At 65.9% G+C, this 113,166-nt stretch carries 106 protein-coding genes and 5 tRNA genes (2 of these 111 only partly in view); 30 read left to right on the forward strand and 81 right to left on the reverse strand.

Going from position 1 to position 113,166, the window contains the following annotated elements:
• Together ABNX08_RS14985 and acs are read right to left on the reverse strand one after the other, a co-directional pair.
• Positions 1–1,760: the 5' portion of a sodium:solute symporter family protein gene (locus ABNX08_RS14985; RefSeq protein WP_022535890.1), read on the reverse strand. Its footprint begins 292 nt before the window's first position; 1,760 of the gene's 2,052 nt are visible here — the first part of the coding sequence; it begins with the start codon at positions 1,758–1,760; the stop codon falls past the left edge of the window.
• A gap of 99 nt (positions 1,761–1,859) precedes the next feature.
• A complete protein-coding gene (gene acs, locus ABNX08_RS14990) occupies positions 1,860–3,842 on the reverse strand; it encodes an acetate--CoA ligase (RefSeq protein WP_022535891.1) in 1,983 nt (660 codons plus the stop codon).
• 381 nt (positions 3,843–4,223) lie between these two features.
• On the opposite strand from acs, the gene ABNX08_RS14995 reads away from it, so the two are divergent.
• From ABNX08_RS14995 to murI, 4 genes are all read left to right on the forward strand, one after another.
• Positions 4,224–5,126 (forward strand): DMT family transporter, encoded by a 903-nt coding sequence (locus ABNX08_RS14995; protein WP_041681103.1) that lies wholly within the window; start codon positions 4,224–4,226, stop codon positions 5,124–5,126.
• Between the two features lie 113 nt (positions 5,127–5,239).
• Positions 5,240–5,791, forward strand: a complete 552-nt coding sequence (locus ABNX08_RS15000) for a TIGR00645 family protein (RefSeq protein WP_022535893.1) — start codon at positions 5,240–5,242, stop codon at positions 5,789–5,791.
• Positions 5,792–5,963: 172 nt separating this feature from the next.
• On the forward strand, positions 5,964–7,487 hold the full coding sequence (locus ABNX08_RS15005) for a fumarate hydratase (RefSeq protein WP_022535894.1): 1,524 nt from the start codon (positions 5,964–5,966) through the stop codon (positions 7,485–7,487).
• A gap of 95 nt (positions 7,488–7,582) precedes the next feature.
• A complete protein-coding gene (gene murI, locus ABNX08_RS15010) occupies positions 7,583–8,392 on the forward strand; it encodes a glutamate racemase (protein ID WP_349604204.1) in 810 nt (269 codons plus the stop codon).
• A 24-nt stretch (positions 8,393–8,416) separates the two neighbouring features.
• Here murI and ABNX08_RS15015 read toward each other — a convergent pair whose 3' ends face one another.
• Positions 8,417–10,717 carry an AAA family ATPase gene (locus ABNX08_RS15015; RefSeq protein ID WP_022535896.1) on the reverse strand — a complete coding sequence of 767 codons (2,301 nt, stop codon included), beginning with the start codon at positions 10,715–10,717 and terminating at the stop codon, positions 8,417–8,419.
• Positions 10,718–11,217: 500 nt separating this feature from the next.
• Between ABNX08_RS15015 and ABNX08_RS15020 the strand changes: the two genes are divergently transcribed.
• The 4 genes from ABNX08_RS15020 (at position 11,218) to ABNX08_RS15035 (ending at position 13,705) form a co-directional block, all read left to right on the forward strand.
• The gene (locus tag ABNX08_RS15020) at positions 11,218–11,877 is read left to right on the forward strand and encodes an energy transducer TonB (RefSeq protein WP_022535897.1); all 660 of its coding nucleotides are present in this window, start codon (positions 11,218–11,220) and stop codon (positions 11,875–11,877) included.
• Positions 11,878–11,955: 78 nt separating this feature from the next.
• Entirely contained in the window at positions 11,956–12,684 is a 729-nt protein-coding gene (locus tag ABNX08_RS15025) for a MotA/TolQ/ExbB proton channel family protein (protein ID WP_022535898.1), read from the forward strand.
• A gap of 21 nt (positions 12,685–12,705) precedes the next feature.
• Positions 12,706–13,119 (forward strand): biopolymer transporter ExbD, encoded by a 414-nt coding sequence (locus ABNX08_RS15030; RefSeq protein ID WP_022535899.1) that lies wholly within the window; start codon positions 12,706–12,708, stop codon positions 13,117–13,119.
• A 253-nt stretch (positions 13,120–13,372) separates the two neighbouring features.
• Positions 13,373–13,705, forward strand: coding sequence for a hemin uptake protein HemP (locus tag ABNX08_RS15035; protein ID WP_041681537.1), 333 nt, complete (start codon positions 13,373–13,375; stop codon positions 13,703–13,705).
• Positions 13,706–13,977: 272 nt separating this feature from the next.
• On the opposite strand, the gene ABNX08_RS15040 is transcribed toward ABNX08_RS15035, so the two are convergent.
• From ABNX08_RS15040 to ABNX08_RS15050, 3 genes are all read right to left on the reverse strand, one after another.
• The gene (locus ABNX08_RS15040) at positions 13,978–14,385 is read right to left on the reverse strand and encodes a heme-binding protein (RefSeq protein ID WP_041681105.1); all 408 of its coding nucleotides are present in this window, start codon (positions 14,383–14,385) and stop codon (positions 13,978–13,980) included.
• A 173-nt stretch (positions 14,386–14,558) separates the two neighbouring features.
• Positions 14,559–14,813, reverse strand: a complete 255-nt coding sequence (locus ABNX08_RS15045; protein WP_022535902.1) for a hypothetical protein — start codon at positions 14,811–14,813, stop codon at positions 14,559–14,561.
• A gap of 264 nt (positions 14,814–15,077) precedes the next feature.
• On the reverse strand, positions 15,078–15,443 hold the full coding sequence (locus ABNX08_RS15050; protein WP_022535903.1) for a hypothetical protein: 366 nt from the start codon (positions 15,441–15,443) through the stop codon (positions 15,078–15,080).
• Positions 15,444–15,651: 208 nt separating this feature from the next.
• Between ABNX08_RS15050 and ABNX08_RS15055 the strand changes: the two genes are divergently transcribed.
• A tRNA-Leu gene (locus ABNX08_RS15055) sits at positions 15,652–15,738 on the forward strand.
• Between the two features lie 76 nt (positions 15,739–15,814).
• Here the strand turns inward: ABNX08_RS15055 and ABNX08_RS15060 are convergent.
• On the reverse strand, positions 15,815–16,915 hold the full coding sequence (locus tag ABNX08_RS15060; protein WP_022535904.1) for a YeiH family protein: 1,101 nt from the start codon (positions 16,913–16,915) through the stop codon (positions 15,815–15,817).
• Between the two features lie 98 nt (positions 16,916–17,013).
• Between ABNX08_RS15060 and ABNX08_RS15065 the strand changes: the two genes are divergently transcribed.
• Complete coding sequence (locus ABNX08_RS15065; protein WP_349604200.1) at positions 17,014–17,946, forward strand: LysR family transcriptional regulator; 933 nt, start codon at positions 17,014–17,016, stop codon at positions 17,944–17,946.
• A 26-nt stretch (positions 17,947–17,972) separates the two neighbouring features.
• Here the strand turns inward: ABNX08_RS15065 and ABNX08_RS15070 are convergent, their stop codons facing one another.
• From ABNX08_RS15070 to uvrC, 6 genes are all read right to left on the reverse strand, one after another.
• Positions 17,973–19,205, reverse strand: a complete 1,233-nt coding sequence (locus ABNX08_RS15070) for a cation:proton antiporter (protein ID WP_022535906.1) — start codon at positions 19,203–19,205, stop codon at positions 17,973–17,975.
• 399 nt (positions 19,206–19,604) lie between these two features.
• Positions 19,605–19,678, reverse strand: a tRNA-Cys gene (locus ABNX08_RS15075).
• Between the two features lie 107 nt (positions 19,679–19,785).
• Positions 19,786–19,861 (reverse strand) — tRNA-Gly (locus ABNX08_RS15080).
• Positions 19,862–19,921: 60 nt separating this feature from the next.
• Positions 19,922–19,997 (reverse strand) — tRNA-Gly (locus ABNX08_RS15085).
• Between the two features lie 176 nt (positions 19,998–20,173).
• Positions 20,174–20,773: a CDP-diacylglycerol--glycerol-3-phosphate 3-phosphatidyltransferase gene (pgsA, locus tag ABNX08_RS15090; RefSeq protein ID WP_349604198.1), complete on the reverse strand. Its 600-nt coding sequence runs from the start codon at positions 20,771–20,773 to the stop codon at positions 20,174–20,176.
• A gap of 103 nt (positions 20,774–20,876) precedes the next feature.
• Positions 20,877–22,949 (reverse strand): excinuclease ABC subunit UvrC, encoded by a 2,073-nt coding sequence (gene uvrC / locus ABNX08_RS15095; RefSeq protein WP_349604196.1) that lies wholly within the window; start codon positions 22,947–22,949, stop codon positions 20,877–20,879.
• 112 nt (positions 22,950–23,061) lie between these two features.
• Here uvrC and earP point away from each other — a divergent pair, with 112 nt between their 5' ends.
• From earP to ABNX08_RS15120, 5 genes are all read left to right on the forward strand, one after another.
• Complete coding sequence (gene earP, locus ABNX08_RS15100; protein WP_022535909.1) at positions 23,062–24,222, forward strand: elongation factor P maturation arginine rhamnosyltransferase EarP; 1,161 nt, start codon at positions 23,062–23,064, stop codon at positions 24,220–24,222.
• 211 nt (positions 24,223–24,433) lie between these two features.
• Positions 24,434–24,994, forward strand: coding sequence for an elongation factor P (gene efp / locus ABNX08_RS15105; RefSeq protein ID WP_022535910.1), 561 nt, complete (start codon positions 24,434–24,436; stop codon positions 24,992–24,994).
• A gap of 724 nt (positions 24,995–25,718) precedes the next feature.
• Positions 25,719–27,185: an amidase family protein gene (locus ABNX08_RS15110; protein ID WP_349604194.1), complete on the forward strand. Its 1,467-nt coding sequence runs from the start codon at positions 25,719–25,721 to the stop codon at positions 27,183–27,185.
• 65 nt (positions 27,186–27,250) lie between these two features.
• Positions 27,251–27,742: a DUF302 domain-containing protein gene (locus ABNX08_RS15115; protein ID WP_022535912.1), complete on the forward strand. Its 492-nt coding sequence runs from the start codon at positions 27,251–27,253 to the stop codon at positions 27,740–27,742.
• Positions 27,743–27,769: 27 nt separating this feature from the next.
• Complete coding sequence (locus ABNX08_RS15120) at positions 27,770–28,351, forward strand: TetR/AcrR family transcriptional regulator (protein ID WP_022535913.1); 582 nt, start codon at positions 27,770–27,772, stop codon at positions 28,349–28,351.
• Positions 28,352–28,755: 404 nt separating this feature from the next.
• On the opposite strand, the gene ABNX08_RS15125 is transcribed toward ABNX08_RS15120, so the two are convergent.
• Positions 28,756–29,463 carry a hypothetical protein gene (locus ABNX08_RS15125; protein WP_349604192.1) on the reverse strand — a complete coding sequence of 236 codons (708 nt, stop codon included), beginning with the start codon at positions 29,461–29,463 and terminating at the stop codon, positions 28,756–28,758.
• Positions 29,464–29,571: 108 nt separating this feature from the next.
• On the opposite strand from ABNX08_RS15125, the gene ABNX08_RS15130 reads away from it, so the two are divergent.
• Complete coding sequence (locus ABNX08_RS15130) at positions 29,572–29,817, forward strand: hypothetical protein (RefSeq protein WP_349604190.1); 246 nt, start codon at positions 29,572–29,574, stop codon at positions 29,815–29,817.
• Positions 29,818–29,921: 104 nt separating this feature from the next.
• On the opposite strand, the gene nagZ is transcribed toward ABNX08_RS15130, so the two are convergent.
• The 22 genes from nagZ to ABNX08_RS15240 form a co-directional block, all read right to left on the reverse strand.
• Entirely contained in the window at positions 29,922–30,971 is a 1,050-nt protein-coding gene (gene nagZ / locus ABNX08_RS15135) for a beta-N-acetylhexosaminidase (RefSeq protein WP_022535915.1), read from the reverse strand.
• 14 nt (positions 30,972–30,985) lie between these two features.
• Positions 30,986–31,408, reverse strand: coding sequence for a holo-ACP synthase (acpS, locus tag ABNX08_RS15140; protein WP_349604188.1), 423 nt, complete (start codon positions 31,406–31,408; stop codon positions 30,986–30,988).
• Positions 31,405–32,187: a pyridoxine 5'-phosphate synthase gene (gene pdxJ, locus ABNX08_RS15145; RefSeq protein WP_022535917.1), complete on the reverse strand. Its 783-nt coding sequence runs from the start codon at positions 32,185–32,187 to the stop codon at positions 31,405–31,407. The genes acpS and pdxJ overlap by 4 nt, the downstream gene beginning before the upstream one ends.
• 43 nt (positions 32,188–32,230) lie before the next feature.
• Positions 32,231–33,118: a DNA repair protein RecO gene (recO, locus tag ABNX08_RS15150; protein ID WP_022535918.1), complete on the reverse strand. Its 888-nt coding sequence runs from the start codon at positions 33,116–33,118 to the stop codon at positions 32,231–32,233.
• A gap of 7 nt (positions 33,119–33,125) precedes the next feature.
• A complete protein-coding gene (era, locus tag ABNX08_RS15155; RefSeq protein WP_022535919.1) occupies positions 33,126–34,064 on the reverse strand; it encodes a GTPase Era in 939 nt (312 codons plus the stop codon).
• The gene (gene rnc, locus ABNX08_RS15160) at positions 34,061–34,831 is read right to left on the reverse strand and encodes a ribonuclease III (protein ID WP_010814690.1); all 771 of its coding nucleotides are present in this window, start codon (positions 34,829–34,831) and stop codon (positions 34,061–34,063) included. The genes era and rnc overlap by 4 nt, the downstream gene beginning before the upstream one ends.
• Before the next feature lies 1 nt (position 34,832).
• Complete coding sequence (locus ABNX08_RS15165; RefSeq protein ID WP_022535920.1) at positions 34,833–35,252, reverse strand: DUF4845 domain-containing protein; 420 nt, start codon at positions 35,250–35,252, stop codon at positions 34,833–34,835.
• A 47-nt stretch (positions 35,253–35,299) separates the two neighbouring features.
• Positions 35,300–36,199: a signal peptidase I gene (gene lepB, locus ABNX08_RS15170; protein WP_022535921.1), complete on the reverse strand. Its 900-nt coding sequence runs from the start codon at positions 36,197–36,199 to the stop codon at positions 35,300–35,302.
• 81 nt (positions 36,200–36,280) lie between these two features.
• The gene (gene lepA / locus ABNX08_RS15175) at positions 36,281–38,074 is read right to left on the reverse strand and encodes a translation elongation factor 4 (protein WP_022535922.1); all 1,794 of its coding nucleotides are present in this window, start codon (positions 38,072–38,074) and stop codon (positions 36,281–36,283) included.
• Between the two features lie 210 nt (positions 38,075–38,284).
• The gene (locus tag ABNX08_RS15180) at positions 38,285–38,569 is read right to left on the reverse strand and encodes a glutaredoxin family protein (protein WP_022535923.1); all 285 of its coding nucleotides are present in this window, start codon (positions 38,567–38,569) and stop codon (positions 38,285–38,287) included.
• An 18-nt stretch (positions 38,570–38,587) separates the two neighbouring features.
• Positions 38,588–40,075: a DegQ family serine endoprotease gene (locus ABNX08_RS15185; protein WP_022535924.1), complete on the reverse strand. Its 1,488-nt coding sequence runs from the start codon at positions 40,073–40,075 to the stop codon at positions 38,588–38,590.
• Between the two features lie 136 nt (positions 40,076–40,211).
• A complete protein-coding gene (locus ABNX08_RS15190) occupies positions 40,212–41,291 on the reverse strand; it encodes a MucB/RseB C-terminal domain-containing protein (protein ID WP_041681541.1) in 1,080 nt (359 codons plus the stop codon).
• Positions 41,292–41,299: 8 nt separating this feature from the next.
• Complete coding sequence (locus tag ABNX08_RS15195) at positions 41,300–41,923, reverse strand: sigma-E factor negative regulatory protein (protein ID WP_022535926.1); 624 nt, start codon at positions 41,921–41,923, stop codon at positions 41,300–41,302.
• A gap of 115 nt (positions 41,924–42,038) precedes the next feature.
• Positions 42,039–42,638, reverse strand: a complete 600-nt coding sequence (rpoE, locus tag ABNX08_RS15200) for an RNA polymerase sigma factor RpoE (RefSeq protein ID WP_010814682.1) — start codon at positions 42,636–42,638, stop codon at positions 42,039–42,041.
• 637 nt (positions 42,639–43,275) lie between these two features.
• Positions 43,276–44,508 carry a beta-ketoacyl-ACP synthase II gene (gene fabF / locus ABNX08_RS15205; RefSeq protein ID WP_022535928.1) on the reverse strand — a complete coding sequence of 411 codons (1,233 nt, stop codon included), beginning with the start codon at positions 44,506–44,508 and terminating at the stop codon, positions 43,276–43,278.
• 191 nt (positions 44,509–44,699) lie between these two features.
• Positions 44,700–44,939, reverse strand: a complete 240-nt coding sequence (gene acpP / locus ABNX08_RS15210; protein ID WP_008644813.1) for an acyl carrier protein — start codon at positions 44,937–44,939, stop codon at positions 44,700–44,702.
• A gap of 170 nt (positions 44,940–45,109) precedes the next feature.
• Positions 45,110–45,859 (reverse strand): 3-oxoacyl-ACP reductase FabG, encoded by a 750-nt coding sequence (fabG, locus tag ABNX08_RS15215; RefSeq protein ID WP_022535929.1) that lies wholly within the window; start codon positions 45,857–45,859, stop codon positions 45,110–45,112.
• A 19-nt stretch (positions 45,860–45,878) separates the two neighbouring features.
• Complete coding sequence (fabD, locus tag ABNX08_RS15220; protein ID WP_349604179.1) at positions 45,879–46,814, reverse strand: ACP S-malonyltransferase; 936 nt, start codon at positions 46,812–46,814, stop codon at positions 45,879–45,881.
• A 70-nt stretch (positions 46,815–46,884) separates the two neighbouring features.
• Entirely contained in the window at positions 46,885–47,865 is a 981-nt protein-coding gene (locus tag ABNX08_RS15225; protein ID WP_022535931.1) for a beta-ketoacyl-ACP synthase III, read from the reverse strand.
• Between the two features lie 63 nt (positions 47,866–47,928).
• Positions 47,929–49,008 carry a phosphate acyltransferase PlsX gene (gene plsX / locus ABNX08_RS15230; RefSeq protein ID WP_022535932.1) on the reverse strand — a complete coding sequence of 360 codons (1,080 nt, stop codon included), beginning with the start codon at positions 49,006–49,008 and terminating at the stop codon, positions 47,929–47,931.
• 165 nt (positions 49,009–49,173) lie between these two features.
• Positions 49,174–49,353 (reverse strand): 50S ribosomal protein L32, encoded by a 180-nt coding sequence (rpmF, locus tag ABNX08_RS15235; RefSeq protein WP_010814675.1) that lies wholly within the window; start codon positions 49,351–49,353, stop codon positions 49,174–49,176.
• A 117-nt stretch (positions 49,354–49,470) separates the two neighbouring features.
• Entirely contained in the window at positions 49,471–50,070 is a 600-nt protein-coding gene (locus ABNX08_RS15240; RefSeq protein ID WP_022535933.1) for a DUF177 domain-containing protein, read from the reverse strand.
• A gap of 195 nt (positions 50,071–50,265) precedes the next feature.
• Here ABNX08_RS15240 and ABNX08_RS15245 point away from each other — a divergent pair, with 195 nt between their 5' ends.
• Both ABNX08_RS15245 and ABNX08_RS15250 read left to right on the forward strand, forming a co-directional pair.
• Positions 50,266–50,865, forward strand: a complete 600-nt coding sequence (locus ABNX08_RS15245) for a Maf-like protein (protein WP_349604174.1) — start codon at positions 50,266–50,268, stop codon at positions 50,863–50,865.
• A gap of 16 nt (positions 50,866–50,881) precedes the next feature.
• Complete coding sequence (locus tag ABNX08_RS15250) at positions 50,882–51,613, forward strand: SAM-dependent methyltransferase (RefSeq protein ID WP_022535935.1); 732 nt, start codon at positions 50,882–50,884, stop codon at positions 51,611–51,613.
• Between the two features lie 58 nt (positions 51,614–51,671).
• On the opposite strand, the gene ABNX08_RS15255 is transcribed toward ABNX08_RS15250, so the two are convergent.
• From ABNX08_RS15255 to ABNX08_RS15270, 4 genes are all read right to left on the reverse strand, one after another.
• Positions 51,672–52,859: a S49 family peptidase gene (locus tag ABNX08_RS15255; RefSeq protein WP_349604171.1), complete on the reverse strand. Its 1,188-nt coding sequence runs from the start codon at positions 52,857–52,859 to the stop codon at positions 51,672–51,674.
• Between the two features lie 64 nt (positions 52,860–52,923).
• On the reverse strand, positions 52,924–53,322 hold the full coding sequence (locus ABNX08_RS15260; protein ID WP_022535937.1) for a Rieske 2Fe-2S domain-containing protein: 399 nt from the start codon (positions 53,320–53,322) through the stop codon (positions 52,924–52,926).
• The gene (locus ABNX08_RS15265) at positions 53,315–53,974 is read right to left on the reverse strand and encodes an HAD-IA family hydrolase (RefSeq protein WP_022535938.1); all 660 of its coding nucleotides are present in this window, start codon (positions 53,972–53,974) and stop codon (positions 53,315–53,317) included. Before ABNX08_RS15265 ends, ABNX08_RS15260 begins: the two co-directional genes overlap by 8 nt.
• Before the next feature lie 30 nt (positions 53,975–54,004).
• Positions 54,005–55,006 carry an RluA family pseudouridine synthase gene (locus ABNX08_RS15270; protein ID WP_349604168.1) on the reverse strand — a complete coding sequence of 334 codons (1,002 nt, stop codon included), beginning with the start codon at positions 55,004–55,006 and terminating at the stop codon, positions 54,005–54,007.
• Positions 55,007–55,811: 805 nt separating this feature from the next.
• On the opposite strand from ABNX08_RS15270, the gene ABNX08_RS15275 reads away from it, so the two are divergent.
• From ABNX08_RS15275 to ABNX08_RS15295, 5 genes are all read left to right on the forward strand, one after another.
• The gene (locus tag ABNX08_RS15275; RefSeq protein WP_022535940.1) at positions 55,812–58,931 is read left to right on the forward strand and encodes an Rne/Rng family ribonuclease; all 3,120 of its coding nucleotides are present in this window, start codon (positions 55,812–55,814) and stop codon (positions 58,929–58,931) included.
• A 273-nt stretch (positions 58,932–59,204) separates the two neighbouring features.
• Positions 59,205–60,329, forward strand: a complete 1,125-nt coding sequence (gene moaA, locus ABNX08_RS15280; RefSeq protein ID WP_349604165.1) for a GTP 3',8-cyclase MoaA — start codon at positions 59,205–59,207, stop codon at positions 60,327–60,329.
• Positions 60,330–60,356: 27 nt separating this feature from the next.
• A complete protein-coding gene (gene mobA / locus ABNX08_RS15285; RefSeq protein WP_022535942.1) occupies positions 60,357–60,956 on the forward strand; it encodes a molybdenum cofactor guanylyltransferase MobA in 600 nt (199 codons plus the stop codon).
• 19 nt (positions 60,957–60,975) lie between these two features.
• A complete protein-coding gene (glp, locus tag ABNX08_RS15290; RefSeq protein ID WP_349604163.1) occupies positions 60,976–62,265 on the forward strand; it encodes a gephyrin-like molybdotransferase Glp in 1,290 nt (429 codons plus the stop codon).
• Between the two features lie 206 nt (positions 62,266–62,471).
• Positions 62,472–62,750, forward strand: a complete 279-nt coding sequence (locus ABNX08_RS15295; RefSeq protein WP_022535944.1) for a hypothetical protein — start codon at positions 62,472–62,474, stop codon at positions 62,748–62,750.
• A gap of 87 nt (positions 62,751–62,837) precedes the next feature.
• Here ABNX08_RS15295 and rmuC read toward each other — a convergent pair whose 3' ends face one another.
• From rmuC to ABNX08_RS15325, 6 genes are all read right to left on the reverse strand, one after another.
• A complete protein-coding gene (gene rmuC, locus ABNX08_RS15300; protein WP_022535945.1) occupies positions 62,838–64,322 on the reverse strand; it encodes a DNA recombination protein RmuC in 1,485 nt (494 codons plus the stop codon).
• Positions 64,323–64,357: 35 nt separating this feature from the next.
• Positions 64,358–65,353 (reverse strand): D-glycerate dehydrogenase, encoded by a 996-nt coding sequence (locus tag ABNX08_RS15305; protein WP_022535946.1) that lies wholly within the window; start codon positions 65,351–65,353, stop codon positions 64,358–64,360.
• A 4-nt stretch (positions 65,354–65,357) separates the two neighbouring features.
• Entirely contained in the window at positions 65,358–66,782 is a 1,425-nt protein-coding gene (locus ABNX08_RS15310; protein WP_349604161.1) for a sodium:proton antiporter, read from the reverse strand.
• 169 nt (positions 66,783–66,951) lie between these two features.
• Entirely contained in the window at positions 66,952–67,638 is a 687-nt protein-coding gene (locus ABNX08_RS15315; protein ID WP_349604160.1) for a lactate utilization protein C, read from the reverse strand.
• A gap of 81 nt (positions 67,639–67,719) precedes the next feature.
• A complete protein-coding gene (pncB, locus tag ABNX08_RS15320; protein ID WP_349604159.1) occupies positions 67,720–68,898 on the reverse strand; it encodes a nicotinate phosphoribosyltransferase in 1,179 nt (392 codons plus the stop codon).
• Between the two features lie 67 nt (positions 68,899–68,965).
• Positions 68,966–69,523 (reverse strand): hypothetical protein, encoded by a 558-nt coding sequence (locus ABNX08_RS15325; RefSeq protein ID WP_041681542.1) that lies wholly within the window; start codon positions 69,521–69,523, stop codon positions 68,966–68,968.
• 307 nt (positions 69,524–69,830) lie between these two features.
• Here ABNX08_RS15325 and fdxA point away from each other — a divergent pair, with 307 nt between their 5' ends.
• From fdxA to ABNX08_RS15340, 3 genes are all read left to right on the forward strand, one after another.
• The gene (gene fdxA, locus ABNX08_RS15330; RefSeq protein WP_022535951.1) at positions 69,831–70,154 is read left to right on the forward strand and encodes a ferredoxin FdxA; all 324 of its coding nucleotides are present in this window, start codon (positions 69,831–69,833) and stop codon (positions 70,152–70,154) included.
• Between the two features lie 77 nt (positions 70,155–70,231).
• Entirely contained in the window at positions 70,232–71,341 is a 1,110-nt protein-coding gene (locus ABNX08_RS15335; RefSeq protein ID WP_022535952.1) for an NAD(P)/FAD-dependent oxidoreductase, read from the forward strand.
• A gap of 254 nt (positions 71,342–71,595) precedes the next feature.
• Positions 71,596–71,671 (forward strand) — tRNA-Asn (locus ABNX08_RS15340).
• Between the two features lie 118 nt (positions 71,672–71,789).
• On the opposite strand, the gene ABNX08_RS15345 is transcribed toward ABNX08_RS15340, so the two are convergent.
• The 7 genes from ABNX08_RS15345 to ABNX08_RS15375 all read right to left on the reverse strand — a co-directional run bounded on the left by ABNX08_RS15345 (position 71,790) and on the right by ABNX08_RS15375 (position 80,186).
• Complete coding sequence (locus ABNX08_RS15345) at positions 71,790–72,557, reverse strand: IclR family transcriptional regulator (RefSeq protein ID WP_022535953.1); 768 nt, start codon at positions 72,555–72,557, stop codon at positions 71,790–71,792.
• A 70-nt stretch (positions 72,558–72,627) separates the two neighbouring features.
• A complete protein-coding gene (locus ABNX08_RS15350; RefSeq protein ID WP_349604155.1) occupies positions 72,628–73,788 on the reverse strand; it encodes a CoA transferase in 1,161 nt (386 codons plus the stop codon).
• 12 nt (positions 73,789–73,800) lie between these two features.
• Entirely contained in the window at positions 73,801–74,967 is a 1,167-nt protein-coding gene (locus tag ABNX08_RS15355; RefSeq protein WP_349604154.1) for an acyl-CoA dehydrogenase family protein, read from the reverse strand.
• A 37-nt stretch (positions 74,968–75,004) separates the two neighbouring features.
• Positions 75,005–75,982, reverse strand: coding sequence for a tripartite tricarboxylate transporter substrate binding protein (locus tag ABNX08_RS15360; protein ID WP_022535956.1), 978 nt, complete (start codon positions 75,980–75,982; stop codon positions 75,005–75,007).
• Between the two features lie 50 nt (positions 75,983–76,032).
• Positions 76,033–76,422, reverse strand: a complete 390-nt coding sequence (locus ABNX08_RS15365; RefSeq protein ID WP_022535957.1) for a cupin domain-containing protein — start codon at positions 76,420–76,422, stop codon at positions 76,033–76,035.
• Positions 76,423–76,613: 191 nt separating this feature from the next.
• The gene (gene kdpE, locus ABNX08_RS15370; RefSeq protein WP_349604151.1) at positions 76,614–77,309 is read right to left on the reverse strand and encodes a two-component system response regulator KdpE; all 696 of its coding nucleotides are present in this window, start codon (positions 77,307–77,309) and stop codon (positions 76,614–76,616) included.
• 30 nt (positions 77,310–77,339) lie between these two features.
• Entirely contained in the window at positions 77,340–80,186 is a 2,847-nt protein-coding gene (locus ABNX08_RS15375; RefSeq protein ID WP_349604148.1) for a DUF4118 domain-containing protein, read from the reverse strand.
• Positions 80,187–80,634: 448 nt separating this feature from the next.
• On the opposite strand from ABNX08_RS15375, the gene rpsU reads away from it, so the two are divergent.
• From rpsU to ABNX08_RS15390, 3 genes are all read left to right on the forward strand, one after another.
• Entirely contained in the window at positions 80,635–80,847 is a 213-nt protein-coding gene (rpsU, locus tag ABNX08_RS15380; RefSeq protein ID WP_010814647.1) for a 30S ribosomal protein S21, read from the forward strand.
• A gap of 190 nt (positions 80,848–81,037) precedes the next feature.
• Positions 81,038–81,949: a nodulation factor ABC transporter ATP-binding protein NodI gene (gene nodI / locus ABNX08_RS15385; protein ID WP_022535960.1), complete on the forward strand. Its 912-nt coding sequence runs from the start codon at positions 81,038–81,040 to the stop codon at positions 81,947–81,949.
• A 15-nt stretch (positions 81,950–81,964) separates the two neighbouring features.
• Complete coding sequence (locus ABNX08_RS15390) at positions 81,965–82,834, forward strand: ABC transporter permease (RefSeq protein WP_022535961.1); 870 nt, start codon at positions 81,965–81,967, stop codon at positions 82,832–82,834.
• 16 nt (positions 82,835–82,850) lie between these two features.
• Here the strand turns inward: ABNX08_RS15390 and sugE are convergent, their stop codons facing one another.
• Entirely contained in the window at positions 82,851–83,171 is a 321-nt protein-coding gene (gene sugE, locus ABNX08_RS15395; protein WP_349604146.1) for a quaternary ammonium compound efflux SMR transporter SugE, read from the reverse strand.
• A gap of 56 nt (positions 83,172–83,227) precedes the next feature.
• Here sugE and ABNX08_RS15400 point away from each other — a divergent pair, with 56 nt between their 5' ends.
• Complete coding sequence (locus ABNX08_RS15400; RefSeq protein ID WP_041681106.1) at positions 83,228–83,491, forward strand: hypothetical protein; 264 nt, start codon at positions 83,228–83,230, stop codon at positions 83,489–83,491.
• 17 nt (positions 83,492–83,508) lie between these two features.
• Here ABNX08_RS15400 and ABNX08_RS15405 read toward each other — a convergent pair whose 3' ends face one another.
• The 27 genes from ABNX08_RS15405 to sdhA all read right to left on the reverse strand — a co-directional run.
• A complete protein-coding gene (locus ABNX08_RS15405) occupies positions 83,509–84,714 on the reverse strand; it encodes an O-succinylhomoserine sulfhydrylase (protein WP_349604145.1) in 1,206 nt (401 codons plus the stop codon).
• Between the two features lie 323 nt (positions 84,715–85,037).
• The gene (gene purF, locus ABNX08_RS15410; RefSeq protein ID WP_022535963.1) at positions 85,038–86,570 is read right to left on the reverse strand and encodes an amidophosphoribosyltransferase; all 1,533 of its coding nucleotides are present in this window, start codon (positions 86,568–86,570) and stop codon (positions 85,038–85,040) included.
• 104 nt (positions 86,571–86,674) lie between these two features.
• The gene (locus ABNX08_RS15415) at positions 86,675–87,172 is read right to left on the reverse strand and encodes a CvpA family protein (RefSeq protein ID WP_022535964.1); all 498 of its coding nucleotides are present in this window, start codon (positions 87,170–87,172) and stop codon (positions 86,675–86,677) included.
• 41 nt (positions 87,173–87,213) lie between these two features.
• Positions 87,214–87,921, reverse strand: coding sequence for an SPOR domain-containing protein (locus tag ABNX08_RS15420; RefSeq protein WP_349604142.1), 708 nt, complete (start codon positions 87,919–87,921; stop codon positions 87,214–87,216).
• A 106-nt stretch (positions 87,922–88,027) separates the two neighbouring features.
• Positions 88,028–89,338 (reverse strand): bifunctional tetrahydrofolate synthase/dihydrofolate synthase, encoded by a 1,311-nt coding sequence (folC, locus tag ABNX08_RS15425; RefSeq protein WP_022535966.1) that lies wholly within the window; start codon positions 89,336–89,338, stop codon positions 88,028–88,030.
• Positions 89,339–89,499: 161 nt separating this feature from the next.
• Entirely contained in the window at positions 89,500–90,372 is an 873-nt protein-coding gene (accD, locus tag ABNX08_RS15430) for an acetyl-CoA carboxylase, carboxyltransferase subunit beta (protein ID WP_022535967.1), read from the reverse strand.
• Positions 90,373–90,552: 180 nt separating this feature from the next.
• Complete coding sequence (gene trpA, locus ABNX08_RS15435) at positions 90,553–91,350, reverse strand: tryptophan synthase subunit alpha (RefSeq protein ID WP_022535968.1); 798 nt, start codon at positions 91,348–91,350, stop codon at positions 90,553–90,555.
• A 1-nt stretch (position 91,351) separates the two neighbouring features.
• Positions 91,352–92,263 (reverse strand): site-specific DNA-methyltransferase, encoded by a 912-nt coding sequence (locus ABNX08_RS15440; RefSeq protein ID WP_022535969.1) that lies wholly within the window; start codon positions 92,261–92,263, stop codon positions 91,352–91,354.
• On the reverse strand, positions 92,263–93,456 hold the full coding sequence (trpB, locus tag ABNX08_RS15445; RefSeq protein ID WP_022535970.1) for a tryptophan synthase subunit beta: 1,194 nt from the start codon (positions 93,454–93,456) through the stop codon (positions 92,263–92,265). Before trpB ends, ABNX08_RS15440 begins: the two co-directional genes overlap by 1 nt.
• A gap of 125 nt (positions 93,457–93,581) precedes the next feature.
• Entirely contained in the window at positions 93,582–94,313 is a 732-nt protein-coding gene (locus tag ABNX08_RS15450; protein WP_349604140.1) for a phosphoribosylanthranilate isomerase, read from the reverse strand.
• Positions 94,300–95,118 carry a tRNA pseudouridine(38-40) synthase TruA gene (gene truA / locus ABNX08_RS15455; RefSeq protein WP_349604138.1) on the reverse strand — a complete coding sequence of 273 codons (819 nt, stop codon included), beginning with the start codon at positions 95,116–95,118 and terminating at the stop codon, positions 94,300–94,302. Before truA ends, ABNX08_RS15450 begins: the two co-directional genes overlap by 14 nt.
• A 149-nt stretch (positions 95,119–95,267) precedes the next feature.
• Entirely contained in the window at positions 95,268–98,099 is a 2,832-nt protein-coding gene (locus ABNX08_RS15460) for a FimV/HubP family polar landmark protein (protein WP_349604136.1), read from the reverse strand.
• 277 nt (positions 98,100–98,376) lie between these two features.
• Positions 98,377–99,513, reverse strand: coding sequence for an aspartate-semialdehyde dehydrogenase (gene asd / locus ABNX08_RS15465; RefSeq protein WP_022535974.1), 1,137 nt, complete (start codon positions 99,511–99,513; stop codon positions 98,377–98,379).
• Positions 99,514–99,603: 90 nt separating this feature from the next.
• Positions 99,604–99,735, reverse strand: coding sequence for a hypothetical protein (locus ABNX08_RS15470; protein WP_013957414.1), 132 nt, complete (start codon positions 99,733–99,735; stop codon positions 99,604–99,606).
• 99 nt (positions 99,736–99,834) lie between these two features.
• Complete coding sequence (leuB, locus tag ABNX08_RS15475) at positions 99,835–100,902, reverse strand: 3-isopropylmalate dehydrogenase (RefSeq protein WP_022535975.1); 1,068 nt, start codon at positions 100,900–100,902, stop codon at positions 99,835–99,837.
• A gap of 31 nt (positions 100,903–100,933) precedes the next feature.
• Positions 100,934–101,584, reverse strand: coding sequence for a 3-isopropylmalate dehydratase small subunit (leuD, locus tag ABNX08_RS15480; RefSeq protein ID WP_349604132.1), 651 nt, complete (start codon positions 101,582–101,584; stop codon positions 100,934–100,936).
• Between the two features lie 11 nt (positions 101,585–101,595).
• A complete protein-coding gene (locus ABNX08_RS15485) occupies positions 101,596–101,727 on the reverse strand; it encodes an entericidin A/B family lipoprotein (protein ID WP_022535977.1) in 132 nt (43 codons plus the stop codon).
• Between the two features lie 15 nt (positions 101,728–101,742).
• Positions 101,743–103,152 carry a 3-isopropylmalate dehydratase large subunit gene (gene leuC / locus ABNX08_RS15490; protein WP_022535978.1) on the reverse strand — a complete coding sequence of 470 codons (1,410 nt, stop codon included), beginning with the start codon at positions 103,150–103,152 and terminating at the stop codon, positions 101,743–101,745.
• Positions 103,153–103,489: 337 nt separating this feature from the next.
• Positions 103,490–104,191, reverse strand: a complete 702-nt coding sequence (locus ABNX08_RS15495; protein ID WP_022535979.1) for an ABC transporter ATP-binding protein — start codon at positions 104,189–104,191, stop codon at positions 103,490–103,492.
• Complete coding sequence (gene livG, locus ABNX08_RS15500; RefSeq protein WP_022535980.1) at positions 104,191–104,982, reverse strand: high-affinity branched-chain amino acid ABC transporter ATP-binding protein LivG; 792 nt, start codon at positions 104,980–104,982, stop codon at positions 104,191–104,193. Before livG ends, ABNX08_RS15495 begins: the two co-directional genes overlap by 1 nt.
• On the reverse strand, positions 104,979–106,259 hold the full coding sequence (locus ABNX08_RS15505; RefSeq protein ID WP_022535981.1) for a high-affinity branched-chain amino acid ABC transporter permease LivM: 1,281 nt from the start codon (positions 106,257–106,259) through the stop codon (positions 104,979–104,981). The genes livG and ABNX08_RS15505 overlap by 4 nt, the downstream gene beginning before the upstream one ends.
• 14 nt (positions 106,260–106,273) lie before the next feature.
• Positions 106,274–107,200, reverse strand: coding sequence for a high-affinity branched-chain amino acid ABC transporter permease LivH (gene livH, locus ABNX08_RS15510; RefSeq protein WP_022535982.1), 927 nt, complete (start codon positions 107,198–107,200; stop codon positions 106,274–106,276).
• An 85-nt stretch (positions 107,201–107,285) separates the two neighbouring features.
• Positions 107,286–108,401 carry a branched-chain amino acid ABC transporter substrate-binding protein gene (locus ABNX08_RS15515; RefSeq protein ID WP_349604128.1) on the reverse strand — a complete coding sequence of 372 codons (1,116 nt, stop codon included), beginning with the start codon at positions 108,399–108,401 and terminating at the stop codon, positions 107,286–107,288.
• Between the two features lie 539 nt (positions 108,402–108,940).
• Positions 108,941–110,242, reverse strand: a complete 1,302-nt coding sequence (gltA, locus tag ABNX08_RS15520; protein ID WP_022535984.1) for a citrate synthase — start codon at positions 110,240–110,242, stop codon at positions 108,941–108,943.
• A 43-nt stretch (positions 110,243–110,285) separates the two neighbouring features.
• Positions 110,286–110,573, reverse strand: a complete 288-nt coding sequence (locus ABNX08_RS15525; protein ID WP_022535985.1) for a succinate dehydrogenase assembly factor 2 — start codon at positions 110,571–110,573, stop codon at positions 110,286–110,288.
• 79 nt (positions 110,574–110,652) lie between these two features.
• The gene (locus ABNX08_RS15530) at positions 110,653–111,354 is read right to left on the reverse strand and encodes a succinate dehydrogenase iron-sulfur subunit (protein ID WP_011298473.1); all 702 of its coding nucleotides are present in this window, start codon (positions 111,352–111,354) and stop codon (positions 110,653–110,655) included.
• Positions 111,355–111,388: 34 nt separating this feature from the next.
• Positions 111,389–113,166 carry the 3' portion of a succinate dehydrogenase flavoprotein subunit gene (sdhA, locus tag ABNX08_RS15535; RefSeq protein ID WP_022535986.1) on the reverse strand. 1 nt of this gene lie beyond the right edge of the window, so the window shows 1,778 of its 1,779 coding nt (coding positions 2–1,779); only part of the start codon is in view: it crosses the right edge, with 2 bases visible at positions 113,165–113,166; its stop codon occupies positions 111,389–111,391.

The following is a 113,166-nucleotide window of genomic DNA, read 5'->3' on the forward strand; positions in this document are numbered from 1 at the left end:
CTGGATGCGGCCAGCGAGAAGGCTGCGCCCACCAGGAACAGGATATTGCCCGGCCGCAGCGAGGTGACGTAAGAGGCAAACAGCGCTACGCCAAGCAGCACGATCTTGGCGGTCGTCACCCGCCGCTGATGGCTCGCCTGCCTGTCGACCATGTGATAGAAGACATCGTGCGACAGCGCATTGGCGATCGTCAGCAGCAGCCCGTCGGCAGTGGACAGCGCCGCCGCCAGCGCCCCGGCCGCGATCAGGCCGGAGATCACGTACGGCAGCCCGGCGATTTCCGGGGCGGCGAGCACGATCATGTCGGGCTGCAGCAGGATTTCGGCCCACTGCACGATGCCGTCGCCGTTGACGTCGCGGATGCCGAATACCGGCGGGTCGACCTTGCGCCATTGCACCACCCACTGCGGCAGCTCGGCATATGAGGTGCCGACCAGGTGCGTAAAGAACTCGTACTTGACCAGCGCCGCCAGCGTGGGCGCGGACACATAGAGCAAGGCGATGCAGAACACCGCCCAGGCTACGGAATTGCGCGTTTCCTTGACCGACGGCGTGGTGTAGAGCCGCGTCAGGATATGCGGCAGGCTGGCGGTACCGACCATCAGGCAGAACACCAGCAGCACGAAATTGAGCCGCTTGGTCTTGCGCTCCTGCTCCGACTCCGCGGGATAAGGCTCGGTGGAGGACAGCGAATGGCGGCTGCGCGCGAGCGCATCTTCGCGCTGCTGATTCCATTGCTGCTGCGCGGTGCCCGCATCGCGCGGGAACTCCAGCCGCTCGCGCTCCAGTGCCTTGAGCTCGCGCAGCGGGGCGTTGCGCGCACGCAGGTCCTGCAGGCGCGCGTCTAGCGCGTCGCGTTCCTGCATGAAGGAATCCGGCAGCCGGGCGATGCGTTCCTGCAGCAGGATGGCCTGCTGCTTGTAGTATTCGCGCACGGCCTGCTCGGCGGGCTCGCGTTCGAGTTGCTGCTCGCGCGCGTCGAGCTGCGCCAGCAGCGTGCCGTAGCTCAGTTGCGGCAGCGGTTCCTGGTGGTGCTTCCACGCGATCATCGACACCGTAACCAGGAAGGCGGCGATCATCATGATGTACTGCGCCACCTGGGTCCACGTGACCGCGCGCATGCCGCCGAGGAACGAGCAGACCAGGATGCCCGCCAGCCCGAAGAAGATGCCGACGGCAAACTCCACGCCGATAAAGCGCGTCACCACCAGGCCCACGCCCTGGATCTGCGCCACCAGGTAGACGAACGAACACAGCGAGGCCGCCAGCACGGCGATGGCGCGCACCGGCAGGTTGCCGCCGGGCTTGCCGTTGCCGTAGCGCGCGGCAAGGAAATCGGGGATGGTATAGCCGCCGTACTTGCGCAGGTATGGCGCCAGCAGAAAGGCCACCAGGCAGTAGCCGCCGGTCCAGCCCATCACATAGGCCAGGCCTTCATAGCCGGACGAGAACAGGATGCCGGCCAGGCCGATAAAGGACGCGGCGCTCATCCAGTCGGCCGCGATCGCCATGCCGTTGAACAAGGCCGGCACGCGCCGCGAGGCGACGTAGTACTCGTTCAGGTCCGAGGTGCGGCAGATCAGCCCGATGCAGGCATAGATCGCGATGGTGACAAACAGGAAGACATAGCCGAGCCACAGCGCATCGGCATTGGAGCGCTCCAGCAGCCCCATCATGGCGACGAAACCGAACAGCCCTAGCGTGAACAGGCCGTAGTACAGCAGCAGCCGGCGGCGAAAGCGCGACTGGGCATCGGGCATGGGGGCGGCGGTCCGTGGTCGGTGGGGCGCTATCGTAACAAACCCGCCGGCGCGCGGAAACGCGGCGGCGGGTTCGGCGGCAGATGCACGGCTACGGGATTACTGCGCCTGCTTGAGCTGCTCCAGGATCGCCGGGTTCTCCAGCGTCGAGGTGTCCTGCGTGATTTCCTCACCCTTGGCCAGCGACCGCAGCAGGCGCCGCATGATTTTGCCCGAGCGCGTCTTGGGCAGGTTGTCGCCAAAGCGGATGTCCTTGGGCTTGGCGATCGGGCCGATTTCCTTGCCGACCCAGTTGCGCAGCTCGGTGGCGATCTTGACGGCCTCTTCGCCAGTGGGACGCGCGCGCTTCAGTACGACGAAGGCGCAGATCGCCTCGCCGGTCATGTCGTCCGGGCGGCCCACCACCGCGGCTTCGGCCACCAGCGAGTTCGCCACCAGCGCCGACTCGATCTCCATCGTGCCCATGCGGTGCCCCGACACGTTCAGCACGTCGTCGATGCGGCCCATGATGGTGAAGTAGCCGGTGTCCTTGTCGCGGATCGAGCCGTCGCCGGCCAGGTAGAGGTTGCCGCCGAGCTCCTCGGGGAAATAGCTCTTCTTGAAGCGCTCCGGATCCCCCCAGATGGTGCGGATCATTGCCGGCCACGGGCGCTTGACCACCAGGATGCCGCCGTTGCCGTTGGGCAGGTCATGGCCGGTCTCGTCGACGATCGCGGCCATGATGCCCGGCAGCGGCAGCGTGCACGAGCCCGGCACCAGCGGCGTCGCGCCCGGCAGCGGCGTGATCATGTGGCCGCCGGTCTCGGTCTGCCAGAAGGTGTCGACGATCGGGCAGCGCTCGTTGCCGATGTTCTTGTAGTACCACATCCAGGCTTCGGGGTTGATCGGCTCGCCCACGGTGCCGAGCAGGCGCAGGCTGGACAGGTCGTATTGCTTGGGGTGGATCTTCTCGTCGGCCTCGGCGGCCTTGATCAGCGAGCGGATCGCGGTCGGCGCGGTGTAGAAGATGCTGACCTTGTGGCGCGCGATCATGTCCCAGAAGCGGCCGGCGTTGGGGTACGTGGGCACGCCTTCGAACACCACCTGGGTGGCGCCAGCGGCCAGCGGGCCATAGGCAATATAGGTATGGCCGGTGACCCAGCCGATGTCCGCGGTACACCAGAACAGGTCGTCGGGCTTGATGTCGAAGGTCCACTTCATCGTCATCAGCGCCCATAGCAGGTAGCCGCCGGTGCTGTGCTGCACGCCCTTGGGCTTGCCGGTGGAGCCGGAGGTGTAGAGCACGAACAGCGGATGCTCGGCGCTCACCGGCTCGGCTTCGCAGGTGTCCGGCTGGTCCGCGCTGACGTCTTCCATCCAGCGGTCGCGGCCTTCGGTCCAGGCCACGTTGCCGCCGGTGCGGCGGTAGACGATCACGTTCTTGACGGCGTCGCAGCCGCCCAGTGCCAGCGCATCATCGGCGATCGCCTTCAGCGGCAGCGCCTTGCCGCCGCGCATCTGCTCGTCGGCGGTGATCAGCGCCACCGCGCCGACGTCCACTAGCCGCTCCTGCAGCGACTTGGCCGAGAAGCCGCCGAACACCACCGAATGCGTGGCACCTAGCCGTGCGCAGGCCTGCATCGCCACCACGCCTTCGATCGACATCGGCATGTAGATCACGACCCGGTCGCCCTTCTTGATGCCAAGCGACTTCAGGCCATTGGCGAAGCGGCAGACCTTGCCATGCAGCTCGCGGTAGGTGACGCGGCTGACGGTGCCGTCGTCGGCCTCGAACACGATCGCGACCTTGTCGGCGTTGCCGTTCTGCAGATTGCGGTCCAGGCAGTTGTAAGACGCGTTGAGCTCGCCGTCTTCGAACCACTTGTAGAACGGCGCGTTGCTCTCGTCCAGTACCTTGGTGAAGGGCTTGTTCCAGTGCAGCAACTCACGCGCGTGGCGGGCCCAGAAGCCCTCATAGTCGCGCTCGGCTTCTTCGCACAGCGCCTGATAGGCCTCCATGCTGGGGATCGCGGCTTGCCTGGCGAATTCCTCGGGCGGGTTGAACACGCGATGCTCGTGCATCACCGATTCGATAGCGGACATAGGTCTTGTCTCCTGACTTTGGACTGGCTTTGGCTGCCACGTTACGCCCGACGCCTTACTGAAACCTGACGCTCGGCGGCTGCGCGCGCCCACGGCACGGTTGGGGCAGTTCCCGGTGCGCATGCTGCAGCGCAGCAGGAACAGTCCAGCCATCGGGGGCGAAAGTGCGGCCTTCTCCATTAGGCTAGCACAGCTATAATGCCGCGACCCCTATACCTGAACGCGGCGCTGACCCTTGCCGCGCTCCCCAGGCCCACCAGCCCGCCGTGCCATATGCCGGCCCGCACGCCGGACGACCGAGGCAGTAACCTGTGTCCGCCAACCCTCCCGTCCAGACCTCCGCCTCCCCCCCCCGTCTACGCCCTCTTCCTGATCGCCTCGATGGCGCTGGTCGGCAGCAATGTCGGACTGGGCAAATCGATCATCGCGCATGTGCCGGTGCTGTTGTTCGCGCTGCTGCGCTTTGTCATCGCCATCATCTGCCTGGCGCCGTGGTACCGGCCGGCGCGCATGCGCCGCGTCTCGCGCGGCGAATGGCTGAACCTGTTCCTGCAGGCGTTCTTCGGCACCTTCCTGTTTACGCTGCTGATGCTCAACGGCGTGCGGCTGACCAGCGCCATGGCCGCAGGCGTGATCACCAGCACCATCCCCGCCACGGTGGCGATCCTGTCCTGGCTGCTGCTGCGCGAGCGGCTGTCGCGGCGCACGGTGGCATCGGTGCTGCTGGCGGTGGCCGGTATCGCCGTGCTCAATATCGCCCGCGGCGACTCGCATGGCACCGGCAGCGGCAGCCAGGCCTGGCTGGGCAACCTGATGATCCTGGGCGCGGTGGCGTGCGAATCGATCTACGTGATCCTGTCGCGCCGGCTCACGCAAACGCTGGCAGCAATCGAGATCTGCGCCTATACGCACCTGATCGGCGGGCTGCTGATGCTGCCGCTGGGCCTGGCGCCGCTGCTGACCTTCGATGCCTCGACGGTACCTACGCAGACCTGGCTGATGCTGCTCTGGTATGCGCTGTCGGCCAGCGTGTTCTCCTTCTGGCTGTGGATGAAGGGCATCCGGCATGTGCCGGGGCAAGTAGCGGGCGTGTTCACCTCGGTGCTGCCGGTGGCGGCAGCCACCTACGGCATCGCCTTCCTGGGGGAGAAGCCGGGCTGGCCGCACGGCGTGGCGCTGGCGTGCGTGCTGGCCGGAATCGTGCTGGCGAGCTGGCCGGGCCGGATCGCGCGCGGCGCGTGGCGCGGCAAGGCGGCCGGCGCGGATCCGGGCGCGGCGGGCTGAGCCACGCGGGCGAGAAATGGTAACGGTCTTCGGTTACGGTCGGTAACACAGCCCGGTCATCTGCGCTTGGTACAATCCACGCCGACTTTCAACTCGCCGACACCGCCCCGCCCATGGCTTCCAATCCAATGACCAGGCCGCAGACCATGCGGCCGATCCCGAGCATCATCTTCGCGTCGCGCTGGCTGCAGTTGCCGCTTTACCTGGGCCTGATCGTGGCCCAGGGCGTCTATGTTTACCATTTCCTGGTCGAAGTCTGGCACCTGCTGGCGCATGTGACGGAATTCGACGAGAACAAGATCATGCTGGTGGTGCTGGGCCTGATCGACGTGGTGATGATCTCCAACCTGCTGATCATGGTGATCGTGGGCGGCTACGAGACCTTCGTGTCGCGCCTGGGCATCGACAACCACCCGGACGAGCCGGAGTGGCTGGACCACGTCAACGCCGGCGTGCTCAAGGTCAAGCTGTCGATGGCGCTGATCGGGATTTCGTCGATCCACCTGCTGAAGACCTTTATCGATGCGGAGCAGCGCACGACCCACACCATCATGTGGCAGGTGGCGATCCACATTGCCTTCCTCGCCTCTGCGGTGGCCATGGCCTGGGTGGACCGGATGGTGTCACACCCGGCCGGCACCCATGCGAAGTCAGGGACACATTGAGACGACGCTGAGCGTTGGCTTCACACCGGACCGCGGCCATGTGCCGCGGTTTTTTGTTTTGAGGCGCCGGCGCCACCTCCACGCGTGTAGACCGATGTATGCAGACGGGCAGAAGGCCCCGGCTCAGTGTATGATTTCGCGCTGTGTTTCACCGCTGCCCACCCCCCACAAAATGACTGTCATCAAGCAAGAAGACCTCATCCAGAGCGTCGCCGACTCCCTGCAGTACATCAGCTACTACCACCCGATGGACTACATCACCAGCCTGGGCCGCGCCTATGAGCTGGAGCAGAGCCCGGCGGCCAAGGACGCGATCGCACAGATCCTGACCAACAGCCGCATGTGCGCAGAGGGCAAGCGCCCGATCTGCCAGGACACCGGCATCGTCACGATCTTCGTCAAGGTGGGGATGGACGTGCGCTGGGATGGCGCCACCATGGGCCTGACGGACATGATCAATGAAGGCGTGCGCCGCGGCTACACGCACCCGGACAACGTGCTGCGCGCGTCGATCGTCAGCCCGCCCGAAGGCGCCCGCAAGAACACCAAGGACAACACCCCGGCCGTGATCCACTACGAGGTCGTGCCGGGCAACACCGTCGACATCCAGGTCGCGGCCAAGGGCGGCGGCTCGGAGAACAAGTCCAAGTTCGTGATGCTGAACCCGTCCGACTCGATCGTCGACTGGGTGCTGAAGACCGTGCCGACCATGGGCGCGGGCTGGTGCCCGCCGGGCATGCTGGGCATCGGCATCGGCGGCACGGCCGAGAAGGCCATGGTGATGGCCAAGGAATCGCTGATGGAGTCCATCGACATCCAGGACATCATCGCCCGCGGCCCGAAGGACTGGGTCGAGGAACTGCGCGTCGAGCTGTACGAGAAGGTCAATGCGCTGGGCATCGGCGCGCAGGGCCTGGGCGGCCTGGCCACCGTGCTGGACGTCAAGATCATGGCCTGCCCGACGCACGCCGCATCCAAGCCGGTCGCGATGATCCCCAACTGCGCCGCCACCCGCCACGTGCACTTCACGCTGGACGGCAGCGGCCCGGCCAAGCTGGAAGCGCCTGACCTGTCGCAATGGCCGGAGGTCGAGTGGGAACCGAACACCGAGACCTCCAAGCGCGTCGACCTGAACACGCTGACGCCGGAAGAAGTCGCCTCGTGGAAGCCGGGCCAGACCCTGCTGCTCAACGGCAAGATGCTGACCGGCCGCGACGCCGCGCACAAGCGCATCGCCGACATGCTGGCCAAGGGCGAGAAGCTCCCGGTGGACTTCAAGAACCGCGTGATCTACTACGTCGGCCCGGTCGATCCGGTGCGCGACGAGGCAGTCGGCCCGGCCGGCCCCACCACCGCCACGCGCATGGACAAGTTCACCGAGATGATGCTGGCCGAAACCGGCCTGATCTCGATGATCGGCAAGGCCGAGCGCGGCCCTGTGGCGATCGAAGCCATCAAGAAGCACAAGTCGGCCTACCTGATGGCCGTGGGCGGCGCCGCCTACCTGGTGGCCAAGGCAATCAAGGAAGCCAAGGTGGTCGGCTTCGAAGACCTCGGCATGGAAGCGATCTACGAGTTCGACGTCAAGGACATGCCGGTGACGGTCGCCGTGGACAGCGAAGGCACCTCGGTGCACAAGACCGGCCCGGCCGAATGGCAAGCCAAGATCGGCAAGATCCCGGTCGCCGCGCTGTAAGCAAGGCAACGCGGTAGAATCTGCCGTCGCGCTCGAAAAAAGCCGGGTTCCGACCCGGCTTTTTTTTGCCCAATTTTCTGTTGCCCTCCCCTCCCGTGAACCCCGCACCCATCGGCGTCTTCGATTCCGGCCTTGGCGGCCTGTCCGTGCTGCGCGAGATCCGCACGCTGCTGCCGCATGAATCGCTGCTATACCTGGCCGATTCGAAATACGCGCCGTACGGCGAGAAGCCCGAGAAATTTGTCGAAGCGCGCACCCTGCAGGCCTGCGCATGGCTGATCGCCCAAGGCTGCAAGGCGCTGGTGATCGCCTGCAACACGGCCACCGGCCATGCCGTGGAACTGCTGCGCAAGCAACTGCCGCTTCCGATCATCGGTGTGGAACCGGGCCTGAAGCCGGCCGCCGCGGCCAGCCGCAGCAAGGTGGTGGGCGTGCTGGCGACCGCCAATACGCTCAAGAGTGCCAAATTCGCGCGGCTGCTGGCGTCGCTGGATGGCGAAAGCCGCTTTATCTGCGAAGCCGGCCTTGGCCTGGTGTCGCTGATCGAGCAAGGCGATGTCGACGGCCCCGCCGTACGCGAGCGCCTCGATGCCTACCTCACGCCCATGCTCGAAGCCGGCGCCGACACGCTGGTGCTGGGATGCACCCACTACCCTTTCCTCTCCGGCACCATCCGCGCGATGGTGGGCGACCAGCTGGCGCTGGTGGACACCGGTAGCGCGATTGCGCGCCAGCTCGCGCGCAAGCTGGCCGAGCACGGCATGGCTGCCGCGCCCGATGCCACGCCGCACGACCGCTTTGCCTCCACCAAGGACGCCGCGCACCTGCGTGCCATGGCAGCCACGCTGCTGCAGGTGCAGGCCGATGCCGAGACAGTGGTGATTGAGCCGGCGCCCGCGCTGTAGCCGACACTGCGGCCGGTCCCCTCCCTACTGCAGAAAGCCCAGCGGACGGTGCTCCCGCACCTCGGGCTTGATTGCATGCTCCTGGCGCAGCTGCGCCAGGAATTCATCCGGTGTCAGCGCCTCACCCAGCAGCACGCACTGGCGCTTGACGGTGGCGAAGTCGCCCGGCGTCAGGCAATCCATTGCATCGAGTTCGCGGCGCATGGCGTCGGTCAGGCGAGACTCTTCGCCATCGAGCGCCTCGTCGACGAACATCGTCGCCCGCTGCGCGGGCTTCAACGACAGGAAACGGATCTTGAACGAGAAGCGCCGCAGCGCGGCCTCGTCGATGCGGTCGAACAGGTTGGTGGTGCAGACAAAGATGCCGTTGAAGCGTTCCATGCCCTGCAGCATCTCGTTGACCTCGGAGATCTCATAGTTGCGCACCGCCTGCTGGCGACTCTGCATGAAGCTGTCGGCCTCGTCCAGCAGCAGCACCGCACCGTCTTCCTCGGCGCGGGCAAACATGGCGGCGATCTGCTGCTCGGTCTCGCCGACGTACTTGCTCATCAGGTCCGAGGCGCGGCGGATCATCAGCGGCAGGTCCAGCTCGGCGGCGATATGCTCGGCCAGCGCGGTCTTGCCGGTGCCGGGCGGGCCGTAGAAGCAAAGCGTGCCGCGCTGGCGCACGCGCAGGGCTTCGACGATCTTCACCACCTCGTAGCGGGTTTCGAGATGCAGGTTCTCCAGCCGGTAGTGCGTGACCACCGGTCGGGCCTCGGCTTCCGGGCGCAGCCCCATGGCGCGGTCGGCGTGCTCGAGCTGGCGCAGGATCAGCGCTTCCACCGGCTCTTCCACATCGGGCCGCGCCAGCTCGACGAAGCGCGCAGCGGACTGTACCTGTGCCGGCGTCAGCGTCTTGCGCGCGGCGAGCCCGGCGATGAAGGCATCGCTGACGTCCAGCCCGCCCAAGTGCTTGCGGATGATGTTCTCGCGCACCAGCGGCGGCGGGATCTTCAACTCCAGGTGGAACTGGAAGCGGCGCAGGTAAGCCGGGTCGATCTGGCGAATCGAGTTGGAGATCCAGATCACCGGCACCGGGTTCTGCTCAAGCGTCTGGTTGACCCAGGCCTTGCCGTTCACCGAGGCGCGCGTGTCTTCCTGGCCGAACAGGCTCATCAGCTCGCGCGCGCTGCCGGGAAAGACGTCTTCCACCTCGTCGAACAACAGCGCGGTATGCGCACGCCCGCGCAGGAAGGCCTGCGACACCTGCAGCGAGCGGTAGCGGTCCTTGCCCGACAGGCTGTTGCCGTCGCGGTCCAGGCAATCGACCTCGTACAGTTCGCAACCTGCCTCACGCGCCAGCAGCCGCGCGAACTCGGTCTTGCCGGTGCCGGGCGGGCCGTAGATCAGCACGTTGACGCCGCTGGCGTGCTGGCGCGTGGCATTGGACAGCAGCGCGCACAGGTAGCGCGCGTCGGTCTCGACATGGGGATAGTCGGCGGTGGTCAGCGTGGGCGGAGCGGCCGGGCGGGTGAAGACCGCCATCATCTCGGCCTCGTTGGCGTAGTTGCCCAGCAGCACGTGCAGCAGGCGGTCGGACAGCCGCATCAGGTCGCCGAGGTCGGTCACGCTGTTTTCCGGGAGCGGCTGTTCGATCAGGTTCAGCGTCTCCAGCCGCGAGCCCGGGCGCAGCGAGGCGGCCACGTCAGCCGCGCCGGCGCCGGTCAGCCCAGCCAGGATCTGGAACGCTTCCTGGCTGTGCGCCACCTTGCAGTCGACCATTACCGCGCGCAGGTCGCGCTTGTACTTGGCCAGCGCCGCGTACAGCAGCAGCTTGCGCTCGTGCTCGGGCAGGTCCAGCACATGGCTGAGCATGTCGATATTGCGCACCAGCAGCACGCGCTCGCCTTCCAGCCGCTGGGCGATGGCCGCGGCCGAGGCGTCGAACACCGCGAACATGTCCTTCGCGTGGTGCTTGACGTACTCGTCCAGGTAATAGAACAGCGCGCTTTCATCGAAGGCGCTGTTCCACTGGCCGTGGCGATCCAGGAACTCTTCAGGGGTCAGGCGCGAAGCGCCCTTCCAGGCAGGCATGTCGGCGCAGCGCGCGGCCAGGAAGCGCTGCACGCGCAGCACCACGCCGTACGGCCACACCATTTCCTGCGCGCTGACGGTCAGGACATCGTTGATATTGCTGCGCAAATTGAAGCGCGGGCCCAGCACGCACACCACGCGCAGGGCAAACTGGGCGCACATCCAGTCCAGCGCGGAGCTGGACGACGTCCCGGCCATGGAGCGCAGAATCGTCGAGCGGTCATCTTCAGCGGAACGTGTGAAGTCCATGGACGGGTTCCCCGAGCGCGCCGTGGCGGGCGCGCGACCGGCGCACCGCCTCGTCTGCAGTTTCTTCCTATGCTAGCGCGCTTTGCCCCCCTCCGCGCACGCACGGAAAGATCAGGCGCCAGCGATTGTGGCCTGGGCCACCGAAGCATCCGGTTGGTTGCGGGCGCGCAAACCCGCACGAGATTGCGCTAAGCGTTCCAAAACGCTGCCTGGATTTGGGGGTATAACGTGTCGTGGCAGAAATTTCCAGTTGCGACGCACAAATCACAACAAATAAGAATCATTATCGTTTATACTACCGCGCTGACACGCTGCCCCAGAGTGGCGCTCCCACGGCAACCCTGTTGAAGGAGCGTTTATCATGGAATTGCTGCTCAGCCTGCTGGTCGGTTGCGGCATCTCGCTGATCCTGTTTTATCGCAAGTGACGGTGCGCCAGCGCCGCTGCGTGCACCGCTGCAGGCGTCCTCGCGCCTGCCGGCAGACTTTTGTTGTTGACACATGTTCGATCAACGCTTCTTCAAGATTACGCTCGCCGTTCTGCTGTTCCACGCCGGCCTGCTTTACCTGATCCAGAGCGGCCTGGGGCGCAAGCTGACCGAGGCCGTGATCGCGCCCGAGATCATCGCGCGCATCATCCCGCTCGAACAGCCCAAGCAGGAAGCCCCGCCTGAGCCGCCCAAGCCCAAACCCAAGCAGGAAACGCCGCCCAAGCAGGTGAAGATCACCACGCCCAAGCCGACGCCGCCGCAACCCCGGCCGACGCCGCAGGCGGTGGCCAACCTGCCGCCCACGCCGAACGCACCCGAGGCCCCGCCGGCACCTCCCGCTCCGCCGGCACCGGCGCCTGAGCCCACACCGGCCCCGGTGGCAACCGCCCCGCGCGCGGTCGGCATCGGCGAAATCCAGTGCTCGTCGCCGCAGCCGAAGTATCCTTCCCAGTCGCGCCGCATGGGCGAGACCGGCAAGGCCGTAATCCGGCTGACCACCGACGAGAGCGGCAAGGTCATCAAGACCGCGGTGGTATCGTCGAGCGGCTCGTCGCGCCTGGACCAGGCAGCAGTGGAAGCGGTGCAGGCGATGCGCTGCAAGCCTTACATGGACAACGGCCGTGCTGTCGCGGTCACGGCACAGCAGCCGATCGGCTTCGAACTGAACTAAATCACTGAACCGATCGCGCGATCCGATTTCTGATCTCTGATCTGACCTAACCCAAGCGAACTCACCAGGAACCAACACATGCAGGACCTCGGACTCTCCCACCTCTGGGCGCAAGGCGACTTCGTCATGCGTGCGACCGCCATCATTCTGCTGATCATGTCGCTCGCCTCTTGGATCGTGATCCTTACCAAGGCGTGGGATCTGTTCCGCCTGAAGAAGATGGCGCAAGGCGCGGAAAAGCGCTTCTGGCACTCTGATGACTTCGACCACGCGCTCGAAACCCTGGGCGCGAGCGACGCCAACCCGTTCCGCACGCTGGCCGTGGCCGGCAGGGAAGCCACCCAGCACCACCGCGCCAGCCAGCCCCAGCTGCACGACGTGATGGATATCTCCGACTGGCTGACGCGCTCGCTCAAGAGCTCCATCGATGACTCGGTGGCGCGCATGCAGTCGGGCCTGGCGGTGCTGGCTTCGGTGGGCTCGACAGCGCCGTTCGTCGGCCTGTTCGGCACGGTGTGGGGCATCTACCACGCGCTGATCGGCATCGGTGCCTCGGGCGTACCGACCATCGACAAGGTGGCCGGCCCGGTGGGCGAGGCGCTGATCATGACCGCCTTCGGCCTGGCCGTGGCAATCCCGGCCGTGCTGGGCTATAACGCACTCACCCGCGGCAACAAGTCGGTGATCTCGAAGCTGAACCGCTTTGCGCACGACCTGCACGCCTACTTCGTGACCGGTGCCCGTGTGCGCCCGACCGGTGCCCGCACCGAGGACGGCACCGTGCGCCTGGCCGCGGCACAGCGCTAAACCGCAAGTAAGGAAGTCATCATGGCATTCGGTACTCTCGACGGCGACGACGACGAGGTGATGAGCGAGATCAACATGACGCCGCTGGTCGACGTCATGCTGGTGCTGCTGATCATCTTCATCATCACCATTCCCGTGATCAACCACGCGGTGAAGGTCGACCTGCCGCGCGCCACCAACACCCCGAACGACCCCAAGCCGCAGAACATCAACGTCATCATCGACGCGAGCGGCAAGGTCTTCTGGAACCAGGTGGAAGTGGACCAGGCCACGCTGGAAAACAATATCTCGCTGGCCGCCAAGCAGGAGCCTCAGCCTGAGCTGCACCTGCGCGCGGACCGCGAGGTGCGCTACGAGCGCGTGGCCGAGGTGATGGCCGCCGCGCAGCATGGCGGCCTGGGCAAGATCGGCTTTATCACCGAACCCAAGCAGTAAGCGGGCGCCGCCAGGCATCCCGGCCAGGAAGGGCATCCCTCGGGATGCCCTTCTGTCGTTTACGGCTCCGCTCCGTTGCCCGAACCGGGACGCGAACAGGGACGGATTACCCCGCCACAACAGCGCGGCCAGGGTCGCATCGTCGTTTGCCGAATCTTAGCCAACTCTATTGTAATGATAACAATTCTCATTTAATATATTTCCATCGACGCGCCGCTACCGGCGCACCCTCATTGCAGAACGGAGCCAGATGATGAGCACACTTTCCCTGCCGCTGTCGCAACCGCGTGAAGTCACCCGCCGCCGGCTGTCGCTGCGCCGCGTCGAGGTGGCCGCCCAGCCGCGCCGTGAGACGGCAGTTGCGAAGGCAGCCCCGTCGACCATCGCCTCCGTCAAGTCGGCCGTGGCCGCCCTGCCCGCCCGCATCGAGGCACTGGTACGCGACAGCCTGTTATCCGCCCCCGCGGGTGAGCCGGTGGCGCTGGACGCCATCATGCGCGGCGCGAGCACACTGCCGATCCTGCATAACGGCGAGGTCTACACGCTGCGCGTCACGCGCTACGGCAAGCTGATCCTGACGAAATAACACGCCCCGGCGGCGATTCCGTTGCGCTGAAGCCGATGGGAAGGATTTGAGACCCGCGTTCGCCGCGGGCGCCACGAACGTGGCAGTAAAGACTTTTGTGGGGACCACCTCGGAACGAGGTGTTGGGCAGTAGCCAGGTGGGCGTACCGCCGGCGGGATTTCAGACCCCTCGCCAGGCCGGCCCGGATCCAGCCATGCCCTCTTTTATTGCGCCCCGCAGGCCATGCCTTCGGGGCATTTTCATGGGCCGGCGTGGTCGCCGGCCACGGATCTTACAGGCCCAGCGCGGCGATGCCGGCGCGCGCGATCTGCGCGTCTTCGGTCGACTTCACGCCCGACACGCCCACGGCACCGACCACCTGGTCGTTGCAGACGATGGGCACGCCGCCCTCCAGCATGCCTTGCAGCACCGGCGCGGTCATGAACGAGTAGCGGCCGTTGTTGATCATGTCTTCGTAGATCTTCGACTCACGACGGCCCAGTGCCGAGGTACGGGCCTTCTCTCCAGCAATGTAGGCGGAAATCGGTGCGGCGCCGTCCAGGCGCTGCATGGCCAGCAGATGGCCGCCGTCATCCACCACCACGATGGACACGGCCCAGTGATGGTTCTTCGCCTCGGTTTCCGCTGCGGCCATGATCTTCTTCACGTCGTCTGCCGTCAGAACCGTCTTTTGCTGCATGCCACTCTCCTGGTCATTCATTTGTTGAATGCGCAAGTATAGCGCCGCACCCCCGCCATCGCCATGGCGGCCGCCGCTTGGGGCAAGGCTTCCGGGCTATCCGCACAAAGCAGAATGGCCCGCGCGGGGCGGGCCATTCCGGTCAGGTGGTCAGGTGGTACCAGTGGCGAATATCAGGCGCCGTCGCTGAACGAGTCGCGCGACCCCATGCGTGCGCCGTCAGTGTACGGGTCGGTCTTGCCGACGCGCGCGCCATCGGTGTACGTATCGAACTTGCCCGCCTTGGCACCGTCGGTGTATGGATCGACTGCGCCGATCTTGGCGCCGTCCAGGTACGGATCGACCTTGCCAGCCGCGGATGCGGAGGTGGAAATGGCGCCCAGCGCGGCCAGTGCGGCGGCGGCGGCAACGAGTTGCTTGATCTTCATGAGAATTCCCCTGTGCGTTCTGGTTAGTCCTGGCATCGCTAAGACGTGCAGAAATGTCATCACGACGTCATAGACATAGTTTAGGGGAAAACCCTTATAGTGATGGAGGTGACGCTTTGAGCAGTCCGTTCAAATAATTTGACTACGCTCAAGATAGGGGCGAAATTCCGGGAACTGGCGTCGCAGGCTCATGCCGCAGTGCGGCAACAAGAAAAGCGAAGGGCCCCGCAGGGCCCTGTCTTTCAAAAAGCTTGCTTGCGCCGCTCAGTCGCGCCAGCGACCGTGACCATGGCCATGGCCGTGGCCGTGGCCGTCACGGTAATGTCCCGGCGGACCATAGTAGCCGCGGTGGCCGTGTCCATAATAGCGCGCCGGGCCATAGTAGCCCGGACCATAGTAGACCGGGCGCGGACGCACCACCACGGCCGGCGGGCCATAGTAGACCGGCGCCGGTGCCACCACCACCGGGGGCGGGGGCGCGTAGTACACAGGAGCGGGCGGATAGTAAGCCGGGCCACCGATCACAACGCCGGGGACACCGACCGCCACGCCGACGCTCACATGGGCCATCGCGGCCCCAGACGCAAGCCCGGCTGCGACACCGAATGCTGCGAGCAACCAACGTTTCATATCCGCCTCTCAAAGTGAGATTTCTCTTACCTAGTATTTTAGAGGTTTGGAAATTTCCAGGTGAAACGGCAGGCACAACATTGTTACCAGCGGTAACAGCCCCGTCACTTTTGGGCGGCAAGCCCGTACTTTAGGGGGTTGCGGGGAAGGACGACTGTTGCGCGCTTGCATCCGGATTGCGGAGCCACCACAATACCGGGCTTGCCGTGCGGCCGTGGAGAAATTGGTAGACTCAGCAGACTTAAAATCTGCCGCCTTTCCAGGCTTACGGGTTCGAGTCCCGTCGGCCGCACCAGGGCGCATTGCCGCCCAGCCTCCAAATGAAATGAGGGGGCAATCGCCCCCTCTCAGTCATTCCCCGCTTGCCGGCTTCAGGCCATCGCGTAGCACAGCAGCGCGCCCAGCCCCATCAGGAACACAAACAGCACACCGGCAAGCGCCAGCGGCTTGCGTCCGGCACGTACCAGGTCGCCGATACGGGTGTGCAGGCCGATCGCCAGCATCGCGCAGGCCAGCAGCCAGTTGTCCAGCGCGATCAGCGGCGCCTTCCAGGCCGTGGGCACCGCGCCGGCCGAGTTGACTGCCATCACCACGACAAACCCGACCGCAAACCACGGCACCGACTTCATGATGCCGCGCAGGCGGTTACCGCCGGCCGACGCCTTTGCTCCTTGCGCGCCACCGCCCTGCGGCCACAGCGCCATCACCAGCAGCAGCGGGCCCAGCGCCAACACGCGCACCATCTTGGCCACCACGGCGGCATCGGCGGTCGGCTCGCTGATCATCTTGCCGGCGGCGATCACCTGCGCCACCTCATGCAGGGTTGCGCCGGTGAAGATGCCGAACATGCGCTCGCTGACGGCCCAGTGCCAGTGGCCGGTCGCCAGTTCGTACAGGTAGGGATAGAGCAGCATGCCGACGGTGCCGAACAGCACCACCGTTGCCACCGCCACGGCGGTCTGCTTGTCATCGGTGCGCACCACCGACGACACGGCGATGGCCGCGGCCGCGCCGCAGATGGCGCTGCCCGAGCTGACCAGGATCGCCTCGCGGCGGCTCAGCCCGAAAAACGTGGTGCCGACCCAGGTACCGAACAGCAGCGTGGCGACCAGCATGGTCAGCGGCACCACGATGCCCGGCAGGCCCAGCGCAACGATGGACGCAAAGGTCAGCCGCAGTCCGTACAGCGCCACGCCCAGGCGCAGCAGGTGGTGGCGCGCGACCTGCATGCCGGGCGCAAGCGGGGCCAGCCAGTGGCGCGGCAGCGTATTGGCCGCGACCATGCCGGCACACATGGCCAGCGTCAGCGCGCTCAGCCCGTAGCGCGACACCGCCGGATGCTCCGCCAGCGCGATCGCCAGCCAGGCGATGCCACCCAGCGGGACCAGCGTCAGCAGCCGCTGCGACCAGGGCGCGGGCAAGGCGGCCGGTGCGGCGGCCTGGGCAGTACGGGGAGCGGAGACGGAAGACATGGCAGGCTCGGGTTGTGTTCTTTAGTGGCTCCAGCGTACCGGCGCCCCCCTAACCCGTAAAACGGGTAATATCGTTATGCGTTATTGATTCTTTCGATATGGAACACCGCCCAGAACCCCGTCCGGACCATCGCCCCCTGCGACTGACGCTGCGCCAGCTCTCCGTATTCGTCGCCGTGGCCCAGCACGGCAGCACCATGGCGGCCGCGCAGGCCCTGGCGATGTCGCAGTCGGCTGTCAGCGCCTCGCTGGCCGAACTGGAGCGTGCCTTGGACAGCCCATTGTTCGACCGCGTCGCCCGCCGCCTGAGCATCAACGAGACCGGCCGCCAGTTCTTCCCGCGCGCGCTGTCGCTGCTGGATCAGGCGCAGGAGCTGGAGCGCTTCGCCACCCAGACCGGGGTGCAGCTGCGCATCGCGGCCAGCAACACGATCGGCAGCTATATCCTGCCGCCGCTGCTGGCGGGCTTCCGCCACTCGCGCAGTGGTCCGTGCACACTGGACCTGCGCATCGGCAATACGCGCGAGGTGCTGCAATCGCTGCTTCAGTTCGAAGCCGACATCGGCCTGGTGGAAGGCGCCAGCCATGAACGCGACCTGCGCAGCGTGCCCTGGTGCGATGACGAGATGGTGGTAGTGGTCGGGCCCTCGCATCCGCTCGCCGCCGCGGCGCACGACCTGGTGGCGTTGCGCGATGCCGAATGGATCGTGCGCGAGCCCGGGTCGGGCACGCGCGAGGTCATCGAGGAAAGGCTGGTGCCGCTGCTGGGCGAGCTGCGCTTCGCGCTGGAGCTGGGCAACGCCGAGGCGATCAAGCGCGCCGTGATGAGCGGCTTCGGGGTCAGCTGCCTGTCGCTGCATGTGGTGCAGGACGAACTGGCGCGCGGCACGCTGGTGGCGATCCGCGGCGGCCTGCCACGCATCGTGCGGCCGCTGCAGCTGGTGGTGCACCAGGACAAGTTCCCGACCCAGGGCCTGCTGGCCTTTACCGAGTACCTGCGCACCATGGCGCCGCGCATCGGCGCCTCCTAAGCCGCCGGACTGCCGGACTACCGGGCTCAGGCCGGCTGCGGGTCGCTGCTGCGCTTGCGCCGCGCCGTGTACAGGTCGAGCAGGTGGAACAGCACCGGATTGAGCATGATCGACAGCAGCGCGCCGGCCAGGATCAGCGCCTGGCCGCGCTCCGGCAGGATCTTCAGGTAGACGCCGAGGCTGGCGAGAATGAACGAGAACTCGCCGATCTGCGCCAGGCTCACGGCGATTGTCATGCCGGTCTGGCCCGAATGGCCGAACGCGCGCACGATCCCCATCGCCGCCAGCGACTTGCCCACCACGATAATGAACAGCGTCGACAGCACGCCCCATGGGTCGTTGACCAGCACCATCGGGTCGAACAGCATGCCGACCGAGACAAAGAAGAGCACGGCAAAGGCATCGCGCAGCGGCAGTGATTCCTCGGCCGCTCGATGACTGAACTCTGACTCCGCCAGCACCATGCCGGCAAAGAAGGCGCCCAGCGCGAACGACACGCCGAACAGCGCAAACGCGCCGTAGGCAACGCCCAGCGCGGTGGCGAGCACGCCCAGGCGGAACATCTCGCGGTTGCCGGTCCAGACGATGCGCTCCAGCATCCAGGGAATGAAGCGGCGCCCGATCACCAGCATCACCGCGACGAATGCGGCAACCTTGCCCAGCGTCGTGAAAATCGCAAGCACTACTTCGCCTGTGCCGGGCGCGCTCTCGCCCGTCCCTTCGCCAGCGCCGGCCAGGAGACCAGCCATGGCTGGCAGCAGCACCAGCGCCAGCACCATCGCCAGGTCTTCCACGATCAGCCAGCCGACCGCGATGCGGCCCTGCGGCGATTCCACCAGGTCACGTTCCTGCAAGGCCTTGAGCAGCACCACGGTACTGGCCACCGACAGCGCCAGCCCGTACACCAGCCCCTGTCCCCACGACCAGCCAAAGCCCCACGCCACCAGCATCCCAAGCAAAGTGGCGATGCCGATCTGCACTACCGCGCCCGGGATGGCAATACGCTTCACCGCCATCAGGTCCTTGATCGAGAAATGCAGTCCCACACCGAACATCAGCAGGATCACGCCAAGCTCCGCCAGCTCGGGCGCCAGCGCCTGGTCGGCGGTATAGCCGGGTGTATGCGGCCCCACCACGATGCCCGCACACAGGTAGCCGATCAGCGGCGGCAGGCGCAGCCGGCTGGCAATGGCGCCAAGGATGAAGGCCAGGACGATACCGCCGACGATGGTGCTGATAAGCGGGGTGGCGTGATGCATGCGTGCGGGGTTCCTCGTGTCAGGGGCTGAACGGCGATGGCTGGATCCCACCCGCTTTTTCTCCGCGGCCACCATGACACAGCGTCCGGCGCGCACCAGCGGTCGGCGCAGGACGATCGGCAGCATCGGAACGGACAAGCGGGGAAAGAACGGGAAGTGCCGCAGCGGCCCCGGACACACCTGGCGGCGCGTCACGGAATCGGGAATGGCGTTTGACATGCTGCTCCGCTGCCCATCGCGCGGAGCACCCCGAAAAGCGTACGACAGGAGTAATGTAACATGGCCGCCACCCGCTCAATGCGCGGAAATGGCAGGCGTTTTGTCGTGCGGGGTATATGGCGCGCGGAACCGGCGTCGAAAGACAAAAACGGCGCCGCGAGGCGCCGTTCTGCATGGTACTGGAGGCGGAGGTCGGAATCGAACCGGCGTACACGGCTTTGCAGGCCGCTGCATAACCACTCTGCCACCCCGCCGGGTGACGTGCTGCTGGATTGTAGCCGCATTCAGCCGATGCTGCCGGAGCGCACCGTACGGCGATTCAACCCAAACAAAAAGGGAAGCGTTGCTTCCCTTTGGGGATTGGAGCGGGAGACGAGTCTCGAACTCGCGACCTCAACCTTGGCAAGGTTGCGCTCTACCAACTGAGCTACTCCCGCATACAACTTTTTACTGCCGGCCCGACTGCGTGCGAACACGGAATCAAACCTTCGATAACCTGGAGCGGGAGACGAGTCTCGAACTCGCGACCTCAACCTTGGCAAGGTTGCGCTCTACCAACTGAGCTACTCCCGCAGGGCACCTACCACCACAAAAACTTCTGAGGCTATTTATATCGCATAATGCCGCTATCGAGCTACATCTTGCGTTATTTACCCCTCATTTCGCTGCTTTCGTTTGCGTCGTCAGCAACGAGAATGAGATTATGCAAAGAACGACTCTCGTCGTCAACATCTTTTTCGAATTTCTTTTCACTTCGGTGCGCCGGCCCCTGCCACGGCACTGCTGCGCTCCCGGATCTGCGGCCACGCGAGTTTCATGTAATAGATCATCGACCACAGCGTTAGCACGGCCGCCACATAAATCATCCAGGTGCCGAGCACATAGGCGTCGAATCCGAACACGCGGCCACTGAATAGCAAGAGCGGGATCGCGAGCATCTGCACCGTGGTCTTCAGCTTGCCAAGGAAATTCACCGCCACGCTCTTGGACGCGCCGATCTGCGCCATCCATTCGCGCAGCGCCGAGATGGTGATCTCGCGGCCGATGATCACCAGCGCGATCAGGTCCGTGACCCGGTCCAGCGCCAGCAGCGACAGCAGCGCCGCCGTCACCATCAGCTTGTCGGCGACCGGATCCAGGAAGGCGCCGAACGATGAAGTCTGGTTCCAGCGCCGCGCCAGAAACCCATCCAGCCAATCGGTCACCGCGGCGATGATGAAGAACGACGCCGCCGTCAGGTTCTTGGTGTGCATCGGCAGCCATGCGTCGGGCAGGTAGAAGACCCCTACCACTAGTGGAATCATGGCAACGCGAAGCCAGGTCAGCAGGATCGGGATATTGAAAGGCATGGAACTCGGCGGCGGGGGAACGGTGACCAATCCCGCGATTGTCGCCGATTTCAGGACCAATCGACCATTATTGGCCATATTCCCGCCCGGCCGCCGGGCCCGCTCAGTGCAGTTGCCTGTAGATCTCTTCGGCCAGGCCGCGTGAAATGCCCTCTACGCTGGCCAGTTCGTCAATGCTGGCCGCCATCACGCCGCGCAGGCCGCCAAAGCGGGTCAGCAGCTTCTGGCGTCGGCGCGCGCCGATGCCTTCGATCTCTTCCAGCCGCGAGGTGGTGCGCGTCTTGGCGCGGCGCGCTCGCATGCCGGTGATGGCGAAGCGGTGCGCCTCGTCGCGGATCTGCGCCACCAGCATCAGCGCCGCACTGCCCTGCCCCAGTTCCAGCGAAGGACTTCCATCGGCGAACACCAGCGTCTCGAGACCCACCTTGCGGCCCTCGCCCTTGGCCACGCCGACCAGCAGGCCGATATCCAGGCCGAGTTCCTCGAACACCTGCCGCGCCACCTCGACCTGACCCTTGCCGCCGTCGATCAGCACGATCTGCGGCAGCAGCGCCGCGGCGTCTCCGCCGGCTTCCAGCCCGCCGTCCTCCTGGATCTGTTCGACCAGTTTCTGGTAGCGCCGGGTCAGCACCTGGCGCATGGCCGCGTAGTCATCGCCCGGGATGATGTCCTGGATGTTGTAGCGGCGGTACTCGCTGTTCTGCATGTCGTGGCGGTGGTAGACCACGCACGACGCCTGGGTGGCCTCGCCAGCAGTATGGCTGATGTCGAAGCACTCCACGCGCAGCAGCGCCAGGTCTTCCAGGTCCAGGCCGATGGTTTCCGCCAGCGCGCGCGTGCGCGCTTCCTGGCTGCCCTGCTCGGCCAGCCGGCGCGCCAGCGCCAGCGCCGCGCCCTGCTGCGCCATCTCCAGCCAGACCTTGCGCTGGCCCTGCGGCTGCCGAACCAGCGCGACCTTGCGGCCGGCGTGCAGCGTCAGCGCCTCCAGCACCGCGCTGTCGTCGGGCACGTGGCTGACGACGATGATCGGCGGCGCGGGCTGTTCCAGGTAGTGCTGCACCATGAAGGCCGACAGCACGCGCGTGGCGATGCGGTCGACGGTCAGCGGCTGCACGGCTTCGGCGGCGCTGGCTTGTTCGTCGCCAATCGCTTCGCGCTCGTCCGCATCCTCGACGATCATCGCCGCCTCGTCGGCATGCGCCGGGAAGTAGGCCTTATCGCCCAGGTGGCGGCCGCCGCGCACCATGGCCAGGTTGACGCAGGCGCGTCCGCCTTCCACGGCCACGGCCAGCACGTCGATATCGCGCGCCTGCCCGCCCACCTCTTCCACGGCCTGGCGCTTGAGCACGGTCGACAGCGCCGCGATCTGGTCGCGCACTGCCGCCGCCTGCTCGAACTCCAGCCGCTCCGCGTGGTGTTCCATCTTGCCTTGCAGGCCTTCCAGCACTTCGTTCTGGCGGCCCTGCAGGAAGCGCGCCGCGTTGGCCACGTCGCGCGCGTAGTCCTCTTCGCTGATGGCATTGACGCACGGCCCGGTGCAGCGGTGGATCTGGTGCAGCAGGCACGGCCGCGTGCGGTTGTTGAAGACGGTGTCTTCGCAGGTGCGCAGCTGGAACACCTTCTGCAGGATCTGCATGCTCTCGCGCACCGCGTAGGCGCTGGGGAACGGCCCGAAGTACTGGTGCTTGCGGTCAGTCGCGCCGCGGTAGTACGCCATGCGCGGGAAGCGGTGTCCGGTCAGCTTCAGGAACGGGTACGACTTGTCGTCGCGGAACAGGATGTTGTAGCGCGGCGCCAGCGCCTTGATCAGGTTGTTCTCGAGCAGCAGCGCCTCGGCCTCAGTGCGCACCACCGTGGTCTCGATGCGGGCGATGCGCGCCACCATCATCGCGATCCGTGGCGACAGCTGGGTCTTGTTGAAATAGCTCGATACCCGCTTCTTCAGGTCGCGCGCCTTGCCGACGTACAGCACATTGCCGGCCGCATCGAAATAGCGGTACACGCCCGGCAGGCCGGGCAGCCGGGAAATGACCGGGCGGGCGTCGAATTGCTCCGGCCGGGCTTCAGTAGTCGCCTCGGCAGTCACTTCGGCACTCAACTCGGCAGGCTTGGCGGCCGGTGCCTTGGCCGGCGTTTCGTCGGCACTTTTCGGGGAATCGGGTTGCTGGTCGGACATTGGGGGACGGTGACCGCTACACGGCCTGCGCGCACCAAAAGCGGCATGGCCTCTAAAATCGCAAGTTTAGAGCAATTCAGCGGGTGCCCCGCCCGCGCCCCCCTCACCTGCCATGCCTATCCGCTCCTGGGACATTTTCTGCACCGTGATCGACAATTTCGGCGACATCGGCGTCTGCTGGCGGCTGGCGCGCCAGCTGGCGCAGGAGCACGGGCATGCGGTGCGGCTTTGGGTCGATGACCTGGCGAGCTTTGCGCGGCTGGCGCCGGAACTCGATACCGGCGCCATCGTGCAGCGCCTAGCCGGCGTTGAGATTCGACCGTGGCGGCCAGGCGGCGACAGCGACGCGGATGACACCGCCGGGGTCGAGCCACACGATGCCGTCATCGAAGCCTTCGCCTGTGATGTGCCGCACGCCTTTCTGGCCCGCATGGCCGCGCGTGATCCCAAACCCGCCTGGATTAACCTGGAATACCTGAGCGCAGAGCCATGGGTACGCGAGCATCATGCGATGCCCTCGCCCCATCCGCGGCTGCCGCTGGTGAAGCATTTCTTCTTCCCCGGCTTCGAACCCGGCACCGGCGGCCTGCTGCGGGAATCGATGCTGGGCGCGCAGCGCGCCGCCTTCCTCGGCGGCACGGCCGCACAGGCGGCCCTGTGGCACCGGCTGAGCGTGACGCCCCGGCCTGACGCGCTACGCGTGAGCCTGTTTGCCTACCGCAACCCGGCGCTACCCGCACTGCTAGAGCAATGGCGCGATGCCGCCGAGGCGGTCCATTGCCTGGTGCCCGCCGGCTTGGCCGCGGACCAGGTCGCCGAATGGCTGGGCGCCCCGCTGCGGATGGGCGAACCGGTAGTGCGCGGCAGCCTGTGCGTGCAACGGATTCCCTTCGTACGCCAGGAGCACTACGACGAACTGCTGTGGACCTGCGACCTGAACTTCGTGCGCGGCGAGGATTCCTTCGTGCGCGCGCAATGGGCGGCGCGGCCGCTGGTCTGGCATATCTACCCGCAGGACGATACCGCGCACCGGATCAAGCTCGACGCCTGGCTGGACCTGTTCCGCCAGAGCGGCGTGGCGCCCGAAGCGGCCAGCGCGCTGACCGACTTCTGGCATGCCTGGAACGGCTTTGGCGTCCCCGTCGACTGGCCACGTCTGCGTGCGCATCTGCCGGCACTTGCCGCGATGGCCCCACGCTGGGAGCGGCGCTTGCAGCATCCCGGCGACCTTGCCGCCAATCTGGTGGCATTTTGCGAAAATCAGGTAAAATAACCGGTTGATCCAAATGGCGACCGGGCCGGAGAACCAGGACCTCTCCCAAGCGTCAAAACGACCTTGGGCGAAGACCTGAATGCAAGCTGAGCACGGGGTCGCGAGCGCGTGAATGCCTCTCGCTGGGGCTCACAGGCTCACCGCAGGTGATGCCGGCAGCGCGCCTTCGCCATTCCAAATTCCTACTTTCTATTTCAGGAAATCAGTTCAGATGAAAATCGCACAGGAACTCCGCGTCGGTAACGTGTTCATGATCGGCGGCGATCCGATGGTCGTGCAGAAGGCCGAGTACAACAAGTCGGGCCGCAACGCAGCCGTGGTCAAGATGAAGTACAAGAACCTGCTGACCGACGCACCCGGCGAGTCGGTGTTCAAGGCCGACGACAAGTTCGAGGTCGTGGTGCTGGAGCGCCGCGAATGCACCTACTCGTACTTCGCTGACCCGATGTACGTGTTCATGGACACCGACTACAACCAGTACGAAGTCGAGCAGGACAGCATGGGCGACTCGCTGAACTACCTCGAAGACGGCATGACCGTGGAAGTGGTGTTCTACAACGACAAGGCCATCTCGGTCGAAATGCCGACCACGCTGGTCCGTGAAATCGTCTACACCGAGCCGGCCGTCAAGGGCGACACCTCGTCGGGCAAGGTGCTCAAGGGCGCCAAGATCAACACCGGTTTCGAACTGCAGGTGCCGCTGTTCTGCAACATCGGCGACAAGATCGAAATCGACACCCGCACCGGCGAATACCGCAGCCGCGCCAACTAAGGCGTTTGCACGGCGTTTGCCTGCCCCGCTTTCGCGGCGGGGCCGGGATGAAGAAAGGCAGCCTCGGCTGCTAGCCGTTAACAAAATCTGTTGAAAAGCAAAACGGGTCCCGTCTTTCAGATGGGGCCCGTTTTTTTGCCTGTAAACAAGGGGTTCTGCGCTGGAGAAAGCCACCCCTTCCTCTCCTGAGGTGCAAGGTCGAAGCGTGACGTTTGCTGCACGCGCGTTTTGCGGCTTGCGCAGTTGCCTTCGTATGAGGTCTGAGCGTCGCAGAACGACCCGAAGCAGACGAACGTCGAGTCGCTAAGTCGACGGCGGTTTCCGAGGACACAGCAGCCGTTCGTCGACCAACGGTTTCTTCGGTCCAGCCACGCCCGTCGCGCTGCCCCGGAACAAACGGAGACTATACAACGGCGACCCTGCCATCGTTCGGATCGGCTCGCGAGCAATCCCAATTTTCTTACCCGTTTGAGCCCACGGATCTCGGCATCTCCCGTTCAACTGCGGGTAAGAGCAAATAGTAGTCATCGAGCGCTGCGCAGTTCCCTAACAGCGAGTGGGACCCCAGTACAGTCCAGATCCTCCCGTGCTTCGCAACGAAGTCATACCCTGCGAATCCTCTTGCATTACGATCGTAATGATATATTATGATCGTAATTTCATGAGGCTGCGACCCTCTTCGCGGTCGTGAAATGCCGGGTCACACCTTTCTTGTGAGGAATTTATGAACGACACGATCGCCAGCTCTAGCCAAACGTCTGAGCCAGAAGTGCAGAGGTTCGCTTCACTCGGGCTCGCCGCGGCCGCCGACGCGATCCGCGGCGGTGAGATGACATCAGAGGCGTACGCCACGGCTTTGCTGCGGCAGGCTCGGTCGCACGCTGACCTTAACGCTTTCATCACCATCGACGGAGACGCCGTGCTTGAGGCTGCGAAGAACGCAGACAAGGCGCGGTCGGCCGGGGCGGAGGGTCCCCTACTGGGTGTACCGATCGGGGTGAAGGACAGCTACCTGACGAGGGGGCTGCCCACGAGCATCGGCCTCGATCGTCTGGCGCACTTCATTCCGACGGAAGACGCCGATGCGGTCCGGGCGATCAAGGATGCAGGTGCCCTCGTCTTCGGCAAGAACAATCTGGTGGAGATGTCCTATGGGCTGACCGGGCACAACGAGCGCTATGGCCAGGTGAAGAACCCGCGCGCCCACGATCGCGTCACGGGAGGGTCATCAAGCGGTTCTGCCGCATCCGTGGCCGCCGGGATAGTGCCCGCCTCCTTGGGTGGCGATACAGTCGGATCGATCCGTGTGCCCGCGTCGCTCTGTGGTGTCGTCGGGTTCAAGCCGACCACAGGACGCTGGCCGCGTAACGGCGTCGCACCGATCTCCCACACTCTCGATACGACGGGTGTATTCGCGCGTAGTGTTGAGGATTGCATACTGCTGGACCACGTCGTCACCGGGGAGCAGGCTGCGGAGCCCGTCGAGTGGGATTTCAACCTTAAGGGAGCCCGACTGGCCTTCGCGCCGCGGCAGTTTCTGGGCTTGGTGGACTCGGAAGTCGAGGATCGTTTCCGTGAGGTAGTTCGGCGGTTGCAGGACGCCGGCGCCGAGGTCTTTGAGATCGACCTCGGGGAAGATTTCAACGCCCTCATCCAGACAACTACGTGGGGCATTTTCGCCCATGAGACCCAGGGCGCGGTCTCGGAATTCCTCCGTCTACACAATATTCCGACCACGTTCGAGGCGATCCACGAAGGCCTCAAGCCCCAGCTTCGCCAAGCGTGGGAGCACATCGTACTGCCGGCCGGTGCAGGTGCTACCTCAGTGGAGGCCTATCAGACTGCGCTCAACGTAAGCCGTCCGGAAATCCAGCGCCGCCTGAACCAGGCATTCGTCACGCGAGGGGCGCTTGCCATTCTGCAGCCGACGACGCCCTGCATGGCGCCTTCGATCGAGGAGCAGGAAGAGTTCCACATCGCGGGCCAGGAAGTCAGCTACCTCGCTTTGGCGAACCACACTTTGTCAGCGAGCAGCGTGGGTCTGCCGGGTATCAGTCTCCCTGCGGGCATGTCTCGCGCGGGCCTTCCGATCGGTCTTGAGCTGGACGCCCCGCTGGCGAGCGACCGGGCGCTTCTGAAGCTTGCCCGCCGGATCGAGGCAGTCTTAGGCACCCAGCCGCCGACGCTCTGACGTTCTAGCCCCTTTCCGTGGGAAACGGGCCAACCCCGAACAGCAACTGAAATGAGGATCAACAGATGGCCAATGCACTGTACTCCACGCGCACCATTTCGATTGAGCACGTCACAATCAAATCGATAAAGCCATTTGAGGAAGTTCGAGCCAAGCTCGTGGCCTTGGCGCCTCGCATCGATGATGGGATCTTCACGCTCCTGCGATACGGCGAAAGCACGCGCGCGCTTCGAGAGTTGGAGGCATGTCCGCCACTTACCATTTTCGGCCAGCGTGACCACGGGGCGCTGCTGGCTATTGCAGGGCTGACGCGCCGAGCCATCCAGTACGATATCGGCAATCCGCTCACCGCGTCGAAGATGACCCGCCATCAACTGTCGGCGGGACTCTATGCACCCATCCGTGTGCTGCTGCGCGAGGATGGCGATGGTGGTGTCGGGTTTGAATATGATCGACCAGCCTCCGTTTTCGGCCAGTTCGGCAGCGAGGAGGTTAATACCGTGGCTCATCAGCTTGATCGCGACCTCCAAGCCTTGTTGGAGGCGGCTGCAAACTGACGGCCGCGGGACACGAGTGGAGAGAAGATGCGTTTCGAAAAAGGTCACAAAGCCACGACTCGGCAGCATATCCTCGAGGTCGCCTCGAAATGCTTCCGCCGAGAGGGAGTCTCGGCTGCGGGCATCAGCGGGATCATGGGAGCGGCCGGCCTGACCAATGGCGCATTCTATCCCCACTTCGGGTCCAAGGAGGAGCTTGTTCGCGAGGCGGTCGGGGGCGCGCTCGCAGAGCGGCAACTGGACCTCGAACAGAAACTCCAGACGGGCGCTGACCTTGAGGGAGTGATTCGAAGCTACCTCAGTCAAGCGCATCGCGAGGACCTGGCATGCGGATGTCCTTCGGCGGCTTTGCTTCCGGAAATCGCTAGGCACTCGGTGTCAATACGGCAAACCTATGAGGATGGGTTGCAAAGCTTCGTTGCGACGTTGGCCGCATTGCTCCCAGATGCGGATTCCACAGCAGCGGGTCGTCGGGCAACAGCCATCTTCGCTCTCATGGTGGGAACCCTCCAGTTCGCGCGCGCCGTGCCAGACGTTGCACGCGCGGAGCAAATCCTGGAAGGCGGCGTCGAGGCAGCGCTCCTCCTTGCCCGAGAGTCGCCCGTATGAAGATTTCGTCGCGAGCGCCCCAGCCTCCTCAGGCTGAGCCAGCTCAATGCCCGAGATCCAAGGTGACCTGCAGATGGACCACCGACTGCCACCGGCGTGAAGCAGCCGTTCGAGCATCCGCCCTGTGACCCAATTGAACGGCAGAAACTGGCCGAACCCTGCCGTCGGACCATCGATCTTCCCCGCAAATCAACGTGACGCAGAAAGAAAGCCCACCCCCTGGGGGCTGGCAACGGCTGCTCCATATTTCACAAAATCCCAACACCGTTGTGTAACGGGCAGGGCCCGAACCCCCCGGATGCGGCACCGTACCCTAGTGGGCTGATGGCGGCTGGGTCGTGGGGGGCTACTGTTGGGGATGACATCGTCGGCAACGCTACTCCCATTGCTACCGCAGCACGTCGCTATGAGAAATAGATGATGTCCTTGTAGTCGATCACAGCCTTGGCCAAGCCCAGCCGCATGGCTGGGGTGTCCTTTACTCCATCTGCAAGCCAAATGTAGTTATGACAGGCGCGCAAGATTGTCAGGAGCTTACCGATCTGCCCAGGCCTGTACGCCGAATAGCCATTCCACACCCTCCCGCGGTTTGCCGACGAGGATATTGGCCGCTCCAGCATTGCCGAGCGGCGGCGGATGCGATTGAACCAGGAGTCCACTGCAAGCAGGCTCACTTTGTTGTGCAGCCAGGCCAGATGGTCAGGGTCATAGTCGCCAAAATCCGTGTGGAGGCAACTCGCCTTCTCTGGCTCAGCCATCGTAGGCAGTGGGTGGAAGACCCAGCGATCCGTAACCTTGCCGATTGTCGCAGCGGCTTCGCAGCGCTCGCGCAGCAATAGCAACTTGATCTGGCTTTCCGTCAGCTCTGGATACGCTGCTGCGCGCTCCTCGAACTCTTGCCGGGCTTTTGCCACGAGGACACGCTTCTGGTCGATGGTCATCTCCTTCGAGATGCGTACGAACAGCGCGTCGACGCTGCGCTCCTTAATCCGTTGCGCAAACGCCCCCAAGCAAGCCGCGCGCATTCCAGAGTGGAAGTGGGAACGCGGTGATTGCCGCAGAGCGGCTCCGGGCAACACGCCGCGCGAAAAGTCTCGACCGAGATCCGCCATGCTTCCTCAAACACGCCGAGATTGCTCTTCATCGAAGAGTGTTCCCGGCAAGCGTTGCAGCGTATTGAGCCCCCGACGAGCGTAGACCCGGTCAGGGTGGAGGGATTCTTGGTCGCCCTGGCCGGCGGCGTGCCTTTGCGCGCTGCTCCTGGCACTGGGACACCGAAATTCTCACATGGTGGATTTTTGCAGAAATTGACTTGGATTCCGGCGATCGATTCTGGGACGCGCGGCGGTTCCGAAGCCGGCAGTGCAGAGGTAGAGGACATGGACTTCTCCTCCGGCGAAGTGACGCGCGAGATGCTGTCAAAAACGAAGCTGCCAACGAATTCGTCGGCAGCCTTTGGGGAGTGACCCTAGGCCGGACAAGGATCCTAGGGCGATTTCTTCAAGTTTTCAACAGATTTTGTTAACGGCTAGCCTCGGCTGCCTTTTTCCTTTTCTGCACGACGCTCCGATCAGGCGATCAGCGCGTGCTCCTTCAGCGTGCGCAGCGCGGCACGGTACTCCCCTTCCTGCTGCAGCTTGTTCCAGTCCATCGGCTTGCGGCGCGGGAACAGTTTGCGGATGCGGCGCTGCGAGGTCTTGTCGATGCCGGCATCCAGCTCGGTCAGCAGCTGGTCGGCACGGTCCGGATGGTTGCAGATCAGCACCATGTCGCAACCAGCGGTCAGCGCCGCGCGCGCGGCCTCGGTGACGTTGCCGGCGACGCTCGCGCCTTCCATGCTCAGGTCGTCGCTAAAGATCACACCCTCGAAGCCCAACTGCGCGCGCAGCACGTCCTGCAGCCAGTAGCGCGAGAAGCCGGCCGGGTTGGGATCGACCTTGGGGTAGATCACGTGCGCCGGCATCACCGACGACAGCGACAGGCCCAGCCATTCATACGGGCGTGCATCCTGCTCGATGATCTCGTCCAGCGAGCGCTCGTCGACCGGGATCGCCACGTGCGAATCGGCCTCGACATAGCCGTGGCCGGGGAAGTGCTTGCCGCAGTTGCTCATGCCCGCGAGCAACAGGCCGTGGTTCAGGTGGCCGGCCAGCATGCTCACCACGCGCGGGTCGGCGTGGAAGGCGCGGTCGCCGATCACGGCGCTGCGGCCATAGTCCAGGTCCAGCACCGGGGTGAAGCTGAAATCGACATCGCAGGCGCGCAACTCAGCGGCCAGCACGTAGCCGCAGGCCACCGCCGCCTTGGTCGCGGCCAGCACGTCGCGGCCCCACAGCTCGCCCAGGCGATGCATCGCCGGCAGGTGGGTGAAGCCGTCGGTCTTGCAGCGCTGCACGCGCCCGCCTTCATGGTCAATGCAGATCAGCACGTCGTCGCGCACCGCGCGGATCGAGCGCGTCAGCGCCTGCAGCTGCGCGCGCGACTCGAAATTGCGGGCGAACAGGATCACGCCGCCGGTCAGCGGATGCGCGAGGCGGCGCGCGTCTTGCGCGTCGAGCTGCTTGCCGACGACGTCGAGGACCACCGGGCCCGGCCGCTTGCCGGTATTCTTCTTGGGCATGGAAGTTATTGGATTCACAAAGCTGTAGGTTGGGAAGCCGCGGCGTCCGTACGCTCGGCTATCGCGAAGGCGACCGCATAATCGTGCTCGTCACTGACACTGACCCGCACGGTGATCCCGCGTTCCGCCAGCCATGCGGCGAGTTCGCCGTGGCACACCGGCGTCGGCTCGCCGGAGGGCAGGTTCATCAGCTCCATCGCGCGCCACGTCATCGGCCAGTGCATGCCCCGGCCGATTGCCTTGGAGAAGGCTTCCTTGGCTGCGAAGCGCGTGGCCAGGAAGGCGAGCCCGCGTTTCTCCGAGCGCGCCTTGCGCGCGTGGTACTTGGCCAGTTCGTTGGGGCCGAGCACCTTCTCGGCAAAGCGGCCGTTGGTGCGTTCCATTACGCCCTGCACGCGGGCGATCTGGATAATGTCGGTGCCGACGCCGTAGATCACGCCGGCTCGCTCGCGGCGGGATAGCGCGTGCCCAGGCGTGCGGCCACCATGATGGCCTTCATCTCGCGCACGGCATTCTGCCAGCCGGCGAACACCGCATGGGCCACGATCGCATGGCCGATGTTCAGCTCCTTGATGCCAGGCAGCGCGGCGATCGGCTGCACATTGGTGTAGTGCAGGCCATGGCCGGCGTTGACCACCAGGCCATGCCTCAGGCCGGCGTCGACGCCGTCGGCGATGCGGCGGTATTCGATGGCCAGCTCGTCCGGCGTGTGCGCGTCGGCGTAGGCGCCGGTATGCAGCTCGATCACCGGCGCGCCACAGGCAGCGGCGGCCGCGATCTGGTCAGGGTCGGCGTCGATGAACAGCGACACGCGGATACCGACGCCCGCCAGCTGCGCGCAGGCAGCCTTGACCTGTTCGAAGCGGCCGGCCACGTCGAGGCCGCCCTCGGTGGTCACCTCCTCGCGGCGCTCAGGCACCAGGCACACGTCCTGCGGACGGATCTCGCAGGCAATGTCGAGCATCTCCTGCGTGATGGCGCACTCCAGGTTCATGCGCGTGGCCAGCTGCGGGCGCAGCGCGCACACGTCGGCATCGCGGATATGGCGGCGGTCTTCGCGCAGGTGCAGCGTGATCAGGTCGGCGCCGGCCTCTTCCGCCTGCAGGGCGGCACGGATGGGATCGGGATACACGGTGCCGCGCGCATTGCGCAGCGTGGCCACGTGGTCGATATTGACGCCAAGGTCGATGACGCCCGGATTTGCGTGAAAGATCATGCGAGCAGGTGCAGGAGTGATTCGGAGTGTGTGCTGGTATCGTTCAGAGATACTGCAGGTCGATCAGTATCTGGCGCGTCTTCAGCGGCGCGCCTTGCAAATAATAATGCAGCAGGAAACGCATCAGCGCCCGGCTTTGCGCCGCGGTCTGCGCGCGGCTGTAATCGTCCTGCGCCATGTCGAGCAGCGTCTGTCCCGACACCACCGGCCACGATGACGGATCACTCGGCTGCGCGCGGCGCACGCCGCGCTCGGGCTGGTAGACGTAGTCCAGTCCCGGCTGGACGCGTTCGCCGGTGCTCAGGCACTGGTCGAAGGCCACCGCGAAACCGGTCTCCTGTAGCAACACGCGTTCGAAGCTGCGCAGCACAAGGCCTGCAGGCTCGCCGTGCGCGAGCCGCGTCAGCGTCGTCAGGTAATGGCGGAACAGTGTGGGATGCGCGTCTTCCCGCGGACAGAAGCGCATCAGCAATTCATTCAGGTAGAACGCCGACAGCAGCGCATCGCCGTCGAGCGGCGGCATGCCGCCAACCCATTCGGCCTTGGTCAGCGTCTTGACCTCGCCGCGCCCGCTCCACGACACCGAGACCGGGTGAAAATGCTGCAGCACCGCGCGCAGCGCCGAATGCGGGCGCTTGGCGCCCTTGGCCACCATCGACATGCGGCCATGGTCGCGCGTGAAGACGTCGAGGATCAGGCTGGTCTCGCGGTACGGCCAGGCGTGCAGCACGAAGCCGGGCTGGTCGGCCACGCGTGACTCGGGGCGCGCCGGCACGATGCGCATGGCGCGGTCCATCATCGCGCGCGCGGCCGCATCGGCCATCCCGGGCAGCGCCTTGCTGTCGAGCAATTCGGCCGCCTCGTCGACCACGGGGTCGGCGCGGCGGGCGCGAGGCGCCGGCGCGCGCGCGAGATCAGCCGTCTTGCTCACAGGTCGCTCACTCGTAGCCGTAAGCCCGCAGTCCTGCTTCGTTGTCGGCCCAGCCGCTCTTTACCTTGATCCACATCTCGAGGTAGACCTTGCCGTCGAACAGCTTTTCCATGTCCAGGCGCGCCTCGGTGGAGATCTGCTTAAGCTTGCTGCCCTTGTTGCCGATGATCATGGCCTTGTGCGCGTCGCGCTCGACCAGGATGGTGGCAAAGACGCGGCGCAGGCGCCCTTCCGTCTCGAACTTGTCGATCACCACGGTGCTGGTGTACGGCAGTTCGTCGCCGGTCCAGCGGAACACCTTTTCGCGGATGATCTCGGAGGCCAGGAAACGCTCGCTGCGATCGGTCATCGCGTCGGCGTCGTACATCGGCTCGCCTTCCGGCAGGTAGGGCCGGATGATGTCGAACAGGCGCGCGATATGGTCGCGGGTCTTGGCCGTCATCGGCACCACTTCGCGGAACGGGAACAGCTGCCCCATCTTTTCCAGGAAGGGCATCATCACTTCCGAGCGGTTCTCGCCGGTGACGCGGTCGAGCTTGTTGGCGATCAGCAGCACCGGGGTGTTCTTCGGCAGCAGCGACAGCACCTTCTCGTCGTCGGCACCGTAGTAGCCGGCCTCGACCACGAACAGGATCAGGTCCACCGACGACAGCGTGGACGTGACCGCGCGGTTCAGCGAGCGGTTCAGCGCGCTGGCATGGCGGGTCTGGAAGCCTGGCGTATCGACGAACACATACTGCGCGTCATCCGTGGTCTGGATGCCGACGATGCGGTGCCGCGTGGTCTGCGCCTTGCGCGAGGTGATGCTGATCTTCTGGCCGACCAGCGCGTTCATCAGCGTGGACTTGCCCACGTTGGGGCGGCCGACGATGGCCACGGTGCCGCAGCGGAACGCCGCGGCTGGGGTATCCGCCGCATCTTGCTGCGGATGGTTAGATTCGGTCATTCCTTCAACCTGAGAGACAACTGTGGGTCCTGCGGCACGGGTTGCTTGCGGGTCTTGCCGGTGCGCTCGGCGCGGCTGCGCTTGAGCAGCTGCGGCACCAGCTTCTGGACTTCATCCAGCGCCAGCTTGGCGGCGGCTTGCTCGGCCGCGCGCCGCGAGGCGCCGGTGCCGAACACCCGGACTTCCAGTTTAGGCACCGTGCACTCGACTTCAAACTGCTGGCTGTGCGCGGCCCCGTGTGTGGCGATTACGTTATATTGCGGCAGGGCAATCTTGTGGCCCTGCAGGTATTCCTGCAGCAGGGTCTTGGCGTCCTTGCCAAGCGTGCGCGGATCGACCTGCTCCAGGATCGGGATATAGAGCTTGCGGATCAGCGCGCGCGCGGCGTCGAAGCCGGCGTCAAGGAACACGGCGCCGACGATGGCTTCAAGCGCATCGGCGAGGATGGACGGACGGCGGAAACCGCCGCTCTTCAGTTCGCCCTCGCCCAGGCGCAGCGTGTCGGAAAGCTGCAGCATCTGGGCGATCTCGTACAGGGCCTGCTGCTTGACCAGGTTGGCCCGCACGCGCGACAGGTCGCCCTCGTCGAGCTTGCCGAACATGCCATAGAGCATGTCGGCCACGGCGCAGTTGAGCACCGAATCGCCCAGGAATTCAAGGCGTTCGTTGTGCTGGGCGCTGTGGCTGCGGTGCGTCAGCGCCTGTTGCAGCAATTCGGGCTTGCTGAATCGGTAGCCGAGTCGTTGCTGCAAGGCGTCGAGGTTCATATCAGTGCTGCGTTCCCGAATAGGTAATCAGAAGACTCAGGGGTCCGTAGACGGGCACTTCGGTCCGGTACGAAAAATCGACCGACTGGATGGCGCCATTGTCGTCCTCGCGGATCAGCAGGTCTTCGCCTTTTACTACGGCAATCCGGTCGATGATTGCCTGTTTGTCAAAATACTCGACCACTTCGCGCTTGTTGGCTGCACGCTGCTTCGCATAAGTGGCCGCACGCTTGACCGAAAAATATTCCAGCAGGCTCGGGATCGAGCGCACGGCGGGCAAGGCCACGCCGATCACGAACACCACGATCACCAGCAGCGTCCAGACGGAAAAACCGCCCGCCCGTGCCCGCTGCCCAAGGTATGCCCGGCATGCCTGACGCCGAGCCGGAATCTTTTCCCCCACCTTCCCAAATCGACCCATCGCGCTTCCCTCGTTTTGTGTTGAGTGTTCTTGCGCCGCGGAGATTCTTATTTAAACGATCCCACGCGTCCGAAATTGCCCAGGTTCATCCAGATCACAAACGCCTTGCCGACGATATTCTGGTCCGGCACGAACCCCCAGTAACGGGAGTCGAGGCTGTTGTCCCGGTTGTCACCCATGACGAAATAGTGACCCACAGGTACCTTGCAAGTCACGCCAAGTTGATTGTATGTGCAGTTTTCGCGGTACGGAAAATCCGGGTCCGCGCCTGCCACGAACGCCGGGCGGTCAACGTCGTTCAGGATGCCATGATCGACGCTGCCTGGCAGCTTCTCGCGAAAATGCTTGGAATAGGCCAGCCGCTCCTCGTCCAGGAAGTCCGGCAGCACGGTGTATTCGGCCGGCTTGCCGTTGATGGTCAGGCGCTTGTTGGAATACTGCACCACGTCGCCCGGCACGCCGACAACGCGCTTGATGTAATCGAGCGACTGGTCCTTCGGGTAGCGGAACACCATCACGTCGCCGCGCTGCGGCTCGCCCACCTCCATCACCTTCTTGTTCACCACCGGCAGGCGGATGCCGTACTGGTACTTGTTGACCAGGATAAAGTCGCCGATCAGCAGCGTCGGGATCATCGAGCCGGACGGGATCTTGAACGGCTCGACCACGAACGAGCGCAGCACGAACACCGCCAGGATCACCGGGAAGAAGCTGGCCGAATACTCCAGCCACCACGGCTGGCGCAGCTTTTCCTCGGCCAGGCGCTTGCGCGTGGCATCCGCGTCCGCGGCCCCGAAGCGGCCCTGCAGGTCGCCCTGGCGCGAATCGAATTCCGCCAGCGCCAGCCGCGCGGAAGAGCGGCGCTGCCGCTCGAACACGAGCTTGTCCGCCACCCACGCGACGCCCGTAATCACCACCAGCACAAAAAGGATCAGTGCAAAATTCATGACGGCTTCTGGTTCTTGGAAATCCTGGTACAGCCTTTGTTATTGGCGGCCGGGCGCGGCCGCGGCCACGCCCACACGCGATTACTTGTCGTCCACCTGCAGGATGGCCAGGAAGGCCTCCTGCGGAATCTCGACCGTACCCACCTGCTTCATGCGCTTCTTGCCGGCCTTCTGCTTTTCCAGCAGCTTCTTCTTGCGGGAGATATCGCCGCCGTAGCACTTGGCCAGCACGTTCTTGCGCAATGCCTTGACGTTTTCGCGGGCAATGATATTCGAGCCGATCGCGGCCTGGATCGCCACGTCGTACATCTGGCGCGGAATGATCTCGCGCATTTTCGCAGCCACTTCGCGCCCGCGGTATTGCGAGTTGGACCGGTGCACGATCACCGACAGCGCATCCACCTTGTCGCTATTGATCAGGATGTCGACCTTGACCACGTCGGAGGGACGATATTCCTTGAACTCGTAATCCATCGACGCATAGCCGCGCGATACCGACTTCAGGCGGTCGAAGAAATCCAGCACGATTTCCGCCATCGGGATCTCGTAGGTCAACTGCACCTGCTTGCCGTGGTAGCTCATATTGATCTGCGTGCCGCGCTTCTGCGTGCACAGCGTGATCACCGAGCCGACATATTCCTGCGGCATGTACAGGTTGACAGTGACGATCGGTTCCAGGATCGCCTCGATCTTGCTTGGGTCCGGCATCTTGGCGGGGTTCTCCACCGTCACCATGCTGCCGTCACGCATCTGCACCTGGTACACCACCGTCGGCGCGGTGGTGATCAGGTCCATGTCGAATTCGCGCTCCAGGCGCTCCTGCACGATTTCCATGTGCAGCAGGCCCAGGAAGCCGCAGCGGAAGCCGAAGCCCAGCGCCTGCGACACTTCCGGCTCGAACATCAGCGAGGCGTCGTTCAGCCGAAGCTTTTCCAGGGACTCGCGCAGCGCCTCGTACTGGTTGGCTTCCACCGGATACAGGCCGGCGAACACCTGCGGCTTGACTTCCTTGAAGCCCGGCAGCGGCGCGTCGGCCTTGCGTTGCGTGGTGGTGATGGTGTCGCCCACCTTGGCCGCCTTCAGCTCCTTGATACCGGCGATGACGAAGCCGACCTCGCCCGCCGTCAGCGCATCGCGCGGGATCGACTTCGGCGTGAACACGCCCACCTGCTCCACCAGGTGCTGCGAGCCGTTGGCCATCAGCAGTACCTTGTCCTTCGGGCGCAGCGTACCGTTGACCACCCGCACCAGCATCACCACACCGACGTAGTTATCGAACCACGAATCGATGATCAGCGCCTGCAGCGGCGCGTCGGTGTCGCCCTTGGGCGGCGGTACCTTGGCGATCAGCGCCTCGATCACGTCCTGCACGCCCTGACCGGTCTTGGCCGAGCACGGCGTGGCGTCCTGCGCGTCAATGCCGATGACGTCCTCGATTTCCTGGATCGCGTTGTCGGGATCAGCCTGCGGCAGGTCGATCTTGTTCAGCACCGGCACCACTTCCACGCCCAGCTCGATCGCGGTGTAGCAATTGGCCACGGTCTGCGCCTCGACGCCCTGCGAGGCGTCGACCACCAGCAGTGCGCCTTCGCAGGCCGATAGCGAGCGGCTCACTTCATAGCTGAAGTCGACGTGTCCCGGTGTGTCGATCAGGTTCAGGTTGTAGACCTGGCCGTCGCGCGCCTTGTAGCTGAGCGCGGCGGTCTGCGCCTTGATGGTGATGCCGCGCTCCTTTTCGATATCCATCGAATCGAGGACCTGCGCTTCCATCTCCCGATCCGACAGCCCTCCACAAAGCTGAATGATCCGGTCGGCCAGGGTGGACTTCCCATGGTCGATGTGGGCAATGATCGAGAAATTACGGATATGGTCCATCTAGTCTTCAGGGGAGCGCCGGCAAGAGGGCCCAGGCAGCTTCAAGCGTTCGTGAACGGCCCGGCGCCGCGCGCCGCAAGGCGTGCGCGGGCGTGCCGCAAGGTTTGGAGGTGCAATTTTTGCGCCAATCCGCAATTTTACCGGATTTTCAACGGCTTCCGGGTCGTGAAATGGTCGCGCGGCACGGCTGCCGGCCGCTGTCAGCGTCCGTCAGCAGCTGGCGTTGGCGGCGCCATGTGCGGCAAGCCACACCCTCACCGCTGCTTCGTCAAGGAAATAGTGGCAAAGCTGCGTCGCCTTCCCTTCCAGCTCGGCCGGCGTGCCGGGCATCAGTACCGGCACCAGTTCGCCGAAGCGGTCCTCGAGGCCGGGATCGGCATCGACATCCACTTCATGCAGTTCGAAAGAAAAATCGCGCCGGAGCAGTTCCAGCGCGACCTTCATGTCATCGCACAGGTGGCAATATGCCCGGCCGTACAGCGTCAGCGCGGGCATACCGGATCCTGGTGGCGATCAGCGGGTGGAGGTGGCGCCCGGACGCAGCGTCAGCACCTGGGTGGCGTCGCCGCGCCGCACGAACACCGCGGCAATGCGGCTCTTGTCCAGGCTGCGCACCAGCTCATTGAACTGGCGCGCATTGGTCACGTCGGTATCGCCCAGGCGCAGGATGATGTCACCCGGACGGATGCCGGCACGCAACGCCGGGCCGTCGGCCAACTCGACCTCCACGCCGGACTTGAGCTTGAGCTCCTTCAGGCGCGCTTCGGGCAGGTCGTTGACCACCAGCCCCAGGGCGTTGGGCTTGCTCGTCTGAGCGCCCTCGTCCTTGGGCTTGGCGCTGCTGCTGGCGCGGGCCTTGCCGTCCGGCTCCAGCTCTGTGACGGTGATCGTGACCTCGCGGGTGCCGCCCTTGCGCCACAGCTGCAGCGGCACGCGCGTGCCCGGCTTGGTATCACCCACCAGGCGCGGCAGGTCCGAAGCACGTTCGATATCACGGCCGTTGAACTTCAGGATGATGTCGCCGGCTTCAATACCCGCCTTCTCGGCAGGACCGCCCGGCTCCACGCTGCCGACCAGTGCGCCGCGCGCACGGCCCAGGCCCAGCGAATCGGCCACTTCCTTGGTGACATCGCCAATCGCCACGGCGATGCGACCGCGCGTCACGCGCCCAGCGGTCTTGAGCTGCTCGGACACGCGCATCGCCTCGTCGATCGGGATCGCGAACGAAATGCCCATATAGCCGCCGCTGCGGCTGTAGATCTGCGAGTTGATGCCGATCACTTCGCCGCGCAGGTTGATCAGCGGACCGCCCGAGTTGCCGGGGTTGACCGCCACGTCGGTCTGGATGAACGGCAGGTAGTCGCCGGTGTCGCGGCCCTTGGCCGAGACGATGCCAGCGGTGACGCTGTTGTCCAGCCCGAACGGCGAGCCGATAGCCAGCACCCACTCACCGGCGCGGACCTTGTCGGAATCGCCCAGCGGCAGGCGCGGCAGGCCGCTGGCCTCGATCTTGAGCAGCGCCACGTCGGTGCGCTTGTCGGAGCCGATCAGCTTGGCCTTGAACTCACGCTTGTCGGGCAGGGTCACGTAGATGGTTTCGGCATCGGCGACCACGTGCGCGTTGGTCATCACATAGCCGTCCTGGCTGATGATGAAGCCGGAGCCCACGCCACGGCTCTGCTCTTCCTGCTGGGGCGGCTGGCCGCGGCGCGGCGGGGTGCCGGGCGCCGGCGCGCCGGGCATGGGCACGCCGAAGAAGCGCCGGAAGAATTCGGCCATCTCGTCATCGTCGCCGGGCGCGCCGCTGCGCTGGCGCGCGCGCTCGGTGGTGCGGATATTGACCACGGCCGGGCTCGCCTTTTCCACCAGGTCAGTGAAATCGGGCAGGTTGTAGTTGGCGGCGGCAGCCTGGGCATGGCTGACTTCGGCCACCGTCGGGCCGAGCACCAACATGGCAGCCATGACCATGGCCCGCGCCAGGGCTGGAGATCTGAAAGTCATCGACAACTCCCGGGATTCAGGGAAAGAAGGTAAAACCGGCTGGATGTGATCCTTTGGCGGGGACCCCTGCACAGGTTTCATGGAGCCGGCACCGGGGACGGAGGGTCCCGCGGCGCCGGCTGCACCTGCGTTTGGCTTAGTGTACCGCCTTGGGCGGGCGGTACTCCACGGCCGTCGCAAACTGCTTGACGGTGCTCGCCGGGACCTCGCCCACCACGGTAATCCAGAAATCGGAGATCCGGCGCACCACGACCTGGGTCGCGCCGAGCGCGGCCACGCCTTCGCGGCGCACGCGTTGCTCGGAAACCGGCTCGATAAAGACCGACAGGCCGGTGAGCCCGTCGCTGTAGACAATCTGCAGCACTTCGAAGACCTGGCTGCGGCCGTTGTTCTGCGCCGATGCGCGCAGCTCGCCCAGCGGGCGGCGGACTTCGCGGATCTTCTGGAAGCCCTTCAGCGGCACCGCGATCGACCAGCCCTCATCGGCGATATTGGTCGGCTGGTATTTGACCTCGTAGTGGTTCCAGCTGCTGGCACTCTTGATCGCGCTGAGAATGCGCTGCTTCTCCGACGGCACGCCGATCTGCACCTGCGAGAACGCGACCTGCTCCAGCACCTTGCCGCCGTCGCCGATGGTCTGCGCACGCATCAGCAGGCCGGAACTCTTCTCGGCCCACAGCCGCACCGCGTAGCGCGCGGCATCGTGCGGTTCCAGCGCAAAGACTTCGCACTCCATGCCCGCGACCCGCTCCGCGGGCATCTTGCGCATGTCGTACAGCTCCAGCACGTCGTTCTTATTGGTGGCGAGCAGCGCCGGGAAGCGGTCCTTGGCTTCCTGCTTCTCCACCACCACCAGCTTGGCCTCGGGGATCAGGCTGTGCACGACGTCGTTCTGCCGCAGCACCTCGCGCGGCTTGCCGTCGAGCGTTTCCAGGCGTTCGTATTCGTTGTGGACGAGATCGCTGTAATGCTGAATGCGCGAGGCATGCATGACGCTACCGCGCTGGTAGATCAACGTGCCGACATAGTTCTCGCGCTGCGCGGCTTTGTGGATCTTGTTGAGCCAGGCGGTGGCATCGCGTCGGTTCAGCGTATTGTCCAAAGGCTGCGCGGTGGCCGCGGCAGCAGTCAGACACAAGGCCAGAAAAAAGGACCTACGCACGGCCCTGATTTTCTGGGCGCCCGCTACATAGGCGGGCGACCATCCTTTATGCATGTCCGGCATTATTCCTGCGTATTTTCCTGAGAGAAGCTTGCACCGTTGGCAACCGTGCGCATGGTCGGCACAACAGCATCCGTTGCCACCGACGTGCGATGGGCACGCAGGTATTCGTCCAGGCGGGGATCGCGAATCATCTGGGTGTTTTCCGCTGCCACGGTGACGATGCCGTTCGGCTGTGCGGGCTGGTCGGCGCGCGCTACCACGGCATCCGGCGTGCCCAGGCTGGCGGGGCCGCGCATCTGCGGCACGACCACCCAGCTGACCGCCGCCACGGCGGCCGCGATCGCGGTGCCCGGCATCACGCGGCGCACCCACGACGGCCTGACCAGCAGGCGATGGCGGGCGCTGGCCTGCGCCACGGCCGGCACCAGCACGTGCGGCTCGGCTTCCAGGCGCGCGGAGAATTTAGCGAGAAAAGCGGCGGTGGAACCCGCGTGCGTCAGGTCTTCCGAGCGCAGCGAGTCACCGATCAACTGGTATGCGGACCAGTCGGACAGGCCGGCGTCGCTTTTCGCGAGGGCCAGCACGGCATCGACTTCGTGCGGCGCCAGTTCGCCGTCCATCAGTACGGAGATCTGCTCCGCTGCTTCCACTACATGAACCGACTGCTTATGAGCCTGACCCATTTCCCACCCCAAGACATTCCATTGAACACCGATAATCCCGTCACTTCTGTCGCTTATCGATGCAGGAATAGGCTGCAACGCTGGCCGCACGACATTCTTCCTTGCTACCGAACAACTACCACCGCTTGCCTTCTGCCGTTCCCAGCAGCGGGCGCAATTTCTCGGCAATCGCCTCGCGCGCACGGAAGATGCGCGAGCGTACGGTGCCGATCGGACATCCCATCGCTTCGGCGATCTCCTCATAGCTGAGGCCCTCGATCTCGCGCAGCGTGATGGCGGTCCGCAATTCCTCCGGCAGTGCTTCCATCGCTCGGTTCACCGTCTCGGCAACCTGGCGCGTGTGAAGCATCGACTCCGGCGTATTGATATCCCTTAGTTGCTCACCGTCCGCAAAAGTTTCAGCCTCTTCTGCATCGATATCGCTGGACGCTTCCGGGCGGCGGCCCTGGGTGGCCAGATAGTTCTTGGCCGTGTTGACGGCGATCCGGTACAGCCACGTATAGAAGGCCGACTCCCCGCGAAACTGGGGCAAGGCACGGTATGCCTTGATAAAGGCATCCTGCGCCACATCCTCGACTTCGGCGGGGTCCCTGACCAGGCGCGAGATCAGGCGAATGATCTTCCGATGGTATTTGGTCACCAGAAGTTCAAAGGCCCGCTTATCGCCCTGCTGGACGCGTTCAACTAGGAGCTGATCGGCTTCGCGTTCGCTCACGTATGGCTCACCTGCAGTGTATCTCTTGGTTTGGTCGTCACGACAAACGTTGTATTTTACCTACGATTCAGGACTCGCCCGGTGAAGCAACGCGCCTCCTGTGACCGCAAGCTAACAAAATCGTTCCCCAGCCGCCGGATCTGGTTGCACCCGCAGTGCAACTCTGGCGTCACGTTGCAACCGTCGCACCATGCCGGCCGAGGCCGCTTGCCAGGGGAGAAAGATGGCGCCCGGCACTCCAGGCGCGCCGGAAGCGAAACGCACGACAGCAGTACCACCGGCGTGCCAGCAGGCGCGAACCACAGTCTCGCGCCGAACACCGCCGGGACCTTCCAGCCGGATCCGCAGCGGTCCCCTGCCATCGGCAGCCGGCAGCACGGCCACACAGCGCCAGCGCAAGGCACGCCACCAGCCGCGCCACGCCCGCACTGTCCCCGCACCGGCAAGCACGAGTGCGGGCGCCAGGGCGGCGTGCAGCCATTGAAAGCCCGCCGGGCTGGCGGCGACCGCATCGGCCAGCGTCAGCGCAAGCAGGCAGAGCGCCGCAACTTCTGCGGCGCAAAACACGAACAGGGCCCACCGCAACGGATGGACCCTGTCCTGGCGCAGCCCGCGCAGGGCCCGCCTCAACCACGGATCAGACGCGGCGGAAGACAAGCGTGCCGTTGGTGCCGCCGAAACCGAAGTTGTTCTTCACCGCCACATCGATCTTCATGTCACGCGCCGTGTTGGCCACGTAGTCCAGGTCGCACTCGGGATCCTGGTTGTCGATGTTGATGGTCGGCGGCGCTACCTGGTTGTGCAGCGCCAGCACGGTGAAGACCGATTCCAGCCCGCCGGCGCCGCCCAGCAGATGGCCGGTCATCGACTTGGTCGAATTCACCACCATCTTGTAGGCCTGCTCGCCGAACGCGGCCTTGATCGCATCGGATTCGTTCTTGTCGCCCAGCGGCGTGGAGGTGCCATGGGCGTTCAGGTAATGCACCTCGTCGCCGTTGATGCCGGCGTCCTTCAGCGCATTGACCATGCAACGGCGCGGGCCGTCCATGTTGGGCGCGGTCATGTGGAACGCGTCGCCGCTCATGCCGAAGCCGATCAGCTCGGCATAGATGCGCGCGCCCCGCGCCTTTGCCGACTCGTACTCTTCCAGCATCATCACGCCGGCGCCCTCGCCCAGCACGAAGCCGTCGCGGTCCTTGTCCCACGGACGCGAGGCCGCCGCCGGATCGTCGTTGCGGGTCGACAGCGCACGGGCCGCGGCAAAGCCGCCGATGCCCAGCGGCGACACGGTCGACTCGGCGCCGCCGGCCAGCATGGCGTCAGCATCGCCGGCCTGGATCAGGCGCGCGGCCAGGCCGATGCTGTGCAGGCCGGTGGTGCAGGCCGTCACCGCGGCCAGGTTCGGGCCCTTGATGCCGTGGATGATCGACAGGTGCCCGGCGATCATGTTGATGATCGAGCCCGGCACGAAGAACGGCGAGATGCGGCGCGGACCGCGTTCGGTCAGCACCGCGTGGGTTTCTTCGATCATCGGCAGGCCGCCGATGCCCGAGCCGACCAGCACGCCGATGCGCTCGGCGTTGGCTTCAGTCACTTCCAGGCCGCTGTCCTTCAGGGCCTGCGTACCTGCCGCGATGCCGAAATGGATGAAGGCATCCATATTGCGGGCTTCCTTGGCCGGAATGTAGTCCTCCGGATTGAAGCCCTTCACTTCACCGGCGAAGTGCACGGAAAGCGCGGAGTGATCGAATTTGGTGATGGTGGCGATGCCGGACTTGCCGGCAACCAGGTTGGCCCAACCTTCGGCAACCGTGTTTCCGACCGGAGACACAAGGCCAAGCCCAGTGACGACGACGCGACGACGGCTCACTATGTTTTCCTACGGGTGTATGAAGCGGGAGCGGAGCGGTGGATCAACCTGCGGCCCGGCCGGCTGGCCGCGCGGCGAGGCACGTTCCATTCTGCTTCTTCGAACAGACGAAAGCCACAGAAAACAGCAAGGCGAGGCCGCGACGGCCCGCCCACCTGCCTTCTGTGGCTCGGAATTCAGAGACGACGGGCTTAGGCCTTGACGTGCGCGGTGGCGTAGTCGATAGCCTGTTGCACGGTCGTGATCTTCTCGGCTTCCTCATCGGGAATTTCCATGCCGAATTCATCTTCCAACGCCATCACGAGTTCAACCGTGTCCAGCGAGTCTGCACCGAGATCGTTCACGAACGAGGATTCGTTCTTGATGTCTGCCTCGGCCACGCCAAGCTGTTCTGCCACGATTTTCTTGACGCGTTGTTCGATATTGTCCATGTAACCCTCCAGGGAAGTTCGACAAAAAGTGGGCGCATTTTAGCAGGTTTGAGACGACAGAAATGCCGCCTGCCAAGCTTTGCAAGAATTGCGCCCGTTTGGTTCGGAAAACTACCACTTCAGATGGCTTCTTCCGGCTTTTCCCCCGAAATCTGCCACCCAAAAACCCATTAATTCATGTACATCCCGCCGTTTACATGCAGCGTGGTGCCGGTGATGTACGCGGCCTGCGGACCGGCCAGGAAGGCCACCGCATTGGCAATATCTTCCGGCTGACCCAGGCGCCCCAGCGGGATCTGCGTCTTGAGCGAAGCATGCTGCTCTTCGGACAGCGCCTTGGTCATGTCGGTGTCGATAAAACCCGGCGCGACGCAGTTCACGGTCACGTTGCGGCTGCCGATTTCCGCAGCCAGCGAACGGGTCATGCCCGCCACGCCCGCCTTGGCGGCCGAGTAGTTCATCTGGCCGGGGTTGCCGACCGAGCCCACCACCGAGGTGATATTGATGATACGGCCCTGGCGTGCCTTCATCATCGGGCGCAGCACCGCGCGCGACAGGCGGAATACCGAGGTCAGGTTGGTCTGGATGACCGCCAGCCAGTCCTCGTCCTTCATGCGCATTGCCAGTTGGTCCTGCGTGATGCCGGCATTGTTGACCAGCACGCCGATGCCGCCATGCGTCTTGACGATCTCGTCGATGAGCGCGTCGCAAGCGGCCGCGTCATTGACGTTCAGCACGGCGCCCTTGCCCTTCAGGCCTTCGGTGCCGAGGTAATCGGTGATGCCGGCCGCGCCGGCATCGCTGGTGGCGGTGCCGATCACAGTAGCGCCCTGGCGGGCCAGTTCCAGCGCAATGGCACGGCCGATGCCGCGCGAGGCGCCGGTCACCAGCGCAACCTGGTTTTCGAGAAGTTTGGTCATGCGGAGTGTCCTTTCGTCCTTACGCTGACTTCAGCAGTGCCAGCGTGTCTTGCAGCGAGGCCGGATCGAAGATCGCGCCGCCGGTCAGGTTGCCGTCGATGCGCTTGGTCATGCCGGCCAGCACCTTGCCCGGGCCGCACTCGATCACGTGCGTGACGCCTTCGGCGGCCATCTTCTGCACGCACTCGACCCAGCGCACCGGCGCTGCGGCCTGGCGCACCAGAGCGTCCTTGATTGCGTCCGGGTCGTTGACGATGGCCACGTCGACGTTGTTCACCAGCGGAATCGACGGCGCGGCGAACCCCAGCCCGGTCATCCGCTCGCGCAGGCGGTCCGAGGCGGGCTTGAGCAGCGACGAGTGGAACGGCGCCGACACCGGCAGCGGCAGCGCGCGCTTGGCGCCCTTGGCCTTGGCGATTTCGCAGGCCTTCTCGACCGCGCCCTTGTGGCCGGCGATCACCACCTGCGACGGTGCGTTGAAGTTGACGGCCTCGACCACGCCCGCGGCCGATGCTTCGGCGCACGCGGCGCGCACATCGTCGTCGGACAGGCCCAGGATCGCGGCCATGCCGCCCTCGCCCACCGGCACGGCTTCCTGCATCGCCTGCGCGCGGAAGCGCACCAGCGGCACCGCCTCGGCGAACGGGATCACCCCCGCGGCTACCAGCGCCGAGTACTCGCCCAGGCTGTGGCCGGCAACCAGTGCCGGTGCCGGGCCACCGGCGCCCAGCCAGGCGCGGTAGATCGCCACGGCGGCGGTCAGCATCACCGGCTGCGTGTTGGTGGTCAGGTTAAGTTCTTCGGCAGGGCCTTCGGCGATCAGGCGGCCGAGGTCCTGGCCGAGCGCAGCCGAGGCCTCTTCCACGGTGGCGCGCACCACGGCGTTATCAGCAAAGGCATTGAGCATGCCGACCGACTGCGAACCCTGGCCGGGAAATACGAAAGCGAATTTCATCGGATTGGAACCCTAATAAGAAACCGGTGACCGGCGCCGCGGTCACGCAGGCCATGGCGCCGGCCGCATATTACATGCGCAGCAGCACCGCACCCCAAGTGAAGCCACCGCCGACGCCTTCCATCAGCACGGTGTGGCCCGGGCGGATGCGGCCGTCGCGCACCGCGACATCCAGCGCCAGCGGGATCGACGCGGCCGAGGTGTTGCCATGCTCGTGCACGGTGGCGACCATGCGCTCGGCGGGCAGGCCGAGCTTCTTGGCGGTGCCTTGCATGATGCGGATATTGGCCTGGTGCGGGATCAGCCAGTCGACCTGGGCGGGTGCCACCGCGGCGGCCTCCATGGCCTCGCGCGCGACCTTGTCCAGCACGGTCACGGCCAGCTTGAACACGGCCTGGCCGTCCATGTGCAGGAACGCGTTGCCCGTGATATTGCCGCCGGCAACGTTGCCCGGCACGCACAGGATGTTGACATGGCTGCCGTCGGAGTGCATCGCGCTCGACAGGATGCCCGGCTCTTCGGAAGCCGACAGCACCACCGCGCCGGCGCCATCGCCGAACAGCACGCAGGTGGTGCGGTCGTTGAAGTCCAGGATGCGCGAGAACACCTCGGTGCCGATCACCAGCACGTTGCGGTGCGAGCCGCTGCGGATGAACTTGTCGGCCGTGGCCAGCGCGTACACGAAGCCCGAGCACACGGCCTGCAGGTCGAACGCCGCGCAGTGGTTGGTGATACCCAGCTTGTCCTGCACGATGCAGGCGGTGCTGGGAAACACGAAGTCCGGCGTGGAGGTGGCGACGATGATCAGGTCGATGCTCTGGCGGTCGATGCCGGCAGCCTCGATGGCCTGCTCGGCCGCCTTGACCGCGAGGTCGCTGCTGGTCACATCGGGATCCGCCCAGTGGCGTGCCGAGATACCGCTTCGCGAGACAATCCAGTCGTCGCTGGTCTCGATGCCCTTCTCGGCAAGCTGCGTCGCCAGATCATGGTTGGTCACACGCCGCGGAGGCAGGTAGCTCCCGGTACCGATGATTTTTGCGTACTTGGTCATGTAGTGTCGGATCGTATATCCCGCGGGCGCCGGCTACAAACCGCGGCGGCCGGCGCGTGGCGCTCAGGCGACGTGGGGGCTGGGATGCGTGCTCGGCGCCTCTGTCTCCGGGGCGGGCTGTGCAGCGCCGTTGGCGCTGGATTTGTCGGCGAAGGCCCGTGCGATACGGGGAATCACGCCATTCTTGGCGGCATCATACCCGCGTTTGATTGCCCACTCAAAAGAATGGGCATCGGCCGAACCGTGGCTCTTGATCACCAGCCCGCGCAGACCCAGCAGCGACGCGCCGTTGTAGCGCGCCGGGTCGAGCCGCTTGGCCAGCCGCGACAGCACCGGCATGGCCACGGCCGCGAGCAGCTTGGTGAACCACGAGCGGGTGAATTCTTCCTTGATCATGCTGCCGATCATCTTGGCTAGGCCCTCGCTGCTCTTGAGTGCCACGTTGCCGACAAAGCCGTCGCAGACCACGATGTCGGTCGTGCCCTTGAAGATGTCGTTGCCTTCCACGTTGCCATAGAAGTTCAGCTCCGAGGCGCGCAGAAGTTCACCCGCGCGCTTGACCACCTCGTTGCCCTTGATGACTTCCTCGCCGATGTTCAGCAGGCCCACCGTCGGGTGTTCCTTGTGATCGACCACGGCGACCATGGCCTCGGCCATGCGGGCGAACTGCAGCAGGTGTTCGGGTTCGCAGTCGGCGTTGGCACCAAGATCCAGCACCGTAGTGCCCCAGCCTTGCTGGTTCGGGATGGTAGTGGCGATGGCCGGCCGCTCGATGCCTTCGAGGGTCTTCAGCACATAGCGCGACACCGCCATCAGCGCGCCGGTATTGCCGGCGGAGATGCAGGCGCCAGCCTGGCCTTCCTTGACCTGCGTGACGGCGACGCGCATGGAAGAGTTTTTCTTCTTGCGCAGCGCCACCTCGACCGGGTCATCCATGGTGATGACCTCGGTGGCCTCGACGATGCTCACGCGCGCGTGGTCCAGCGCGTGCAGCTTTTTCAGCTGCGCCCGGATGGCATCCGGCAAGCCGACCAACACCATCTCGGCATCGTCATGGCGGGAGAGAAAACTGATCGCCGCAGGCACCGTCACGGCCACGCCGTGATCGCCGCCCATGCAGTCGATAGCGATTTTGATCGTCATTGTTCCTGGTACGGATAGCGCAGCAGCGCGCGCCACGCCCGGCGGGAATCCCGAGCGCCCAACAAAAAAGCGGCAACGATCTTGCCGCTTTTTTGTGTCTGACCGTTTCTTGTCCGACCTACAGGCATGCGCTAGCGAGACGCAATGTCACGCCGAACGAAGCTATCAGTCGTTCTTGGTCTTGATGACCTTGCGGCCACGATAGTAGCCGTTCGGGCTCACGTGGTGACGCAGGTGGGTTTCGCCGGTGGTCGGCTCAACTGCCAGCGGCGCTGCCGACAGGTGATCGTGCGAACGGTGCATGCCGCGCTTGGACGGCGACTTCTTGTTCTGTTGAACTGCCATGATGACTCCTTCGAGAATTTTTCAATATTAACACACGCATCCCGCCCAAGGCGTAGCCGGGGCCCGGCCGGATGCTGCAACGACACCTGAAGACCTTGCCGTCAGCCGCGATCGGCGTCAGTGCTTGTTCTTCAGGCCGGCCAGCGCCGCAAAGGGCGATGGCCGCTTTTCTTCCTCAGGCTCAGCCTCGGGCTGCGCCTCGCCGTCCGAACCGGTCACGAGGCTTTCGTGTACCGTCGGGCAGACGTCATGCTTGGGTGCCACCGGCAGTGCCAGCAGCACTTCATCTTCAATCAGTTCCAGCAGCGAGAAACGCTTCGAGCCGGCGATCACGTCGACTTCGTCGTCGTCCATCGGCGCGGCGTCGGCCGCTTCGTCGCTTTCCGCCACCTCGAAGCGCGTGGCCGTGTCGACCGGCTCGGCATACGGGTCCAGGCAGCGCTGGCACTCCAGCCAGATCCGGCCCTGCACGCTCACGTCGAGGAACAGCCGCTGCGCCACCGGGGCGCCGGGCTCGGCCGCCTCTTCGCGCACGAAACCGGTGGCCGTAAAGGCAAACGTCTCATCGGGTGCCGAGGCTGGCGCTTGCGCGGCCGTCTCGGCTAAGATGCGCGGCAAATCCCGCACCGTCACGTCGCCGGCCAGGCTTTCACCCTTCCGGCAAAACGCGAAGAGATCGAGCGCGCGCAAGTCAACGGGCTGGGTCGGCTGGGTCATGTGCGTGGCTCCGGTCGCAATTCAATGACTGGTTCGCCACAATCCTAGCCTGCGGGACTACGGGCCGCGCACATTGGCGGCACAGCGCCCGGATGCGGATGCGGCAAAACGCGCGATTATACGACGTAAACCATTTCGAGGTCAAAGGTCTTACTCCCTTGATCCACACGCCTTCCTGTTTCGTTTCAATCACTTATGTCTCCAGATCCCCGTCCCAAGCTGATCCTTGGCTCCGGCTCGCCCTACCGGCGCGAGCTGCTGGCGCGGTTGCGCATTCCGTTTGAAGTGGCAGTGCCCGACATCGACGAAACGCCACTGGCCGGCGAAGCTCCCGAGGCGACCGCGCTGCGGCTGTCGCAGCGCAAGGCCGAAGCCATCGCCGCGCGTCACCCCGGCGCCCTGGTGATCGGCTCCGACCAGGTGCTGACGCTCGACGGCGAGCAGATGGGCAAGCCCGGCACCCAGGACAAGGCCGTGGCGCAGTTGCGCCGCATGCGCGGGCGCACTGCCACCTTCCATTCGGCACTGTGCCTGCTGGATGCCCGCACCGGGGCCGCGCAGCTCGCCGACGTGCAGACCCGCGTCACCATGCGTGACCTGACCGATGCCGAGATCGAGACCTACCTGCGGCTTGAGCAACCCTATGACGTCGCCGGCAGCGCCAAGTCTGAAGGCCTGGGCATCGCGCTGCTTGAACGCGTCGAGTCGGACGACCCCACCGCGCTGGTCGGCCTGCCGCTGATCGCGCTGACCGGCATGCTGCGCCACGTCGGCTACCCGCTGCTTTCCGTATAAGAGGGGCGAGCCAACCATGAGCGGCATCCTTTACCTGATCCCCAACACCCTTGGCAAGCGCGACGAAGCCGACCCGCTGGCTGACGTGATCCCGGCCGGCGTGCAGCAGATCGCGGCCGGGCTCGATTACCTTGTCGCCGAGAACGCCAAAACCGCGCGCGCCTTCCTGAAGAAGCTGGGCGAAACCACGCCGCTGGCGCGTCCGATCCAGCAGATCGAGATCCGCGAACTGAACGTCAACACGCGCCCCGATGCGCTGGCCAACCTGCTCGCCCCGATCGCAGCCGGCCGCGACGGCGGCCTGCTATCCGAGGCCGGCGTGCCCGCCGTGGCCGACCCCGGCGCGGAGCTGGTGCGGCTGGCGCATGGGCGCCGCATTCGCGTGCGCCCGCTGGTCGGGCCCAGCTCGATCCTGCTGGCGGTGATGGGCTCGGGCCTGAACGGCCAGAGCTTTGCCTTCAACGGTTACCTGCCGGTCGATGCCGGCGAGCGCGCGCAGCGGCTGCGCGAGCTGGAACAGCGTTCGCGCAAGGCCAGCCAGACGCAGGTGTTCATTGAAACGCCCTACCGCAACGCGGCGCTGCTGGACGCCATGCGCCAACACTGCGCGGGGACCACGCTGCTGTCGGTGGCAGTGGACCTGACGCTCCCGGGCGAGACCATCGTCACGCTGCCGCTGTCGGACTGGCGGCCTGACCGGCTTGAGCTGCACAAGCGCCCGGCGATCTTCTCGATGCTGGCGGTGTAGCAAAACAACAAGGGGGCGCGAGCCCCCTTTGTTGTTGACGACTGCCCTGCCGCAAAGCTCAGTGCATGCCCTGCATGCGCGTGCTCCACAGCATGGTCTTCATCGCCGCGGTGCCCACGGCGGCGCCGAAGCGCTTGGCCACGCGTTCGGCGATGTTCTCCTTGACCGTGTAGTCGATAATGTCCTCGGCCTTGAGCACGTCGCGCGCGACGGAATCGGCGGTGCCCAGGGCGTCGGCCAGGCCCAGTTCAATGCTGCGCTCACCCGACCAGAACAGGCCCGAGAACAGCTCAGGATCGTTCTTGAGCCGGTCACCGCGGCCTTCCTTTACCACGTCGATGAACTGCTGGTGGATTTCCTTGAGCATCGTCTCGGCATAGGCTTTTTGCCTGGGCACCTGCGGTGAGAACGGGTCGAGCATGCCCTTGTTGGCGCCCGAGGTGTACAGCCGGCGCTCCACGCCGAGCTTGTCCATCAGCCCGGTAAAGCCGAAGCCGTCCATCAGCACCCCGATCGAACCGACGATGCTGGCCTTATCGACATAGATCTTGTCGCCCGCCGCGGCCACGTAATAGCCGCCCGAGGCGCAGATCTCCTCGACCACCACATAGAACGGCTTGGACGGATAGAGCGCGCGCAGCCGGTGGATTTCGTCGGTGATGATGCCGGCCTGCACCGGCGAGCCGCCCGGCGAGTTGATCTTGAGGATCACCCCGGCCGCGTTGGTGTCGGCGAACGCCGCCTGCAGCGAGGCGTTGATCGATTCAGCGCTGGCTGGTGTGCCCGCGGCGATCTCGCCTTCAAGCGTGACCATCGCGGTATGGCGGCTGGCGGTGCTGATACCGTCACTCTTGAAGTCGAACAGCGCAATAAAGATCAGCGCCAGCAGCGCCAGGCCGACCAGGCGGAAGAAGATGCGCCAGCGGCGCGCCGCGCGCTGCTCGCGCAGCGATGCAGTCAGCACCCTTTCCAGCACATCGCGTTCCCAGTCCGAGCCGCCCACCGGCCCGCCCGCGGTGGCACCGGCCATGCGCGCCTTGCGCTCGCGCGCTTCATGCCGCGCGGCGTCGTCGCCGGCGCGCAACTCGTTTTCCAGCGGGTAGTCCGCGTGTGGTGCGGTGACCAGGCGCTCGGATTCCGGCGGCTGCGAATCGTCGCCCGGGGCACCCTGGCCCGCCGCCTTGCGCTCGTCCGGCTGACCCGATTCACCCGATTCGCCAAAAGGCGGTTTCTGTTGTTCTGTCATGCAAATCGCTCGTGGAAAGGCTTGCAAATACGCCGGGGGCTTAACCTCCCGTCATACCCGTCATTCAGGCATCGTCCGTGCGCCCGGCGATCCGGAACGGGGCCTCGGGCACCCAATAGACCAGGCCATCGCGCTCTTCGATGCGCAGCTTGGCCAGCGACGCGCCGCGGCAGGGCCCGCCAACGCACTCGCCGCTATCCGGCGCATAGACCGCGCCATGAGTGGCGCACATCAAGTATAGGCCCGACGCATCGAAGAACCTGCCTTCCTGCCAGTCCAGCTCCATCGGCACATGCGCGCACTGGTTCAGGTAGCCATGTACGGCGCCGTCGAAGCGCACCACGAAAGCGCCGATCTCGCGGCTCTCCAGCGCCACCGAAAAGCGCACGCCAAGGCCGCCCTCCTCCAGTTCCCCGGCTGCGCACAGCCGCACCGGCGCCTGGCCGGATGCCGCTTCAGGCATGGGCCAGCAGCCAGTCGGTCAGGTCGGCGATCGAGGTGGCGCAATGCACCGGCGCCATCGCCCGCAGTGAATCGCCGGGATGCGCTCCATAGCAGACACCAATGCCAGCTGCGCCGGCATTGGCCGCCATCTGCAGGTCATGGGTGGTGTCGCCGACCATCACCGTGCGCTCCATGTCCTGGCCCAGTTCGCGGGTCAGTTCCTGCAGCATGGCCGGGTGCGGCTTGGAGAAGGTCTCGTCGGCGCAGCGCGTGGCGTCGAACAGGCGGGTCAGGCCGCTGGTGGCCAGCGCGCGCTGCAGGCCGACCCGGGTCTTGCCGGTGGCCACGCCCAGGAAATAGTGCTCGCGGCGCAGGGTCTCGAGCATTTCACGCACGCCGTCGAACAGCACCAGGTCGGCGTCGCGGGTCAGGAAGTGGTAGCGGTAGCGTTCGGCCAAGCGCGGGTAGTCGGCCGGATCGAGCGTTGGTACGGCGTAGGACAGCGCGTCCTTCAGGCCGAGCCCGATGACGTGGCTTGCCGCACTGTCGTCTGGCACGGGCAGGCCCAGGTCGCGGCTGGCAAGCTGGATGCACTTGGCGATGGTCGGGGTCGAATCCATCAGGGTCCCGTCCCAGTCGAAAACGATCAGGTCAAACTGTTGCCTGGCCATGGTAATCCTTGTGATGTTTCACGCACTACCCTACTCCGGGGCGTGCAGATGACGCAATTGTTGCAGGAATCCGACGCATTCGTCGGGCAGCGGCGCTTCCACGGCCAGTGGCTCGCCCGTGGCCGGATGAATAAAAACCAGCCGGTGGGCGTGCAGGAACATCCGCTTGATGCCCGGGTTCGCCCCGGAACGCGCGAGCGACTTGTTCAGGGAGAAGTCGCCGTATTTCTCGTCGCCCACGATCGGGAATCCCGAATGCGCCAGATGCACCCGGATCTGGTGGGTGCGGCCGGTCTTCAGTTCCGCTTCCAGCAGCGTGAAGCCCCGGAAGGCCTCAACGCGGTTGAACACTGTATGGGAGGCGAGGCCGTCGGCCTGGACCCGCACGCGCCGCTCGCCGTCCGGCGTGCTGTATTTATATAGAGGCAGCTTCACATGCTGGCGCGCGTTCTGGAATTCACCGGCGACACAGGCGTAGTAGCGCTTGTCCATCGCGTTGCCGCGAATCTGCTCGTGCAGGTGCACCAGCGCCGAACGCTTCTTGGCAAGCACCAGGATGCCGGAGGTTTCGCGGTCCAGCCGGTGCACCAGTTCCAGGAACTTGGCCTGCGGCCGGGCCTGGCGTAGTTGCTCGATCACACCGAAGGCCACCCCCGAGCCGCCGTGGACGGCTACGCCCGCAGGCTTGTTGACCACCAGCAGGTGGGTGTCCTCGAACAGCACGGGGAATTCGCTGGCGGGTACATGGGACTTGTCGGATTGTGCCGAAGCCGCCACGCGCATCGGCGGGATACGAACCACATCGCCGGATTGCAGCCGATAAGTCGCATCGATCCGCCCCTTATTCACGCGAACTTCACCCGAACGCAGCACCCGGTAGATATGGCTCTTGGGCACCCCCTTGGCCACCTTCAGCAGGAAGTTGTCGATGCGCTGGCCTTCGGAGCCTTCGTCAATCGTGACATACGCCACCTGCGGGCTTGCCGGTGCGGTCTCGGCAACCTTTTCAATTTGATGGCGTAACTCATTCATTTTCAATATAATTTCCTCGCTGTCCCGGCCTGGGGCCGGCAGCGCAAGACCTGTGTAAGCGATTAATCTTCGATTTTTCGTTCGATTTTTCGCATTCTACACTTGGGGTCACCGCCAACCCCGTCCGTCTCCCGGTTCTTTGTCCCGCTTCGCGTGATCCGCGAGCGCCAGACGGGCAAATGGCAGTAAAAGCAGCACGCACGGTATCGCCGGCACGCAGGAAGTCGCCCATAGGAGGCTTCGGCGCGGCAGGCGGTGACGTGGGAACAGAGTGTTCAGGTAAAACAGAATTTAAAGGCGGATGCCCCTGCCGGCATCCGCTTCGGTGAGAGAAGTCCCGCCCGCACCGGGAAACGGTGCCGGCCGGCAGGCTTGCCTGCCGCCTGACTGGAAATATTGGCGCCCGGTCGCAGAACTCCAAGAAGTAGTAGGTGCGCCCGCCAGGAGATGTCAGGCTGCAACGGCGGCTATGCCGAGTCCGAAAAACTTGCTCTTTGACGCGTCTAGGCCTTCCGCGGCCGGCCGCGATGCCGTCGGCGCCGGTTGCGCCGGCGTACCGCATCGCCTCCGGCACGGGAACGCGCCGGATGTCTGCGCAAGAGCAGCCACCGGCGTTCTCTCCCGCCCCGCGGACGTTACCCCGACGTCATCGCCTCTCTTTCACCCGCGCCCAGCCGCCCGCATTTCCCGCGAAGCGGCGCTTTCCGGCAATTCTCGCGCCTCGCTCGCTCCCTCGCGTGCTCCATGGATCGCCGCGGACACCGCCCAGACGGTGCCACCCGCGACACTGGAGTGAGGTATTGCGATGAAACGCATGCTGTTCAACGCGACGCAACAGGAGGAATTGCGCGTCGCCATCGTCGACGGTCAGAAACTGATCGATATCGACATCGAGACTGCCGGGCGCGAACAGCGCAAGGGCAATATCTACAAGGGCGTCATCACCCGCATCGAGCCGTCGCTGGAAGCCTGCTTCGTCAACTACGGCGAAGAGCGCCACGGCTTCCTGCCGTTCAAGGAAGTGGCCCGCGCCTTCTTCAAGGAAGGCATCGACGTGCGCAACGCGCGCATCCAGGATGCCCTGCATGAAGGCCAGGAACTGATCGTCCAGGTCGAGAAGGAAGAGCGCGGCAACAAGGGCGCGGCGCTGACCACCTTTATCTCGCTGGCCGGCCGCTACCTGGTGCTGATGCCGAACAACCCGCGCGGCGGCGGCGTGTCGCGCCGCATCGAGGGCGAGGACCGCCAGGAACTGCGCGAGACCATGGCGCAGCTGACCGTGCCGGACGGCATGAGCATCATCGCCCGTACCGCCGGCATCGGCCGCTCGGCCGAGGAACTGCAGTGGGACCTGAACTACCTGCTGCAACTGTGGAAGGCCATCGACGGCGCCGCCGGCGACAACAAGGCCCCGCTGCTGATCTACCTGGAATCGAGCCTGGTCATCCGCGCCATCCGCGATTACTTCCAGCCGGATATCGGCGAGATCCTGATCGACACCGACGAGATCTACGAACAGGCCCGCGCCTTCATGAGCGTGGTGATGCCTGACAACATGAGCCGCGTGAAGAAGTACCGGGACGACGTGCCCCTGTTCTCGCGCTTCCAGATCGAACACCAGATCGAGTCGGCCTATTCGCGCATGGTGATGCTGCCCTCGGGCGGCGCCATCGTGATCGACCACACCGAGGCGCTGGTCTCCGTGGACGTGAACTCGGCCCGCGCCACCAAGGGCGCCGACATCGAGGAAACCGCGCTGCGCACCAACCTCGAGGCCGCCGACGAGATCGCCCGCCAGCTGCGCCTGCGCGACCTGGGCGGCCTGATCGTGATCGACTTCATCGACATGGAGTCGGGCAAGGCCCAGAAGGACGTGGAAACGCGCCTGAAGGACGCGCTGCGCCACGACCGCGCCCGCGTGCAGATGGGCAAGATCAGCCGCTTCGGCCTGATGGAGCTGTCGCGCCAGCGCCTGCGCCCGTCGCTGTCGGAGGGCTCGCACATCACTTGCCCGCGCTGCAACGGCACCGGCCATATCCGCGATACCGAATCGTCCGCCCTGCAGGTGCTGCGCATCATCCAGGAAGAGGCGATGAAGGAAAACACCGCCGCCATCCATTGCCAGGTGCCGGTGGAGGTGGCTGCCTTCCTGCTGAACGAGAAGCGCCAGGAAATCAACCTGATCGAGCTCCGCTTCAAGGTCAATGTGCTGCTGATCCCCAACAAGCACCTGGAAACGCCGCACTACAAGCTGGAGCGCCTGCGCCACGACGATCCGCGCCTGGAAGAGAGCACCGCCAGCTACCGCATGGCCGAGGCTGCCGCCAAGGAACTGGAAGCCGACACCAGCTACAGCAGCCGCCGCAAGGAAGAAGCCAAGCCGCGCCAGGAAGCCGCGGTCAAGGGCATCACCCCGGAACAGCCAGCGCCGGTATCGGTGCCGCGTCCCGAGCGCGCGCCCAAGCCGGAAACCCCGGCCGCCCCGCCTGTCCCGGCCACCCAGCCGGTGGTCAGCGGCGGCTTTATCGCCTGGCTGAAGGGCCTGTTCGGCGCCCGTCCGGCGACCCCGCCGGTGGTGGAACCCGCCAAGCCGGCAGCCACCGCTGAAACCCGCGGCGCTGAAGGCCGCCGCGAGCGCGGCCCGCGTGGCGAAGGCCGTGGCCAGCGTGGTGAGCGCGGCGAACGTGGTGAGCGTGCCGAGCGCGGCGAGCGGACCGAACGTGGTGAGCGCGGGGAACGTGGCGAGCGCCAGCCCCGTGGCCAGCGCGCCGAGCGCGCGGAACGCGCCGAGCGCCAGGGTGGTGAGCGTGGCGAGCAACGCGAGACCCGTGGCGAACGCCAGGGCCGCCAGCCGCGCCAGCAAGGTGAAGGCCAGGCCACCCCGGCCGTGGCCCGCATGGGCGAAGCAGCGCAAGCCGAGCGTGGCCAGGGCGAACGCGCCGAAGCCCGCCAGGAAGGCCGCCGCGAGCGCAGCCAGGAGCGCCGCGAGCGCCAGCGTGACCGCCAGCGCGAGCGCAGCGACCTGCGTGAAGCCGAAGCCGGCGAAGCGCCGCAGCCGGAAGCCGTAGCCGCCGCCCAGGCACTGGGCGTGGCGCCGCAGGCCTTCGCGGAAGAGTCGCAGGCCGTCCGTGCCGAACTGCCGGAAGGCGCCGAGGGCGTGGCAGAGACCGCCGCGGAAGGTGAAGAACGCCGCCGCCGCAACCGCCGTGGCCGCAACCGCTATCGACGCGAACGCGACGAGACGGCGCAAGGTACGCAAGGCGAAGGTGAAGGCGAATTCGCCCAGGAAGCTGCTGAAGGCGTCGCCCCGGTGACCGCCGAGGCTGCCCCCCAAGCTGTCCCGCAAGCGGAACCCGCACCGCAAGCTGCGGTAGCCGTCGCTGCCGCCGCCGAAGCCGTCGAAGCGATCCGCATCGCCGTGCCGGAGGGCGTGACGCCCGCGCCGGCAACTGAGACTGCGCCGGCGACAGCACCCGTGGCCGAGCAGGCTGCCCCGGTGACCGCCCCCGCAGTGACGGAAGCCGTCGCTGCCGAAGCCGTGGCCGAGCCGGTCGTGAGCGCCGCCGTTGAGACCGCCCCGGCCGTGGCGGAAGTTGCCGAGCCGGTGGTCACGCCGGCACCGGCAGCCGAGCCGGCCGTGGCATTCGCACCGGCGGCCCCGGTGGTTGCTGCAGCACCGGCCGCACCGGCCGTGGCCGCCGCCCCGGCAGCAATGGAGAACCTCGAGCCGATGCTCGCCTCCGTCGGCCTGCAGTGGGTCCATACCGACAGCGACAAGCTGCGCTCGGCCCAGGAAGCTGCTGCCCGCGTCGCGCCCGCCCCGCGGGTGCCGCGCGAGCGCAAGCCGCTGCCGCCGCTGCCGCACGGTCCGATGATCCTGGTCGAGACCGGTGGCCGCGAGGTGGAAATGGCGTCGCAGCAGTAAGCGGGCCGGTGCCCCGCGGGCTCGCCGCCGGCGAGCCTCCGGGCGCACATGCCGCCGGTTGCAGCAGGACCGGCAGCCAAGGGTAAAGGGACGGCCACGCCGTCCCTTTTTTCATGTCGCAAACTACCCGCAAGCCCCTGCGTAAATACCGGCAATAATGGGAATACGGATGCCCCACCCCCGCCTCGGCTAGAATGGCAGCAGAATGCATCCGGCCCCCGGGCGCCCTGCCCCGCAGCGCCGCTCCCCGGAAGCAGCGCCCACCCACAGGCCATGACCGAATCCGTCATTCCGATTTTCGACCTGCGCGAGCATCGCTACCGTTCGATGACGCCCAGTATTCCTGGCAAGCTGGTTGCGCCCACCGGCCTGGTGGCCGACACCCGCGGCCGGCCGCTGCATGACCTGCGCATTTCGGTGACGGACCGCTGCAATTTCCGCTGCGTCTACTGCATGCCGAAGGAAGTCTTCGACAAGGACTACACCTTCCTGCCGCACTCCGAACTGCTGAGCTTCGAGGAAATCGAGCGCACCGCCCGCCTGTTCGTCGCCCAGGGTGTGGAGAAGATCCGCCTGACCGGCGGCGAGCCTCTGCTGCGCAAGAACATCGAGCACCTGGTCGAGATGCTGGCGAAGATCGAGACTGTCTCGGGCAAGCCGCTGGATCTGACACTGACCACCAACGCCTCGCTGCTGGCACGCAAGGCACGCGCCCTGCGCGATGCCGGCCTGACCCGTGTCAGCGTAAGCCTGGACGCGATCGACGACGCCATCTTTCGCCGCATGAACGATGTCGACTTCGCCGTCGCCGACGTGCTGCATGGCATCGAGACCGCGCAAGCGGTCGGGCTGGCGCCGATCAAGGTCAACATGGTCGTCAAGCGCGGCACCAACGACCAGGAAATCGTGCCGATGGCGCGCTATTTCCGCCACAGCGGCATCATCGTGCGCTTTATCGAGTTCATGGACGTGGGCGCCAGCAACCACTGGCAGATGGACGAGGTGCTGCCCTCGGCCGAAGTCGTGCGCCGCATCGATGCCGAATTCCCGCTCGAGCCGATGCAGGCCAACTATTCCGGCGAGACCGCCGAGCGCTGGCGCTACCGCGACGGCAGCGGCGAGATCGGCGTGATCTCCAGCGTCACCCACGCCTTCTGCGGCGACTGCAGCCGCATCCGCCTGTCCACCGAAGGCCGGCTCTACCTGTGCCTGTTCGCCACCGAGGGCTATGACCTGCGCGCCTTGCTGCGCGGCGGCCACAGCGACCTGGAGATCTCCAACGCGATCGCGCAGGTATGGCAGGCCCGCACCGACAACTACTCCGAGCAGCGCGGCAACCCGGCCGTGCGCCAGGCCCGCGCCGAGCGCAAGATCGAGATGTCCTACATCGGCGGCTGATTCCGCCGCCAGACCCAACCCTCCTTCATGATTGCACGCGACGACATCACCGGCCTGATCCTCGCAGGCGGCAGGGGCAGCCGCATGGGCGGCACCGACAAGGGACTGCAGCCGCTGCGCGGCACGCCGATGGCGATGCACACGATGATGCGGCTCACGCCGCAGGTAGGCGGGCTGATGATCAATGCCAACCGCAACCTGGCCGCCTATGAATCGTTCGGCGTGCCGGTCTACACCGACTCCGTGCCCGACTTTGCCGGCCCGCTGGCCGGCATGTTGGCCGGCCTGGAACAGTGCCCGACACCGTGGATGGTGACCGCGCCGTGCGACTCGCCCTTCCTGCCAACCGACCTGGTGGCGCGGCTGGCACAGGCGCTCGAGGCCGAAGGCGCGGAGCTGGCGATCCCGGTCACGCTGGATGAAGACGGCCGGCGCCAGACCCAGCCCGTGTTCTGCCTGATGCCGGTCAGTGCGCTCGAAAGCCTGGTGGCTTATCTTTCCGGCGGCGGCCGCAAGATCGAGACCTGGGCCGCCTCGCACCGGCTGGCCGAAGTGCTGTTCGAAGACGCCGCGGCCTTTGCCAATATCAACACCCTGGACGAACTGCGTACGCACGAAAGCCGCTAAACACAGCCGCCGAGCCACCATGCCCACCCTGCAATCCGTCATCTCCTGCCTTTCCGACTACGACCCCACCGCCCTGCCGGTGGACCAGGCCAACCGCATCATCGGCGAGGTGGTTGAGCCGGTACGCGGCATCGAACAGGTGCCGATCCGCAGCGCGCTGGACCGCGTGCTGGCCGAGGACATCGTCTCGTCCATTGACGTGCCGGCGCATGACAACTCGGCTATGGACGGCTACGCCTTCCGGGGCGAAACGCTCGCCGCCGCGCAGACGGACACGGTCGATCTGGAAGTGATCGGCACCGCCTTCGCCGGCGGCGCGGGCGAGCTGGCCCCCACCGCGGTACAGGCGGTGCGCATCATGACCGGCGCGGTAATGCCCGCAGGCTGCGACACCGTGGTGCCGCAGGAATTCGTCGAGGCCCTGGCCGACGGCGCGCGTATCCGCTTTGCCGCCGACTGCGTGCGCACCGGCGACAACCGCCGCCTGCGCGGCGAAGACCTGGCGCGCGGCCAGGCCGCGCTGCAGGCCGGACGCGTGGTGCAGCCCGCCGACCTGGGCCTGCTGGCCTCGCTGGGCGTGGCCGAGGTGCGCGTGCGCCGGCGCCTGCGCGTGGCCTTCTTCTCCACCGGCGACGAACTGCGCTCGATCGGCGAGCCGCTCGACGCCGGCTGCGTCTACGACTCCAACCGCTACACGCTGCACGGCATGCTGCGGCGGATGAATGTCGAACTGCTCGACATGGGCGTGGTACGCGACGACCCTGACGCGCTCGAGGCCGCCTTCCGCACCGCCTGCGAGACCGCCGACGCGGTCATCACCTCCGGCGGCGTCTCGGTCGGCGAGGCCGACTACACCAAGCAGATCATGGCGCGGCTGGGCGACGTCACGTTCTGGAAGATCGCCATGCGCCCGGGCCGGCCGATGGCCTTTGGACGCATCAATTCCAACGGCCGCGACGCGCTGCTGTTCGGCCTGCCGGGCAACCCGGTCGCCGTGATGGTCACCTTCTACCACTTCGTGCGCGCCGCGCTGCACCGGCTGATGGGCGCCAGCGTGCCACCGCTGCCGCTCTTGCGTGTGCGCAGCGCGCAGGCGATCCGCAAGAAGCCCGGCCGCACCGAGTACCAGCGCGGCATCCTGGCGCAAGCGGCGGACGGACAGTGGGAAGTGCGCATCACCGGCCAGCAAGGCTCAGGGGTGCTGCGCTCGATGAGCGAAGCCAACTGTTTTATCGTGCTTGGCCACGAGCAGGATTCGGTCAAGGCCGGAGACCCGGTCGAGGTGATGCTGTTCGACGGCCTGGTCTGAGCTGAGCCCGAGGCCAATCTGAGCCATCAAGGGACCGGCAGCGCCCAGGCCCTTGTATCTATGTGTCGTATTTGTGCCGCACATTTGCGGCTGCAATGCGCCGGGCGCAGTGCTTTCGCCTGCCCAGCGGGCGGCAGGCTATGCGGGTGACGGCCCAATCGTTACACTTGGCGCACGATTCAGAATTATTCGAGTTATTCCCCGTGATGAATCAGGAGATCGCCTACCTCCACCCCGTCAAGACCGCCCGCGCGCTGGTGCTGGTCTACCTGTGCTTCTCGCTGCCGATTGTTTCGCTCGGCCTGTTCGTCACCTTCATCCGCTATGGTGACCTGCCGGCGATCACGGTTTTCAGCGCCATCATCCTGAATGCGCTGATCGGCTTCGGGCTGCTGTGGCTGGCGTGCAAGGCCTACAACTGGGTGGCCGCGCGCTTTGGTGGCATTCAAGTCCACGTGCGCGAACTGGCGCCAGAAGACGACTGAGCAGCGCGCTGAAGTCGTGCCCGGCAGCACGCCGGTCGCCGCCGAACGGCCTCCTGCGAGGCTCTTTTCCTTCCTGACCTGCGGCGCTCAACCGCCGTTGTCTTCCAGCGTTTCCGGCGTTTCGGCATCCGCCGCATTGAGGCCCAGCAACTGCTGGGCGGCATCGCCCGGCAGCGCTTCCACCGTGCGCAGCTTGCGCGCCATCTGGCGCGTGCGCACTTCTGCCTGCTCGATATTGCGTGCGGCGCGCTCCAGCGTATCCCGGGTCTTGGCCAGCACGTCGCCGAACTTGCCGAACTCGGTCTTGACCGCCCCCAGCACCTCCCACACCTCGCTCGATCGCTTTTCCAGCGCCAGCGTGCGGAAGCCCATCTGCAGGCTGTTCAGCAGCGCCGTCAGTGTAGTGGGCCCTGACACGGTCACGCGGTAATCACGCTGCAGCAGGTCGGTCAGACCGGGGCGCCGCAGCACTTCGGCGTACAAGCCCTCGGTCGGCAGGAACAGGATCGCGAAATCCGTGGTCTGCGGCGGCGACAGGTATTTCTCGGCGATGGTCTGGGCCTCGCGCCGCAGCGCCACTTCCAGCTCACGGCCGAAGGCGATCACCCCATCCGCGTCGCCGCGCTCCTGCGCATCGACCAGGCGTTCGTATTGCTCCTTGGGGAACTTGGCGTCGATCGGCAGCCAGACCGGCGCATTGTCACCACCCGCCGACTTGCCCGGCAGCCGGATCGCGAATTCCACCCGCGCGCCGGAGTTGCGCACGGTCTCGACGTTCTTGCCGTACTGCTCCGGCGTCAGCATCTGCTCCAGCAGCATTTCCAGCTGGACTTCGCCCCAGGTGCCGCGCGACTTCACATTGGTCAGCACCTTCTTCAGGTCGCCCACGCCCTGCGCCAGCACCTGCATCTCGCCCAGGCCGCGGTGCACCTGCTCCAGGCGGTCCGATACCAGCCGGAACGACTCGCCCAGGCGCTGTTCCAGCGTGGCATGCAGCTTCTCGTCGACGGTGCGGCGCATCTCCTCGAGCTTGGCGGCGTTGTTGGCCTCGATGGCTTGCAGCTTCTGCTCGAGCGTGGCGCGCACTTCGGCCAGCCGCCGCTCGTTGGCCTCCGACATCTGCGCCAGCTGCTGCTGCAGCCCGTCGCCGAAGCGGCGCAGCGAACCGGCCTGCTCGTCGCGCGCCTGCTGGCCCTGCAGCATCAGGTGCTGGCGCACCTGCTCGAGCTGCTGGGTGTTGGACTCGGTCAGCTTGGCCAGCTGCTGCGCAAAGGTGTCGATCTGGTTGTTCTGCAGCGTGGCGATGCCGGTCAGCTGCGACGACAACGCCTGCTGGAAGCGCAGCATCTGCTGTGCCGACTCGTCCCGGTTGCCGCGCGCGGCCCCTGCCACCTCGGAACGCACCTCGCGCTCGAGCCGCTCCATGCCGTGGACACTCTCTACGCGCACCTCGGCCAGCTGCCGCGCCAGGTCGGCGCCCGGCGCAGCCGCCTGCTGCCGCAACAGCACCACCACCAGCAAAACGACCGCGAGCAGCGCCACGGCCAGCGTCAGGAACGGAATCAGGGACATGCAGCAGGAATCAGGTTGGCGACGGGCCGGCCGGGTCAGCGGCGATGCGGCATCACTTCAGGATTGATCACGGTGGGCGGATGGCCGGCCTGCGGGCCCTGGTCGAGCGCGGCGATCAGGTTGTCGGCGGCCAGCATCGCCATCGCGCGGCGGGTCTTCTCAGAGGCGCTGGCGATATGCGGCGTCAGCACGACGTTCGGCACGGTCAGCAGGTCCGGATGGACGCTGGGCTCGCCCTCGAACACATCGAGGCCGGCGCCGAAGATGCGCTTGTCGCGCAGCGCCTGCGCCAGCGCGGCGTCGTCGACGATGCCGCCGCGCGCCAGGTTGACCAGCGTGGCGGTCGGCTTCATCAGCGCCAGCTCCACCGCGCCGATGGCGTGGTGGCTCTGCGGGCCGTACGGCAGCACCAGCAGCAGGTGGTCGGACTGGCGCAGCAGGTCTTCCTTGCTGACATAGCGCGCATTGAGCTCGCGTTCGGTCTCCTGCGGAAGCTGGCTGCGGTTGTGGTACAGCACCGTCATGCCAAACCCGGCGGCGCGGCGTGCCAGCGCCTGGCCGATGCGGCCCATGCCCAGGATGCCCAGCGTGCTGCCATACAGGTCCATGCCGACCAGCATGTCGTAGCTCCAGCGCTGCCACTTGCCGGCGCGCAGGTAGTGCTCGGCCTCGGTCACGCGGCGCGCGGTCGCCATCAGCAGTGCCCAGCCGAAGTCGGCGGTGGTCTCGGTGAGCACGTCCGGCGTATTGGTCGCGACGATCCCGGCAGCCGTCAGCGCCGGCACGTCCAGGTTGTTGTAGCCGACCGCCATATTGCAGACCGCACGCAGCGACGGCAGCCCCGCAATCACGTCGCCGTCGATGCGGTCGGCGGCGTTGGCCAGCACGCCGGCCTTGCCCGCCAGGCGCGCCTTCAGCGCAGCAGCGTCGAGCACCGCGTCCTGCTGGTTGTCGTCGACATCGAAATACTGCGCCAGGTGCGCAATGACTTCGGGATAGATGGCGCGGGTGACAAGTACGGACGGCTTCATGGCATCACACGTGGAAGAAAAGGAAGGTCATGATGACGAACAGCGGCACCAGGAAGATGCCCGAGTACAGCATATAGCCGAAGAAGCTCGGCATGCGCACGCCGCGGTTCTCGGCGATGGCCTTGACCATCAGGTTGGGCGCGTTGCCGATATAGGTATTCGCGCCCATGAATACGGCACCCGCCGAGATCGCTGCCAGCGTCGAGGCATCGCGCGTCATCAGCGTGGCGGGGTCACCCCCGGCGGTGTTGAAGAACACCAGGTAGGTCGGCGCGTTGTCCAGGAACGAGGACAGCACCCCGGTGGCCCAGAAGTACATGCTGTCGACCGGCTGGCCGTTGCTGTCGCTGACCGCGCGAATCACGCCAGCGAAGGCGCCGTCGGTGCCGGCCTTGAGCATGGCGATCACCGGGATGATAGTCAGGAAGATACCGGCGAACAGCTTGCCCACTTCCAGGATCGGCTCCCAGTTGAACTCATTGCCGGCGCGCGCGGATTGCGGCGTGACCAGCAGCGACACCACTGCCACCACCACCAGCAGCACATCGCGCACCGCGGCCTGCAGCAGCACTTCGGTGCCCAGGATGTCGAACGAGATGCCCGGCTTCCACAGCCCGCTCATCAGCACCAGCCCGATCACGGCCAGCAGCAGCATGAAGTTGAACTTGCCTTCGATGGCGATGCCGCCCGAATCCGGCGTCGGATCGCTGCGGGGTGGCAGTTCCTCTTCCTTGTTGCGGTAATAGTGGCGGTCGACCAGGTAGAACAGCGCCAGCAGCACCACGCAGATAAAGAGCGTCTCCAGGTAGATATTGCGCATGGTCCAGAAGAACTCCACGCCCTTCAGGAAGCCGAGGAACAACGGCGGGTCGCCCAGCGGCGTCAGCGCGCCGCCGGCGTTGGCCACCAGGAAAATAAAGAACACCACCACGTGCGCCACATGGCGGCGGTTGTCGTTGGCGCGCAGCAACGGCCGGATCAGCAGCATGGCCGCGCCGGTGGTGCCCATAAAGCTGGCCAGCACCGTGCCCAGCGCCAGGATCCCGGTATTGAGCCTTGGCGTGCCGTGCAGGTTGCCACGCACGCAGATGCCGCCGGCGACGATGTAGAGCGCGGCGATCAGCGCGATAAATGGGATGTACTCGGCCAGCAGCGCGTGGACCGCGCTGGCGGTGGCCGCATGCGCGCCGAACACCAGCGCGAACGGCAGCAGGAACAGCAGCCCCCAGCCCGCGGCGATCTTGCCATAGTGGTGATGCCAGAACTTCGGCGCGAGCAGCGGCCACAGCGCGATCGACAGCAGGATGCCGGCGAACGGCAGCCCCCAGAGCGGAGACAGCGAGGCGCCGTCGAGGTCCGCCGCGTGGGCGGAAACGGGAAAGGCGGCCAGCATGGCCAGCAGTGGCAACAGCGCGGTGGCAAGTCGCATCAGGCAGGATCTCCTTGGCGGGAATGCAGCATTGATCAGCGCATTGCGCATTGCCGCCGCGCCGGGGCAGTGCGCAAAGGCAAGCCTGCAAGTGTAATTCAACCACCTCGCGCGCCGCCCTTGGGCTACGCGCCTGATGCCACATTTCTTGCGGCGGGTCAGCAAGCGCTCAGGCTTGCTCCACCAGGATCACATGTACGCGGTACGGGCCGTGCGCGCCCAGCACGATGGTCTGTTCGATATCGCCCGTGCGCGACGGGCCGCTGATGATATTGGTGGCGCGCGGCAGCTCGCCGCGCTCGCTGCGCACCAGCGCAAAGGCGTCCTCCAGGCCCGCGACGATGCGCGAGCGCGGCACCACCGCCACATGGGTCTCGGGCAGCAGCGCGGCCGAAGCAAACGTGGTCGGCCCCGACAGCAGCATCAGCGAACCGGTCTCAGCGATCGCGCAAAAGCAGCCGGTGATGCCGACCAGGTCGCCATGATCGTGGTCGGCCTCGACCTCGCGCACCGGCGGCCGGCATTCCACTTCGATTCCCGCGGCCTGCCACGGCAGCGCGCCCAGCGCATCCCAGGCCACCGCGCGGTGGACCAGGCTTAGGCTGTCGAGAAAACGCACGGTGGCGGCGGGCACCTCCTCCATGGTCGCCACGCGATCGACGGTCGAGGCCATGCGCTGCGCCTGCGCCAGGAAATGCTCGGTCAGGTCGGCGGCGGGCATCGGCCGCGGGCCCTGCGGATGGCGCGCGAGGTAGTCAGCCACCGCCTCGCGCTCGCCGGAGGTCGGCCTGACCGGCCTGCCCTGGGCGGCACGGATGCGGGCAAAGATGCGGTCGCGGGCGTCGTTGGTTTCCATATGGCCTGGTTGTTCTTGTCGCGGGGCGCGGCTGGTATGCGATGCGCCGATTATAGTGTTGGCCGCCGTGCGCTGAGTCGGCTATGGCGCCGCCTTGACCGAGAACACCTGACGCAGGTAGGTAAGGTAGCCGGCATCGTCGCACATGGTCTTCTCCGGCGTATCCGACAGCTTGGCCACCGGCTGCCCGTTGCAGCGCACCATCTTGATGACGATCTGCAGCGGCGTGTAGCCCAGGTCGTTGGTCAGGTTGGTGCCGACGCCGAAGGCCAGCCGGCACCGGCCATGGAAGCGCTCGTACAGTTCGATCACGCGCGGAATGTCGAGGCTGTCGCTGAAGATCAGCGTCTTGGTGCGCGGGTCGACGCGATTGGCGGCATAGTGGGCGACCATGCGCTCGCCCCACAGCATCGGGTCGCCGGAATCATGGCGCACACCATCGAAGAGCTTGCAGAAGTAGAGGTCGAAGTCGCGCAGGAAGGCATCGAAGCCATAGGTGTCGGACAGCGCGATGCCCAGGTCGCCGCGGTACTCGCGTGCCCACCGCTCCAGCGCGTACACCTGCGAATCGCGCAGCCGCGGCCCCAACGCCTGGCACGCCTGCAGGTATTCATGCGCCATCGTGCCGAGCGGCACCATATTGTGCAGGCGGGCAAAGTGGACGTTGCTGGTGCCGGCCAGCTGCGGCCCGAGCACGCGCCGCATGGTCAGCAGCACCTCTTCCTGCCAGTCGCGCGAGAAGCGCCGGCGCGTGCCGTAGTCGGCGATGATGCAATCGGCGACCTCCGGCGTCTTCAGCAGTGCCAGCTTGTCTTCCAGCCGGCGGCGGCCTTCGGCGAGGTCCGGCCGGGGCTGGGTGCGGCGGAAATAGACCTCGTTGACGATCGCCAGCACCGGCACTTCGAACATGATGGTATGCAGCCACGGGCCGATGATCGAGATCTCGATCTCGCCGTTGCCCTGCGGCGCCGGCCGCACCGACACGTACTTCTCGTTCAGGTGGAACAGGCCAAGGAAGTCGACGAAATCGCTCTTGATAAAGCGCAGCCCGCGCAGGTAGGCCAGTTCGTCGTCGGTGAAGCGCAACTGGCACAGGTGCGCCACCTCGGCGCGGATCTCGTCGATATACGGCGTCAGGTCGACGCCCGCGTTGCGGCACTTGAAGCGGTATTCGACCTGTGCCTGCGGAAACTGATGCTGCACCACCTGCATCATCGTGAACTTGTACAGGTCGGTGTCGAGCAGAGACTGGATGATCATAGCGAGCCAGACGGCGATGCCGGGTCAGTCCGACATGCTAACCGAAGTCTGCCTGCGCGCGTGGCGCTCAGGCGCCGTCGAGGAACGGCTGCGGACGCCGCGGTGTCGCCCTGCCCTTGGCCTTGCCCTGCAGGCACCAGAGCTGGCGGCCGTCCGCACCGGCGCACGACACCAGCGTGGCGGCGCCGCGCGGCACCTGCTGCGGCAAGGGCTCGGCAAAAGCGCCGTCGCCGGCCAGGATGCGCTCGGTGTAGACCGGCGTGCCCGCGCGCTCGAAGCGCAGCACCTGGACCCGGTCGCCTGGCTGCGGCTGCAACTCGGGCCCGCACGGCATCAGGCCGGCGCGGCCGCAATGGGCGATGGCGTCGCCCGCGGGCGAGTCGGTCACGCTGAAGTGGTCCCAGTCGAACGCGGTCAGGGCTGGCAGCGCGACCGGCGCATCGGAACGGGCGCGCCACGCCACCAGGCGCGACACCACGCTGTCGGCCATGCCGGGCTGGGCCAGGGTCTGTGCGGAGACGGGATCGATGTGCGAGCAAAATGCCGTCCACAGCACAAGCACAGGCAGGACCGCGGCATGGCGCCGCAGGCGGGCAGGACGGAAACGGCTAGGCTGGCGTGGCATATGGGTCTCCCGGCCGGATACATGTGACATGCGGGCGGCCTCCATCATGCGCCGGGACGCGCCGGCGCGCCAGCCGGCCGCCATGCGTTGGATCAAAAGCACATAAAGAAATAAGAAAACTATCTGATCCGGCTATATAGACCCGCTATCCTTGCCGGAAGGCTCGGCTACAATATCGGCTTCCGAAAGGCCTCGGCCGGCGCTCGTCCAGCCCATGCTGCAACCGTTGCAGATGGGGCGCGTCCGCCGGCAAGAAGCGGCCCTAACAGTTTCCCATTAAAAGCCGACCTGTTTTCCTGGAACCGAAATGACTCACGTTGTCACCGAATCCTGCATCCGTTGCCGCTACACAGACTGCGTTGACGTGTGTCCGGTCGATTGTTTCCGCGAAGGCCCCAACTTCCTGGCCATCGACCCGGATGAGTGCATCGACTGCGCCGTGTGCGTGGCCGAATGCCCGGTGAATGCCATTTACGCCGAGGAAGACGTTCCGGGCGACCAGCAGCAGTTCATCGACCTGAACGCCGAGCTGGCGCGCGCATGGCCCTCCATTACCAAGACCAAGGCCCCGCTGGCCGAGGCCGAGGAATGGAAGGACGCCACCGACAAGCTGCAGTACCTGCAGCGCTGACACGAAAAAGAAAGCCGTCCCCACGCGCTTTCCGCAATACCGGGCACACGGTGCCCCACCAACGTATCAGGACGAATATGGACTTGAGCATTCCAAATCCCGTTGCCGACACGACCAGGCAGGTCGAAGGCGGCAACCCCGCCGGCGGCCAGCCGCTGGAAATCGATGCGCTGATCGTCGGTGCCGGTCCGGTGGGCCTGTTCCAGGTCTTCGAGCTGGGCCTGCTTGAAATCAAGGCGCACGTCATCGATTCCCTGAAGGTGGTCGGCGGCCAGTGCGTGGAGCTGTATCCGGACAAGCCCATCTATGACATCCCGGCCGTGCCCATCTGCACCGGCCAGGAACTGACCGACAACCTGCTCAAGCAGATCGAGCCGTTCGAGCCCACCTTCCACCTGGGCCAGGAAGTCGCCGTGGTCGAGCGCCGTGAAGACGGCCGCTTCTTCGTCGAGACCTCGCTCGGAACCCGCTTTATCACCAAGACCATCTTCATCGCCGCCGGCGTGGGCTCGTTCCAGCCGCGTACGCTGAAGGTCGAGGGCCTCGACAAGTTCGACGGCAAGCAGCTGTTCTACCGCGTCAAGGATCCGAGCCGATTCCATGGCCGCAATCTGGTGATCGTCGGTGGCGGCGACTCCGCGCTGGACTGGACGCTGGACCTGGTCGGCAAGGCCGAGTCGGTGGTGATGATCCACCGCCGCGACGGCTTCCGCGCCGCGCCCGCCTCGGTCGCCAAGATGAAGGAACTGTGCGAACAGTTGGAAATGCAGTTCGTGGTCGGCCAGATCGGCGGCTATGAAGAGAAGGACGGCGTGCTCACCGAGATCAAGGTGACCGGCGCCGACGGCGTGACCCGCCGCCTGCCGCTGGACGACCTGCTGGTGTTCTTCGGCCTGTCGCCCAAGCTCGGCCCGATCGCCGAGTGGGGCCTGGACCTGGAGCGCAAGCAGATCAAGGTGGACACCGAGAAGTTCGAGACCAACATCCCGGGCATCTTCGCGGTGGGCGACATCAACACCTACCCCGGCAAGAAGAAGCTGATCCTGTCGGGCTTCCACGAGGCTGCGCTGGCCGCGTTCGGTGCTGCGCCGTATATCTTCCCCGAGAAGAAGATCCACATGCAGTACACCACCACCTCGCCGAAGCTGCACAAGATCCTCGGCGTGGAATCGCCGGTGTTCGACTGACCGGCTGGCGATTGCCACGATCAGGTGCCGCAGAAAAAACCGCCGCGAGGCGGTTTTTTCTGGCACAAATCAGAAAGCGTGGCTATAATTCGGCCTCGCTGTTGAACGCGAAGGCCTGAAGCCAGCAGAGATGCCCTTCACCATCGTGAAACGCAGCAAGCCGGAAGCTTCCAGACACCTGGCGACAAGAACAATACGTCGAAAAGGTGTTGACGAAGAAAAGAGAAACTGGCTATAATTTCTTTCTCAGCTGTTCCCCGATAGCTCAGTCGGTAGAGCGACGGACTGTTAATCCGCAGGTCCCTGGTTCGAGCCCAGGTCGGGGAGCCAACCGATACGGAAGCCCGGTGCATATGCACCGGGCTTTTTCGTTTTGTGCTTTGCATTTCTACCGCAGGCAATCACGGCGGCCGACAGCACTGCCGCAATGCCCGCGTCCCTTCCCTGCTTATCCCTGCAGCGAGTCCCCGGCGATCTTCAGCGCCTCCACAATGCCCATTGCATTGAGTTCGACCCGATGCAGCGGCCCCGCCACCGACAAGCCATAGGTTGCCCCGCCAATGGTCACGGGAGTGGCGATGGCCCCCAGGTCCGGGAACGACTCGCCGAAATTCGGATACCACCCTTGCGCCTGCCATTGCTGCATCGCGGCTTCGAATGCCTGCACCGAAGCCACGGTGCGCGCCGTGCGCGAGGCAAACGACACGCCTTCCAGCAGTTCGGCGCGCGTCGCCGCGGGCATCGCGCCGAGGATGGCGCGGCCGATGGAGTTCACATGCGCATCGCGCAGTTCGCCCGGCGCAGCGATATAGCGCACCGGATTGGCGGACTCGCGCACCTCCAGGTACAGCACCCGTCCGTCATCCTGCAGCTTGCCAAAGATCACCGTCTCGCCGGTGGTGTCGCGCAGCGACTCCAGCACCGGCTGCACGCGTTCGAGCAGCGGGTCGTTGCGAGCGATACGCTGGGCGATATCGAGCAGCCGGCGCGTCGGGTAGTAGCCCTGGCGGCGGCCGGTTTCGTACAGGTAGCCGAGCGAGGCCAGCGTGCGGATCAGCCCCAGGCAGCTCGACATGGGCGCGCCCAGCAGCTTGGCTAGCTCGGTCAGCGTCAGCGAGCGCCCTTCGCGCGCATAGATCTCCATGATCTCGATCACGCGCAGCGCGGTCTTGACGCTGGCGTAACCGGATTTCTCGGCCGCTTCGTTTTCTGCCATCGTTTGGCTTCCTCGACTTCAGTATCCGTTGGCCGGGATTGTACGCGGCGGCGCCGTTCGGCAAGGCGGGTCAGCCGTCCCCGTCTTCGGCTTGCGGCAAGGCCTGCGGCCAGCGGCGGATATTGCCCGGCGTGCGCGAGAAGCGCGTAGGGATCCCCACGCCGCGCAGCCGGCCTTCGCTCGGGTGGTCATACTCGAACATCATGCCGGTGGCGCGCAGGTGCGGGTCATCGGCCAGGCTGTCGAAGTGCGGCACTTCGCTGTGCGGGATATCGGCATCGCGCAGCAGGTCCAGCCACTCCGCGGTGGTGCGTTGCGCGACGATCTCGGCCAGGGTGGCGTAGAGCGCATCGATATTGGCGCTGCGCGCGGCCGGCGTGGCATAGCGCGGGTCGCGCGCCAGTTGCGCATGGCCCGAGACATCGAAGAAGCGCAGCCATTGCGCGCTGGTATAAGGCAGCAGTGCGATATGGCCGTCGCGCGTGCGGTAAGGCTTGCGGTGCGCCGACATCACGCGGGGATAGCCGGCCGCCCCCAGCGGCGGGATGAAGGTCTGCCCGGCCAGTTGCTCGGTGGCGAGGAAGGACACCAGCGTCTCGAACATCGGCACCTCGATGGCCTGGCCCTGGCCGGAGCGCTCGCGCTCGTACAGCGCCATCGGGATCGCGTAGGCCACGGTCAGCCCGGCCACCTTGTCGGCCAGGATGGTGTTGACGTACTGCGGCCCCTCGTTTGAATTGGCGCCCTGGAACTGCGCCATGCCGCTGCGCGCCTGGATGATGTCGTCGAACGCCGGCGCGCCCGCGTAGGGGCCCTCCTCCGAATAGCCGTAAGCGCCGCAGTAGATCAGCCGCGGATGGTCCGCGCGCAGCGAGGCATAGTCCAGCCCGAGCTTGCGCAGCGATTGCGGCCGCACGTTGGAGACAAAGACATCGGCCGTGGCGATCAACGCCTTCAACGCGGCCAGGTCTTCCGGCTGCTTCACGTCCATCACGATGAACTGCTTGTTGCGGTTCAGGTTCAGGAAGCTGGCGCCCATCGCGGCGTGCCGCGCCGGCTCGGCATGCCGGAACACGTCGCCGGCGGGCGGTTCGACCTTGATGACTTCGGCGCCCATGTCGCCGAGGATCTGGGTCGCATACGGCCCCATCGCGACCGAGGTCATGTCGATCACGCGGATGCCGGCCAGCGGACCAGTGGCGGCGGGAACCTGCGCTTGTTCGTCTGGCATCGTCGCTCCCGTTCAGTACGACTTGGGCAAACCCAGCACGCGCTCGGCAATGAAGCACATGATGAGCTGCGGGCTGACCGGCGCGATGCGCGGGATATACGACTCGCGCAGCAGCCGCTCCACGCGGCACTCGCGCGAATAGCCCATGCCGCCCAGCGTCAGGATCGCGGTCTGGCAGGCATTGTGGCCGGCCTCGGCGGCGAGGTACTTGGCCGCATTGGCTTCGGCGCCGCAGGACTGGCCGGCGTCATAGCGCGCGGCGGCCTTGAGCATCATCAGGTTGGCCGATTCCAGCTGCATCCAGGCCTGCGCCAGCGGATGCTGCACGCCCTGGTTCATGCCGATCGGGCGGCCGAACACCACCCGCTCCTTGGCGTACTGCGTGGCGATCGCCAGCGCCGCTCGGCCCAGCCCGATGGCCTCGGCGGCGATCAGGATGCGCTCCGGATTCAATCCGTGCAGGATGTACTCGAAGCCCTTGCCCTCTTCCCCGATGCGGTCTTCCTCCGGGATAAACAGGTCGTCGATAAACAGCATGTTGGTATCGACGGCGGCGCGGCCCATCTTGTCGATCTCGCGGATCTCGATCTTGCTGCGGTCGACTTTGGTGTAGAACAGCGACAGCCCTTCGGTCGATTTCTTCACCGACTCCAGCGGCGTGGTGCGCGCCAGCAGCAGCATGCGGTCGGCCACCTGCGCGGTCGAGATCCAGATCTTGCGCCCGCTCACCGAATAGCCGCCCGGCACCTTGCGCGCAAAGGTCTTGAGCTTGGTCGTGTCCAGGCCCGCGTCGGGCTCGGTCACGCCGAAGCAGGCCTTCTCCTTGCCGGCAATCAGCGGCGGCAGGAAGCGGCCCTTCTGCTCGTCGGTGCCGAACACCACCACCGGGTTCAGGCCGAACACGTTCATATGCACCGCTGACGCGCCGGTCATGCCCGCGCCCGACTGCGAGATGGTCTGCATCACCAGCGCCGCCTCGAGGATGCCCAGCCCGGCGCCGCCGAACGCCTCGGGCATCGCCACGCCCAGCCAGCCGCCTTCGCACAGCGTCTTGTAGAACTCGTGCGGGTAGGTGGCGGACTTGTCGAGCCGGTCCCAGTACTCCATGTCGAACTGCGTGCAGACCTGCTGCACGGCCTCGACGATCGATGCCTGGTCTTCGGAGAGATCGAAATTCATATGCGTTACCTGTGGAGTCTGGTTGTCAGTTGCGCGCTCATTCCGGCTGGATGCCCGCGTCCTTCACCAGGCGCGACCACTTCTGCAGCTCGGCCACGACAAACTGGCTGAGCTCCGCCGGTGTGCTGCCGAACGGCTCGAAGCCCAGCGCGTGGAACTGCGCCGCATGCTGCTTGCTGGTGGCAATGGCGACCAGCTCGCGGTTGAGCCGCTCCACCACCGGCGCGGGCACGCCGGCCGGGGCAAACACGCCGTTCCAGGAGGTGATATCGAATCCCTTGAGCTCGGTTGCGCTGGCTACGGGCGGCAGGTCGGGCAGCAGCGCGCTGCGCTGCGCCGTGGTCACGGCCAGCGCGCGCAGCTTGCCGGCACGCACGTTGGCGATGCCGGCGGCGAAGTCGACGAACATCGCCTGCACTTGGCCGCCCATCACGTCGGTCATGGCCGGTGGCGTGCTCTTGTACGGCACGTGCAGCATCTTCAGTCCGGCCATCTTCGACAGCGTGGCGCCGGCGACGATGCCGGTGCTGTTGCCGCTGGCGTAGCTCATGCCCGGGTGCGCCTTGGCGTAGTCGATGAATTCGCGCAGCGTCTTCACCGGCAGTTGCGGATTGACCACCAGCATGAACGGCAGGTTGCCCATGCGCGAGACCGGCGTGAAATCCTTGACCGGGTCATAGCGAAGCTGCTTCATCAGCGAGGGGTTGGCCGAGTGCGTGGTGTTGGTGGTCATGAACAGCGTGTAGCCGTCGGCCGGGGCCTTGGCCACGAACTCGGCGGCAATGGTGCCGTTGGCGCCGGGCTTGTTGTCCACCACCACCGGCTGATGCAGCGACTCGCCCAGGGACTTGGCGGTCAGGCGCGCAACGGCGTCGGTGCCGCTGCCGGCGGCGAACGGGACCACCAGGCGCAGCGGCTTGGACGGGAATTCGTCGGCAGCCGTGGCAGCCAGCGGCGCCAGCGCGGCGGTGCACCCGAGCACCAGGCTGGCAAAGGCGTTCTTGATGGACTTCACGATTGTTGTCTCCTGTAGTTATATGAACCCTTGCCGTGGCCGGCCGCATCTCAGGCGGGCCGTATCACGCGCTCGGGGGATTCCTCATATGGTGGGGAATAGATGACGAGAATCTTGGCCGGTTCGTCGCTGACCACCGTGAACACGTGCATCTCGTCCGGCGGGAAGAAACAGCAGTCGCCCGGACCCAGTTCCTTGCGCTGGCCGCCTACCTCGGCCACGGCGCGGCCTTCCAGCACGTAGCAGACCTGCTCGATGCCGGGATGCGCGTGCGGCAGCGCGCCCTTGCCCTTCTCGATGGTGCCGTGGATCACCTCGAGATGGCGCGAGCCTACGGTCTCGGGCCCGATCAGCCGGCGGTTGAGCGTGCCGACATGGTTGGCGGGGTGGTAGCCCTCGACCTCGTCGGTCGAGATGAAATAAACCGGACTGTCCTGCACGCTGTGCTCCTGTCGGGGTTCGCCATGGGACGGCGATAAATTCATATTTATGAATAACAGTTTATACATATGAATTAGTCCGTCAAACGATTTCGGGGCCGTTGCGGGTTTACCGGGAGGGATGGCAGGGCGAGCGCCGGCCTCACGCGGGGCGTGATCGGCAAAGAAGTGCCCAGAGCGTAATGCCTGGGCTAGCCGGCGAAGCGGTAGCCCACGCCGATCTCGGTCAGCAGGTAGGCCGGGCGCGCGGGATCCGCCTCCAGCTTGTGGCGCAGGTGGCCCATATAGACGCGCAGGTACTGGCTGCTTTCGGCATGCGACGGCCCCCACACCTCGCGCAGCAGCTCGCGGTGGGTCATGACTTTGCCGCGATGCGCCAGCAGCACAGCCAGCAGCCGGTATTCGATTGGCGTCAGGTGCACCGGCTCGCCCGCGCGCGTGACCTGCCGGTTGGCCAGGTCCACGGCGATCTCGCCGAACGCCACCTGCGCCTTGCCTTGCGCCCCGCTGCGCGCATGCCGGCGCAGCAGCACGCGCAGGCGCGCCACCAGTTCGCCCACGCCGAAGGGCTTGGTCAGGTAGTCGTCGGCGCCGGCGTCAAGCGCGCGGATTTTTTCGGACTCGTCGGTGCGCGCAGACAGCACCAGCACCGGCACTTCGGCCCAGGTGCGCAGCTCGCCGATCATCGATACGCCGTCGCCATCGGGCAGGCCGAGATCCAGGATCACCAGGTCGGGCTGGCGCGTGCCGGCCTCGATCAGGCCGCGCTGCAGCGATTCGGCCTCATGCACGGTGCAGCCCTCGTCCTGCAGCGCCGCGCGCACGAAGCGGCGGATATGGGGCTCGTCTTCCACCAGCAGCACCGTGGGCGCGAACTCGAAGGGCATTGCTTGTCGGGTCCTTGAAGGGTTGTGAGGTCAGGCCGGCATGCCGGCGGGTTCCGGCTCCAGCACCGGGGGATTGCCGCGCGGCAGGGTCACCACGAAACGGGCGCCCGGGCTGCCGCTCTCCGCCTGCGGATGCACCGGCTCGACCCGGATGCTGCCGCCGTGCGCGTGCACGATGGCCTCGCACACGGCCAGCCCCAGGCCAACGCCGGCGGTGGCGGATTCGCGCTCGCCGCGCGTGAATTTCTCGAACACCTGCCGCGCCATGCCGGCCGGCACGCCGGGGCCTTCGTCCTCGACCACCAAGTGCACGGTGTCGTCGGAGACATCGCCGCGCACGCGGATCTCGGTGCCCGGCGCGGTGTACTTGGCCGCATTCTCCAGCAGGTTGCACAGCACGCGTTCCATCAGCACGCCGTCGCATTCCACCAACGGCAGTGCGGACAGGTCCGCGACCACCACACGGTGGCGCGCGAGCGCATCGTGCAAGGACGCCAGCGCGGCGCCGGCCAGCTCCTCGAACGATTGCCATTCCTTGCGCAGCGCCACATTGCGGCCCTGCAGCCGCGCCATATCGAGCAGGTTGGCGACCATCGCATGCATGCGCCGCGCCTGGTCGCGCATGGCGGCCACGGTATCCGCTATGTCAGCTGACAGCGGCGGCGTGCCGCGCTGCAGGGTCTCGGCCATGCCGATCAGGCTGGTCAGCGGCGTGCGCAGGTCATGCGAGACGGCGGCCAGCAGCGAGCTGCGCAGGCGCTCGGATTCCATCGTCAGCAGCGCCTGCTGCGCGACCTCGACATAGTGCAGCCGCTCGATCCCAATCGCGATCAGCGTGGCGAAGACGTCGACCTGCCGGCGCAGCGTGGGCTCGGCAAACGCGCGCCAGGTGTGCGGCTCCACCGCCAGCACGCCGCGCACCTGCATCGGCGCCTTCAGCGGCAGGTACAGCACCGTGCCGGAGGGTAGCGTGTCGGTGCCGGTGCCGGCGGGCTGGCCGTGATCGAACACCCATTGCGCCAGCACGTGGTCGATCGCATCGCTCTGCCCCGCGCCGGCCGCCTCGGTACCGACGACCCCCGGCCCCAGCCGGCCGTCCGCGCCGACCAGGAAGAAGGCCGCACGCGCATCGAATGCCGCGCGCAGGAAGCGGCTGGCGATAGCGACGATCTGCGTGTCGGTCAGCGCCGCCGACAGCTCGCGCGCCAGCTCGTACAGCGTGCGCGCGTCGGTCTCGCGCTGCACCGCGACCTGGGCCTGCTCGCGCAGGCCGGCCGTCAACTGGCCGATCACCAGTCCGACCGACAGCATCACCAGGAAGGTCACCAGGTACTGCACGTCGCTGACGGCAAACGACAGCTTCGGCGGCACGAAGAAGAAATCGAAGGACCCGACTGCCAGCACCGATGCGAACGCCCCGGCGGCGCGGCCGTGCCGCAGCGCCACGCCCGCCACCGCCAGCAGGAACAGCATGGCGATATTGACCAGGTCGAACCAGGGCCGCGCCAGCGCCGACAGCGCGGTGGCGCCGGCACACCAGACCACGGCCCACAGCAGGCCGGCCAGGTGCGAGGGCCGGGCTTCGTCCTGCGGCGGCTCGGCGCCCGGCAACGCGCGCGCTTCGACAGGCACGTCATGGTGGCGGCTGTCCGCCGCTACGCGGATCACATCGATTTCGGGACACGCGCTGGCGAGCGCATCGGCAGAGCTGGTCCGCCCGAACAGCCAGGCGCGTGCGCCCAGCCACGGCGCCAGCGCGCGCGCCAGCAGGGTGCGTCCGCGTCCGAGCACCGAGGTATCGTCGGCAGCCCAGCGCGCCGGCGTGCGGCCGATCACCACTTTAGTGAGGTTGTGCCGTCGCACATAGCCGGCCACCGCGGCCACCATATCGCTGCCGGCCAGCGTCTCGGTGCGCGCGCCCAGTGCCTCGGCCAGCCGCATCGCCTCGTCGAGCCCTTCGCGCTGCGCATCGGGCACCGGCGCGAGCCGCGGCACCGCCACCGTCACCACATGGCAATCGCAATCGAGCTGCCCCGCCAGCCGGCGCGCGCTGCGCACCACCTGCGCGGCATCGCTGCCATGGCCGATGCAGGCCAGCACCGCTTCGCGCGTGCGCCAGACCGGTTCGATCGAGGCTTCCTGCCGATAGGCGCGCACGTCGTCGTCGACACGGTCGGCGGTGCGGCGCAGCGCCAGTTCGCGCAATGCGATCAGGTTGCCTTTGCGGAAGAAGTTGTGCACCGCGTGGCGCGCCTGCTCGGGCACGTACACGCGCCCTTCGCGCAGCCGGCGCAGCAGTTCGTCGGCCGGGAGGTCGACCAGCACCACTTCGTCGGCATCGTCGAAGACCGCATCCGGAACAGTCTCGCGCACGCGGATGCCGGTGATGCCGGCCACCGCCTCGTTGAGGCTGTCGAGGTGCTGGACGTTGATCGTGGTCCAGACGTCGATGCCGGCCGACAGCAGCTCGCCGATGTCCTGCCAGCGCTTGGGGTGGCGGCGGCCGGGCGCGTTGCTATGCGCCAGCTCATCCACCAGGATCAGCGCGGGATGCCGTGCGAGTGCCGCGTCGAGATCGAATTCCTGCAGCGTGCGGCCGCGGTAAGCGATGCTGCGCGGCGGCACGCGCTCGATGCCTTCGGCCAGCGCCTCGGTCTCGGCGCGGCCATGGCATTCAACCACGCCGACCACCACGTCGGTGCCCTGCTCGCGCTGGGCGCGCGCCGCCGCCAGCATGGCGAAGGTCTTGCCCACCCCGGCCGAGGCGCCGAAGTAAATGCGCAACCTGCCGCGCGCGGCGCGCTCGCCGGCGGCCTGCATGCGCTGCAGCAGGTGGTCGGGGTCGGGGCGGTGATCGGATTGGCGCGGCTCAGGCATGGTGAGCGCCCTTACTTGGCGGCGGCAGGGGCGCAGCCAGATTGTGCCACGCAGGCGGCGGGCGCCGCACACTGGTCACGCTGGCCGTGGCACGCTGGCAGTATGGCGTTTGGGAATACGAGCGATGTGGCCTGAAGGCGACTATTTGCCCCGACCGCGCTCCAGCCGCAGTTGCGCATTGCACAGCATTCTTGACAGTGCCGTCGTATACATGCCATAGTTACGGGCGTATAGCATTCATGGAAACCGGTACTGTCAGGCTCCAGTTGTATTTGGACCTGGCGCTATCACCCCTGACACTGGCTGCACGGACTGAAACGTCCACATCTTTCAGGTTCGCGGGGGCGCACCCGGGCCTAGCCCAGCGTGCAATACCAGTCGCTCCGGCGACCGCAGTTTCCCCCCGTGTGAACCAGCCGCTACCGCGGCAACCCCCTAAAGGACTGAATTGACTAAGATCGTCTTGAAACCCGGTGAGCCCGTTGAAGTTGCAATGCGCCGCTTCCGTCGCGCCATTCTGCAGACTGGCCTGATCGTTGAACTCAAGAGCCGTACCGCTTACGAGAAGCCGACGACCGAGCGCAAGCGCAAGAAGAAGGCCGCCGAAGCGCGCCTGCGCAAGCGCCTGCGCATGCAGATGCTGCCGAAGAAGATGTACTGATTCGGGCAAGCTTCGCAAAAAAACCGCCAGTTCGCTGGCGGTTTTTTTATGCCCGCGCGCAGGGCGTGCCCCTCCCCCTGCCTTCGCGGCTTTTGCTGCACTGCGCCACCTGAGCGTTGCGCCGATGACCGGCATAATGGCGGATATTGCGCCTTCGTGGCGCCTTGTTTGACCCTGATGGGACCCTGCCTTGACTGCCATCCTCGAGTTGCGCAAGGTGCGCAAGCAATACGGCGACACGGTCGTGGTCGACGACCTCGATCTCCAGGTGTTTCGCGGCCAGTGCTTCGGCCTGCTCGGCCCCAACGGCGCCGGCAAGACCACCACGCTGCGCCTGCTGCTGGGCCTGACCACGCCCATGGCCGGCACGCTGACGCTGTGCGGCGAACCCATCCCCGAGCGCGCGCCGCAGGCGCGCATGCGCGTGGGTGTGGTGCCGCAGTTCGACAACCTCGACCCGGACTTCTCGGTGATCGAGAACCTGCGCATCTTCGGGCGCTACTTCGGGCTGTCGTCGGCCGAGATCGAGCGGCGCGTGCCGATGCTGCTGGAATTCGCCCGGCTGGAGAACCGTGCCGATGCCCAGGTGCGCGACCTCTCCGGCGGCATGCGCCGGCGCCTGACCGTGGCGCGCGCGCTGATCAACGATCCCGACCTGCTGGTGATGGACGAGCCCACCACCGGCCTGGACCCGCAGGCGCGCCACCTGATCTGGGAGCGGCTCAAGTCGCTGATGGCCAGCGGCAAGACCATCCTGCTGACCACGCACTTCATGGAAGAGGCCGAACGGCTGTGCAACTACCTGTGCGTGATCGACGGCGGCCGCAAGATTGCCGAAGGCAAGCCCCACGAACTGATCGACAGCCAGATCGGCTGCGATGTGGTGGAAGTCTATGGCGATGAACTGGACACGCTGCGCGGCAGCCTGACGCCGCTGGCGCAGCGCACCGAAATGAGCGGCGAGACGCTGTTCTGCTACGTGCGCGAGCCCGCCCCGCTGCTGGCGGCGCTGCACGGCAGGAGCGGCGTGCGCTACCTGCACCGCCCGGCCAACCTGGAGGACGTGTTCCTCAAGCTGACCGGCCGCGAGATGCGGGACTGAACCCAAGGCACTGACATGAGCGAACAGGATCCCCGCGCGGATACCTCCGATAGCGCCCCTCCCGTGACCGCACGCGGCACCGCGGCCACAGGCGTGCGCCAGACCTATCCGCAGCCGCTGCTGCCGCGCAACCTGCGCAACTGGATGATGGTCTGGTACCGCAACTACATGGTGTGGAAGAAGCTGGCCATCCCGTCGATGATCGGCAACCTGGCCGACCCGATGATCTACCTGTTCGGCCTCGGCTTCGGGCTGGGGCTGATGGTGGGCGAGGTCAGCGGCGTGTCGTATATCGCCTTCCTCGCCGCGGGCACCACCGCATCGAGCGTGATGATGTCGGCCAGCTTCGAGTCGATGTACTCGGCCTTCTCGCGCATGCACGTGCAGCGTACCTGGGAGGCGATCATGCACGCGCCGCTGACGCTGGGCGACGTGGTGCTGGGCGAGATTTTCTGGGCCGCCAGCAAGGCGGTGCTGTCCGGGCTGGCGATCATGCTGGTGGCAGGCGCGCTCGGCTATGCGCAGATGCCGGGCGCGCTGCTGGCGCTGCCGGTGATCGTGCTGGCCGGCATCGCCTTTGCCGCGCTGGCGATGATCGTCACCGCGCTGGCGCCGAGCTACGACTTCTTCATGTTCTACCAGACACTGGTGATGACGCCGATGCTGCTGCTGTCGGGCGTGTTCTTCCCGCTGGAGCAGCTGCCCGAAGGTGTGCAGGCGGCAACCAAGATGCTGCCGCTGTCGCATGCGGTGGCGCTGATCCGGCCGCTGATGCTGGGCCGCCCGCTCGACGACGTCGGCCTGCATGTCGGCGTGCTGGCCGCCTATGCGGTGGTGGCACTGGTCGCCTCGCTGATCCTGCTGCGCAGGCGCCTGTTGCGCTGAATGAAAACCGCCGGCCTCAGGCGCTGCCCACCAGCTTGAGCCCGGCAATCCCGCACACGATCAGGCCGATGCAGCCGAGCCGCGCGGCAGTGGCCGGCTCGTTGAAGAGTATGATGCCGAGGATCGCGGTGCCGACCGCACCGATGCCGGTCCAGACCGCATAGCCGGTGCCCACCGGAATGTGACGCAATGCCAACGCCAGCAGTACCACGCTGATCGCCATGCCGGCGAGCGTGATGACGCTCGGCACCAGCCGCGTGAATCCGTCGGCGTACTTGAGCCCGATGGCCCACACCACCTCGAACAGCCCCGCGAGGGCCAGTAGTGTCCATGCCATATCGAAATTTCCCGTTGCGTCGTTCCGTGCGCAACGATAGCGGAGAACCCGCCACCTTGCAGCGCATCGCCCTGGCGCTGGGAACCGCGTTGGCAACTGCCATGCTGTCCGGATGCATGGTGGTCGGCGCCACCATGGCCGTCGGCAGCGCCGCGGTATCGACGGTAGCCACCGTGGGCTCCGCCGCGGTCAGCGTCGCCTCGACCACTTATGACGTGACCGCAGCGGGTGTGAAAGCCGTGGCCGGCGGCGACGACCCGCCGCCGCCCCAGCCCGCGCAGGCCTCGCAGCCCGCGGAGCCCGCGCAGCCCTCGCAATAAGGGAAGTCAGCGCCCCCTCACTCGCCCAGGCCGCGCAGCAGATCGGCCTTCAGGTCCTCTACCGACTCCAGGCCCACCGCCAGCCGGATCAGCCCTTCACCCACGCCCGCGGCCGCCTTGGCCTCCGGGCTCACGCGCGCATGCGTGGTGGTGTACGGGTGCGTGATGGTGGTGCGGGTGTCGCCCAGGTTGCCGGTGATCGAGCACACGCGGGTGCTGTCGATCACGCGCCAGGCATTGGCACGCTGCTGCTCGGGCGTGGCGCCCTTGAGCTCGAACGACACGATCGCGCCGCCGCCGCTTTGCTGGCGCATGGCGATCTCGTGCTGCGGGTGCGACTTCAGCGCCGGGTGAAACACCCGCGCCACTGCCGGATGCGATTCCAGGAACTGCGCCAGCGCCAGCGCGCTGGCCGAATGGCGCTCCATGCGGATCGCCAGCGTCTCCAGGCCCTTGAGCAGCACCCAGGCGTTGAACGCCGACAGCGTCGGGCCCGCGGTGCGCACGAACGGGAACACCTTGCCCATGATGAAGTCGTGCGAGCCCAGCACCGCGCCGCCCAGCACGCGGCCCTGGCCGTCGATATGCTTGGTGGCCGAATGCACCACGATGTCGGCGCCGAATTTCATCGGCTGCTGCAGCGCCGGCGAACAGAAGCAGTTGTCGACCACCAACAGCGCGTTCGCGTCGTGGGCGATATCGGCCACGGCGGCGATGTCGGCGACTTCGGTCAGCGGGTTCGACGGCGTTTCCAGGAAGAACAGCTTCGTGTTCGGACGCACCGCGGCGCGCCATGCGTTCAGGTCACTCGGATCGACGAAGGTGGTCTCGACGCCGAACTTCGAGAAGATATTGCCGAACAGCGTCATGGTTGAGCCGAAGATCGCGCGCGAGCTGACCAGGTGGTCGCCCGCCTGCATCGACGACAGCACCACCGACAGGATCGCGCTCATGCCCGAGGCCGTGGCCATGCAGGCCTGCGCGCCTTCCAGCGCGGCCAGCCGCGACTGGAACATCGACACAGTCGGGTTGGTGAAGCGCGAGTAGGTGAAGCCCTCTTCCGAGTTGGCGAAGCGTTCGGCGGCCTCGGCGGCGCTGTTGAAGCAGAAGCTCGAGGTCAGGTACATGGCCTCGGAATGCTCCATGAATTCGCTGCGCAGCGTGCCGGCGCGCACGCCGAGAGTATCGATGCCGAGCGATTCGGGATTGAGCGGTTCGTTCATGCTGGTGGCGCGGTCGTACCCGCGCGAGTGCAATGGTTTCGACCAGCAACCGCGTGGCGGCCGGCCATGAAAAAAGCCCGCGCGATCGGGTAGTCGGATCGACGGGCTTGCTGTTCTGCGGAGGCCTTCGGCAGGCTGTGGCGGGTGGTCGGCCCATTGCGCATGCACCCTGAGGGCTGCGCGCATCGGCAAACATTGCTGACCGCCATCTCTTTAGCTGTTTCGGGCTGGACCCGCGTCCGCAAGCTGACTATCAAATCGACGCCCGGCCATGTTACGGCCGGGCTCCGCATTCGTCAACGCGCGGACAGCGGCGGCGCGGCTTACTCGTTGCCGCCGGAGCGCTGCAGGTGCAGTTGCGAGCGCTCGCCACCGTCGCCGTTGGTGCCTTCGCGGTCGGCCAGGCTGCGCGCCGTTTCCAGGCGGTCCAGGTAGGCCTCGTCGATATCGCCGGTGATATAGCGGCCATCGAAGCACGACGCGTCGAAGTCCCGCAGCGCCGGATTGATGTCGCGCACCGCCTGCTTCATCGCTTCCACGTCCTGGTACACCAGCTTGTCCGCGCCGATGATCTTCGCGATCTCCTCGTGCGTGCGGCCATGCGCCACCAGTTCGCTGCGGGTCGGCATGTCGATGCCGTACACGTTGGGAAACTTCACCGGCGGCGCGGCCGAGGCGAAGATCACCTTGTTGGCGCCGGCGTCGCGCGCCATCTGCACGATCTCGAACGAGGTCGTGCCGCGCACGATCGAGTCGTCGACGATCAGCACGTTCTTGCCCTTGAACTCGACGCCCATGGCGTTGAGCTTCTGGCGCACCGACTTCTTGCGCACAGCCTGGCCGGGCATGATGAAGGTGCGGCCGACGTAGCGGTTCTTGAAGAAGCCTTCGCGGTAGTTCACGCCCAGGCGGTTTGCCACCTGCATCGCAGCCGGGCGGCTGGAATCGGGGATCGGCATCACCACGTCGATGTCGCCGGCCGACACTTCCTCGCGGATCTTCTCGGCCAGGTAGTCGCCCATGCGCAGGCGCGCGTCGTACACCGGCACGCCGTCGATGCACGAATCCGGACGGGCCAGGTAGACATACTCGAAAATGCACGACGTCAGCACCGGATTGTCGGCGCACTGCTTGCTGTAGAGCTTGCCGTCCAGGTCGATGAAGATCGCCTCGCCCGGCGCCACGTCGCGCTCGAGCCTGTAGCCGATGCCTTCCAGCGCCACCGACTCCGACGCCACCATCCATTCCTTGCCGGTCGGGGTCTCGATGCTGCCCAGGCACAGCGGGCGGATGCCGAACGGGTCGCGCACGGCCAGCATGCCATAGCCGGCGATCTGCGCGGCGATCGCATACGAGCCGCGCACGCGGCGGTGCAGGCCGCTCACTGCCGTGAAGATGGTGTCCGGGTCCAGCGCCATGCCGCTGCTGGCACGCTGCAGTTCGTCGGCCAGCACGTTCAGCAGCACTTCGGTATCGGAGTGCGTGTTGATGTGGCGACGGTCGCGGCGGAACATCTCTTCGCGCAGTTGCTGCCAGTTGGTCAGGTTGCCGTTATGCGCCAGGATCACGCCGTACGGCGCGTTGACGTAGAACGGCTGCGCTTCTTCCTCGCTCGACGCCGAGCCGGCGGTCGGGTAGCGCACCTGGCCGATGCCGGCGGCACCCGGCAGGCCGCGCATATTGCGGGTACGGAAGACATCGCGCACCAGGCCGTTGGCCTTGTGCATGTGGAAGGTACTGCCGTTGGCGGTGGCGATGCCGGCAGCATCTTGTCCGCGATGCTGCAACAACAGCAGGCTGTCGTAAATCAATTGGTTGACAGGCGTGGCTGAAACCACACCGACGATACCGCACATTGCCAAGCTCCCAGGAAAGGCTTTGAATCAGGGGGCGCAGCCTGGTCCGGAAATCCCCCGGACCCAAAGGCCTGCGTACTACCGACCGGGCACCATGCCCGGCTTCATGTCTTGACGTACTTCGCCAGCTCCGGCGGCAGCCATGGCTTGACGGAATCCATGGCCTGCATCACATAAGGGCGGCTTACCGCGTCGCGCCAGAACGGTTCTTCCGGCAGCTTGGTGAGGCTGGCCAGCGTGACCATCACCATCACCAGCAGCGCGCCGCGCATCAATCCAAATACCAGCCCGAGCCCGCGGTCGGCCGGCTTGAGCCCGGTGCTCTCCAGCAGCTGGCCGACCACCATGCCGGCCAGCGAGGCCCCGAGCACGGTGCCGATCAGCAGCACCACGAAGGCCAGCGCATGGCGGGCCAGTTCGCCGCCGGGCAGCGACTCGGGCATCCAGCCCGCGGCAACCGCGCCGTAACGGAACGCCACCCAGAACGCCACCACCCAGCCGATCAGCGACAGCACCTCGCGCACCAGGCCGCGCAGCACGCCCAGCATGGCGGAGGCGAGCAGGATGAAGACCACGGCGTAATCGAAGAAAGTCGGCTGCATCGTTGCTTGCGGCCGCGCCAGGCACCGGCCGCGCTGGCCCTTTACTGTTCCACGACCCGCGAGGTCAGGCCCACCGCGCGCACGCGCTTGTCGGCGGCGTCGGCGGCTTCGCGGTCGCTGAAGGGACCGGCACGCAGCAGGATGCGCTCGCCATCGGCCAGCACTTTCTTTTCGACGTAAGCCGGCACCTTGCTCGCCTTGAGCCTGGCCAGCCAGTTCTTCGCCCGCTCTTCGGAGGAGAAGGCGCCGATCAGGATCAGGTACTTGCCGCTGCCCTGCCTGGCTTCCGCCTTGGCCTCGGCCTTCTGTGCAGGCTTGTCCGCGGCTGCAGTGGCCGCGGGCTTCTGCGGCGCGCTGACGATTTCCTCGCCGGCATCCAGCGCCGCGGCATCATTGCGCGCCGCCGGGGCGGGCGGCAGCGGATCGGCCTTGCGCGGCTCCACGCGGGGCTTCTGCGACACGCCGTTGGCTACCTTTACCGAGACATCATCGGACACCGGCCGCGGCTTGGTCTCGAACACGATGGGCAGCACGATCACGGCAGCCACCACCAGCACCACGGCGCCGATCAGGCGGCGGCGTGCGCGCTGCTTATGCGGGAATTCAGGGTCGAGCGTATCGTCGGCATATTCCTCGGCCAGGCGGCGCGACGAGGCAATGCCTGCACCCGGGTCGGTGCGCTGGCGCCGCGCACGCTCTGGTGCCGGGTCGTTGCCCTTGCGGGAAGAAAACAGCGAAAGCAGGCCCATAAATTGGTTCGGTGCGACGGCCATGGGGGCCGGTCGTTGCGTTTGCCGCTCAGGGAGCGCCCATGACCGCCGGGGTTGGTCCTTCAGCGCAGGATGGCCTGGCGCCTCAGTTCGCCTGCGTGGCCCGGTAGGCCATCACGCCGGCAACGGTATAGAACGATCCGAAGACCAGAATTCTATCATTCTCGGTGGCTCGCTCGATGGCGTCGCGGAATGCCGCCTCCGGGCTGGAAAAGCAGGCCGCGGTGGCGTCCGGTCCGGGGCGGAAACCGCCAGCCTCCAGCTTCGCCAGCACGTCGGCCGCGCTGGCGGCGCGCTCGGTCGGCAGGTCGCACAGGCACCAGTGGTCCACCTTGTCGGCCACGTGCTGCAGCACCCCGGCGATATCCTTGTCCTGCATCGCGCCGAACACCGCGTAGGTATAGCGGAAGAAGCCCATATTCTCCAGGTTCTGCCCCAGCGTTGCGGCCGCATGCGGATTGTGCGCCACGTCGAGGATCACCGCGGGCCGTCCTGGCAGCACCTGGAAGCGTCCCGGCAGTTCGACGAAGGCGAGTCCGTTGCGCACCTCCTGTGCGCTCACCGGCAGGCGCGGGCGCATGGCCTGCAGCGCCGCTAGCGCCGCGGCGGCATTCAACAGCTGGTTGGCGCCGCGCAGCGCCGGGTAGCCCAGCCCGTTGAGCTTGCGGTCGCCGCCGCTCCAGTCCCATTGCTGGCGCTCCTGGCCCTTGGCGGCCTGGAAATGGAAATCGCGGCCCATCAGCCACAGCTCGGCGCCGATGGCCTCGGCGTGCGCCACCAGCGACTTGGGCGGCATCGGATCGCCGCAGATCGCCGGCACGCCCGGGCGGAAGATGCCGGCCTTCTCGAAGCCGATTTCCTCGCGGGTATTGCCCAGGTACTGGGTGTGGTCGATATCGACGCTGGTGATGATCGCGCAGTCAGTGTCGATCACATTGACCGCATCAAGCCGCCCGCCCAGTCCCACTTCCAGGATGATCGCGTCCAGCCCGGCCGCGGCGAAGGCGTGGATGATCGCCAGCGTGGTGAACTCGAAGTACGTCAGGCTGATGGGATCGGCAAAGCTGTTGCGCGCGCGCTCGACCGCCTCGAAATGCGGCAGCAGCTGCGCATCGGTGGTCATTTCGCCGTTGATGCGCGCGCGCTCATTGAACGAGATCAGGTGCGGCGAGGTATGGCAGCCGACCTTGTAGCCGGCCTCCAGCAGGATGCGTTCGAGCATCGCGCAGGTGGAACCCTTGCCGTTGGTGCCGCCCACGGTGAACACCACCGCGTCGATGCGCAGCCCGAGGGCCTCTTTCACGCGCGTGATGCGCGTCAGGCCCATGTCGATACCCACGGGATGGGCGGTTTCGAGATGGGCGAGCCATTCGGGGAGCGTGTGGAAGACAGGCATGTACGGGGTGCGAGGAAAGCTATTGCTACCAGATTCGGCCAGGGGCCCGCAAAGTCAAGGGCAGGTACGGCGCCGACAGGAAAAACGGGCCAACAAGGCGGCCAAGAAATGCGAAAGGCGCGTCAACCACCCGCGCCCTCCTTGCTGCCATGCAGGTGGCGTTATGCCACCGCGTCGGCGGGCTGCTTCTGCAGCAGCGCCAGCAGCTGCGCCAGTTCCGCACGCAGCTTGCGGCGGTCGACGATCATGTCGATGGCGCCCTTCTGAATCAGGAACTCCGAGCGCTGGAAGCCTTCGGGCAGCTTCTCGCGCACAGTCTGTTCGATCACGCGCGGCCCGGCAAAGCCGATCAGCGCCTTGGGCTCGGCGATCACCACATCGCCCAGGAAGGCGAAGCTGGCCGACACGCCACCCATGGTCGGGTCGGTCAGCACGCTGATGAACGGCAGCTTGGCCGCGCTCAGCTGGTTCAGCATGGCGGTGGTCTTGGCCATCTGCAGCAGCGACAGCAGGCTTTCCTGCATGCGCGCGCCGCCGGTGGCGGTAAAGCAGATAAACGGCACCTTCTGCTCCAGCGCGGCCTGCGCGCCGCGCACGAAGCGCTCGCCCACCACGGAGCCCATCGAACCACCCATGAACTCGAACTCGAAGCAGCTCACCACCACCGGGATGGTGTGGATGGCACCGCCCATCACCACCATGGCGTCGGTCTCGCCGGTCTCGTCCATGGCCGCCTTGATGCGGTCCGGGTACTTCTTGGAGTCCTTGAACTTGAGGGCGTCGACCGGCACGATCTCCTGGCCGATCTCATAGCGGCCTTCGGCGTCCAGCAGTGCGTCCAGGCGTGCACGCGCGTTGATGCGCATGTGGTGGTCGCATTTCGGGCAGACGTGCAGGTTGGCCTCGACGTCGGTCCGGTACAGGGTGGACTCGCACGACGGGCACTTGACCCACAACCCCTCCGGGATGCCCTTGCGGGTACGGGGGTCGGTCTGTTGAATCTTGGGAGGCAGGAGTTTATCCAACCAGCTCATGAAAGCTCCTTTCGGATAGCTGCAGTCCGCCGGCAAACCCCTTTACGGGACGCATCTCGGCAGATGGCAGGGAATCAACCCGCGAATTTACCACGCCGGCCCGGTGACCTCTAAGCGGAACACGCCGATTGCGGACGGCGAATCACTTCTCAGCAGCCCTCGGGCCGGGATTACAACACTTCAGCTGTCCAGCGCCTGGCGGATCTCGGCGATAAACGCCTGCAGCGTTGCCACCGCCTGCTCGCGCGGCGTGTCTTCCAGCAACTGCACCAGGCGGCTGCCAATCACCACGGCATCGGCCACACTGCCGATCGCGCGCGCAGTCTGCGCGTCGCGGATGCCGAAGCCTACACCGACTGGCAGGTTGGCGTGCTGCTTGATCAGCGGCAGGCGCGCCGCCACGCTGTCCAGGTCGATCGCGGCCGAGCCGGTCACGCCCCTGAGCGACACGTAGTAAAGATAGCCGCTGGCCACGCGGGCCACCGCTTCGATGCGCGCGTCGGTCGAAGTCGGCGCCAGCAGGAAGATCGGATCCATGCCGTTGTCGCGCATCAGCCTGGCGAACGATTCACACTCCTCGGGCGGATAGTCGACCACCAGCACGCCGTCCACGCCGGCCTCGCGCGCGGCCGCGGCAAAGGCCTGCTCGCCCATGCGCTCGATCGGGTTGGCGTAGCCCATCAGCACCACCGGGGTGTCGGCGTTGGTCTGGCGGAATTCGCGCACCCATTGCAGCACCTGCCTCAGCGACACGCCCTGCGCCAGCGCGCGCTCCGAGGCGCGCTGGATCACCGGGCCGTCGGCCATCGGGTCGGAGAACGGCACACCCAGCTCGATCACGTCGGCGCCGCCGGCCACCAGCGCATGCATCAGCGCCACGGTCAGGCCGGGCTCGGGATCGCCGGCGGTGATAAACGGAATCAGGCCCTTCTTCTGCTGCGCGGCCAGCGCCGCGAACGTCTTCTGGATACGGGACATATCAGGGAATCAGGTGAGGCCGCGACGCCGGCGAGGCATCGTCGTTGGCGGCGGCCAGGGTTGGGGTGGCGTCGGGCTCGATGGCCGGCATCGCTAGCGCGGCGGCTGACACGCGTTCGCACGCCACCTGCACGTATTCCGGGTTGATCTCGTAGCCGACAAAGCGCCGGCCGTGGCGCAGGCAGGCCACCGCGGTGGTGCCGCTGCCGGCGAACGGGTCCAGCACCAGGCCGCCCGGCGGGCAGCTCGACAGCACCATGCGCTCGACGATCTCCAGCGGCTTCTGCGTCGGGTGGTTGGCACGCTCCGGATCCTGGCGGTGGATGCGCGAGATGCTCCACAGGTCCTTCGGGTTGTAGCCCACCTCCAGCCACTTCTTGCCCTCGAAACGCGGGCGGCTGCGCGCCTTCTTGGTCTCGGGGTCGTAGGGAATGCGGACCGGGTCGAGATCGAAGTAGTAGTCGCGCGCGCGGGCGAAGAAGCCGATGTTGTCGTGCACCGACGAGAACTTGCGCGTGGTGCCGCCCATGCTGGGCACGCGGCGGTCCCAGATGATCTCGTTGATCATCGTCAGGCGCCGCTTGAGCATCACGAACAGCTCCGGCGAATACTGCCAGGTGCAGAACAGGTAGAGCGTGCCCTTGGGCGCGAGCTTGGGCACGACCGCGTCCATCCAGCGCTCGGACCAGTCCAGGTAGGCCTGGCCCGACAACAGGTCGGAGTCGTTGCCGTAGTCCTTGCCCAGCCCGTAGGGCGGGTCGGCGACGATCAGGTCGACCGAGCCGTCCGGCAGTCGGGCAATGCCCTCGAACATGTCTTCCTGGAACAGCTGCAGCGGCGGCGCTTCGGGATGCGCAGGCAGGGCATCCGCCCCGCCCACGGCCAGTCCGGCGGTATGAGGCAGCGCGCGCATCAGAGCTTGAGCCCCGCGCGTTCGGCCACGGTGTGCATGTCCTTGTCGCCGCGGCCGGACAGGTTCACCAGCAGCAGCTTGTCCTTGGGCAGCGTGGGCGCCAGCTTGCAGGCATAGGCGATGGCGTGACTGGATTCCAATGCCGGGATGATGCCCTCGATGCGACAGCAGTCGTGGAAGGCCTTGAGTGCTTCCTCATCTGTGATCGGCACGTACTGCGCACGGCCGCTGTCCTTGAGCCAGGCGTGCTCGGGACCGACGCCGGGGTAGTCCAGGCCGGCCGACACCGAATGCGTCTCGATGATCTGGCCGTTGGCGTCCTGCAGCAGGTAGGTGCGGTTGCCGTGCAGCACACCAGGCGTGCCGCCGATCAGCGCGGCGGCGTGGCGGCCGGTGTCCAGGCCGTCGCCGGCGGCTTCGACGCCGATCAGCTGCACGTCCTGGTGCTCGATATAGGGGTAGAAGATGCCCATCGCATTGGAGCCGCCGCCGACGCAGGCGATCACGGCATCCGGCTGGCGCCCCGTCATCTCCGGCATCTGCACCTTGGCCTCCTCGCCGATCACGCACTGGAAGTCGCGCACCATCATCGGGTACGGGTGCGGACCGGCCACGGTGCCGATGATGTAGAAGGTGGTCTCGACGTTCGTGACCCAGTCGCGCATGGCCTCGTTGAGCGCGTCCTTGAGCGTGCGCGAGCCGCTTTCCACCGGCACCACGGTCGCGCCCAGCAGCTTCATGCGGTAGACGTTGGCGGCCTGGCGGCGCACGTCCTCGGCGCCCATGTAGACCACGCACTCCATGCCGAAGCGCGCGGCGATGGTGGCAGTGGCCACGCCATGCTGCCCTGCCCCGGTCTCGGCGATCACGCGCGGCTTGCCCATGCGCTTGGCCAGCAGCGCCTGGCCGATGACGTTGTTGATCTTGTGCGCGCCGGTGTGGTTCAGGTCTTCGCGCTTGAAGTAGATCTGCGCGCCGCCGAGCGTTTCGCTCCAGCGCTGCGCGTGGTAGATCGGCGACGGGCGGCCGACGAAATGCTTCAGCTCACGGCGGAATTCGGCATCGAACTCGGGGTCCTTCTGGTAGTGCGCATAGGCTTCACGCAGCTCATCCAGCGCGTGGACCAGCGTCTCGGAAACGAAGGTGCCGCCATAGGGGCCGAAATGGCCACGGGAATCGGGCAGGTCGTACATGTCTAGGCTCTTCGGAACAGCGGTCTTGCCTCATATGGCAAGGACGCTTGGTTGACTGCGATGCGCGGTGCCCGCACAGGCGGTAGGAAGTGGGGTCGGGAGGCGGGATACGACCCGGGCCCGATTCATCCTGCCTCGGCACTGCGGACAGCACGCACGAACGCGGCGATGCGGGCGTGGTCCTTCACGCCCTTGGCGGCCTCTACCCCGCTGCTGACATCCACAGCGTAAGGCCGCACGTGTTCAATCGCGCCAGCGACGTTTTGCGCGTTCAACCCACCACTCAAAACGATGCGAGGAGCGCCGCTTGCGTTCGGGTTGCCGGTTGCCGGAGCAGTTACCGGAGGAGTGGGCGGAAGCCATGCCGGAGGAATCAGGGTCCAGTCGAAGACGTGGCCGCCACCGCCGTAGCCTTCGACGAAGGCATCGAGCAGCAAGGCAGCGGCATCACGGTATTGATCGGCGAATTCTACCAAATCGAGCCCCTGGCGCACACGGGCGGCGCGCAGGAATGGCAGGCGGCAGCGCTGCGAGGCCTGGGTGCAGAACTGCGGGGTCTCGTCGCCATGCAGCTGCAGCAGCGTCAGCGGCACGCGCTCGGCCACGTGGGCGATGTCTTCCAGGTCGGCGTTGACGAACAGGCCGGTTACCGCGACGAACGGGCCGGCGGCTTCTGCCAGCGCCGCGGCACGGGCCACGTCGACGTAGCGCGGGCTCTTCGGGTAGAACACCAGGCCGATCGCATCGGCGCCTGCATCCACGGCGGCGCGCACGTCGTCTTCGCGGGTCAAACCGCAGATCTTGATGCGGGTGCGGGCCGGCTGCATGTGCACGGCAGTGCCCTCAGGCTGCGTCATCGAAGACTCCATGGAACAGGCTCGCGGCCGTGTCGGCCGCGGGGATCTGGTAAGCATCAGGATACTTGACGTCCACCAGGTAGAGGCCATCGGGCATGAAGGTCGGCGCGGCCAGCTTGCGGTCGCGTCCGGCCAGCACCTGCGCCAGCCACTCCGGCGGGTAGCGCTTGCGTCCCACCGCCACCAGGCAGCCCATCAGGTTGCGCACCATATGGTGCAGGAAGGCGCTGGCGCGAAAGCGCAGGAACACCCAGTTGGCGTCGTCCTTGATGGTGACGTCATACATGGTCTTGACCGGCGACTTGGCCTGGCATTCGGCAGCGCGGAAGGCCGAGAAATCGTGCTCGCCGACCAGGCAGGCGGCGGCCTCGCGCATGGCATCGACATCGAGCCGCTGGCCCGGCGGCAGCATCTGGTAGCCCGCGCGGCCGTGCACCAGCGGCACGCGGTGCGGGCCGGTGTAGAGCGCGTAGTAGTACATGCGCTCGAACGCAAGGAAGCGGGCGTGGAAGCCCTCGTCGACCGGGCGCGCCCACTGCAGCGCGATCGACGACGGCAGGAAGGCGTTGACGCCGCGCACCCAGGAGAAGGGCTCGCGCTCGAGCGCGGTGTCCAGGTGGATGACCTGGCCCAGCGCATGCACGCCGGTATCGGTACGCCCCGCCACGGTCGTCAGCAGGCGTACGCCGGCAAAGCGCTCGATGGCGACTTCCAGGTGGTCCTGCACGGTGTTGCGGTGCGGCTGCGACTGCCAGCCGGAAAAGGCGGCGCCGTCGTAGTGCAGGCCGATTGCGATGCGGTTCATGTCAGGGGGTCAGGCAAGGCGGCGGGGTGCGGTCACGGGTGAAATTCGCGCACGGCCCGCCAGAAAAGCAAATGCGCCGGAAGGGACGCTTCCGGCGCATCGCTTCGTGCCGCGGCAGCGCGTGCCGCGGCCGGACCGTCAATGATAGCTCAGGCCACTTCGAGGAGCAGCGAACGAGCCTCGGCCTGCAGCGGATCCTGCGACTGCTCGACCACTTCCTGCAGCAGCTCGCGGGCCCCTTCCTTGTCGCCGATCTCGATATAGGCGCGGGCCAGGTCGAGCTTGATCTGCATGTCGCGCCCGCCGTCCACGCCATCGGAAGACAGCGTGCTGGGCGAAACGCCGCCGCCTGTTTCGGCGGAGACGCGTGACAGGTCGATCGGCTCGGCCAGCTTGCCGTCGCGCAGCATGGTGGTCGCCGGCAGCGGCATGGTCGCCTCGTCGAGAACATCCTTGCCACGGGCGTCTTGCTGCGTGCCGCCACCCAGGTCAAACGACAGGCCCGACAAGTCGAACTCCAGCGGGCGGCCGCGGGTCGGCGTGTCCAGGCTCGGTACGTCGTCCGCCAGCGGGTCGGCGCCGCTTGCCGGCAGGTCCAGGCCGGCGTCCAGGCGCAGCGCCGTCTCGGTCTGGTCCGCGTCAGCGCCGAACACCATCGCGGCGGAAGCCGGGGCGACGATGGGATCGCCGGCCGCCGGTGCCGGGAAGGCATCGAGCGGCAGCGCCAGGTCGCCCAGCGAGGGCTCGAGCCTCGGGATCGAGGCCGGGTCGTGCGAAGGATCCTGGGTGCGCCACTGGTCCGTTGCCGGCGAGGCCGTATCCGGGCCTGCGGCGTCGGCGGTTACCGCCAGGTAAAGCGCATTGCCCGGTTCGAGCGCGCGCCCCATTTCTGCTGCCTTCAGCCATTCCGCACCGTGTCCGCCGGTCTGGGCGAACATTTCTTCTGCAATCACGCGGAAACCTTCCACATCCTGTCTGTTGCTGTAAATCTCCAGGAGCTTGAGCCGCACCGCCTGCTGCTCCGGGTTTTTCTCCAGGGCTTCGCGCAGGATTTCCTCTGCCTGCACATCGCGCCCATAGGCGATATAGACCTCGGCCTCGGCGATCGGGTCGACCTCGTTGGCTTCCGGCGTGTTGTTGCCGATGCGGAAGTCCGCGCCGAACACGCTGTGCTGCGAGGTATCGACGCTCTGCCCGCCGGCCGCGCCGAACAGCGAATTGGCGCCGGCCATCACGGTGCTTTCCTGCGACAGGATGCTGTCGCCGAAGCCGGTGGCCTCGCCTGCCTTCTGCTGCTGGCGGCGGCGATAGATCGCATAGACACCGAGCAGCGCCACCAGCAGGCCGCCGCCGGGCAGCAGCATCGGGTTGGCGAGCAGGCCGTCGAGGAACGAAGGCTCGGGCACCGGTTGCGGCTGGGCAACCACCGGCGGTACCGGCTTGGCGGCCGGGGCCGAGGCGGGCGCAGCCGCCTGCGTAGTCCCGGCCGGGGCAGCGGCCGGCGCTGAAGCTGCGGCAGCCGCGGCAGTGGCAGCCACCACGGCAGCAGGTGCTGCGGCGTCGGCGGCACTGGCGCCGGCAGTTGTCGGTGCTGCAGCGCTGGTGGCCGTCGCGGGCGTCGTCGGTGCGGCCGCAGCATCCGCCTTCGGCGGCTGGGCGACCACCACGGCCGGCGCCGTCGCTTCGGCTGTCCTGGCCGCGGCGTCGGCCTTGGCGACCGCCTTGTCCTTCTCGGCCAGCGCGGCCTGGTTGGCCTGGCTCAGCTTGGCGATCTCGGCGTTCTTCAGCTCGAGCAGCTTCTGCATGTCGCCGATGTTCTTTTCCAGCTGCGCCAGGCGCGTTTCGGCCTCCTTCAACTGGCGCTCGCGCGCGATGGCGGCCTCGGCCTTGGTCGCCGCGTCGGCTTGCCCGGCGCGCTCGGCCTTGCTCAGCTTGAGCTCGTCGCGCGCGGCGGCCGGTGCGGCCTGCTCCTGCACGCGGGCGGTCACGTTGCCGGACTGCTGGCGGCCGCTGTCGGGCTCGACCGACTTGGCTGCCGCCGCGCTGGCGAGGCGGCTGCGGTAGGCATCAAAGCCCTGCGTGCGCGCCACCACCTCGCGGCGGGCGGCCTTGGGCGTGACCGATTGCGCCTGTTGCGCGGTCGGCACCTGCAGCACCGCGCCGCTGCGCAGCCGGTTCATATTGCCGCCGATAAAGGCGTTGGGATTGTTGCGATAGAGCGCGACCAGCATCTGGTCGAGCGACACCGACTCCTGGCCCTGTACGGCTTCGCCGGCGATGGCGTAGAGCGTGTCGCCGCGCTGCACGGTGTAGCCGCCGCCGGGGGCCATCTCGGTGCTGGCAGCCGGCGCCGGGGCGCGCTTCGCGCTCTGGCGGGCCGGGCGCGCGGGCGCGGCAGGACGAGGCGCCTCGGCCGCAGCGGGTGCGGCTTCCGGCTGCGGCGCGGCAGGCGCCGCAGCCTGCGGCGTGGCGGCGGGCGACGCATCTGGCGTCGCGGCCGGCACCACCGCCGAAGGCGAGAATGTCTGGTTGGAGGGCTTGGCCCCGGCGGGGTCAAGCAGGAAGGTGTAGGCGCGCGAGACCTTGCCGCTGGCCCAGCTCATGTCGATCAGGATATCGACGAACGGCTCGCTGATCGGCTGGCTCGACCTGACCCGCGCCACGTAGCTGCCGTTGGGCCGGCGCTCGATGTCCAGCTTCATGCTGCTGACGGCCGGCATATAGGTCAGCCCGGCCGCGGCGTAGGCCGACGGTGGCGCCAGCTTGACGCTGAGCCCGCTGGCCTCTTCGGCAGTGACCCCACTGATGTCGATCTCAGCCTGCAGCGGCTGCCCCAGATTCGACTGAACCCGCAATTGCCCGAACCCCGCGGCATATGCGGCCGGCTGCGCAAGCAGCAGGCCCAGTGCCGTGACGGCCAGCGTTGACCAGCGCTGACGGGCAGTAGGCGCATCTTTCCGGCGATGTTGGCTCACACTCACCTTATGCTCCGTTATGTTTTAGTAGCGATATTAAATCGACAGACCGACCCCATAAACCAGGTCCGGCAGGCTGGCGGGACATTCTATACGCACCCCTTGACCAGCCCACACACAGGCGCTGACCCCTGCGGGCCCGGGCGCATGCCGGCGTATTGTGACGCATCGCCCGGAAAAATAGGCGCCCGGATACAACAACGCCGCGCATGGGCGCGGCGTTGTCGGTAAAGCGGTCCATTCTGTTGCCTGGCCGCAACGGACGCAACCAGGCAAGCGAAGATCAGGACTCGATCAGGATACGCAGCATGCGGCGCAGCGGCTCGGCCGCGCCCCACAGCAGCTGGTCGCCGACCGTGAAGGCAGACAGGTACTCGCCGCCCATCTGCATCTTGCGCAGGCGGCCGACTGGGATCGTCAGCGTGCCGGTCACGGCAGCCGGGGTCAGGTCGGTCATGCTGGCCTCGCGCGTATTCGGCACCACCTTGGCCCACGGGTTATGGGCGGCCAGCATGCCTTCGATCTCATCCAGCGGCACATCCTTGCGCAGCTTGATGGTCAGCGCCTGCGAGTGGCAGCGCATCGCGCCGATGCGCACACACAGGCCGTCCACGGCGATCGGCGTGGCGCCGGTCGCACCCAGGAAGCCTTCGCCGCGGCCCAGGATCTTGTTGGTCTCGGCGCCGCCCTTCCATTCTTCCTTGGACTGGCCGTTGCCCAGATCCTTGTCGATCCAGGGGATCAGGTTGCCGGCCAGCGGCACGCCGAACTGCTTGGTTTCTTCGGCGGACAGGCCGTGCTGGGTCGCCAGGATGGTGCGGTCGATTTCCAGGATGGCCGAGGCCGGGTTGTCCAGCAGCGGCTTGACCGATGCGTTCAGCGTGCCGAACTGGGTCAGCAGCTCGCGCATATGCTGCGCGCCGCCGCCCGAGGCTGCCTGGTACGTCATCGAGGTCATCCACTCGATCAGGTCGGCCTGGAACAGGCCGCCCAGGCCCATCAGCATGCAGCTGACCGTGCAGTTGCCGCCGATGAAGTTCTTGACGCCCTTGGACAGCGCGTCCTTGATCACACCCTGGTTGACCGGATCCAGCACGATGATGGCATCGTCCTTCATGCGCAGCGAGGACGCCGCGTCGATCCAGTAGCCCTTCCAGCCGGCTGCGCGCAGCTTGGGGAAGACCTCGTTGGTGTAGTCGCCGCCCTGCGCGGTCAGCACCACGTCGCACTTCTTCAGTGCCTCGATGTCGTTGGCATCCTTGAGCGTGGTTTCGTTCTTGGCCATGGCGGGCGCCTTGCCGCCGGCGTTGGACGTGCTGAAGAAGACGGGCTCGATATGGTCGAAATCACGCTCTTCCTGCATGCGCTGCATCAGGACGCTACCGACCATTCCCCGCCAACCGACGAGACCTACAATCATGATTTACCTCGGATGTGATTTTTACTTCCCCGCCATTTTCCTCGCCCGGCGTGGCTGCGCGGGGAAGACGGGCAGGCACGACGAACGGATCTAGGCGATCGCGGTTTTAATAATGGTTTTAATCGTCGTTGCAGTCTGGCCGAGCGAAATCGTGCCGACCGGGCCGCGGGTAGCGGTCAGGGCAGCAACAGCAGTCAGGGTGGACTGGGAAAATCGGGCCATCGGCAGAGTCTACACGATTTTGCGGCGCCGCCGCAGCGTGGAAATCGGGGACAAATAAAACCAAGGGCACCGCGATTGCGGTGCCCTTTTACGTGTGACTTACAGTGCCGCCAGCACCGCTTCGCCCATTTCGCGGGTGCCAACCTGCTTGCAGCCGGGCGTCAGGATGTCGCCGGTGCGGTAGCCCTGGGCCAGCACCTTCTTGACCGCGTTCTCGATGCGATCGGCCTGATCGGCCTTGTTCAGCGAGTAGCGCAGCATCATCGCCGCCGACAGGATGGTGGCCAGCGGATTGGCCACGCCCTTGCCGGCGATATCCGGCGCCGAGCCGTGCGACGGCTCGTACAGGCCCTTGTTGTTGGCATCCAGCGACGCCGACGGCAGCATGCCGATCGAGCCGGTCAGCATGGCGGCCTCGTCCGACAGGATGTCGCCGAACATATTGCCGGTGACGATCACGTCGAAGCTCTTCGGCGCCTTGACCAGCTGCATGGCCGCGTTGTCGACGTACATGTGCGACAGCTCGACCTCCGGGTACTCCTTGCTGACCTCGATCACGATGTCCTTCCAGAACTGGAAGGTCTCGAGCACGTTGGCCTTGTCGACGCTGCACAGCTTCTTGCCGCGCTTGGCCGCGGCCTGGAACGCCACATGGGCGATACGGCGGATTTCCGGCTCGCTGTAGCGCATGGTGTCGAAGCCTTCGCGCGCGCCCTTGAACAGCCCGTCCGGCGCTTCGCGCACGCCGCGCGGCTGGCCGAAGTAGATGTCGCCGTTCAGTTCGCGCACGATCAGGATGTCCAGGCCCGCCACCAGCTCGGGCTTCAGGCTCGAGGCACCGGTCAGTTCCGGGTAGCAGATCGCCGGGCGGAAGTTGGCGAACAGCTGCAGGTGCTTGCGCAGGCCCAGGATGGCCTGCTCGGGGCGCAGCGCGCGCTCCAGGCTGTCGTACTTCCAGTCGCCCACGGCGCCGAACAGGATGGCGTCGGCTTCCTTGGCCAGCTTCAGCGTGTTCTCCGGCAGCGGGTGGCCTTCGGCCTCGTAGCCGGCGCCGCCCACCGGGGCGGTTTCCAGTTCGAACTTCTCGTCGAGCGCGTTCAGGACCTTGACGGCCTCCGCGACGATTTCGGGACCAATGCCGTCACCCGGCAGGACTGCGATTTTCATGCTGTGTCTTCCTTGTTATGGCGGTACGGGCTCAGCCGACCAGGCGGTTGTTCAGCCACGGCATCTTGGCCACGCGCTCGGCCTCGTAGGCCTTGATCTTGTCGGCATGACGTAGGGTCAGGCCGATGTCGTCGAAGCCGTTGAGCATGCAGTACTTGCGGAACGGCGCAATGTCGAACGAATACGACTCGCCGCCCGGCGTCACCACGACCTGCTTTTCGAGGTCGATGGTCAGCTTGTAGCCGTTGAACGCATTGGTCTCGTTGAACAGGTGGTCGACCTGGAGTTCGGTCAGCGCCACCGGCAACAGGCCGTTCTTGTAGCAGTTGTTGAAGAAGATGTCGGCAAAGCTGGGCGCGATCACGGCGCGGAAGCCGTATTGCGTCAGCGCCCACGGTGCGTGCTCGCGCGAGCTGCCGCAGCCGAAGTTGCGGCGCGCCAGCAGGATCGACGCGCCCTGGTAGCGCGGCTGGTTCAGCACGAAGTCCGGGTTCAGCGGACGCTTGCTGTTGTCCATGCCGGGCTGGCCGACGTCCTTGTAGCGCCACTCGTCGAACAGGTTGGGGCCGAAGCCGGTGCGCTTGATCGACTTCAGGAACTGCTTCGGGATGATGGCGTCGGTATCGACGTTCTCGCGGTCAAGCGGCGCCACGAGGCCGCTGTGTACGGTGAACTTGTCCATGTTCTCTTTCCTTACTTCTTCGCCGCGCGCTCGAGCGAGCTGCCGGCGGCCTGCGTGTCCTTGCCCAGGCCGGCCATGGTATTGCAGCCGGCAAGCTGCAGCATGCCAAGGCATGCCAGCAATGCGATCAGGGTCCTTTTCATATGCCGTGCTCCACTTCAGCCCAGCTTGCGGATATCGACAAAATGGCCTTCGATGGCGGCAGCCGCTGCCATCGCGGGGCTCACCAGGTGGGTGCGCCCGCCCGCGCCCTGGCGGCCTTCGAAATTGCGGTTCGAGGTCGACGCGCAACGCTCGCCCGGATCGAGGCGGTCGGCGTTCATGGCCAGGCACATCGAGCAGCCCGGCTCGCGCCATTCAAAACCGGCGGCCTTGAAGATCTTGTCCAGGCCTTCGCGCTCGGCCTGTTCCTTGACCAGGCCCGAACCCGGCACCACCATCGCCAGCTTCACGTTGGCAGCAACCTTGCGGCCCAGCTTCTGCACCACCCAGGCGGCGGCGCGCATGTCTTCGATGCGGCTGTTGGTGCACGAGCCAATGAAAACCTTGTCGATATTGATGCTCTCGACCGGCACATTGGGCTGCAGGCCCATGTATTCCAGTGCGCGCTCCATCGCGTTGCGCTTGCTCGGGTCCTTTTCCTTCTCCGGATCCGGCACGCGGTCTTCGATGCTGATCACCATTTCCGGCGACGTGCCCCAGGTCACCTGCGGGCGGACGTCTTCGGCACGCAGCTCGATCACCTGGTCGAAATGGGCGCCGGCGTCCGAATGCAGGGTGCGCCAGTAGGTAACGGCCTGCTCCCACTCCACGCCCTGCGGCGCATAGGGGCGGCCCTTGACGTATTCCAGCGTGACGTCGTCCACCGCCACCAGGCCGGCGCGCGCGCCCGCCTCGATGGCCATGTTGCAGACCGTCATGCGGCCTTCCATGGTCAGGTCGCGGATGGCCGAGCCGGCAAACTCGATGGTGAAGCCGGTGCCGCCGGCGGTGCCGATCTTGCCGATCACGGCCAGCACGATGTCCTTCGCGGTGCAGCCGCGCGGCAGCTTCCCTTCCACCTTGACCAGCATGTTCTTGGCCTTCTTGCCCAGCAGCGTCTGCGTGGCCAGCACGTGCTCGACTTCCGAGGTGCCGATGCCGTGCGCCAGCGCGCCAAAGGCACCGTGCGTGCTGGTATGCGAGTCGCCGCACACCACCGTCATGCCCGGCAGCGTGGCGCCCTGCTCCGGCCCGATCACGTGCACGATGCCCTGGCGGTGATCGTTCATCTTGAACTGGGTGATGCCGTAGCTGTCGCAGTTGGCGTCCAGCGTATCGACCTGCAGCTTCGACACCGGGTCGGCGATGCCCTGGCTGCGGTCGGTGGTCGGCACGTTGTGGTCCGACACGGCCAGGTTCGCGCTGATACGCCACACCGGACGCTGCGCGATTTTCAGGCCTTCGAACGCCTGCGGGCTGGTCACTTCATGCAGCAGGTGACGGTCGATGTAGAGCAGCGTGGTGCCGTCTTCCTCGACGTGGACGGTGTGGTCATCCCAGAGTTTGTCGTAGAGCGTCTTGGCCATGATGCGATGGCGGGCCGGAGGACCGGTCCTTTGCAGGAGGTCCGCGGTGACCGCGCAGTAGTTTGCAGGGGTTTCTGTTCGCTTTGGTCGCGGTGGCGAGCGGTGGGCGACGATGGCGATGATCGCGCCGGAAGCTGCCAGAAGCGAGCGTTATTTCAAGCGTTACTGCGATGCTTGACTTCGCAATCGATTATGCCACAGGGGGTATGGCGATCAGTCCACTGCCCGGCCCGGGCGGCGGCTGGAATGTAATGTGATTGGCGAAAGGGGGATTTCGTCGTTGACGAAAAGGAGGAGGCCGCCGCCCTGCCCGAGGCAGGACGACGGCCTTTTGGGATCAGCCGCCCAGGTAGGCCGCCTTGATCCGGTCGTTGGCCAGCAGGTTGGCGCCGGTATCGGCCAGCACCACCTTGCCGGTTTCCAGCACATAACCCCGGTCCGCGACCTGCAGTGCCTTGTTGGCATTCTGCTCGACCAGGAACACGGTGACGCCTTCGTCACGAATGGTGCGGATGATGTCGAAGATCTGCGCGATGATCAGCGGCGCCAGGCCGAGGGTGGGCTCGTCCAGCAGCAGCAGGCGCGGCCGGCTCATCAGCGCGCGGCCGATCGCCAGCATCTGCTGCTCGCCGCCCGACATGGTGCCGGCGCGCTGCCCCGAGCGCTGGTTCAGGCGCGGGAACAGCTTGAACACGTGCTCGATGCCCGCCTCGATCTCGTCGCGCTTGAGGAAGAACGCGCCCATCTTCAGGTTTTCCAGCACCGTCAGGCTCGGGAACACACGCCGGCCCTCGGGCGAGATCGCCATGCCCAGCCGCATGATCTCGTGCGTCGAGCGGTTGGTGATGTCCTGCCCCTCGAACAGCACGCGCCCGCTGGAAGCGCGCGGCGTGCCGCACACGGTCATCATCAGCGTCGTCTTGCCGGCGCCGTTGCTGCCGATCAGGGTGACGATCTCCCCCTTGTTGATTTCGATCGACACGCCCGACAGCGCCTCGACGGCGCCATAGTGGGTATGGACCTGTTCCAGCTTCAGCATCAGTCCTCTCCCAGGTAGGCCTTGATCACGCGCGGGTCGTTGCGCACTGCTTCCGGCTTGCCGATCACGATCGGCTTGCCATGCTCCATCACCAGGATGCGGTCGGACACACCCATCACCAGGCTCATGTCGTGCTCGATCAGCAATACCGAGATGCCGAACTCGCGCCGCAACTGGTCGATCAGCTGCTGCAGCTCGATCTTCTCCTGCGGGTTCAGGCCGGCGGCGGGCTCGTCCAGCATCAGCAGGCGCGGCCTGGTGATCATGCAGCGCGCGATTTCGAGCCGGCGCTGGTGCCCGTACGACAGCGTGCCCGCCTCGCGGTTGGCGACCTTGGTCAGGCCCATGCGCTCGAGCCACACCGCGGCGCGCTCCAGCGCCTCTCGCTCGGCGCGGCGGTAGGCCGGCGTGGCGAACAGCCCGCGCAGGATGCCAGACTGCACCTGCAGGTGCTGCGCCACCAGCAGGTTTTCCACCACCGTCAGCGACTTGAACAGGCGGATGTTCTGGAAGGTCCGCACCAGGCCCTTGCGCGCCACCTGGTGGCTGGGCAGGCCGGCAATGGCGTGGCCGTCAAGCGTCACCTCGCCCGCGGTGGGCTTGTAGAAGCCGCCCACGCAGTTGAACACCGTGGTCTTGCCGGCGCCGTTCGGGCCGATGATGGCGAAGACCTCGTCGCTGCGCACATCGAATTCAACGCCGTCGACGGCCAGCAAACCACCGAAGCGCATCTGCAGGCCCGAGACTCTGAGCAGTTCTGCCTGTTGCACCGCTTTTTGCACACTCGTCATCGCGGCAACTCCACGTGGGGACGGCTCGCGGGCAACAGGCCCTGCGGACGCCACATCATCATCAGCACCATCACCAGGCCGAAGATCAGCATGCGATATTCGGCAAAGCCGCGCGCCACTTCGGGCAGCACGGTCAGCAGGATCGCGGCCAGGATCACGCCCAGCTGCGAGCCCATGCCGCCCAGCACCACCACGGCGAGGATCAGCGCCGACTCGATGAAGGTGAACGATTCCGGGTTGACCAGCCCCTGGCGCGCCGCGAAGAACGCGCCGCCGATGCCGGCGAACGATGCGCCCAGCGTGAACGCCGACAGCTTGATGCGGGTCGGGTTCAGGCCCAGCGAGCGGCACGCGATCTCGTCGTCGCGCAGCGCTTCCCAGGCGCGGCCCATCGGCATGCGGATCAGCCGGCTGGTGACGAACAGCGTGAAGCCCACCAGCAGCAACGCCAGCAGGTACAGGAAGATCACCATATGCTGGCCGCTGTAGTCCAGGCCGATCAGGTCATGGAAAGTCTTGGCGCCCTCCACGCTTGCGCTGCGCGCCATCTCGATGCCGAACACAGTCGGCTTCGGGATGCCAGAGACGCCATCCGGGCCGCCGGTCAGGCTGGTCAGGTTGTTGGCCAGCAGGCGGATGATCTCGCCAAAGCCCAGCGTCACGATCGCCAGATAGTCGCCGCGCAACCGCAACACCGGGAAGCCGAGCACAAAGCCGAAGGTTGCCGACATCGCCGCGGCGATCGGCAGGCATTCCCAGAAGCCCAGCCCGAAGTACTGGTTCAGCAGCGCATAGGTATAGCCGCCGATCGCGTAGAAGCCGACATAGCCCAGGTCGAGCAGGCCGGCATAGCCCACCACGATATTCAGGCCCAGCCCCAGGATCACGTAGATCAGCGCCAACGTGGCCACGTCCACCGCGCCGCGCGAGCCGAAGAACGGCCATACCAGCCCGACCGCGAGCAGCACCCACACCGCCACGCGCTGCTGGCGCGCGCCGAGCTGCGGCACCGACGGCAGGCGCACGGCGCTGCCGGCACGCGACAGCAGCGGCTTGAACAACTGGAACAGGAACACCGCCGCCACGGCGATCCACACCGGCCGCCAGTGCGGCTCGAGCACCACCTTGTAGCCTTCCAGCTTGAGCTGCAGGCCCAGGATAGGAATCGTCAGGATGGCCGTCATCACGGCCGCGAAGATCGCGTTCTTCAGCGATTGCCCGGGCGCGGCCGCGCGGGCGGCTTGCCCCGCAGGCATCGCGCTAATTTTGTTGGTCATTGTCTCGCCCTCCCTCAGACCTTTTCGACATCAGGCTTGCCCAGCAGCCCGGTCGGACGGAACAGCAGCACCAGCACCAGCAGGCTGAACGCGACCACGTCCTTGTATTCGGCCGGCATGTAGCCCGAGGCGAAGGTTTCCGCCAGGCCCAGCAGCACGCCGCCGAGCATCGCGCCCGGGATGCTGCCGATGCCGCCCAGCACCGCCGCGGTGAAGGCCTTGATGCCGGCAATGAAGCCGATGAAAGGATTGAGCTTGCCAATAGTCAGCCCGATCAGCACGCCGCCGACCGCCGCCAGCATCGCACCCAGCACGAAGGTGAACGAGATCACCTTGTTGGTGTCGATGCCGAGCAGGTTGGCCATGCGCATGTCTTCGGCGCAGGCGCGGCAGGCGCGGCCCATGCGCGAACGGCCGATGAACATGGTCAGTGCGATCATCAGCACCAGCGTCACGCACACGATCAGCAGGCGCGAATACGGCACCGTCACGGTGAAGTCGCCGCCCATCTGGAACTCGATCGCGCCCGAGATCAGCACCGGCACGGACACGTCGCGCGCGCCCTGCCCGATCTGGACATAGTTCTGCAGGAAGATCGACATACCGATGGCGGAGATCAGCGGCACCAGCCGCGGTCCGCCGCGCAGGGGCCGGTATGCCACCCGCTCGACCGCATAACCGTAAACTCCGGTGACCAGCACCGAGACCAGTAATGCGGCGCCCAGCACCAGCGGCAGGGGGTAGCCTGCCTGGACGCCGATCGCGGTGAGCGTGACCAGGCCGACGTAGGCACCGATCATGTAAATCTCGCCGTGCGCGAAATTGATCATGCCGATGATGCCGTAGACCATTGTGTAGCCGATGGCGATCAGCGCATAGATCGCACCCAGCGTCAGGCCGTTGACCAGCTGCTGGGTGAACTGTGGAAGGAATTCATTCATGGAAGAAGCCTCAGGACCTTGAAGCCCGATACCAGAACGCCCCGCCCGGGGTACGGGCGGGGCGTGTGCGGGGGGAAGCGCCTGCTTAGTTGGCGGCGGTCTTGCTGGCGTCCTTGTGCCAGGTGTAGACCACAAACTTGAAGGACTTCAGGTCGCCCTTGTCGTCGTACTCGACCTTGCCGATCGGGGTGGTGAAGGCGTTCTTGTGCATGTACGCCGCGACCTTGGTCGGGTCGGTGCTCTTGGCCCCGGCGATGGCGTCGCCGATGATCTTGACGGCGGCGTAGGCCGGCATCTGGAACGGACCGTTGGCGTCACGCTTCTTGTCGGCGAAGGCCTTGACCAGCGCGGCGTTGGCCGGGTCGGCCGAGAAGTCGGCCGGCAGCGTCACCAGCATGCCTTCCGACGACGGGCCGGCAATCGCCGTTACGTCCTTGTTGCCCACGCCTTCGGGGCCCATGAAGGTGGCCTTGACGCCCTGCTCGCGCGCCTGGCGCAGCAGCAGCCCCATTTCCGGGTGGTAGCCGCCGAAGTAGACAAAGTCCACGCCCTGCGACTTGAGCTTGGTGATGACGGCGGAGTAGTCCGAATCGCCGGCGTTGATGCCTTCGAACACGGCGACCGGGATCTTGGCGGCTTCCAGGTCCTTCTTCACCGAGCTGGCGATACCCTGGCCGTACGACTGCTTGTCGTGCAGCACGGCGACCTTCTTCGGCTTGATCTTGTTGATGATGTACTGAGCGGCAGCCGGACCCTGCTGGTCGTCGCGGCCGATGGTGCGGAAGATGAACTTGCGCTTCTTGGTCTCGGTCAGCTGCGGCGCCGTGGCCGACGGCGTCACCATCACGATGCCTTCGTTCTCATAGATGTCCGAAGCCGGGATGGTCGAGCCCGAGCACACATGGCCGATCACATATTTGATGTTCTGGCTGACGATCTTGTTGGCCACCGCAACGGCCTGCTTGGGTTCGCAGGCGTCGTCCATCATCACCACTTCGAACTTGTTGCCGCCGGCGCCGCCGGCAGCATTGATCTGTTCGATCGCGGTCAGCGCACCGGCCTTGACCATGTCGCCATACTGCGCCACCGAGCCGCTCATCGGGCCGGCAATGGCGATCTTCACGGTTTCGGCGTTGGCAGCGGCGCCAAAGGTGGCCAGCATGGCGGCCAGCGAGACGGACGTAAGACGGGACAGCGTCATCAGGAGCTCCTCGATTTATGTTTGGGTCATACGGGCAGAAACGGTATGACCTGCGCAATCGAACAACACCCGCGGACTACAGAGACGGACTGGCAGAAAAGCGGCCCGAGACGCGGAAGACGGGCCTGCAAAGAAGAGACAGCGTATGCGGGGCCCGGCATGTGTCAGTCCCGCTGAGGTACGGGGACCAAGGTTCGGAAAGACAACGTTGATGCGTTCTCTATTGCGCAAGCGATTCGCCTGCCCCGCTTGCCGCACCGCATGCCGGAAGGGTGGCCCGGCTGCCGTCGACAAAGCAGCCCGCATTATAGGGTCAAATTTCCTACTGCACGCGAGAATCGCACAACAAATGCGGAATGGATTTGGGAAAACGCGACACAATTTTCCACAAATTGCGCCTCAGACCATTCGAGGTGCAATTTTCTGCCCTTGCCAGCGCTGCACCGCACAAGGCCCGCCGGCGCCACAAAGACAAACGCCCCGGCGGGCCGGGGCGTTTGCAATTGCTGCACTGCGCAGCGAGGACGGATACCTTCCGCTTAGCGCTTGGCCACGTCCGGCACGTCGCGGGTGGCGGCGCCGTTGAACAGCTGGCGCGGACGACCGATCTTGTATTCCGGATCGGTGATCATTTCTTCCCACTGCGAGATCCAGCCCGGTGTACGGGCCAGCGCGAAGATGCAGGTGAACAGCGAGGTCGGGATGCCCAGCGCGCGCTGGACGATGCCCGAGTAGAAGTCGACGTTCGGGTACAGCTTGCGGCTGACGAAGTACTCGTCTTCCAGCGCGATCTTTTCCAGTTCCATGGCCAGCTTGAACAGCGGGTCGTTGTGCAGACCCAGCTCTTCCAGCACTTCATGGCAGGTTTCGCGCATCAGCTTGGCGCGCGGATCGTAGTTCTTGTACACCCGGTGGCCAAAGCCCATCAGGCGCACGCCCGAGTTCTTGTCCTTGACCTGCTTGATGAACTCGTTGATGTTGTCGACGCTGCCGATCTCTTCCAGCATCTTCAGCGCGGCTTCGTTGGCGCCGCCGTGAGCCGGGCCCCACAGGCAGGCCACGCCGGCGGCGATGGCTGCGAACGGGTTGGTGCCCGACGAACCGGCCAGGCGCACGGTCGAGGTCGACGCGTTCTGCTCGTGGTCGGCGTGCAGGATGAAGATGCGGTCCAGCGCACGCTCCAGCACCGGGTTCACGGTGTACGGGGCGCACGGCGTGCCGAACATCATGCGCATGAGGTTGCCCGAGTAGGACAGGTCGTTCTGCGGGTAGATGTACGGCTGACCGATGTTGTACTTGTACGCCATCGCGACCAGGGTCGGCATCTTGGCGATCAGGCGGATGGCCGAGATCTCGCGCTGGTGCGGATCGTCGATGTCCATCGCGTCGTGGTAGAACGCGCTCATGGCACCCACCAGGCCGGTCAGCACGGCCATCGGGTGGGCATCGCGGCGGAAGCCGCGCATGAAGAACTGCAGCTGCTCGTGGACCATCGTGTGGTTCATCACGTGGCCGACGAATTCATCCTTCTGCTTGGCGTTGGGCAGCTCGCCCTTGAGCAGCAGGTAGCAGACTTCGAGGTGGTTGCACTTCTGCGCCAGCTGCTCGATCGGGTAGCCGCGGTACAGCAGCTCGCCCTTGTCGCCGTCGATATAGGTGATCTTGGAATTGCACGAAGCCGTCGACATGAAACCGGGGTCGTAAGTGAACTTACCCGTTTGTCCGTACAGCTTGCGAATGTCGATCACGTCCGGGCCAACGGTGCCCGTATAAATCGGCAGCTCAACGCTGGGGGAACCATCGGAGAACGATAGCGTGGCTTTCACATCGGACGGCGTCATGTCGGATCCTTCAAATGCTGTGAATAATAATGTTGACCAAAACTCAGACCGTACGCAGCAGGCCTATCACTCGCTGCATCGGGGGCGTGTCGAGCTCACCGTCCAGTTCCTTGCGGGCAAGGAGCAGGTCCATCAACTCGTTGTCGCTGAGCTCGAACAGTACGCTCAGCGAAGCCACATCCTCGTCGGACAGGCTCTCCTCGTAACGGTTGAAAAAACGTTCGACGATGATGTCGTTCTCCAGGAGGCCGCGGCGGGCGCGCCAGCGCAAACGGGCGCGCTTGTGCGGATCGGCCTGATGGGAGAAGGTGGTGGCAGGACTCTCAGTCATGGCTTCCTACTTTCGGCGCGCCAGCCAGATATAGCCGCTCTGGCTGACGCGCCGCTTACTACTGCAGACAGCCGCAGGATCAGACCGCGCGGCGGACCATCAGCTCCTTGATCTTGCCGATGGCCTTGGTCGGGTTCAGACCCTTCGGGCACACGTCGACACAGTTCATGATGCTGTGGCAGCGGAACAGGCGGTACGGGTCGTTCAGGTTGTCCAGGCGCTCGCTGGTGGCCTGGTCGCGGCTGTCCGCAATGAAGCGATAAGCCTGCAGCAGGCCGGCGGGGCCGACGAACTTGTCCGGGTTCCACCAGAACGACGGGCACGACGTCGAGCAGCTGGCGCAGAGAATACACTCGTACAGGCCGTCCAGCTCGTCACGCTCTTCCGGCGACTGCAGGCGCTCTTTCTCGGGCGGCGGCTCGTCGTTGATCAGGAACGGCTTGATCGAGTTGTACTGCTTGAAGAAGTTCGTCATGTCGACAATCAGGTCGCGCACCACCGGCAGGCCGGGCAGCGGACGCAGCACGATGCGGTCCGGCAGCTCGCGCATATTGGTCAGGCACGCCAGGCCGTTCTTGCCGTTGATGTTCATCGCGTCCGAGCCGCACACGCCTTCGCGGCACGAACGGCGGAACGAGATGGTCTCGTCCAGCTTCTTCAGCTTGACCAGCGCGTCCAGCAGCATGCGCTCGTGACCGTCCAGCTCGACCTCGTAGGTCTGCATGCGCGGTGCCGCATCCTTGTCCGGATCGTAGCGGTAGACTTCGAAAATACGCTTCATTTCTGTGGGTCCTGTTATCTCTACGATGCGGTGCTCAGAAGGTACGGGCCTTCGGCGGCACGCTTTCCACCGTCAGCGGTTCCATCTTCACCGGCTTGTAATCGAGGCGGTTGCCTTCGCTGTAGAACAGCGTGTGCTTGAGCCAGTTCTGGTCGTCGCGGTTCGGGAAGTCGCTGTGCGCGTGGGCACCGCGCGATTCCTTGCGGGCGGCCGCCGAGATCATGGTGGCCTTGGCCACTTCCACCAGGTTGGCCACTTCCAGGGCTTCCACCAGCGCGGTGTTGAAGACCTTGGACTTGTCCTTCAGGTGGATGTTGTTGGCGCGCTCGGAGACTTCCAGGATGCGCTCGACACCTTCGTCCATCAGCTTCTGCGTCCGGAACACGCCGGCATGCGACTGCATGTTCTTGCGGATGTCGTTGGCCACGTCCTGCGTGTACTCGCCCGACGACGTTGCCTGCAGCTTGGCCAGGCGCGACAGCGCGAGGTCGGCGGCATCGGCCGGCAGCGGCTTGTGCTCTTTCTGCTTCAGGTTCTGCGCGATGATGTGGTTGCCGGCCGCGCGGCCGAACACCACCAGGTCCAGCAGCGAGTTGGTGCCCAGGCGGTTGGCGCCGTGCACCGACACGCACGAGCATTCGCCGATCGCGTAGAAACCGTTCAGGACTTCGTTCGGGTTGCCGTTCTTCGGCACCACGACCTGGCCGTGATAGTTGGTCGGGATGCCACCCATCTGGTAGTGGATGGTCGGGACGACGGGGATCGGTTCCTTGATCGCGTCGACGTTGGCGAACTTCATGCCGATTTCGCGGATCGACGGCAGGCGCTTCATGATGGTCTCGGCGCCGACGTGGGTCAGGTCGAGCAGCACGTAGTCGCCGTTCGGGCCGCAGCCGCGGCCTTCCTTGATTTCCTGGTCCATCGAGCGCGAGACGAAGTCACGCGGCGCCAGGTCCTTCAGCGTCGGGGCATAGCGCTCCATGAAGCGCTCGCCGTCCTTGTTGCGCAGGATACCGCCCTCGCCGCGCACGCCTTCGGTGATCAGCACGCCCGCGCCGGCCACGCCGGTCGGGTGGAACTGCCAGAACTCCATGTCTTCCAGCGGCACGCCAGCGCGTGCGGCCATGCCCAGGCCGTCACCGGTGTTGATGAAGGCGTTGGTGGAAGCGGCGTAGATGCGGCCGGCACCGCCGGTCGCGAACAGCGTGGTCTTGGCCTCGAGGATGTAGACCTCGCCGGTTTCCATTTCCAGCGCGGTCACGCCCAGCACGTCGCCGTCCTGGTCGCGGATCAGGTCCAGCGCCATCCATTCGACGAAGAAGTGGGTCTTGGCGCGCACATTGCGCTGGTACAGCGTGTGCAGCAGCGCGTGGCCGGTACGGTCAGCCGCGGCGCAGGCGCGCTGCACGGGCTTTTCACCGTAGTTGGCGGTGTGGCCGCCGAACGGGCGCTGGTAGATGGTGCCGTCGGGGTTGCGGTCAAACGGCATGCCGAAGTGTTCGAGCTCGTACACGACCTTCGGGGCTTCACGGCACATGAACTCGATGGCGTCCTGGTCACCCAGCCAGTCCGAGCCCTTGATGGTGTCGTAGAAGTGATAGTGCCAGTTGTCTTCGCTCATGTTGCCCAGCGAAGCACCGATACCGCCCTGCGCCGCCACGGTGTGCGAGCGGGTCGGGAACACCTTGGACAGCACGGCCACGTTCAGGCCGGCTTCCGCGAGCTGGAGGGATGCGCGCATCCCGGCGCCGCCAGCACCGACGATGACCACGTCAAAGCGGCGACGCGGCAATCCAGTCTTGACTGCGACCA

Source organism: Cupriavidus sp. DF5525 (genome assembly GCF_040149425.2).
Classification (GTDB): domain Bacteria; phylum Pseudomonadota; class Gammaproteobacteria; order Burkholderiales; family Burkholderiaceae; genus Cupriavidus; species Cupriavidus pickettii_A.

Bases quoted from the DNA above. Each gene is read 5' to 3' on its own strand.
- acs (WP_022535891.1), bottom strand. From the start codon at position 3,842: ATGTCCGCTATCGAATCGGTGATGCACGAGCATCGCGTGTTCAACCCG.
- ABNX08_RS14995 (WP_041681103.1), top strand. From the start codon at position 4,224: ATGGCGCTGGTCGGCAGCAATGTCGGACTGGGCAAATCGATCATCGCG.
- ABNX08_RS15000 (WP_022535893.1), top strand. From the start codon at position 5,240: ATGGCTTCCAATCCAATGACCAGGCCGCAGACCATGCGGCCGATCCCG.
- ABNX08_RS15005 (WP_022535894.1), top strand. From the start codon at position 5,964: ATGACTGTCATCAAGCAAGAAGACCTCATCCAGAGCGTCGCCGACTCC.
- ABNX08_RS15015 (WP_022535896.1), bottom strand. From the start codon at position 10,717: ATGGACTTCACACGTTCCGCTGAAGATGACCGCTCGACGATTCTGCGC.
- ABNX08_RS15020 (WP_022535897.1), top strand. From the start codon at position 11,218: ATGTTCGATCAACGCTTCTTCAAGATTACGCTCGCCGTTCTGCTGTTC.
- ABNX08_RS15025 (WP_022535898.1), top strand. From the start codon at position 11,956: ATGCAGGACCTCGGACTCTCCCACCTCTGGGCGCAAGGCGACTTCGTC.
- ABNX08_RS15030 (WP_022535899.1), top strand. From the start codon at position 12,706: ATGGCATTCGGTACTCTCGACGGCGACGACGACGAGGTGATGAGCGAG.
- ABNX08_RS15035 (WP_041681537.1), top strand. From the start codon at position 13,373: ATGAGCACACTTTCCCTGCCGCTGTCGCAACCGCGTGAAGTCACCCGC.
- ABNX08_RS15040 (WP_041681105.1), bottom strand. From the start codon at position 14,385: ATGCAGCAAAAGACGGTTCTGACGGCAGACGACGTGAAGAAGATCATG.
- ABNX08_RS15045 (WP_022535902.1), bottom strand. From the start codon at position 14,813: ATGAAGATCAAGCAACTCGTTGCCGCCGCCGCCGCACTGGCCGCGCTG.
- ABNX08_RS15050 (WP_022535903.1), bottom strand. From the start codon at position 15,443: ATGAAACGTTGGTTGCTCGCAGCATTCGGTGTCGCAGCCGGGCTTGCG.
- ABNX08_RS15060 (WP_022535904.1), bottom strand. From the start codon at position 16,915: ATGTCTTCCGTCTCCGCTCCCCGTACTGCCCAGGCCGCCGCACCGGCC.
- ABNX08_RS15065 (WP_349604200.1), top strand. From the start codon at position 17,014: ATGGAACACCGCCCAGAACCCCGTCCGGACCATCGCCCCCTGCGACTG.
- ABNX08_RS15070 (WP_022535906.1), bottom strand. From the start codon at position 19,205: ATGCATCACGCCACCCCGCTTATCAGCACCATCGTCGGCGGTATCGTC.
- pgsA (WP_349604198.1), bottom strand. From the start codon at position 20,773: ATGCCTTTCAATATCCCGATCCTGCTGACCTGGCTTCGCGTTGCCATG.
- uvrC (WP_349604196.1), bottom strand. From the start codon at position 22,949: ATGTCCGACCAGCAACCCGATTCCCCGAAAAGTGCCGACGAAACGCCG.
- earP (WP_022535909.1), top strand. From the start codon at position 23,062: ATGCCTATCCGCTCCTGGGACATTTTCTGCACCGTGATCGACAATTTC.
- efp (WP_022535910.1), top strand. From the start codon at position 24,434: ATGAAAATCGCACAGGAACTCCGCGTCGGTAACGTGTTCATGATCGGC.
- ABNX08_RS15110 (WP_349604194.1), top strand. From the start codon at position 25,719: ATGAACGACACGATCGCCAGCTCTAGCCAAACGTCTGAGCCAGAAGTG.
- ABNX08_RS15115 (WP_022535912.1), top strand. From the start codon at position 27,251: ATGGCCAATGCACTGTACTCCACGCGCACCATTTCGATTGAGCACGTC.
- ABNX08_RS15120 (WP_022535913.1), top strand. From the start codon at position 27,770: ATGCGTTTCGAAAAAGGTCACAAAGCCACGACTCGGCAGCATATCCTC.
- ABNX08_RS15125 (WP_349604192.1), bottom strand. From the start codon at position 29,463: ATGGCGGATCTCGGTCGAGACTTTTCGCGCGGCGTGTTGCCCGGAGCC.
- nagZ (WP_022535915.1), bottom strand. From the start codon at position 30,971: ATGCCCAAGAAGAATACCGGCAAGCGGCCGGGCCCGGTGGTCCTCGAC.
- pdxJ (WP_022535917.1), bottom strand. From the start codon at position 32,187: ATGATCTTTCACGCAAATCCGGGCGTCATCGACCTTGGCGTCAATATC.
- era (WP_022535919.1), bottom strand. From the start codon at position 34,064: ATGACCGAATCTAACCATCCGCAGCAAGATGCGGCGGATACCCCAGCC.
- rnc (WP_010814690.1), bottom strand. From the start codon at position 34,831: ATGAACCTCGACGCCTTGCAGCAACGACTCGGCTACCGATTCAGCAAG.
- ABNX08_RS15165 (WP_022535920.1), bottom strand. From the start codon at position 35,252: ATGGGTCGATTTGGGAAGGTGGGGGAAAAGATTCCGGCTCGGCGTCAG.
- lepB (WP_022535921.1), bottom strand. From the start codon at position 36,199: ATGAATTTTGCACTGATCCTTTTTGTGCTGGTGGTGATTACGGGCGTC.
- lepA (WP_022535922.1), bottom strand. From the start codon at position 38,074: ATGGACCATATCCGTAATTTCTCGATCATTGCCCACATCGACCATGGG.
- ABNX08_RS15180 (WP_022535923.1), bottom strand. From the start codon at position 38,569: ATGCCCGCGCTGACGCTGTACGGCCGGGCATATTGCCACCTGTGCGAT.
- ABNX08_RS15185 (WP_022535924.1), bottom strand. From the start codon at position 40,075: ATGACTTTCAGATCTCCAGCCCTGGCGCGGGCCATGGTCATGGCTGCC.
- ABNX08_RS15190 (WP_041681541.1), bottom strand. From the start codon at position 41,291: ATGCATAAAGGATGGTCGCCCGCCTATGTAGCGGGCGCCCAGAAAATC.
- ABNX08_RS15195 (WP_022535926.1), bottom strand. From the start codon at position 41,923: ATGGGTCAGGCTCATAAGCAGTCGGTTCATGTAGTGGAAGCAGCGGAG.
- acpP (WP_008644813.1), bottom strand. From the start codon at position 44,939: ATGGACAATATCGAACAACGCGTCAAGAAAATCGTGGCAGAACAGCTT.
- fabG (WP_022535929.1), bottom strand. From the start codon at position 45,859: ATGACCAAACTTCTCGAAAACCAGGTTGCGCTGGTGACCGGCGCCTCG.
- fabD (WP_349604179.1), bottom strand. From the start codon at position 46,814: ATGAAATTCGCTTTCGTATTTCCCGGCCAGGGTTCGCAGTCGGTCGGC.
- ABNX08_RS15225 (WP_022535931.1), bottom strand. From the start codon at position 47,865: ATGACCAAGTACGCAAAAATCATCGGTACCGGGAGCTACCTGCCTCCG.
- plsX (WP_022535932.1), bottom strand. From the start codon at position 49,008: ATGACGATCAAAATCGCTATCGACTGCATGGGCGGCGATCACGGCGTG.
- rpmF (WP_010814675.1), bottom strand. From the start codon at position 49,353: ATGGCAGTTCAACAGAACAAGAAGTCGCCGTCCAAGCGCGGCATGCAC.
- ABNX08_RS15240 (WP_022535933.1), bottom strand. From the start codon at position 50,070: ATGACCCAGCCGACCCAGCCCGTTGACTTGCGCGCGCTCGATCTCTTC.
- ABNX08_RS15245 (WP_349604174.1), top strand. From the start codon at position 50,266: ATGTCTCCAGATCCCCGTCCCAAGCTGATCCTTGGCTCCGGCTCGCCC.
- ABNX08_RS15250 (WP_022535935.1), top strand. From the start codon at position 50,882: ATGAGCGGCATCCTTTACCTGATCCCCAACACCCTTGGCAAGCGCGAC.
- ABNX08_RS15255 (WP_349604171.1), bottom strand. From the start codon at position 52,859: ATGACAGAACAACAGAAACCGCCTTTTGGCGAATCGGGTGAATCGGGT.
- ABNX08_RS15260 (WP_022535937.1), bottom strand. From the start codon at position 53,322: ATGCCTGAAGCGGCATCCGGCCAGGCGCCGGTGCGGCTGTGCGCAGCC.
- ABNX08_RS15265 (WP_022535938.1), bottom strand. From the start codon at position 53,974: ATGGCCAGGCAACAGTTTGACCTGATCGTTTTCGACTGGGACGGGACC.
- ABNX08_RS15270 (WP_349604168.1), bottom strand. From the start codon at position 55,006: ATGAATGAGTTACGCCATCAAATTGAAAAGGTTGCCGAGACCGCACCG.
- ABNX08_RS15275 (WP_022535940.1), top strand. From the start codon at position 55,812: ATGAAACGCATGCTGTTCAACGCGACGCAACAGGAGGAATTGCGCGTC.
- moaA (WP_349604165.1), top strand. From the start codon at position 59,205: ATGACCGAATCCGTCATTCCGATTTTCGACCTGCGCGAGCATCGCTAC.
- mobA (WP_022535942.1), top strand. From the start codon at position 60,357: ATGATTGCACGCGACGACATCACCGGCCTGATCCTCGCAGGCGGCAGG.
- glp (WP_349604163.1), top strand. From the start codon at position 60,976: ATGCCCACCCTGCAATCCGTCATCTCCTGCCTTTCCGACTACGACCCC.
- ABNX08_RS15295 (WP_022535944.1), top strand. From the start codon at position 62,472: ATGAATCAGGAGATCGCCTACCTCCACCCCGTCAAGACCGCCCGCGCG.
- rmuC (WP_022535945.1), bottom strand. From the start codon at position 64,322: ATGTCCCTGATTCCGTTCCTGACGCTGGCCGTGGCGCTGCTCGCGGTC.
- ABNX08_RS15305 (WP_022535946.1), bottom strand. From the start codon at position 65,353: ATGAAGCCGTCCGTACTTGTCACCCGCGCCATCTATCCCGAAGTCATT.
- ABNX08_RS15310 (WP_349604161.1), bottom strand. From the start codon at position 66,782: ATGCGACTTGCCACCGCGCTGTTGCCACTGCTGGCCATGCTGGCCGCC.
- ABNX08_RS15315 (WP_349604160.1), bottom strand. From the start codon at position 67,638: ATGGAAACCAACGACGCCCGCGACCGCATCTTTGCCCGCATCCGTGCC.
- pncB (WP_349604159.1), bottom strand. From the start codon at position 68,898: ATGATCATCCAGTCTCTGCTCGACACCGACCTGTACAAGTTCACGATG.
- ABNX08_RS15325 (WP_041681542.1), bottom strand. From the start codon at position 69,523: ATGCCACGCCAGCCTAGCCGTTTCCGTCCTGCCCGCCTGCGGCGCCAT.
- fdxA (WP_022535951.1), top strand. From the start codon at position 69,831: ATGACTCACGTTGTCACCGAATCCTGCATCCGTTGCCGCTACACAGAC.
- ABNX08_RS15335 (WP_022535952.1), top strand. From the start codon at position 70,232: ATGGACTTGAGCATTCCAAATCCCGTTGCCGACACGACCAGGCAGGTC.
- ABNX08_RS15345 (WP_022535953.1), bottom strand. From the start codon at position 72,557: ATGGCAGAAAACGAAGCGGCCGAGAAATCCGGTTACGCCAGCGTCAAG.
- ABNX08_RS15350 (WP_349604155.1), bottom strand. From the start codon at position 73,788: ATGCCAGACGAACAAGCGCAGGTTCCCGCCGCCACTGGTCCGCTGGCC.
- ABNX08_RS15355 (WP_349604154.1), bottom strand. From the start codon at position 74,967: ATGAATTTCGATCTCTCCGAAGACCAGGCATCGATCGTCGAGGCCGTG.
- kdpE (WP_349604151.1), bottom strand. From the start codon at position 77,309: ATGCCCTTCGAGTTCGCGCCCACGGTGCTGCTGGTGGAAGACGAGCCC.
- ABNX08_RS15375 (WP_349604148.1), bottom strand. From the start codon at position 80,186: ATGCCTGAGCCGCGCCAATCCGATCACCGCCCCGACCCCGACCACCTG.
- ABNX08_RS15390 (WP_022535961.1), top strand. From the start codon at position 81,965: ATGAGCGAACAGGATCCCCGCGCGGATACCTCCGATAGCGCCCCTCCC.
- sugE (WP_349604146.1), bottom strand. From the start codon at position 83,171: ATGGCATGGACACTACTGGCCCTCGCGGGGCTGTTCGAGGTGGTGTGG.
- ABNX08_RS15405 (WP_349604145.1), bottom strand. From the start codon at position 84,714: ATGAACGAACCGCTCAATCCCGAATCGCTCGGCATCGATACTCTCGGC.
- purF (WP_022535963.1), bottom strand. From the start codon at position 86,570: ATGTGCGGTATCGTCGGTGTGGTTTCAGCCACGCCTGTCAACCAATTG.
- ABNX08_RS15415 (WP_022535964.1), bottom strand. From the start codon at position 87,172: ATGCAGCCGACTTTCTTCGATTACGCCGTGGTCTTCATCCTGCTCGCC.
- ABNX08_RS15420 (WP_349604142.1), bottom strand. From the start codon at position 87,921: ATGGGCCTGCTTTCGCTGTTTTCTTCCCGCAAGGGCAACGACCCGGCA.
- folC (WP_022535966.1), bottom strand. From the start codon at position 89,338: ATGCCTGTCTTCCACACGCTCCCCGAATGGCTCGCCCATCTCGAAACC.
- accD (WP_022535967.1), bottom strand. From the start codon at position 90,372: ATGAGCTGGTTGGATAAACTCCTGCCTCCCAAGATTCAACAGACCGAC.
- trpA (WP_022535968.1), bottom strand. From the start codon at position 91,350: ATGTCCCGTATCCAGAAGACGTTCGCGGCGCTGGCCGCGCAGCAGAAG.
- ABNX08_RS15440 (WP_022535969.1), bottom strand. From the start codon at position 92,263: ATGCGCGCGCTGCCTCATACCGCCGGACTGGCCGTGGGCGGGGCGGAT.
- trpB (WP_022535970.1), bottom strand. From the start codon at position 93,456: ATGTACGACCTGCCCGATTCCCGTGGCCATTTCGGCCCCTATGGCGGC.
- ABNX08_RS15450 (WP_349604140.1), bottom strand. From the start codon at position 94,313: ATGACGCAGCCTGAGGGCACTGCCGTGCACATGCAGCCGGCCCGCACC.
- truA (WP_349604138.1), bottom strand. From the start codon at position 95,118: ATGAACCGCATCGCAATCGGCCTGCACTACGACGGCGCCGCCTTTTCC.
- asd (WP_022535974.1), bottom strand. From the start codon at position 99,513: ATGATTGTAGGTCTCGTCGGTTGGCGGGGAATGGTCGGTAGCGTCCTG.
- ABNX08_RS15470 (WP_013957414.1), bottom strand. From the start codon at position 99,735: ATGGCCCGATTTTCCCAGTCCACCCTGACTGCTGTTGCTGCCCTGACC.
- leuB (WP_022535975.1), bottom strand. From the start codon at position 100,902: ATGAAAATCGCAGTCCTGCCGGGTGACGGCATTGGTCCCGAAATCGTC.
- leuD (WP_349604132.1), bottom strand. From the start codon at position 101,584: ATGGACAAGTTCACCGTACACAGCGGCCTCGTGGCGCCGCTTGACCGC.
- ABNX08_RS15485 (WP_022535977.1), bottom strand. From the start codon at position 101,727: ATGAAAAGGACCCTGATCGCATTGCTGGCATGCCTTGGCATGCTGCAG.
- leuC (WP_022535978.1), bottom strand. From the start codon at position 103,152: ATGGCCAAGACGCTCTACGACAAACTCTGGGATGACCACACCGTCCAC.
- ABNX08_RS15495 (WP_022535979.1), bottom strand. From the start codon at position 104,191: ATGCTGAAGCTGGAACAGGTCCATACCCACTATGGCGCCGTCGAGGCG.
- livG (WP_022535980.1), bottom strand. From the start codon at position 104,982: ATGACGAGTGTGCAAAAAGCGGTGCAACAGGCAGAACTGCTCAGAGTC.
- ABNX08_RS15505 (WP_022535981.1), bottom strand. From the start codon at position 106,259: ATGACCAACAAAATTAGCGCGATGCCTGCGGGGCAAGCCGCCCGCGCG.
- livH (WP_022535982.1), bottom strand. From the start codon at position 107,200: ATGAATGAATTCCTTCCACAGTTCACCCAGCAGCTGGTCAACGGCCTG.
- ABNX08_RS15515 (WP_349604128.1), bottom strand. From the start codon at position 108,401: ATGACGCTGTCCCGTCTTACGTCCGTCTCGCTGGCCGCCATGCTGGCC.
- gltA (WP_022535984.1), bottom strand. From the start codon at position 110,242: ATGACGCCGTCCGATGTGAAAGCCACGCTATCGTTCTCCGATGGTTCC.
- ABNX08_RS15525 (WP_022535985.1), bottom strand. From the start codon at position 110,573: ATGACTGAGAGTCCTGCCACCACCTTCTCCCATCAGGCCGATCCGCAC.
- ABNX08_RS15530 (WP_011298473.1), bottom strand. From the start codon at position 111,354: ATGAAGCGTATTTTCGAAGTCTACCGCTACGATCCGGACAAGGATGCG.